The sequence below is a fragment of the Sphingobacterium sp. 40-24 genome, assembly GCF_001899705.1.
GTDB lineage: Bacteria > Bacteroidota > Bacteroidia > Sphingobacteriales > Sphingobacteriaceae > Sphingobacterium > Sphingobacterium multivorum.
On the sequence record NZ_MKWH01000035.1, the window covers coordinates 1 to 115,343 of the forward strand.

Annotated in this window: 116 protein-coding genes, 1 pseudogene and 1 riboswitch (1 of these 118 running past the window's edge); of the genes and pseudogenes, 49 read left to right on the forward strand and 68 right to left on the reverse strand. The window is 38.5% G+C overall.

Translation table 11 applies throughout. The features are described 5' to 3' along the window. Nucleotides 1–542: 542 nt before the first annotated feature. Together BGP15_RS13570 and BGP15_RS13575 are read right to left on the reverse strand one after the other, a co-directional pair. Nucleotides 543–1,376 carry an Rpn family recombination-promoting nuclease/putative transposase gene (locus tag BGP15_RS13570; RefSeq protein ID WP_286769823.1) on the reverse strand — a complete coding sequence of 278 codons (834 nt, stop codon included), beginning with the start codon at nucleotides 1,374–1,376 and terminating at the stop codon, nucleotides 543–545. A 672-nt stretch (nucleotides 1,377–2,048) separates the two neighbouring features. Beyond that, on the reverse strand, nucleotides 2,049–2,369 hold the full coding sequence (locus BGP15_RS13575) for a tetratricopeptide repeat protein (RefSeq protein ID WP_286769824.1): 321 nt from the start codon (nucleotides 2,367–2,369) through the stop codon (nucleotides 2,049–2,051). Between the two features lie 71 nt (nucleotides 2,370–2,440). Here BGP15_RS13575 and BGP15_RS13580 point away from each other — a divergent pair, with 71 nt between their 5' ends. Further along, a complete protein-coding gene (locus tag BGP15_RS13580) occupies nucleotides 2,441–2,602 on the forward strand; it encodes a winged helix-turn-helix transcriptional regulator (protein WP_286769895.1) in 162 nt (53 codons plus the stop codon). Here the strand turns inward: BGP15_RS13580 and BGP15_RS13585 are convergent. Then, nucleotides 2,534–2,887 (reverse strand): winged helix-turn-helix transcriptional regulator, encoded by a 354-nt coding sequence (locus BGP15_RS13585; protein ID WP_153848085.1) that lies wholly within the window; start codon nucleotides 2,885–2,887, stop codon nucleotides 2,534–2,536. The genes BGP15_RS13580 and BGP15_RS13585 overlap by 69 nt on opposite strands. A 167-nt stretch (nucleotides 2,888–3,054) precedes the next feature. On the opposite strand from BGP15_RS13585, the gene BGP15_RS13590 reads away from it, so the two are divergent. Beyond that, on the forward strand, nucleotides 3,055–3,789 hold the full coding sequence (locus BGP15_RS13590; protein ID WP_286769825.1) for an SDR family NAD(P)-dependent oxidoreductase: 735 nt from the start codon (nucleotides 3,055–3,057) through the stop codon (nucleotides 3,787–3,789). A gap of 90 nt (nucleotides 3,790–3,879) precedes the next feature. Here the strand turns inward: BGP15_RS13590 and BGP15_RS13595 are convergent, their stop codons facing one another. Then, nucleotides 3,880–5,043, reverse strand: coding sequence for an FAD-dependent oxidoreductase (locus BGP15_RS13595; RefSeq protein ID WP_286769826.1), 1,164 nt, complete (start codon nucleotides 5,041–5,043; stop codon nucleotides 3,880–3,882). 75 nt (nucleotides 5,044–5,118) lie between these two features. Next, nucleotides 5,119–5,973, reverse strand: coding sequence for an AraC family transcriptional regulator (locus tag BGP15_RS13600; RefSeq protein ID WP_286769827.1), 855 nt, complete (start codon nucleotides 5,971–5,973; stop codon nucleotides 5,119–5,121). A 93-nt stretch (nucleotides 5,974–6,066) separates the two neighbouring features. On the opposite strand from BGP15_RS13600, the gene BGP15_RS13605 reads away from it, so the two are divergent. Continuing rightward, nucleotides 6,067–6,342: an ankyrin repeat domain-containing protein gene (locus BGP15_RS13605; protein ID WP_286769828.1), complete on the forward strand. Its 276-nt coding sequence runs from the start codon at nucleotides 6,067–6,069 to the stop codon at nucleotides 6,340–6,342. Nucleotides 6,343–6,516: 174 nt separating this feature from the next. On the opposite strand, the gene BGP15_RS13610 is transcribed toward BGP15_RS13605, so the two are convergent. The 11 genes and pseudogenes from BGP15_RS13610 to BGP15_RS13655 all read right to left on the reverse strand — a co-directional run bounded on the left by BGP15_RS13610 (nucleotide 6,517) and on the right by BGP15_RS13655 (nucleotide 15,850). Then, entirely contained in the window at nucleotides 6,517–7,287 is a 771-nt protein-coding gene (locus tag BGP15_RS13610) for a hypothetical protein (protein ID WP_286769829.1), read from the reverse strand. Then, nucleotides 7,271–8,191, reverse strand: a complete 921-nt coding sequence (locus tag BGP15_RS13615) for a tetratricopeptide repeat protein (RefSeq protein WP_286769830.1) — start codon at nucleotides 8,189–8,191, stop codon at nucleotides 7,271–7,273. The genes BGP15_RS13610 and BGP15_RS13615 overlap by 17 nt, the downstream gene beginning before the upstream one ends. Before the next feature lie 402 nt (nucleotides 8,192–8,593). Then, on the reverse strand, nucleotides 8,594–11,263 hold the full coding sequence (locus BGP15_RS13620) for a carboxypeptidase-like regulatory domain-containing protein (protein ID WP_286769831.1): 2,670 nt from the start codon (nucleotides 11,261–11,263) through the stop codon (nucleotides 8,594–8,596). A 6-nt stretch (nucleotides 11,264–11,269) separates the two neighbouring features. Next, on the reverse strand, nucleotides 11,270–12,025 hold the full coding sequence (locus BGP15_RS13625) for a GLPGLI family protein (protein WP_075993086.1): 756 nt from the start codon (nucleotides 12,023–12,025) through the stop codon (nucleotides 11,270–11,272). A 75-nt stretch (nucleotides 12,026–12,100) separates the two neighbouring features. Then, nucleotides 12,101–12,409 (reverse strand): hypothetical protein, encoded by a 309-nt coding sequence (locus tag BGP15_RS13630; protein ID WP_286769832.1) that lies wholly within the window; start codon nucleotides 12,407–12,409, stop codon nucleotides 12,101–12,103. Between the two features lie 391 nt (nucleotides 12,410–12,800). Then, a complete protein-coding gene (locus BGP15_RS13635; RefSeq protein ID WP_286769833.1) occupies nucleotides 12,801–12,932 on the reverse strand; it encodes a hypothetical protein in 132 nt (43 codons plus the stop codon). Between the two features lie 38 nt (nucleotides 12,933–12,970). Beyond that, a pseudogene (locus BGP15_RS26965) lies at nucleotides 12,971–13,144 on the reverse strand (hypothetical protein); the annotation flags it as partial. Nucleotides 13,145–13,289: 145 nt separating this feature from the next. Next, on the reverse strand, nucleotides 13,290–13,943 hold the full coding sequence (locus tag BGP15_RS13640; RefSeq protein ID WP_286769834.1) for a hypothetical protein: 654 nt from the start codon (nucleotides 13,941–13,943) through the stop codon (nucleotides 13,290–13,292). Between the two features lie 41 nt (nucleotides 13,944–13,984). Continuing rightward, a complete protein-coding gene (locus tag BGP15_RS13645) occupies nucleotides 13,985–14,311 on the reverse strand; it encodes a hypothetical protein (RefSeq protein ID WP_286769835.1) in 327 nt (108 codons plus the stop codon). Between the two features lie 396 nt (nucleotides 14,312–14,707). Next, a complete protein-coding gene (locus tag BGP15_RS13650) occupies nucleotides 14,708–15,055 on the reverse strand; it encodes a hypothetical protein (RefSeq protein WP_286769836.1) in 348 nt (115 codons plus the stop codon). Nucleotides 15,056–15,454: 399 nt separating this feature from the next. Then, the gene (locus BGP15_RS13655; RefSeq protein ID WP_286753992.1) at nucleotides 15,455–15,850 is read right to left on the reverse strand and encodes a DUF6896 domain-containing protein; all 396 of its coding nucleotides are present in this window, start codon (nucleotides 15,848–15,850) and stop codon (nucleotides 15,455–15,457) included. 93 nt (nucleotides 15,851–15,943) lie between these two features. Between BGP15_RS13655 and BGP15_RS13660 the strand changes: the two genes are divergently transcribed. The 5 genes from BGP15_RS13660 to BGP15_RS13680 all read left to right on the forward strand — a co-directional run bounded on the left by BGP15_RS13660 (nucleotide 15,944) and on the right by BGP15_RS13680 (nucleotide 18,745). Then, nucleotides 15,944–16,369 carry an energy transducer TonB gene (locus BGP15_RS13660; RefSeq protein WP_286769837.1) on the forward strand — a complete coding sequence of 142 codons (426 nt, stop codon included), beginning with the start codon at nucleotides 15,944–15,946 and terminating at the stop codon, nucleotides 16,367–16,369. After that, nucleotides 16,366–17,112, forward strand: coding sequence for a metallophosphoesterase (locus BGP15_RS13665; RefSeq protein ID WP_286769838.1), 747 nt, complete (start codon nucleotides 16,366–16,368; stop codon nucleotides 17,110–17,112). The genes BGP15_RS13660 and BGP15_RS13665 overlap by 4 nt, the downstream gene beginning before the upstream one ends. Before the next feature lie 237 nt (nucleotides 17,113–17,349). Then, the gene (locus BGP15_RS13670) at nucleotides 17,350–17,937 is read left to right on the forward strand and encodes a hypothetical protein (RefSeq protein WP_286769839.1); all 588 of its coding nucleotides are present in this window, start codon (nucleotides 17,350–17,352) and stop codon (nucleotides 17,935–17,937) included. Next, nucleotides 17,924–18,196 (forward strand): hypothetical protein, encoded by a 273-nt coding sequence (locus BGP15_RS13675; protein ID WP_286769840.1) that lies wholly within the window; start codon nucleotides 17,924–17,926, stop codon nucleotides 18,194–18,196. Before BGP15_RS13670 ends, BGP15_RS13675 begins: the two co-directional genes overlap by 14 nt. Nucleotides 18,197–18,214: 18 nt before the next feature. Beyond that, nucleotides 18,215–18,745, forward strand: coding sequence for a hypothetical protein (locus BGP15_RS13680; RefSeq protein WP_286769841.1), 531 nt, complete (start codon nucleotides 18,215–18,217; stop codon nucleotides 18,743–18,745). Nucleotides 18,746–18,998: 253 nt separating this feature from the next. Here BGP15_RS13680 and BGP15_RS13685 read toward each other — a convergent pair whose 3' ends face one another. From BGP15_RS13685 to BGP15_RS13715, 7 genes are all read right to left on the reverse strand, one after another. After that, on the reverse strand, nucleotides 18,999–19,229 hold the full coding sequence (locus BGP15_RS13685; RefSeq protein WP_286769842.1) for a hypothetical protein: 231 nt from the start codon (nucleotides 19,227–19,229) through the stop codon (nucleotides 18,999–19,001). Nucleotides 19,230–19,326: 97 nt separating this feature from the next. Then, the gene (locus BGP15_RS13690) at nucleotides 19,327–19,701 is read right to left on the reverse strand and encodes a VOC family protein (protein ID WP_286769843.1); all 375 of its coding nucleotides are present in this window, start codon (nucleotides 19,699–19,701) and stop codon (nucleotides 19,327–19,329) included. Nucleotides 19,702–19,727: 26 nt separating this feature from the next. Continuing rightward, a complete protein-coding gene (locus BGP15_RS13695; RefSeq protein ID WP_286753978.1) occupies nucleotides 19,728–20,492 on the reverse strand; it encodes a helix-turn-helix domain-containing protein in 765 nt (254 codons plus the stop codon). Between the two features lie 132 nt (nucleotides 20,493–20,624). Next, nucleotides 20,625–21,590, reverse strand: a complete 966-nt coding sequence (locus BGP15_RS13700; protein ID WP_286769844.1) for an alpha/beta hydrolase family protein — start codon at nucleotides 21,588–21,590, stop codon at nucleotides 20,625–20,627. Between the two features lie 1,009 nt (nucleotides 21,591–22,599). Continuing rightward, nucleotides 22,600–23,487, reverse strand: coding sequence for a class A beta-lactamase, subclass A2 (bla, locus tag BGP15_RS13705; protein WP_286769845.1), 888 nt, complete (start codon nucleotides 23,485–23,487; stop codon nucleotides 22,600–22,602). A gap of 8 nt (nucleotides 23,488–23,495) precedes the next feature. After that, a complete protein-coding gene (locus tag BGP15_RS13710; protein ID WP_286769846.1) occupies nucleotides 23,496–24,551 on the reverse strand; it encodes a serine hydrolase domain-containing protein in 1,056 nt (351 codons plus the stop codon). Between the two features lie 632 nt (nucleotides 24,552–25,183). Further along, complete coding sequence (locus tag BGP15_RS13715; protein WP_286753974.1) at nucleotides 25,184–25,531, reverse strand: hypothetical protein; 348 nt, start codon at nucleotides 25,529–25,531, stop codon at nucleotides 25,184–25,186. Between the two features lie 264 nt (nucleotides 25,532–25,795). Between BGP15_RS13715 and BGP15_RS13720 the strand changes: the two genes are divergently transcribed. Next, a complete protein-coding gene (locus BGP15_RS13720) occupies nucleotides 25,796–26,767 on the forward strand; it encodes an aldo/keto reductase (RefSeq protein ID WP_286753973.1) in 972 nt (323 codons plus the stop codon). Beyond that, entirely contained in the window at nucleotides 26,768–27,577 is an 810-nt protein-coding gene (locus tag BGP15_RS13725) for a helix-turn-helix domain-containing protein (RefSeq protein WP_286753972.1), read from the forward strand. A 158-nt stretch (nucleotides 27,578–27,735) separates the two neighbouring features. Here BGP15_RS13725 and BGP15_RS13730 read toward each other — a convergent pair whose 3' ends face one another. The 3 genes from BGP15_RS13730 to BGP15_RS13740 form a co-directional block, all read right to left on the reverse strand. Continuing rightward, nucleotides 27,736–28,875: a hypothetical protein gene (locus BGP15_RS13730; RefSeq protein ID WP_286769847.1), complete on the reverse strand. Its 1,140-nt coding sequence runs from the start codon at nucleotides 28,873–28,875 to the stop codon at nucleotides 27,736–27,738. Between the two features lie 32 nt (nucleotides 28,876–28,907). Next, entirely contained in the window at nucleotides 28,908–29,375 is a 468-nt protein-coding gene (locus BGP15_RS13735) for a toxin-antitoxin system YwqK family antitoxin (RefSeq protein WP_286769848.1), read from the reverse strand. 280 nt (nucleotides 29,376–29,655) lie between these two features. Next, a complete protein-coding gene (locus BGP15_RS13740) occupies nucleotides 29,656–30,336 on the reverse strand; it encodes a DUF421 domain-containing protein (RefSeq protein WP_286769849.1) in 681 nt (226 codons plus the stop codon). A gap of 267 nt (nucleotides 30,337–30,603) precedes the next feature. Here BGP15_RS13740 and BGP15_RS13745 point away from each other — a divergent pair, with 267 nt between their 5' ends. From BGP15_RS13745 to BGP15_RS13765, 6 genes are all read left to right on the forward strand, one after another. After that, on the forward strand, nucleotides 30,604–31,446 hold the full coding sequence (locus BGP15_RS13745) for a tetratricopeptide repeat protein (RefSeq protein WP_286769850.1): 843 nt from the start codon (nucleotides 30,604–30,606) through the stop codon (nucleotides 31,444–31,446). Between the two features lie 80 nt (nucleotides 31,447–31,526). Beyond that, nucleotides 31,527–32,318, forward strand: a complete 792-nt coding sequence (locus BGP15_RS13750) for a DUF2711 family protein (RefSeq protein ID WP_286769851.1) — start codon at nucleotides 31,527–31,529, stop codon at nucleotides 32,316–32,318. A gap of 53 nt (nucleotides 32,319–32,371) precedes the next feature. Further along, a complete protein-coding gene (locus BGP15_RS26970; RefSeq protein WP_353681986.1) occupies nucleotides 32,372–32,566 on the forward strand; it encodes a DUF4304 domain-containing protein in 195 nt (64 codons plus the stop codon). A 353-nt stretch (nucleotides 32,567–32,919) separates the two neighbouring features. Further along, complete coding sequence (locus BGP15_RS13755; protein WP_286769852.1) at nucleotides 32,920–33,534, forward strand: Crp/Fnr family transcriptional regulator; 615 nt, start codon at nucleotides 32,920–32,922, stop codon at nucleotides 33,532–33,534. A gap of 38 nt (nucleotides 33,535–33,572) precedes the next feature. Next, nucleotides 33,573–34,466, forward strand: coding sequence for a cyclase family protein (locus BGP15_RS13760; protein WP_286769853.1), 894 nt, complete (start codon nucleotides 33,573–33,575; stop codon nucleotides 34,464–34,466). A 44-nt stretch (nucleotides 34,467–34,510) separates the two neighbouring features. Continuing rightward, nucleotides 34,511–34,888 carry an SRPBCC domain-containing protein gene (locus BGP15_RS13765; RefSeq protein ID WP_286769854.1) on the forward strand — a complete coding sequence of 126 codons (378 nt, stop codon included), beginning with the start codon at nucleotides 34,511–34,513 and terminating at the stop codon, nucleotides 34,886–34,888. 296 nt (nucleotides 34,889–35,184) lie between these two features. Here the strand turns inward: BGP15_RS13765 and BGP15_RS13770 are convergent, their stop codons facing one another. From BGP15_RS13770 to BGP15_RS13785, 4 genes are all read right to left on the reverse strand, one after another. Next, nucleotides 35,185–35,826, reverse strand: coding sequence for a sigma-70 family RNA polymerase sigma factor (locus BGP15_RS13770; RefSeq protein WP_286769855.1), 642 nt, complete (start codon nucleotides 35,824–35,826; stop codon nucleotides 35,185–35,187). After that, the gene (locus tag BGP15_RS13775; protein WP_286769856.1) at nucleotides 35,827–36,216 is read right to left on the reverse strand and encodes a hypothetical protein; all 390 of its coding nucleotides are present in this window, start codon (nucleotides 36,214–36,216) and stop codon (nucleotides 35,827–35,829) included. It lies immediately after the preceding gene. A gap of 236 nt (nucleotides 36,217–36,452) precedes the next feature. Then, nucleotides 36,453–37,316, reverse strand: a complete 864-nt coding sequence (locus BGP15_RS13780) for an SDR family oxidoreductase (RefSeq protein WP_286769857.1) — start codon at nucleotides 37,314–37,316, stop codon at nucleotides 36,453–36,455. Nucleotides 37,317–37,680: 364 nt separating this feature from the next. Next, nucleotides 37,681–38,772: a hypothetical protein gene (locus BGP15_RS13785; RefSeq protein ID WP_286769858.1), complete on the reverse strand. Its 1,092-nt coding sequence runs from the start codon at nucleotides 38,770–38,772 to the stop codon at nucleotides 37,681–37,683. Nucleotides 38,773–39,151: 379 nt separating this feature from the next. Between BGP15_RS13785 and BGP15_RS13790 the strand changes: the two genes are divergently transcribed. The 5 genes from BGP15_RS13790 to BGP15_RS13800 all read left to right on the forward strand — a co-directional run bounded on the left by BGP15_RS13790 (nucleotide 39,152) and on the right by BGP15_RS13800 (nucleotide 41,664). After that, nucleotides 39,152–39,703 carry a hypothetical protein gene (locus BGP15_RS13790; RefSeq protein WP_286769859.1) on the forward strand — a complete coding sequence of 184 codons (552 nt, stop codon included), beginning with the start codon at nucleotides 39,152–39,154 and terminating at the stop codon, nucleotides 39,701–39,703. A 197-nt stretch (nucleotides 39,704–39,900) separates the two neighbouring features. Next, nucleotides 39,901–40,278, forward strand: a complete 378-nt coding sequence (locus tag BGP15_RS27075; RefSeq protein ID WP_502688439.1) for a DUF3885 domain-containing protein — start codon at nucleotides 39,901–39,903, stop codon at nucleotides 40,276–40,278. Next, nucleotides 40,275–40,562 (forward strand): DUF3885 domain-containing protein, encoded by a 288-nt coding sequence (locus BGP15_RS27080; RefSeq protein ID WP_446677145.1) that lies wholly within the window; start codon nucleotides 40,275–40,277, stop codon nucleotides 40,560–40,562. Before BGP15_RS27075 ends, BGP15_RS27080 begins: the two co-directional genes overlap by 4 nt. A 252-nt stretch (nucleotides 40,563–40,814) precedes the next feature. Then, nucleotides 40,815–41,054: a hypothetical protein gene (locus BGP15_RS13795; RefSeq protein WP_286769860.1), complete on the forward strand. Its 240-nt coding sequence runs from the start codon at nucleotides 40,815–40,817 to the stop codon at nucleotides 41,052–41,054. Nucleotides 41,055–41,112: 58 nt separating this feature from the next. Further along, entirely contained in the window at nucleotides 41,113–41,664 is a 552-nt protein-coding gene (locus tag BGP15_RS13800) for a putative antibiotic biosynthesis monooxygenase (protein ID WP_286769861.1), read from the forward strand. Nucleotides 41,665–41,790: 126 nt separating this feature from the next. On the opposite strand, the gene BGP15_RS13805 is transcribed toward BGP15_RS13800, so the two are convergent. Together BGP15_RS13805 and BGP15_RS13810 are read right to left on the reverse strand one after the other, a co-directional pair. Then, nucleotides 41,791–42,594, reverse strand: a complete 804-nt coding sequence (locus BGP15_RS13805) for a hypothetical protein (protein WP_286753954.1) — start codon at nucleotides 42,592–42,594, stop codon at nucleotides 41,791–41,793. Between the two features lie 623 nt (nucleotides 42,595–43,217). Continuing rightward, complete coding sequence (locus BGP15_RS13810) at nucleotides 43,218–44,027, reverse strand: aminoglycoside phosphotransferase family protein (protein WP_286769862.1); 810 nt, start codon at nucleotides 44,025–44,027, stop codon at nucleotides 43,218–43,220. A gap of 339 nt (nucleotides 44,028–44,366) precedes the next feature. Between BGP15_RS13810 and BGP15_RS13815 the strand changes: the two genes are divergently transcribed. From BGP15_RS13815 to BGP15_RS13825, 3 genes are all read left to right on the forward strand, one after another. Next, nucleotides 44,367–44,675 (forward strand): HAD family hydrolase, encoded by a 309-nt coding sequence (locus BGP15_RS13815; protein WP_353681988.1) that lies wholly within the window; start codon nucleotides 44,367–44,369, stop codon nucleotides 44,673–44,675. Between the two features lie 95 nt (nucleotides 44,676–44,770). Further along, on the forward strand, nucleotides 44,771–45,226 hold the full coding sequence (locus BGP15_RS13820; RefSeq protein WP_286753951.1) for a GNAT family N-acetyltransferase: 456 nt from the start codon (nucleotides 44,771–44,773) through the stop codon (nucleotides 45,224–45,226). A 263-nt stretch (nucleotides 45,227–45,489) separates the two neighbouring features. Continuing rightward, a complete protein-coding gene (locus tag BGP15_RS13825; RefSeq protein WP_286769863.1) occupies nucleotides 45,490–46,071 on the forward strand; it encodes a Crp/Fnr family transcriptional regulator in 582 nt (193 codons plus the stop codon). On the opposite strand, the gene BGP15_RS13830 is transcribed toward BGP15_RS13825, so the two are convergent. The 3 genes from BGP15_RS13830 to BGP15_RS13840 all read right to left on the reverse strand — a co-directional run bounded on the left by BGP15_RS13830 (nucleotide 46,072) and on the right by BGP15_RS13840 (nucleotide 48,922). Further along, the gene (locus BGP15_RS13830) at nucleotides 46,072–47,100 is read right to left on the reverse strand and encodes an LLM class flavin-dependent oxidoreductase (RefSeq protein WP_286769864.1); all 1,029 of its coding nucleotides are present in this window, start codon (nucleotides 47,098–47,100) and stop codon (nucleotides 46,072–46,074) included. It abuts the gene before it with no gap. Between the two features lie 174 nt (nucleotides 47,101–47,274). Then, nucleotides 47,275–47,718 (reverse strand): hypothetical protein, encoded by a 444-nt coding sequence (locus BGP15_RS13835; protein ID WP_286753948.1) that lies wholly within the window; start codon nucleotides 47,716–47,718, stop codon nucleotides 47,275–47,277. A gap of 235 nt (nucleotides 47,719–47,953) precedes the next feature. Next, the gene (locus BGP15_RS13840) at nucleotides 47,954–48,922 is read right to left on the reverse strand and encodes an alpha/beta hydrolase (RefSeq protein WP_286769865.1); all 969 of its coding nucleotides are present in this window, start codon (nucleotides 48,920–48,922) and stop codon (nucleotides 47,954–47,956) included. A 1,234-nt stretch (nucleotides 48,923–50,156) separates the two neighbouring features. Between BGP15_RS13840 and BGP15_RS13845 the strand changes: the two genes are divergently transcribed. From BGP15_RS13845 to BGP15_RS13855, 3 genes are all read left to right on the forward strand, one after another. Continuing rightward, entirely contained in the window at nucleotides 50,157–51,686 is a 1,530-nt protein-coding gene (locus BGP15_RS13845) for a PAS domain-containing sensor histidine kinase (protein ID WP_286769866.1), read from the forward strand. After that, complete coding sequence (locus BGP15_RS13850) at nucleotides 51,676–52,041, forward strand: response regulator (protein ID WP_286769867.1); 366 nt, start codon at nucleotides 51,676–51,678, stop codon at nucleotides 52,039–52,041. Before BGP15_RS13845 ends, BGP15_RS13850 begins: the two co-directional genes overlap by 11 nt. 192 nt (nucleotides 52,042–52,233) lie before the next feature. After that, on the forward strand, nucleotides 52,234–52,623 hold the full coding sequence (locus BGP15_RS13855; RefSeq protein WP_046672983.1) for a DUF5856 family protein: 390 nt from the start codon (nucleotides 52,234–52,236) through the stop codon (nucleotides 52,621–52,623). Between the two features lie 245 nt (nucleotides 52,624–52,868). Here BGP15_RS13855 and BGP15_RS13860 read toward each other — a convergent pair whose 3' ends face one another. After that, complete coding sequence (locus BGP15_RS13860; RefSeq protein ID WP_286753944.1) at nucleotides 52,869–53,228, reverse strand: winged helix-turn-helix transcriptional regulator; 360 nt, start codon at nucleotides 53,226–53,228, stop codon at nucleotides 52,869–52,871. Between the two features lie 129 nt (nucleotides 53,229–53,357). Between BGP15_RS13860 and BGP15_RS13865 the strand changes: the two genes are divergently transcribed. From BGP15_RS13865 to BGP15_RS13875, 3 genes are all read left to right on the forward strand, one after another. Beyond that, complete coding sequence (locus BGP15_RS13865; protein ID WP_286769868.1) at nucleotides 53,358–54,149, forward strand: SDR family oxidoreductase; 792 nt, start codon at nucleotides 53,358–53,360, stop codon at nucleotides 54,147–54,149. A 283-nt stretch (nucleotides 54,150–54,432) separates the two neighbouring features. Continuing rightward, entirely contained in the window at nucleotides 54,433–57,396 is a 2,964-nt protein-coding gene (locus BGP15_RS13870; protein ID WP_286769869.1) for a response regulator, read from the forward strand. A gap of 110 nt (nucleotides 57,397–57,506) precedes the next feature. Next, complete coding sequence (locus tag BGP15_RS13875) at nucleotides 57,507–57,797, forward strand: hypothetical protein (protein WP_286769870.1); 291 nt, start codon at nucleotides 57,507–57,509, stop codon at nucleotides 57,795–57,797. Between the two features lies 1 nt (nucleotide 57,798). Here the strand turns inward: BGP15_RS13875 and BGP15_RS13880 are convergent, their stop codons facing one another. Continuing rightward, entirely contained in the window at nucleotides 57,799–58,752 is a 954-nt protein-coding gene (locus BGP15_RS13880) for a SphA family protein (RefSeq protein ID WP_286769871.1), read from the reverse strand. 336 nt (nucleotides 58,753–59,088) lie between these two features. Between BGP15_RS13880 and BGP15_RS13885 the strand changes: the two genes are divergently transcribed. Next, complete coding sequence (locus BGP15_RS13885) at nucleotides 59,089–60,303, forward strand: transglutaminase-like domain-containing protein (RefSeq protein WP_286769872.1); 1,215 nt, start codon at nucleotides 59,089–59,091, stop codon at nucleotides 60,301–60,303. Between the two features lie 473 nt (nucleotides 60,304–60,776). Here BGP15_RS13885 and BGP15_RS13890 read toward each other — a convergent pair whose 3' ends face one another. The 5 genes from BGP15_RS13890 to BGP15_RS13910 all read right to left on the reverse strand — a co-directional run bounded on the left by BGP15_RS13890 (nucleotide 60,777) and on the right by BGP15_RS13910 (nucleotide 64,522). Further along, complete coding sequence (locus BGP15_RS13890; RefSeq protein ID WP_112376251.1) at nucleotides 60,777–61,616, reverse strand: AraC family transcriptional regulator; 840 nt, start codon at nucleotides 61,614–61,616, stop codon at nucleotides 60,777–60,779. 79 nt (nucleotides 61,617–61,695) lie between these two features. After that, complete coding sequence (locus tag BGP15_RS13895; RefSeq protein WP_112376250.1) at nucleotides 61,696–62,397, reverse strand: peroxiredoxin-like family protein; 702 nt, start codon at nucleotides 62,395–62,397, stop codon at nucleotides 61,696–61,698. Nucleotides 62,398–62,558: 161 nt separating this feature from the next. After that, nucleotides 62,559–63,674, reverse strand: coding sequence for a spondin domain-containing protein (locus tag BGP15_RS13900; RefSeq protein ID WP_286769873.1), 1,116 nt, complete (start codon nucleotides 63,672–63,674; stop codon nucleotides 62,559–62,561). Nucleotides 63,675–63,676: 2 nt separating this feature from the next. Continuing rightward, complete coding sequence (locus BGP15_RS13905) at nucleotides 63,677–63,856, reverse strand: hypothetical protein (RefSeq protein ID WP_286769874.1); 180 nt, start codon at nucleotides 63,854–63,856, stop codon at nucleotides 63,677–63,679. Between the two features lie 102 nt (nucleotides 63,857–63,958). Then, a complete protein-coding gene (locus BGP15_RS13910) occupies nucleotides 63,959–64,522 on the reverse strand; it encodes a dihydrofolate reductase family protein (protein WP_070570559.1) in 564 nt (187 codons plus the stop codon). 290 nt (nucleotides 64,523–64,812) lie between these two features. Between BGP15_RS13910 and BGP15_RS13915 the strand changes: the two genes are divergently transcribed. Next, the gene (locus BGP15_RS13915) at nucleotides 64,813–65,922 is read left to right on the forward strand and encodes a serine hydrolase domain-containing protein (RefSeq protein WP_070570557.1); all 1,110 of its coding nucleotides are present in this window, start codon (nucleotides 64,813–64,815) and stop codon (nucleotides 65,920–65,922) included. Between the two features lie 77 nt (nucleotides 65,923–65,999). On the opposite strand, the gene BGP15_RS13920 is transcribed toward BGP15_RS13915, so the two are convergent. The 7 genes from BGP15_RS13920 to BGP15_RS13950 all read right to left on the reverse strand — a co-directional run bounded on the left by BGP15_RS13920 (nucleotide 66,000) and on the right by BGP15_RS13950 (nucleotide 71,393). Continuing rightward, nucleotides 66,000–66,770, reverse strand: a complete 771-nt coding sequence (locus BGP15_RS13920; protein ID WP_112376248.1) for a TspO-related membrane protein — start codon at nucleotides 66,768–66,770, stop codon at nucleotides 66,000–66,002. A 53-nt stretch (nucleotides 66,771–66,823) separates the two neighbouring features. Beyond that, nucleotides 66,824–67,291: an SRPBCC family protein gene (locus tag BGP15_RS13925; protein ID WP_070570553.1), complete on the reverse strand. Its 468-nt coding sequence runs from the start codon at nucleotides 67,289–67,291 to the stop codon at nucleotides 66,824–66,826. A 174-nt stretch (nucleotides 67,292–67,465) separates the two neighbouring features. Further along, nucleotides 67,466–68,104, reverse strand: coding sequence for a hypothetical protein (locus BGP15_RS13930; protein ID WP_070570550.1), 639 nt, complete (start codon nucleotides 68,102–68,104; stop codon nucleotides 67,466–67,468). A gap of 202 nt (nucleotides 68,105–68,306) precedes the next feature. Further along, a complete protein-coding gene (locus BGP15_RS13935; RefSeq protein ID WP_286769875.1) occupies nucleotides 68,307–69,161 on the reverse strand; it encodes a GNAT family N-acetyltransferase in 855 nt (284 codons plus the stop codon). Nucleotides 69,162–69,237: 76 nt separating this feature from the next. Further along, nucleotides 69,238–69,666 (reverse strand): DinB family protein, encoded by a 429-nt coding sequence (locus BGP15_RS13940; protein WP_046672965.1) that lies wholly within the window; start codon nucleotides 69,664–69,666, stop codon nucleotides 69,238–69,240. 39 nt (nucleotides 69,667–69,705) lie between these two features. After that, complete coding sequence (locus BGP15_RS13945) at nucleotides 69,706–70,362, reverse strand: GrpB family protein (RefSeq protein WP_159333034.1); 657 nt, start codon at nucleotides 70,360–70,362, stop codon at nucleotides 69,706–69,708. A 140-nt stretch (nucleotides 70,363–70,502) separates the two neighbouring features. After that, nucleotides 70,503–71,393 carry a DMT family transporter gene (locus tag BGP15_RS13950; protein WP_286726792.1) on the reverse strand — a complete coding sequence of 297 codons (891 nt, stop codon included), beginning with the start codon at nucleotides 71,391–71,393 and terminating at the stop codon, nucleotides 70,503–70,505. A 111-nt stretch (nucleotides 71,394–71,504) separates the two neighbouring features. Here BGP15_RS13950 and BGP15_RS13955 point away from each other — a divergent pair, with 111 nt between their 5' ends. Then, the gene (locus tag BGP15_RS13955; protein ID WP_286769876.1) at nucleotides 71,505–72,917 is read left to right on the forward strand and encodes an aminotransferase-like domain-containing protein; all 1,413 of its coding nucleotides are present in this window, start codon (nucleotides 71,505–71,507) and stop codon (nucleotides 72,915–72,917) included. Between the two features lie 66 nt (nucleotides 72,918–72,983). Here BGP15_RS13955 and BGP15_RS13960 read toward each other — a convergent pair whose 3' ends face one another. Beyond that, nucleotides 72,984–75,626, reverse strand: a complete 2,643-nt coding sequence (locus tag BGP15_RS13960) for an alpha-L-rhamnosidase (protein ID WP_286769877.1) — start codon at nucleotides 75,624–75,626, stop codon at nucleotides 72,984–72,986. Nucleotides 75,627–75,785: 159 nt separating this feature from the next. Next, nucleotides 75,786–75,881, forward strand: a riboswitch (TPP riboswitch). 60 nt (nucleotides 75,882–75,941) lie between these two features. On the opposite strand from BGP15_RS13960, the gene thiS reads away from it, so the two are divergent. From thiS to BGP15_RS14000, 8 genes are all read left to right on the forward strand, one after another. Next, nucleotides 75,942–76,148, forward strand: coding sequence for a sulfur carrier protein ThiS (gene thiS, locus BGP15_RS13965; protein ID WP_286769878.1), 207 nt, complete (start codon nucleotides 75,942–75,944; stop codon nucleotides 76,146–76,148). A gap of 46 nt (nucleotides 76,149–76,194) precedes the next feature. Then, nucleotides 76,195–78,009, forward strand: coding sequence for a phosphomethylpyrimidine synthase ThiC (gene thiC / locus BGP15_RS13970; protein WP_286769879.1), 1,815 nt, complete (start codon nucleotides 76,195–76,197; stop codon nucleotides 78,007–78,009). Continuing rightward, complete coding sequence (locus BGP15_RS13975) at nucleotides 78,006–78,623, forward strand: thiamine phosphate synthase (RefSeq protein ID WP_112376242.1); 618 nt, start codon at nucleotides 78,006–78,008, stop codon at nucleotides 78,621–78,623. Before thiC ends, BGP15_RS13975 begins: the two co-directional genes overlap by 4 nt. Then, complete coding sequence (gene thiE, locus BGP15_RS13980; protein WP_286769880.1) at nucleotides 78,569–79,201, forward strand: thiamine phosphate synthase; 633 nt, start codon at nucleotides 78,569–78,571, stop codon at nucleotides 79,199–79,201. The genes BGP15_RS13975 and thiE overlap by 55 nt, the downstream gene beginning before the upstream one ends. Then, nucleotides 79,198–79,968, forward strand: coding sequence for a thiazole synthase (locus BGP15_RS13985; RefSeq protein WP_286766878.1), 771 nt, complete (start codon nucleotides 79,198–79,200; stop codon nucleotides 79,966–79,968). The genes thiE and BGP15_RS13985 overlap by 4 nt, the downstream gene beginning before the upstream one ends. A 9-nt stretch (nucleotides 79,969–79,977) precedes the next feature. Beyond that, the gene (gene thiH, locus BGP15_RS13990; RefSeq protein ID WP_286769881.1) at nucleotides 79,978–81,102 is read left to right on the forward strand and encodes a 2-iminoacetate synthase ThiH; all 1,125 of its coding nucleotides are present in this window, start codon (nucleotides 79,978–79,980) and stop codon (nucleotides 81,100–81,102) included. Between the two features lie 4 nt (nucleotides 81,103–81,106). Further along, entirely contained in the window at nucleotides 81,107–81,814 is a 708-nt protein-coding gene (locus BGP15_RS13995) for a HesA/MoeB/ThiF family protein (RefSeq protein ID WP_286767069.1), read from the forward strand. A 146-nt stretch (nucleotides 81,815–81,960) separates the two neighbouring features. Further along, on the forward strand, nucleotides 81,961–83,202 hold the full coding sequence (locus BGP15_RS14000; RefSeq protein WP_286767070.1) for a YaiO family outer membrane beta-barrel protein: 1,242 nt from the start codon (nucleotides 81,961–81,963) through the stop codon (nucleotides 83,200–83,202). On the opposite strand, the gene BGP15_RS14005 is transcribed toward BGP15_RS14000, so the two are convergent. From BGP15_RS14005 to BGP15_RS14055, 10 genes are all read right to left on the reverse strand, one after another. Beyond that, a complete protein-coding gene (locus BGP15_RS14005) occupies nucleotides 83,199–86,621 on the reverse strand; it encodes a sulfatase-like hydrolase/transferase (RefSeq protein ID WP_286769882.1) in 3,423 nt (1,140 codons plus the stop codon). The two genes, BGP15_RS14000 and BGP15_RS14005, sit on opposite strands and share 4 nt — an antisense overlap. Continuing rightward, nucleotides 86,615–87,682, reverse strand: a complete 1,068-nt coding sequence (locus tag BGP15_RS14010) for a hypothetical protein (protein ID WP_286769883.1) — start codon at nucleotides 87,680–87,682, stop codon at nucleotides 86,615–86,617. The genes BGP15_RS14005 and BGP15_RS14010 overlap by 7 nt, the downstream gene beginning before the upstream one ends. A gap of 4 nt (nucleotides 87,683–87,686) precedes the next feature. Further along, complete coding sequence (locus BGP15_RS14015; protein ID WP_070570518.1) at nucleotides 87,687–88,043, reverse strand: response regulator transcription factor; 357 nt, start codon at nucleotides 88,041–88,043, stop codon at nucleotides 87,687–87,689. Between the two features lie 4 nt (nucleotides 88,044–88,047). Beyond that, the gene (locus BGP15_RS14020; protein WP_502688440.1) at nucleotides 88,048–90,630 is read right to left on the reverse strand and encodes a response regulator; all 2,583 of its coding nucleotides are present in this window, start codon (nucleotides 90,628–90,630) and stop codon (nucleotides 88,048–88,050) included. A 57-nt stretch (nucleotides 90,631–90,687) separates the two neighbouring features. Next, nucleotides 90,688–91,968, reverse strand: a complete 1,281-nt coding sequence (locus tag BGP15_RS14030; protein ID WP_286769884.1) for a GAF and PAS domain-containing protein — start codon at nucleotides 91,966–91,968, stop codon at nucleotides 90,688–90,690. 325 nt (nucleotides 91,969–92,293) lie between these two features. Continuing rightward, nucleotides 92,294–93,448: a TIGR03364 family FAD-dependent oxidoreductase gene (locus BGP15_RS14035; RefSeq protein WP_286769885.1), complete on the reverse strand. Its 1,155-nt coding sequence runs from the start codon at nucleotides 93,446–93,448 to the stop codon at nucleotides 92,294–92,296. Between the two features lie 32 nt (nucleotides 93,449–93,480). Continuing rightward, the gene (locus tag BGP15_RS14040; RefSeq protein ID WP_286753917.1) at nucleotides 93,481–94,821 is read right to left on the reverse strand and encodes a DUF5690 family protein; all 1,341 of its coding nucleotides are present in this window, start codon (nucleotides 94,819–94,821) and stop codon (nucleotides 93,481–93,483) included. Between the two features lie 184 nt (nucleotides 94,822–95,005). Continuing rightward, on the reverse strand, nucleotides 95,006–95,584 hold the full coding sequence (locus BGP15_RS14045) for a helix-turn-helix domain-containing protein (RefSeq protein WP_070565659.1): 579 nt from the start codon (nucleotides 95,582–95,584) through the stop codon (nucleotides 95,006–95,008). Nucleotides 95,585–95,749: 165 nt separating this feature from the next. After that, nucleotides 95,750–96,574 carry a glycoside hydrolase family 16 protein gene (locus tag BGP15_RS14050; protein WP_070565327.1) on the reverse strand — a complete coding sequence of 275 codons (825 nt, stop codon included), beginning with the start codon at nucleotides 96,572–96,574 and terminating at the stop codon, nucleotides 95,750–95,752. Nucleotides 96,575–96,704: 130 nt separating this feature from the next. Next, nucleotides 96,705–97,190 (reverse strand): nuclear transport factor 2 family protein, encoded by a 486-nt coding sequence (locus BGP15_RS14055; RefSeq protein WP_070565661.1) that lies wholly within the window; start codon nucleotides 97,188–97,190, stop codon nucleotides 96,705–96,707. A 363-nt stretch (nucleotides 97,191–97,553) separates the two neighbouring features. Between BGP15_RS14055 and BGP15_RS14060 the strand changes: the two genes are divergently transcribed. From BGP15_RS14060 to BGP15_RS14070, 3 genes are read left to right on the forward strand one after another with little or no spacing between them, the layout of a single operon-like run. Continuing rightward, nucleotides 97,554–98,480, forward strand: coding sequence for a ring-cleaving dioxygenase (locus BGP15_RS14060; protein WP_286769886.1), 927 nt, complete (start codon nucleotides 97,554–97,556; stop codon nucleotides 98,478–98,480). Between the two features lie 38 nt (nucleotides 98,481–98,518). After that, on the forward strand, nucleotides 98,519–98,818 hold the full coding sequence (locus BGP15_RS14065; RefSeq protein WP_046672947.1) for a GNAT family N-acetyltransferase: 300 nt from the start codon (nucleotides 98,519–98,521) through the stop codon (nucleotides 98,816–98,818). Between the two features lie 24 nt (nucleotides 98,819–98,842). Then, on the forward strand, nucleotides 98,843–99,460 hold the full coding sequence (locus BGP15_RS14070; protein ID WP_070565331.1) for an alpha/beta hydrolase: 618 nt from the start codon (nucleotides 98,843–98,845) through the stop codon (nucleotides 99,458–99,460). An 85-nt stretch (nucleotides 99,461–99,545) separates the two neighbouring features. Here the strand turns inward: BGP15_RS14070 and BGP15_RS14075 are convergent, their stop codons facing one another. Then, nucleotides 99,546–100,829, reverse strand: a complete 1,284-nt coding sequence (locus BGP15_RS14075) for a Gfo/Idh/MocA family protein (protein WP_286769887.1) — start codon at nucleotides 100,827–100,829, stop codon at nucleotides 99,546–99,548. 575 nt (nucleotides 100,830–101,404) lie between these two features. Here BGP15_RS14075 and BGP15_RS14080 point away from each other — a divergent pair. Further along, nucleotides 101,405–101,596: a cold-shock protein gene (locus BGP15_RS14080; RefSeq protein ID WP_046672944.1), complete on the forward strand. Its 192-nt coding sequence runs from the start codon at nucleotides 101,405–101,407 to the stop codon at nucleotides 101,594–101,596. 186 nt (nucleotides 101,597–101,782) lie between these two features. Further along, entirely contained in the window at nucleotides 101,783–102,907 is a 1,125-nt protein-coding gene (locus BGP15_RS14085) for a DEAD/DEAH box helicase (RefSeq protein ID WP_070565335.1), read from the forward strand. A 63-nt stretch (nucleotides 102,908–102,970) separates the two neighbouring features. Here BGP15_RS14085 and BGP15_RS14090 read toward each other — a convergent pair whose 3' ends face one another. From BGP15_RS14090 to BGP15_RS14100, 3 genes are all read right to left on the reverse strand, one after another. Further along, the gene (locus BGP15_RS14090; RefSeq protein WP_286769888.1) at nucleotides 102,971–105,238 is read right to left on the reverse strand and encodes a cation:proton antiporter; all 2,268 of its coding nucleotides are present in this window, start codon (nucleotides 105,236–105,238) and stop codon (nucleotides 102,971–102,973) included. A 177-nt stretch (nucleotides 105,239–105,415) separates the two neighbouring features. Then, nucleotides 105,416–106,138, reverse strand: coding sequence for a LytR/AlgR family response regulator transcription factor (locus BGP15_RS14095; protein WP_201303549.1), 723 nt, complete (start codon nucleotides 106,136–106,138; stop codon nucleotides 105,416–105,418). After that, nucleotides 106,128–106,868: a histidine kinase gene (locus BGP15_RS14100; RefSeq protein WP_083295901.1), complete on the reverse strand. Its 741-nt coding sequence runs from the start codon at nucleotides 106,866–106,868 to the stop codon at nucleotides 106,128–106,130. Before BGP15_RS14100 ends, BGP15_RS14095 begins: the two co-directional genes overlap by 11 nt. Before the next feature lie 294 nt (nucleotides 106,869–107,162). Between BGP15_RS14100 and BGP15_RS14105 the strand changes: the two genes are divergently transcribed. Next, the gene (locus BGP15_RS14105) at nucleotides 107,163–107,381 is read left to right on the forward strand and encodes a hypothetical protein (protein WP_046672939.1); all 219 of its coding nucleotides are present in this window, start codon (nucleotides 107,163–107,165) and stop codon (nucleotides 107,379–107,381) included. Between the two features lie 123 nt (nucleotides 107,382–107,504). Here BGP15_RS14105 and BGP15_RS14110 read toward each other — a convergent pair whose 3' ends face one another. Then, nucleotides 107,505–108,683 carry a thiolase family protein gene (locus BGP15_RS14110; RefSeq protein WP_286769889.1) on the reverse strand — a complete coding sequence of 393 codons (1,179 nt, stop codon included), beginning with the start codon at nucleotides 108,681–108,683 and terminating at the stop codon, nucleotides 107,505–107,507. 317 nt (nucleotides 108,684–109,000) lie between these two features. On the opposite strand from BGP15_RS14110, the gene BGP15_RS14115 reads away from it, so the two are divergent. Further along, complete coding sequence (locus tag BGP15_RS14115; protein ID WP_286769890.1) at nucleotides 109,001–110,176, forward strand: acyl-CoA dehydrogenase family protein; 1,176 nt, start codon at nucleotides 109,001–109,003, stop codon at nucleotides 110,174–110,176. A gap of 29 nt (nucleotides 110,177–110,205) precedes the next feature. Continuing rightward, nucleotides 110,206–112,317: a 3-hydroxyacyl-CoA dehydrogenase NAD-binding domain-containing protein gene (locus tag BGP15_RS14120; RefSeq protein ID WP_286769891.1), complete on the forward strand. Its 2,112-nt coding sequence runs from the start codon at nucleotides 110,206–110,208 to the stop codon at nucleotides 112,315–112,317. 191 nt (nucleotides 112,318–112,508) lie between these two features. Here BGP15_RS14120 and BGP15_RS14125 read toward each other — a convergent pair whose 3' ends face one another. From BGP15_RS14125 to prpB, 3 genes are all read right to left on the reverse strand, one after another. Further along, a complete protein-coding gene (locus tag BGP15_RS14125) occupies nucleotides 112,509–113,960 on the reverse strand; it encodes a bifunctional 2-methylcitrate dehydratase/aconitate hydratase (RefSeq protein ID WP_286769892.1) in 1,452 nt (483 codons plus the stop codon). A 121-nt stretch (nucleotides 113,961–114,081) separates the two neighbouring features. Beyond that, nucleotides 114,082–115,233, reverse strand: coding sequence for a bifunctional 2-methylcitrate synthase/citrate synthase (gene prpC / locus BGP15_RS14130; RefSeq protein ID WP_112376587.1), 1,152 nt, complete (start codon nucleotides 115,231–115,233; stop codon nucleotides 114,082–114,084). A 10-nt stretch (nucleotides 115,234–115,243) separates the two neighbouring features. Next, on the reverse strand, nucleotides 115,244–115,343 hold the 3' end of the coding sequence (prpB, locus tag BGP15_RS14135) for a methylisocitrate lyase (protein WP_070565348.1). The gene runs 776 nt beyond the window's last position; 100 of the gene's 876 nt are visible here — the last part of the coding sequence; its start codon lies off the right edge, out of view; it ends in the stop codon at nucleotides 115,244–115,246.

Below are 115,343 nucleotides of genomic sequence, written 5' to 3' on the forward strand. Positions count from 1 at the left end.
TAATCTATTTTACAGTTGTTAATTTATCGCAACTGTCAGATTAAGTCTTGACTACTTCACCTGATGCGGACCACTTATTGAAAAAATATAAAAAAGGGACTTTGGTCAATCATTTGTTCTGTTCTTCGCTGTTCCTTACCTGGTGGCGGTGCTGTAGGCGGTGCACCGAGAAGGTCCAGCTATTCTGGAAGAATGCCGAATGATGGTATCCAGATAAGGGGGCTGCAAAACGGATGAAGCTGTTATCATCGTTATGTATCGATAGTTTCTGCTGCACGGTTATACCTGCACGTTACTGCATAAGAAAGAAAAGGCCGCTTGGATACTGTCCGAGCGGCCTTGAAATCCTATATTTTAAATATACCTTATTTTTCTTTAACTATATCTGCCTCTATTCGCTTTACAAAATCAACAGTGACATTCGCCAGTTCTGCAATATCCGAAATCGAAAACTTATTCAAAGACAAGAGGTTTTTTATTACTTCCGTTTTACCCTTAGCTTCTCCCTCGACCATCCCTTGAGCCGCTCCTTCTACTTTTCCTTATGCTCTTCCTTTAGCTTCTCCCTCCGCTCTTCCTTTAGCTTCTCCCTCCGCTCTTCCTTCGGCAATTGCTTTTTCGCGCGCTCGTTTCAATTGTTCTTCCTGGCTACTTCGGATGCTCTCGGCATCCCATTTATTCCTTAAACTTGCGTTGTACATCTCTCGTTCCTCCGGTTTTAGTTTGCTATACTCTGCTAACTGAAATAACTTTTCAAATATCGGCTTCCGCAGATATCTTGAAAGTCCCTTTAGCGAGGACATGTTTTTGAGTATAAAAAGCCAACGATCCAAATCATTATCTAACTCTGCCTCAGCTTTAACAAAGTTAACCAATTCTACATATATAAAACCCAGATCTTCGTAAAATATTTTACTGTGATCCCGATAACATAGACAAATATCGTGTAAAAAATACTTCTCCTCACCCGCATCAGGCATCGTAAATCCATCCATCAATACAATGATATAGACTTCACTAATTGCATAATTCCAAGCCCTTCGGTTGCCTTTAGGTGCCTGATCCGCTATCAATTTACTGCTGTAGTAAAGCATGCGCTTTTTCAAATTATCCTGCGCCGTGCGCTGCACTTCAATAATAAAACGTTCGCCGTTGTCTGCCGTACAGGTCAGATCAAAAATAACCGTACCGATATCCTCTGTATCTCCAACATGCTCATTTTTGTTATAATATAAATCAGCAATGATCTTGCGCCCTCTAAAGAGTTCGTTTAAGAAAGCGATCAGTAGATCTTTATTGGTATCTGATCCAAAAACTTTTTTAAAGCCATAATCTGTCGTGATATCGATATATTTAGACTGCTTCAATTCACTCATAATATATTGTTTTTAAATTGGTTAACAATACAACTATAAGCAAATTAAAACATTAAAACTAATATTTTTAGTAAAAATATTAGTTTTAAGAATTCGTCTTTAATCTGGTATATCTCCCATATTACACCACGCTATCGGATTGGTAAAAAAACTGTTAGGCTGAGATATTGGTTTGAAAGAATGATTGGTTAGGGTAACCGTAAGAAGTCTTTAAAGGCAATTCGTAGATCCCGAATGTTTTGTTTCCGAACTGATCCAGACAATTTTGAAATTATTGGCACTTTAAATATTATTGACTACCTCGGCAAAAACGGGAATGGTAGTATGAATATAAGTGGCTGGGAATTAATTAAGGACTTTTTCGCAAATAGAATTAATTCCGTTATGCTGGAGAGAAGACAGAAAACCTTTAAGATCGGTGCAATTATTAAAGATTGAGGGAGGACAGCTGGTAGAGCTACCGCCAAAGAAATCTACATAGCTCACCCCTATATCGCTAAAGCAGTGCTACCGATAATAACATTGGCAGCTATTGGAAGCTTGGAATTGATCGTGGTTGCTATCACGGCCTGCGACTTTTCAATTGGGCATGATTAATACCCAAGTCCAATATACATCAATTTGCGAGTGAAGAGGTATAAAATGCTGGTTTCGCGTGCCGATGTCTAGCATTTAGTTTCTCTGTCTTATTTTACTATTTAATTCTTCTAGTTTCATTTTTGCAGTATTATTAGTTGGAGAAAGTGTCAAGATTTTTTCATAACACTTTTTTGCTTTATCCATATAACCCCTGACTGTGTAGGCCTCAGCTAAGCTATCCCATACATTGATTGATTGCGGATAATTTTTCGTATTCAGCTCAAAAATAGAAATTGCTATATCAGGTAGCTCTCTATCATAAAGGGCAACATATCCAATAGTATTTACAAAACTTTGGTCCGGTTTAGTATCAAAGAAAAGTTCCTTTTTTATTTTTGCACTGTAATTTACCAATATATCGGGGTCTTTTGTTACTTCATTTATATCAATTTCATATGGCTCGAAGAGATATCGAAGGCCATAATATGTGGCCTAAAGTGGAATACAGTCTTACAGAATTTGGGAAGACTTTAATCCCTGTAATTTCTGCTCTAGGAAATTGGAGTGATGAGCATCAATTACTTCCCAACAATCACTTTTCGATGTTCAGTTCCCCATTCGGCCAGGGTATTGATTATTTTTTTTAGCGTCAAACCGTACTCTGTTAGCTGATATTGAACCGTTACGGGTTGCGTGTCGAGAACTATCCGTTTAATGAGTTGATTCATTTCCAATTCCTTTAGCTCTTTACTGAGCATTTTATTGGAGATTCCTTTCACATCGTTTAAAATATCAGAAAAACGCCGTTTGTTGTAGTAGCAAACTGACGATATTATTGAAATTTTCCATTTGCCATTCAACACATCCATGGCATCGTGAACAGCCATAATCTGTTTTCTGTTTGTGTCGTTATTCGAGCATTCTATTTCCATAATAAGTTACCTTGTTACGCAAAAGTTACTGTTACTTTTGGTTACAAAGTTACCAAAATAAATTTAATCAATTTAGATTTGCATAGTTAAAGAAATCGATTTCAAAAACAAACAGTTTAAAAAGTCTTGACTAGAATAGAATTTTCGATCATTAAAAATTTAAAAAGATGAATTTCTCAGATAAAAATGTAGTAATTACCGGCGGAAGTGCAGGAATTGGATTAGCTACCGCTAAAACATTTATTGAAAAAGGAGCAAATGTATTGATAACAGGCCGAAATACCGATACCCTGCAAGCAGCATCAGGAAGTATTAATAGCCCAAAACTGAAGACCTTGTCTTCAGATACGTCCAAACTGGCAGATATTACACTATTGGCAGAAACAGTTGCAGCTAGCGGAAACAAAGTGGATGTGCTTGTACTGAATGCGGGAATAGCAAAGCAATATTCAATTGAAGATACAACCGAAGAGGTTTTTGACGACCTTTACAACATCAATGTCAAAGGACTATTCTTTACTTTGCAAAAACTAATCCCTCATTTATCAGAAGGAGCTTCCATTGTTCTTATCTCATCTGGAGTCTCTGTGAGCGGGTATGCACAAATGGGTGCTTATGCAGCTACAAAAAGTGCAGTCGATGCGATTGCACGTACCGCAGCTACTGAATTGGCAGACAGAAAAATTAGAGTAAATGTGGTTGCTCCCGGATTGACCGATACACCTATGAATCAGCAAACGCCTGCAGATATAAAAAATGCCATAGCAGCAGCAGTGCCATTGAAACGAATCGGACAAGCTGAAGAAATTGCTAACGCAATTGTTTTCTTGTCTTCAAACGAAGCCTCTTATATTTCAGGTTCATATCTGGCGGTAGATGGCGGTGTTACCATTCGCAGATAAATATGCATAGTTTTTGATATACTTAGTGTTAGCCACTAAGTATATCATATCTAATCTTGGAATTAGAATTTAAAACGCCATCCGCTGGAGCTATGATTTAGTATTACTTAGCAATCTAACAAATTCCTTTACAGATTCGTTGGTTGGTGCTGCAAAATCTTTTATTCCGTCAATTGTTTCCATGCAAAGAGGCGCAGCCCTTTCAAACATGATATCTTCATAAGCTGAAATTGCCTCTTTAAGGTTGGCTTTCCTTCCACTGGTTAGGCATTCACACAGATCCAAAGCGTCTAGCATGGCCAGATTTACGCCTTCACCATTCGGAGGCATTAAATGCGCGGCATCCCCAATGAGGGTAAGATTATTTTTAGAAGCCCACCTTATCGATAAAGGAAAATAGTTAAGTGGGCGCCACGTAAAATGTTCACTGGCTTCAAAAAGCATGAAGAAGACAGGATTCCAATTTACAAAATGTTTTTTTAAATACCCGCTAACTTCTATAGGATTACCAAAATCTATACCACTGGATATACCCCAGTTTTCCGGATACATTGAGGCTGCATAAAAAGTGAATCCGCCATCGCCTCTAGGCTGGACAACCAGGGTGGACCCATCTCCCATAGCCATCAGATTCCCTTGATTAACGAGTTCGTACATTGCCGGGCATCCAATCTCGGGATGATCTATTTCGCCCTGGATAATTGCTGCTCCAGAATAAAGAGCTTTCAAATCTGTCAGATAGGGACGAACCTTGGAGCGGTAACCGTCCGATCCGATGACCAGATCAGCAACCGCGGTCATTCCGTTCTCAAATTTTAATTCCCATTTATCTTCAATTTCCCGCAAACCTATAAGCTGGCTATCCCAAACTACGGTACCAGGAAGCAGTCCGTCGATTAGGAGATCTCTCAGCGCTCCCCTATCGATTTCTGGTCGGAAATGTTCATCTCCGAATACGGGTTCTACGTCTCGCTGACTCTCATCCATCAGCATATTTCCCTGCGGATCAAGCAGACGATATTTGTCGGCCCCCTTCATGTAGTTTGCTTTAAAAGCCTCCATAAGTCCGGTCGCCTCCATCGCTTTAAGACCTGAATCAAAGTGCAGATCTACAATAGCTCCCTGTACGCGTGCGGCTTGACTAAAATCTCTTTCATACACTTTAACCTGTGCACCTTTCATTTGTAGCAGTCTGGCCAATGTCAGACCACCTGGACCTCCTCCAACGATGGCTATATTTTTTTCGCTCAACATTTCTATCATTTTTAATGATACAAAGGAACGGCAGAAAGAAAGACGATACAATAACGAGATGCTGTAACTTTAGGACTATTCGCGGTTTTTAACGATAAAGGCAGTCGGTGACATTCCTACCGCTTTGCTGAACAGCCGTGTGAAGTAGGAAAAGTCATCGTAGCCTAGTTCATCCGCAATCTCTTTCACTGACTTCCCGGAATGATAAAGCAGCCGTTTGGCCTCAAGTATAATCCGCTGCTGAATATGGATAGAAACGGGTTTACCAGTCGTCACCTTGACACATTCGTTGAGGTAAGAAGTCGATAGGTTTAAAAGTCCGGCGTAATCCCTTGGATTTTTAACCTTCTTATAGTTCTTTTCCAATGTTGTTTTAAACGCTCTTGTAATATCCTCAAATCGGGTATGATATACTGTCGGTTTTTCCAGAGCTAAATATTGTGAAATAATCAGCGCAATCAAGGTATTACAGCTTTCTTTTAAAATGGAATGATACAAAATCTCCGTTTTATTTCCAGACAATTTCATACATAAGGCAACGGCGTCTGACAGGATATCAAGGGTCTCAGGCTTTACAGACAATATGTCTGCCGGTGTAAAATCTTGCAACAAGCTCAGGTATGCTGCGCGGATGTTTTCTTCGGTAACGATCCAGGTACTGAGCATTGCTCTGTCGAATGAGATCACGCGATGCACCTGATGGGGATTGATGTAGACAATGGCCGGGGCTTTAATGCAATAGGTTTGAAAATCAATTTCAATAGTTGTATTTCCTTTTTCCTGAATGATAAACGTATAGCCTCCATCGCGATGGGCTCGTTCAACTTCGGAATCTGGTGATCCATGAAATGATTCACGCATCATCATAATACCCTTCGAAGTTCCTTCAGGCAATGTGTTAACTGGAATATTTTTGTCTTTTTTTCTCATTATAGAACAGGCTTAATGATAACAATCTCTTAAAAAGAGAATACCTAAACAAGGCGGTGAACTTGCAGCTCTGCACGTAGCTGTTTCTAAAAAATGAACTATCGAATTGTAAGCCATTTAATCGATTGCGGTGCAGAAATTGATATCCGTGAAATAAATGGGAATACCCCTTTATGGATAGCTGTTATGAATTACCGCGGTCAGGAGAATACGATCAAAATAATAAATCTTCTTGTGTCAAAAGGTGCTTCGCTGGATGTAATCAATTATCATGACCGTTCAGTTAGGGATATTATAAATATTATTGGTGGAGGAATTGATGCCGGGCATAACAAAAAGGAATGGGATCTCAGACGCCTGTTAAAATAAGCACACACGGTATTTCAACGATTCCACTTAGTCACCTAGAAGCACACTTTCAATAATACGCGATATTTCCGTGGCAGAGTGGAGATTTCGGACATCGGGCCATGCGATTCCGACGCAAATTGACCACACACTCCCGTCGTACACCATTTTGACAAACCGATATTTTATGCAGTATTACTTTGATGCTTTGACTTCTTTAAATATTCCTCTATCAGAGAAATCACTACTTTCTATTGTACTTTCTGGACTAAGAAAATAGGTAACTTTTTGAATAATCTCATTATTTATAGGGTTTAAAGTTGTTTGGTTTATTACAATTCTAGTTATTTTTCCAGCTTCACTTTCACTTAAATAAACTTCTCCCTTTTTTAATTTCAATTCATCTAAATGCGTCTTATAGACGGTTTCGACATCATTAAGATTGAAGAAGTAAATACTATCTTTTGTTTCAATAAACTTTTCGAAAACAAAATCGCCTCTTAATCCTCTATCTCTTTCGCTTAAACCACGATATTGAAATACAATATTTTCAATAGCTATTCCTTCAGATTTTAATTTATCTATTCTAAGTGGTAAATAATTTGGTTTTGTTTTATAATACTCGTCACCACAATCATTTTTACATTCGTGTATTATACCAGAGATTTTATTTTTGCTTGGAATTTCTGAAAGATTATACATAGGAAGAGTGTTATCTAAATCAATTTTAAAAGATTGTGTGGAATCGATAATTACAAAACCAGATACATGAGAATCTCTTCCCCCCCAAGCATCATATTTATAAAGTAATTTAGACGACCCCTCTATTTTTTGTACATATAATTCAGCAATATCCCATTCACTAGACATGTCAAAACCACAGCTATTTAAGACGATTGTAAGTATAGATAAAAATAAAAACTTAAATTTCATTTTGTGAGCGGTTTTTCTATTTGCAGTATTCATTAATTCGTTCTTTCGCATATTCTGCTCCGTTGTACAATGCTTTATTCCAATTTTCGCAAGCTCTCTCTTTGTCTTTTATATTGAAATAAGTGTTGCCTAAATTAAAATATGCCTGTTGTTTTGCTTCCTGCTCCAGTTTGTCAAGTTGCAAAACTGTTTCATAGTCAGCGATTGCACCTTTATAATCTCCATTTTCGTCTTTAAGTCCACCACGATTTATTAAAGCACTCGCAAATTTTGGTGCAATTTCTAGTGCTTTGTCGTAGTCTTTAAGTGCCAATTTCCAAGTGTATAGCTCGTTTTTTACGATGGCTCTTGAATAGTAAGCATTTGGGTCTTTGGGGTCAATTTGGATTGTTAAGCTCCAATTAAATATTGCTCCGCTTAAATCTCCATTGTTATAACATGCTAAACCTTTGTCAAAATAATAGTCCGCCTTTGTTGAGTCAATTACTGGAAATTTCTGTTCCTTTGGATCAAAAGGTCCACCGTAAGCATCAAGTTTCGCGTCAAATTCAAAACCTCTTTTATACATATCCAAACCCCAAAAAAGTAAGTTGTCGGCTGTCATTGGAAATTCATTTGTCTCTCCGTTTAGTTCCCACAATTTTCCGTATTTCTTAACTTCTTGAACAGTGTATGGATAGTGTACCTTGATAAATTCTCCAAGCTTTTGTAAGTTCTCACTTTTATCTGAGATAAAAGTAAAGTCCATTTTTGTTAAGCAGTTGTCTTTAAGACCACTCTTTACCATACTATTAAAAACGTCTTCGACAGAAATCATTTCTTTGGAAAATCCGCCAACAAAATTGTCCCAGGTGAAGAATGTCTGTTCCATTTTCTTTTGTCCGTAGGATATTAAGGTTGTTAATAAAAGTAATAGTGTCAATATCTTATTTCTCATTCGTGGTGTCAGTTTTTAAATCGACTAATAAAGCTGTTCGCTTAGCAATCTGATATGTCCTTCAATTTTTTTGATTGATATAGTGATCATCTTTATAACTATTAAAATCAACATAAATGCTACTGTTATTAGTTACTATTATGGCATTATACTTTTCAATCGGGCAAGGTTAATACCCGAGCCTAATATACATTATTTATGCTGAATTAATAGGTCTACAGCTATTAACTTTCAAGGTTAATACAAACTGTAATGCGAAGGTATTGGTTTGAAAGTAAGATTGGTTACAGGAATCCTTAGGCTCTAGGCATTCAACCCTTATTTAGTATGCAATGTTGTGGCGATATTGGACCAAATAATCTATGATGTGCATAGAATGGAAGGAGCAAATAGTATGAAATATCATAGACTATACGATAAACCCAATAGAAAAATACGGGGCATCGTATAGATGATTTTTTCGGAACTAATGTACTCTGTCAGTACCGCAGTTCGGTAGCTTGTATTTTTTAACACGTTTAGCCCTTGAATATAAAAACTGAATGGAGATTTTACTTTCTGGTAACGCACTTCAAAATTTCCATTTATAGTAGTTGGATCAGCACTGCTATCACCCAGCCCTGTCTTCAAGAGACTCCAGTCTGTTTTAAATACAATACTCTTCAGCTGATATTTCCCGGTAATGCTCCATTTATTGAGCGCGACCTTTTGATTATCTGCCAAACTCTTTTGCCAGCTATCTGTTCTTGTCCAGGCTAATTTTACATCAGCAAGCTTTGGTATAAACCATCTTAAGGAAAGGTCTGTCGAAACCGTATTCTGCCGTAGATAAATCTCGCTGTTATCGATCCCTTGTGCTAACCTCATATGTATATAGGATAGATATACTCCCGGTTCAAACCTACCATATCGTATGCTATAGCCCCCGATATTGGTGAAATTGAGATCAGGTCGATCAAACAACTGCACTGTCTTCAACTGCTCGTAGGAAGAAGTCAAAAGGCTGTTCCCTTTGATCTTATCTTTCAAAGTCAATGCACTGTTAAAATGGATTACCCGAAAGTCTGTAAGTCTAAAATTGTTATAGGTAAAAGTAAGTTTATGGAATGTCTGTCCCTCCAGCAGGATATTTCCGCGGGACAAACTATTGTAACCTGTGATCCAATAAGACGGATTAAGGTCCATTGCTGTCGCAAAAGTATAACCTCTTCGGTAATTAAGGCGAAATCCATCCAATGCACTTTTCCCATATTTTAGATCCACCTCCGGTTGTAGAAACCATTGCCCATGACGATTATAGTTTGTTGAAATCTGGTTGATTAAATATAAGTAATACTGCTTTAAAGAAAATAATATTTTTAACTTATCAAAGTCCAACCGATAGCTCCCACCCAAATAATTGCTGCTGTTTCGATAATATTGTCCGTGATCAAATAACTGTGCCCCGGTTGTATCCTGGGCTCCAACTGACTGCCCATTCTGCCGTAATAATTCATTTTGGGAGTTGACTTCCAGGTGAAGTTGCTGGTTTTGATTGATGACCCAATAGTATTTATAAGACCCATTGAAAAGATGCTTCTTCCGCTCCACAGGTCTCACTATACTATAGTTCGCCATAGAATCAAAACGTATAAAACCACGCAGGAAAAGGCTGTCCGAAGAAAGGGAAAAATTGTCTCTCTCTGAGGTATACTGATGCTGGAAAGCAAATGAGCTGTAACTTCGCAAAGAATGCTTCCAGCTACCTTCCAGGTATTGTTTTAAAACAACAGAATGTCCATCCTGGATTTGTATACTATTGTTGTCTACTCCAAATCTGTCAATGACATTGTTTGTATGTACCTGCTGCTTGGGCATTGTCCAGAATGTACCCAGGTTATAATCCAAGCTAAAATATGGACTTGGCTTAAAATTGCTCGAAATATTGAAAGACGCCTGCCTATTAACCTGCGAAGAACGCATATTGGTTTGTTCTGTATACCGAAGGTCGGGAAAAGAATAATGATTAGTGCCTTCTAACATGTTGCCCAGTCTGTTTTCGGAATATACGCCATAGAGATTTACGCTCAACTTCTTTTTTAGGATCTTTTGAAAACCGTTGAATGCGGCGAATTTATTGATATTCTTTATCACATTTCTATTGTCGCGATCATATCCAGCCAGTGTATTCTTATTAATTGAATTAGAAAAATATTGTAGCTCGGCACCCTGAACCCGGTCAATATCTTCCTTGGATACCGGTGAAGTACCGATATTATTGATATCCCCAATAAAAGACATGGTTTTTGCCGGTGAGTAATAAAATAGGGCGGCGTGTTCCTTGTAAGATTTTTCGCTTCCCAATGAAGATTCAAGATCTCCAAAGATGAAATTCTTCTTATTCTCTTTCAGTTTGACGTTCATGGCAAGCTGATCATTTACCTGCACGTTTTTCAGCAGGTCGTTTTGGGAAAATCTACTGATCATCTCAACCTTGTCTACTGCATTAGCGGGAATATTCTCGATAGCGAGCTTACTGCCGCCACCAAAAAAGCGTTCATTTTCCACTAAGGTTACATTGACCTGCTTCCCCTGAAAACGCACTTTTCCATCTTCGATGGAAAAGCCTGGCATCTTTTCTATTAGATCCTGTAATTTCCGGTCGGTACTGTCCCTGAAATAATCGGCAGAAAAACGGATGGTATCTTTGGCAATTTCCACCGCGCGGTATCGGTAGTCAATCTTTACTTCATCAAGTTTCTGGACAGATTTTAATAATTTGTATTTGATTTTCCGTTCTGCTGACTGATTATCTAAGGTATCAACAACTTTCTGATAACCTAACCTGGAGATTGTGAGCTCAATTTTTCCTACGTTCGAAAATTCAAGCTGAAAATGTCCCTGCTGATCAGTTCTCTGAAATACGGGAGCACTTCCGGAAGAAGGAATACGCTTGATCACGATACTTGCGTTCTCCAACGGTTTGTCACTCTCGTCAACAACAAGACCTTTAACTAGCAAGCTTTGTTGCGCCGGTAAACTAGGGGGAAGAACAAATAAGAGAATAAATAATAGTATAAATCTAAACTTCACGCGCTATTAGTAGGGAATATTCAAATCTTTGGCTTTTTCATATAATCTAGTACGCCACTCTTCTTTAGTAATAATTTCTTTATTCGGTAATGGTGCAATCTCAGGTTTACTTGCAAAATTCAATTCCTTCAATCCATAAAGAGTTCCACCTTCTTGAAATTCAAAGATCAGTCCTGGAAGATTCCGTGTGTATATAGGACCAAAGGATACCGGAATATCAGGGCAAAACCAAGCTATAACGAGCCTTTTCTTTATCTTAGTAACTCCTTCCTCGATATAGCTTGTTTCCCTATTTCCCGTTGCTTTATAACAGATGAATTCACCTATCTGCTTAGTTTCAGCGCTAATTTTCCAATCAAAATTATTATTTGTTTTTAGCATTAAACCCTTTTTATCAAGCGGGTTTTTCATATCCCGATCAAAATTATAGCAATACGCTGTATCCTGCCATGTAGAATCCCTATATCCTATTAAAGTCTCAGTACTCCTTACATCTGCCTTGGCCAACTTGTCAATTTCTTTACTTTTGACTCTGGTAAATAAGGACCTGCTTGCTGTAAATTCAAGTTTAAAAGTCATCATGGAAGCGATTTTCGGGACAAAAGAATGGGCGCTCAATATCCAAAGCTCCTCTGGCGTGTTAAGTGAACTATCGGCGCTTTTTATTACTGAATAATATGCATAGCCGGAAGTTCCCTGACCTTGGCTTTTTAAAATAAAAAATAATAAAAAAAAAGGAAGTAGAGTTCTGTGTAATCTCATTCTTAAAATTATTAAAATGGCTGGATAAATCCAGCCATATTTATGAAATATAAATTTACCAAATTAATAATGACATTATGTCTGCGGCAATGAAGAGTGTGTACCATCTGCACACTTTTCCATTTCAATCTGCAAAATGTCATCCAATACATCTTGTGGATATGCCCCAACCATCTGACTCCCTCGAATTAGTACTTGTATAACGCAAATTACCCTCGGATCTTGAGCTTCAACCATCGCATTTTCTTGTTTGGTGGAGGTTTCTTCAACCAATACATTTTCATGTTTGATAGGAGCTTCTTCAGCGATGGTTGATGCTTGAGCATGATTAAACCCAAAGATTACGCCACCTAGTAGCATCATCTTTAAAATACTTTTTTTCATAATTTATATTTAATATAATATCGAATATATTTATAAAAATCACATCTATAATATGGTTTTTTGAAATTTACACAAATGTGTAGTAAATAAAAGATTGTCTGAATTAATTAATGTCACCTGAATACTATTATTTACATACAAATAATATATCACTTTATAAATCACCGAATTACTCCAATAAAAAAAAGATAATCAACATGAAACGACATAAATTTTACCCTAAAAAAAGGTGTACCCAACAATATATTTGAAGCTATTTTCTTTTACACCATTACCTCTGTTTCCGTAAAAGGAAGTTAATTGATTGATGTAAAACGGAAAAATCTCCTCCATTGGTTTCATTCATAGCATAATCAGTGGGTAAAGAAATAGAATACTTGCTTTCCCCTAATTACCTTTCTTCCAATGATTTTACAAAAGTGGTATCCACCGAATGCTCCACAGATTTATGATCATTATTTTGTCCGAAGCCGGTCAATATTAATGTTGTCAGCAAGACAATCATTGTCAATTGTATCTTCATAACTTGGTTGTCTTTGTAAGGATTGGTTATTCTAAATTTTATACTTCATGACCTAGCATATAACTCACTTTTTCTGAAAATTCGCCAATATCTTCATTTAACCCAATAATAGCATCAGCACTAATTGCATGTAAATGCTGCTTGAGCGTTTCTGTAACATGTTTATACATTTCCCGTACCTCCTTTTCATTGCTGGTCGAGCGACCTCCAAGGAAATCTACATAGCTCGCTCCTTACTCGTATTGGTTATCACGACTTTCCCTACTCCGCCGGATTCTGTGGAAGCTGCAAACTGCCTTTCTCAAAGAACTATACCCAACCAAAGGTAAAAATTCACATGGAGGAAGAATTGCTTTATTATAAAATTTTAATTTTCCACATTTCCATATTTTGTCTCGATTTATTACGAATGGTGATATAATTATTGTCATCCCATTTATAGTCTAAATAATAAACTATTTCACCACCGCTAGGCTCGTCTTCTGTTATCAAGTCTCGATTGATTTCACGACTAGCCTTGTCAAATAAAACCCAAAATAACCTAAAACAGTTAATCTCCCATTCGCACCAAAGTCCTAATTTCCATTGACGATTTGGTGAGATTTTGTATTTACTATTTATAAAGAATTTATAATTCAAATCGTTGTCAAGACAATATTTATATGCTTTCAATATTGGTTCAGTATCCCACTTTTCCAATTCAGCAATATTGGTCATTCCGGAATGAATCAAATCAAGCTGTAAAAACTTCTTTTCACATGCACTCATTTCAAAATACTGGTCAAAATTTATTTGCTTATAAACTTCGCGGAAGCCCTGATATGATGTTATTTTATCCACTTCTGAAGGATCATCTCCAACCGAAATCACACATTTCCTGACACCATCAGTATTATATTCACGAAGAAATGACCAATACATTTCCGCAATGCTCCAACATTCTTCATTAAATTCTTTAAAATTTTCACCTTGTACAAATTTCGCTCTCAGACTAATTTCACTTAAATTCATTAGATCTACTATTTACTTAAAAGTGAGAGATAGTTATTTCCCTATGCATCATGAATCGCATAATTATAGAGTAATTCTGCCAGTTCTTCATTAGAAAGTGATCTGTTTTGACCATTATTTGCCTCTTCAATGGCGTCTAAGAAATAATAAAAATCAAATAAATTATGGTAATTTATTCCATTATCTGAATATTCTATACTACCTCCAGTTTTCTCGATTTCAAAATATCGCAATTCATTATGAATATCCAATGGGATCTCCATAAAAACCTCAATCAATTCGGATTGCTCATGCAATGACTGCAGATGGCAGAATTCTTTGAACGAACCACCATCCCTAAAAAAATCAATTAATTCTAAAAGCTTCATCTAACGCTGCTATTTTATGTTAAATTTAAACAATCTTAAAACACCTGGCAAAGAATTGAAGATAACAAAAACAACTGCAGATTAAATAATGAGCATACTGTAGATTTCGGACATCAGGGCCATGCAATTCCGACGCAAATTGACCACTATAAATAGGAACCATAAAATAAGCAAAAATGGATTTTAAACTTCTCAGCATAATATTTTAATGGTCAAAATTTTCCGAATTGAATGGTCATGAATTTTCGAATTCGGATGGTCAGCAGTATCGAAATCTCCACGTTATCGTACATATAATATCTATTTGGGCCTTTTATCTCGAAAGACTTAAACAACAAAAGCCCAATCTCATAAACCTGGATTGGGCCACTTTTATTTTTCCACAAGCTACCTTTACTATTTCAATTCTGATAAAAATACTTTAACAACAAAATTTCTTATTTCATACCAATTATTATCTGTTAGAAAGTCCTCAACATTCCATCTAAACTGATCCAAATCCTCAATAGCAGACCGTATCTTCATTAATAAAACAACACCATTGCTGGAAATAACATTAGACTGGTGTAATTCTTTAATAAAAGTTTGATTTAAAAATGAATGATAGTCTCCTTCAAGCTCTTCTAAGCTTCTTCGAACTTTTTCTTCATATAAAACACCTGGTTCTTTGAGTGGAACAAGTATCATGTTTAATGTAGATACCAGTAACTCGTATTTTTCAATTATATTTAGACTATTTTCCATAAATTATCCGAGATTTATCATCTTTAGCAGGCCTATATCCCTCTCCTACAACTTTAGTTTTTCCTGAGGAACCACTATTTATTTTATAATATCTTTACCCATTCCCTATAAATTCTCACCTCCATTTGTGACTTTGCCCATTATAATTCAAATAATCAAAGAAGCTTTAGACAAAGGAGGTTACGCGGTCTGTTATGACCTGGCCTCCAAGATATGTCGCAAATTTGTTCATGAATAAATATGTTGAACAATATGAGAAAAAACTATCTTCCCCATTTCAACGATTTACTTATATTCTGTTACTTTCTCAACAAACACCTGTTAATTTAAAAAAATAAAAAGATCAATTTCTAATGGCTCATGTCGATCTTCAAATACGAGGAAAAATAAGAATTTGCATCAGACCTGATATACTTCCCAAACCACGCCGCCCAATACCAATTTGACAAGAGTGCCATCTTCAACCAGTGTATGTAGCATCTCATGTAATTCAGACTCCTCCAATTTAACTATTCCATATGCTTTATTGGTCAAAATAAATTCACGCATTTTCCATAGGCTGAACTTTATGGAATATGCATTGATAGGCATAAAATCAAATTCACATACTACACCATCTTTCTCTAAACGGCAGCCCGCACCATGAAACTGGTAATTGAATCCACCAATTTGTCCAGAGCGATTTCGACTGCTTTTTTGTTCAAATTCATCAATATTTGGAGAGAACTGATATTTGAAGTCGTTAATGAAAGCAACATAGTCATTCAAAACCTTCCGTATAATTAGATTATTCATGTTGTATTAAGATACAAAATAGATACGTAAATTAGTCGCTTAGTTATATATATTAATACGATGAGAATTTCTTGGATTCGTAAGTTATCATTTATGTTTATTGTATCAATAAGCATCTTATCGCAGTCTGTCGGTCAGTCCCTTGTTTTGGATGACTCAATCGCGGATATTCCTCCTCACATGATTGAAATATTTCCTGAGCCACCTTATGGTACAAACGGATTTAAAAATTGGATTGTTAAAAATTATAAGATACCAACTGCAGCCAAGAAAGCCAAAGTAAACGGCAAACTGATGATCAATTTTACGATTGAGAAAGATGGACGGCTCAGTAATTTTCAGATAACCAAAGATATCGGTTATCAAACAGCTGAAACACTAATTGAATTGATCAAAAAATCCAGTCCTTGGAAACCGGGATACCAAAATGGACGTGCTGTAAAATCCGGCTATACATACCCCCTATCATTCAGTGAAGGTGATTTAAAATTAAAATCTGAGGCAAAAAGACAAAGATGAAAATCCACATCGTTAGCGACCTGCATAGAGAATTTGGATACAATGATTTCGATCTGAATTTAGCAGATGTACTTATATTGGCTGGAGATACGGATCTAGGAGTAAAAGGGATCAGCTGGCTCAAATCACTTTCATTGGATATACCGATCATTTATGTGCTGGGTAATCATGAGTATTACAAAGGAGCCTATCCGAAAACACTATATAAAATCAAGGACGCTGCAAGCAATTCAAATATCCATGTGCTGGAAAATGAATCTTTGGAGATCGACCACGTTTGTTTCCATGGCTGCACACTCTGGACCGATTTTTCCTTAAAGGGCAATCCTGCCGCATATGGATCGTTATGCCAAAGCCGTATGAATGATTATAAGAAGATCAGATTAGGTGACAATTATGCCAAATTAAGAAGTATCGATACGTTTAGAATCCACCAAACTTCCAGACAATGGCTGACGGAAAGTCTTAGTGTCAGCGAAGCGAAACACAACATCGTAGTGACGCATCATGCTCCGAGCATTCGATCCTTGCCCATGAAGTATTTAGACGATCCGATCAGCGCCGCCTATGTTTCAGATATGGAAGACTTGATAATAAAGCATCAGCCCTCCTACTGGATCCATGGCCATATACATACTCCTGTAAACTATAAAATCGGTAACACCGAAATTATATGCAATCCACACGGCTATATCAATGAACTGTATAATGGGTTTAATAATAACATTGTCATAGAGATATGAACAAAAAACAAACAATGAGAATGGAACAAAATCGAAGTCCTATGGCAGGGAAAAGCTATTCAATTTCCATATCGGATATATACATCCATAACAAAAAACGACGTTGAAACGATGAAGGATTTTTTACATGACACCGTGGCGCTTCCACTCCACCGGTTTGCGATTTAAAAATAAAAAACACTAGCCATAGACGGATAGTCCAGCCTAATTTTGTAAATTCAACGTATAAGCCATAGTATGAAACAGTTCATAAAACTATTCCACATTTCTGCTCTTATTATCCTAGTTACTGGTTGCAAGGATCCATCTCGCACAAAGACAATGGATTTTGGTCTATTTACGCTTGAAGTTCCCTATAAATGGCAGCAGGTCAAAAAAAACGGAATTGACAGTTATGTCGGAGCAATTGCTGTAGACAACAACGATACGCTTTACTTCGATCTAGGTATGTATTCCAATAGTTTGACAGAGCATAATATAGAAGTCATTACCAGACAGATGATGGAGGAAAGTGCAACGGACTCTTCGGACTATATTATTGTAAAAGATATGCCGATATTGGATCTGGATCTCGATGCCGATTTGTACAGAAAACAAAATGTGTCCTGGGATACTATCGATAATAGAAGAGCGAAAATCGTATTTCCGAGAATATCAGGAAAAGGAACCACTGGAGTGTATATCGGCAACCTATGGGGAGACTCTTCAAAAGTCCGATTTAACCTTCATGGTTCAAACCTGAAAGCGCAAACAGAACAGGATCTTCTTAAATCGATAAAGACATTGAGATTCCACAAACTTAATATAGATAATGAAGAGAATTAACGCTACACTATTTGTACATCTCAGTTTTATGGCTTTGACATTTTATGTTGTATTAACAGACAGAGATTGGCTGAGGTATTTTACGGGGAGTTTAAATTTTAACCTGATTATCTTTGGATTTCAAGTTGCAGCACTTATTTATGCAGGATACCTACAGGCGCAGAGAAATAGAAAGATATTCTCCATATTCTGGCCAGCATTGATTGGACTACCAATGTTAATATTGACTAATTTATTTAAATTAGAGCTAAATATTTAGAAATCTCTATTATGCAAAATGAAATCAACGGAAGTATATCGAATAATCAATAAAATTATCTTTCCCGAATTAAAAGGTGCAGGGTTTAAAAAGACTAAAAGTGGCATGCTGGGATTTTACAAACAATTAAAAGATCACTATTTAGTTATTTGGTTCCAATGTGCCCAAGGTGGTTTTGATGCTTATGCTGGTTCTAAATTTGTCGTTGAAGTACAGATTAGCAAGAACAATGACATCGGTTCTCCTTCTATTTTCAGGGAAAGAATCCCATTTTTTTTAACAGTGGACGATCTAGCCAGAGTAACCGAGCTCGAAAATAAAGTTAAAGACAGACTGCGTTTGCCACCTAGTAACCATTATATTTTTGGCATGGATGAAAATATACAGCTTTGGTACAAGAAAAAATTTGAGAAAGTTGATAACATCTACAAAAATTCTAGTGATATCTGGTTTGTATATTTTGACGAAACAGATATCAACAATTGGATTGAATTCTTACAACCTGTCATAAGAAAGGTCATATTTGATTTTGAAAAATCAGATTACTAAAGTTTTTAATATCCTATCTAAAAGAATAGTTTTCCAACATGTTTAATGCTAACAGTTCATTTCAGCAGAAAGAAGCCATCTATATTAATGGAAGGGGCAAGACCAGCGATATCCAGTCCCATTCTTTTGTGGGCGAGAAATGTATTGTGGCATTTAAATAATCGAATAGAAAGGATTACCTATCAGAGAGAAACACAAAGGCCGGACTTGCTTCCCCGACTTTTGACACAGTTTACTTTACACTTCCCGAAACTTAGAGATTTTCGACCTCTTCGACTGAAAGTCCTGTGCCTTTAGCAATATCAGCTATAGGTAATCCCATTTCCTTAAATGCTTTGGCAGTCTCAAGAGCTTTTTTGCGTCCCCCTTCTGCCAGACCTTCTGCTAGGCCTTTAGCGTTACCTAAAGCTTCTCCTGATTTCTTGGCCGAATTAAATACGCTCTCCGCATCACGCTTATGTTTTAAACTTGCTTCGTATGACATGAGTTCCTCCTCCGTTAATTTACCTATCTCTCCTATCTCAAAGATAAGACCAAATTGATAGCAAATCTAACCTCTCTATATAATCTCAACTTTAATCTCATTTAAAAGGAGTTACACTGATTTCAATCATCAGATTTTCAAAATAAAAATAGAATCCAAATGAATCCCTTATTTTCTTTGGTGCGCTTTGAAATTTCAAATCGCTGTCGTTTATTAATTTCTGATATACCTCGTGAACAGCTTTCTCATCTTTTTGATAAAATCCAATATGGAAATTCGCTGGATACTTAGGTCTACTTTCTTCGTTGTTCAATTGCTGCCCCCAAAGGACCAAAGCAAAATTATTGCTACTTCCAAGCACGGCCATTTTGCCGTTTCTGTTTATTATTAAATTAAAACCCAAATTTTGGGTAAATAAGTCTACGGCTTTATCTAACTCTTTTACGACTAGATTAATGTGATTTAGATGCATTTTATTTTCTGTTATTTAATACAAAATTATGCATCAGGAATCAGGTTCAATTGGATAAATCGGTCATTTTCATTTTTGTTTAAAATAGTTGGCGTTACTCCGGCGTATTTTTTTACTTCACGGATAAAGTGAGATTGGTCGCCATAGTTCAGTTCTGGATAGAAGTTCCCTTCTTTCAGCTGTTTCAATGAATTTGAAAAACGTACAATGTTAACATATGATTTTAGTGTAAGCCCAAACCAATGCTGGAAATAACGGTTAATCTGCCTGCTACTCCAAAATATTTTACCTGCCAGTTCATTTACCGTAATTTCTCCTCTAGATTTACTGATAAACTCAAACAACTTCTGTTTCATTCCATCCATTTGTTTTTTATATTTAGAAGAAATAGTATAACAGGCCTTTTGATAAAAACACTCGAAGTCAATGAGGTCATCTTTTGAAAATCCCCAATAATCATCTGGCAACGTTTTTTTCGTATTTTTTAAATCCGAAAAAGAGTGATTAAAAATATATTCCGCAGCAATTGGATAAAAGCTAATGGCGAACATCCGAGATTTCGGAAATGGTGGCTTTATAACAGCTTCTGTACAGACTCCACAAATAAAAATCTCAAAGGCTCCTTTTTCATCTGTCAGAAGAAATAAGTCTATTTTGCCGTCTGGAACGATAATTCCTTCTTTATTCTCATCAGAATGATTTATTACCATCCAGATACTCTCTACGATGTGTTCAAGTGGTTGCCACGGCTTAAGTGAAATATATTCTAATTGATTATTTTGAAGATTCATCGTTAAGCAGCTCTAAAATTGATATTTACAAATGTATCATTTTAAATAATTCTCTGTTCACTCTTCTTAACATAATCTCATCGCAAAAAGCAGTGGATTGGCCGTCGGCGGTTTGCATCTGCGTAGCTATCTTCACTTGTATTTTAAATGCTCCGACAGAAAAGCCAGTATTTCCGTTACCAATTTTTGATGTATTGATTTTCTGTCCATGGCATTATGGTCTCGATAATAAACAGGTTCTTCATTAATCAATTTAAGCTTCCCTTCATTCAAGAAAATGTAATGCCCCACTTTACCTTGAAGTACGCTGTATTTTGAATTTTCGATTACTTCATGGTATCGTATTGCGTTAGTTTTAAGAGGAGCAATCGAATCGTCAACCGCGCCAATGATCAAAACTGGAGATGTATTGGTTTGCTTCACTTTGGGAAGGCCGAGCCCAAGGGCTGGAGACAAGGCTACACTGGCTTTAACGCGACTATCTCTTAAATTTAGCGGCACCTGTTCGCAAGATATTTTTTGCATTAATTCCTGGAGGTCACCTAATTCAGGAACAACAAATTGTTTTCGATTTTCGGCTAACGATGCGTTTTTCTTGAGCGTATCGCAATCTAATTTGACCCCGGCAAGCGCCAAAGTAGTATATCCCCCCAATGAAAATCCTATACCGGCAATCCTACTGCTGTCTATGTAGCTATTAAACCGTGTGTCGTCAAGTAATGATGAAATCAGGAAATGAATATCTAGCGGTCTATCCCAATAACGTACAAAGTTTTCAGGGATTTTATTATCCAGCGTGTTGCCCCAATGATCTGGAGCAACAACAAAATATCCATTTTTCGCCAATTCAATCGCCAGCCAGGATAAGCTAAATCTGTTGCCTCCAGTGCCATGAGACAACACGATCAATGGATGTTTATTTTGTATAAATTCCGCATTTTTTGCTGTAGGTGGTAAAACAAATGGCCGTTCTGTATCCTTAACATTGCTGTCCTCGGTCGGATACCAGAGCTGCGCACTTAAAGGACGCCCTCGTATATAATCAGAATAGGCAATTTTCTGTTCGCCAACGTTGTTGACCGGTGTATAATAAATCATTAAAAACAGACTTAACAAAATAAGACTAAATGGGATATTCATATTTGATACCAATAAACTTAGGTTATTATCAATGAGAATAGAGACCAAGCCTCCTATCAACAGACAAATTTACGATCAGTACCGTTATTAGATCAATGGTTATCTTTAACCATAAAATCAGTTTTCTCTGCATTATCCTATTTTAGATAGCAGCTCAGACATAGACTAAGCTGCTAGTTGATACTGGCTAAAAAATTGATCCAACCCTTCTTGAGTAAGCTTCAAATCAAAGCGCCTAAGATTAACAGAAAAAATGTTTTTTTTAAAAGCATGGAAGAGTCACATTGATTTTCTGATCACGAAAAGTACTCGCATACATTTCGTGATAACCTAAATTAATTATCCTTAATATTTTTCATTTCAAAAATTTGATATTGATCATTTTACATTCTTCTCCTTCTTGGTGATTTGTCATCCGATTGATCAGAAAAATGATTTTCTTTCTCCTTTGGGGCACGTAATCCGCCAAACTGCCAGCTGACCGTCAACGTAGCGGCCCTATTATAAAATCTGTTGATCACTACTTATAGCGGCTATTAGGTAAAAAAGCTTTATCTAACATAATTTTACCTATTAAAATTGATAATATTTATTATATTTATTATATTTATTTAATAGACCATTAAATTTTTGATGACCAATTTATCCTTAATTCCTGCAATGACGTATTGTCAAAACACTATTCTCTTTTATTGCTCTATGTTGTGATATTGAACAGTATTTCCTATCCTTAATGAAAGAACCACTATAATGGCAGATTATGAAATGGGATATAAAGGAAAGAAATGTACGCAGCCAATTCAATCATAATAGTAGAATACTTGCACTATTTATAAAGAAAAATATTTCAACTATGAAAAAATCAGTAATAATTGCTTTAATGCCAATATTGTTTCACGGTATCATTTACAGCCAAGAGACAAATAATCAATCCGTAGGTTTAGTTAACAGGGGCGACCTATAGTTTCTATTTTTCCGTGTAGTAATTCCAGATAGCTTTTGTTATGTCGGCAATAATTTTTTCAGTGACCTCTCGTTCTTCGGTGATATCTTTTAAGTAAACAGAAAGAACGACGTGATTTCCATTGGGAAGTTTAAAAATGCCTACATCGTTCATCGCTGCTCTTAAACCATGCTCATTTCTATCTGAAATTCCAGTTCTGTGTGCTAATTCTGTTCCTTTGGGAAGCCCTGCTTTCATCCAGGTAAGGCCTCTCGAGCATTCAACCATGAGTTGATAGAGGTATTTTGTGGTGTTCTTTTTAAGAACCTGCCCTGCATAAAATTTCTCCAATAATTCGGTGGACGCTAATGGTGTTGTTGTGTTAACATAAAGATTCTCCCAAGTTCGCATTTCTTGTTCATTGACTTTTATGGTAAAATCCTTTATTCCTTGTTTATGGATAAACTTTTGGACGGTCTCTGGACCTCCAATCAGGTCTAGAAGAATATCACAGCCATTGTTATCGCTGTGCGAAACAGTATATTGTAATAGTTGGTCCAAAGTTAAATCCATATTTCCGTTCGGAAATTCTTCCCGAATTGGGCTCCAGGTATCTGCATGCAGATCTTCTTTTTTAATGAAAAATTTCTGTGATAAAGAAAGTTTACCCTGATCAACCAAGTTCAAGGTCGCCAAAGCAATATGAAATTTAAACACGCTCATTAATGGTGCATTTAAATGTCCATTAATGCTTAATGTGTCTTTGGTTCCAATTCCCTTCATTGAAATACAGACTGTTGCATTCTTTGTTGCAATGATTTGATGAAGTTCTTTGCGGAGGCTATTACTTTGCTGTGCAAAAGACTGAATTGAAAACAAGAAAATACAGAAAAATAATGAAAGTTTTTTCATGAAGAAATTTAGTTTAAAAGGTTACTTTCTTTCACAATCTTTCTCACTTCCTGCACAAAATAGTAAGCGATATCAAAGTTTTCATTGCCTGTATTTTCCATTACAACTACGCTGGTTTTAGTTTTCGGATAATATAAATTAACGGCCGTAAAACCTTCACTCGGATGGAAACCTGTATGCCCAATTTCGTAAATATCCGCTTTATCATTTATGCGCAAGCCATAACCATATCCAATTGGCTTTTCGCTAAAAACCTGATGTTGGTTGGTAATTACATAATGGGTCATCATGTTATAAGTCGCAGGTTTTAGCACTTTTCCGCTATGTAGACATTCGTTCCATTTTGCCAGATCGGGTGCAGTAACTATCAGATGACTTCCGAAATAATTTGTACTATCGAAATCTGACTTTACATTTAATCGAAAAGTTCCGTCTTTTTTTATGGTGTGTCCTTTTACCAAAAGCTGGCTATTTTTTTTATTGGGATAATAACTATTAGCCATTTTACATTTTTTGAATAAGGCTGTAATTAAAGTTTCAAAACTTTTACCACTTTGTTTTTCCAAAACCAATCCTGCAACATAATACCCAACGTTTGAATAGCTAAAAGCCGTGCCTGGCTTAAATTTCAAGGGTTTGTCCATGCTTTCGCTGTACAACCCCGATGTATTGTTCAGCAAGTGATGAACCGTAACGGTATCTGCCCAGGAATATTTAAAATCAGGCAAATACTTTCGGATTGGGGCTTGCAAATCAATTGTTCCTTTTTCGACTTCCTGTAAAATCAGGGCAGCTGTAAATTGTTTGGCTATGGACATTGTCGAAAATTTATCATCGATTTTCAACGGCGTCTGTTTGTTAAAGTCAGCAAATCCATGCGCTTTTGCATATTTCGTTTTTCCGTTTTGTTGAATGTGAACAACACCATTAAATGCTCTCGGATCTGTAGCGTTTAGTAAACTATCTATCCTTGTCGGGTAATCATCTTTTTGCTGTGCCGAAGAAGTACAACTTGTCAAAAGAAATCCCAACGCAAGAAATGTTAATTTGAAAATTTGTGTCATTGTATTGATGTTCTGAACTAGTCCTCTTAATTTTTACGGTTATTGGGCTTAGGAATTTAGGTTTGATGCAGATTTTGTATCCGTAAAACCAACTCAAGCGCTACCACCAAATAAAGAAACAAATAAAAAATGGAATACCTGAGCAAAATTAAATTAACATAAAACTTAATGTCAATTTCTTATCTTTTGGAAATACTCCGACGGGGACACTCCTTTTACAACTCGCGCTCTACGTATTCAATCTGGTAACCGATGCGTGCATGTTGCAGGTAGTGGTAAAATCCGTACCAGTATACTTTTTCAGTATATAGGACATGTAGCGTTCATTGGTGCCGATCAGTGCTGCCAGGTCGGATAGGTTGTGCCCTTTCTTCGACTAAGCACTTCTGTTATTAGATTTATCCATTGCATAATAAAAGGAAAAAACAACAGTAGTCGCTGTAATTAATCCTATTGTGATATATCTCGCAATTCCAGGATTTGGATCTAAGAAATAAAGTACGAATTATCAAACCATTCCGCCGTCAATAAAGCGCGCTCACCCTTTCATGAAGCTATGCACAATAAACAGCAAAAAAACCAATCTCACAAACCCGATTGGGCCACTTTGATTTTCCCACAATCTACCTCGACTATTTCAATTCCGATAAAAATACATTAACAACAAAATTTCTTATTTCATGCCAATTATTATCAGTTAGAAAGTCCTCAACATTCCATTTAAAATGATCCAAATGCTCAATTGCGGACCGTATATTCATCAATAAAACAACACCATCTTTGGAAACAACATTAGACTGGTGTAAATCTTCAATAAAAGTTTGATTCAAAAATGAATAATAGTCTCCTTCAAGCTCTTCTAAATTTTTTCGAACTTTTTCTTCATATAAAACACCCGGTTCTTTGAGTGGAACAAGTATCATGTTTAATGTAGAAACCAGTAACTCGTATTTTTCAATTATACTTAGACTATTTTCCATAAGTTATTCCAGATTTATCATCTTTAGCAGGACTATATCCCTTTCCTACAGCTGTAATTTTTCCTGAAGAACCACTAAGATACCAACGGCAGCCAAGAAAGCAAAACTAAACGGCAAACATTTATGCGACCAGCCGTTTGAAACTTACCAATGACCATTTAATTCCCGAATAGATGAACCGTAAAGACAAGTAAATTGAACCGTAGAAGAAAGCAAAATGGTAATTAAATCAAGACCTTTGTATAATAAAATTAAATTCGTCAAATGTCAGAAATCACCAAAATTCAATTGGGTCAAAACGGCCCCACTGTTTCAAAGCTTGGTCTGGGATGTATGCGGATGTCATCAATATGGGGTGGCCCAACTCCCGACGAAACCGAATGTATTGCAACAATCCATCAAGCTTTGGACAGCGGGATAAACTTCCTGAATACGGGAGATTTTTATGGTGCAGGCCACAACGAAATGCTTATTGGCAAAGCAATTAAGGGTAGACGGGATGATGCCTTCATCAGTGTCAAATTCGGTGCTATTTTTCACAACGGCCAATGGATTGGCTTGGATCTCCGTCCTGTAGCGATCAAGAATTTTATCAACTATTCGTTGACCCGTCTGGGCATTGAAACTATCGACTTATATCAACCCTGTAGAATGGATAGCAGTGTGCCAATAGAAGACATCATTGGAACGATTGCAGACCTCGTAGCTGAAGGAAAAGTACACCATATAGGCGTATCGGAAATAACCGCCCATCAGCTCCGTAAAGCCAATAGCGTTTATCCCATCAGTGCACTGGAAATCGGTTATTCTTTGGCTGACCGTCAGATCGAAAATGAGCTGTTGCCTGCAGCTAAAGAATTAGGGATTGGTGTCGTGGCATTTGCCAATACGGCCGAAGGACTCTTAACAGGTGACCTGCAACCTCCAATTCCTGCGGATGACCATCGAAATCACTTTTCCCGTTTTCAGGGTAATAACTTAATCCATAATCTTGAAAAAGTAGAAGTATTAAAAGAAATTGCTTTACGTAAGAATGTCAGCCCTACACAACTTGCGATTGCGTGGGTAAAAGAACAAGGCGACAATATCATGCCATTGGTGAGTATGAGCCGCAGATCAAGACTACCCGAAAATATCACTGCGATGGAAATTGTATTTACGCCAGAGGAGATGAATATTTTAAACACTACATTTGCAATAGGTGCTATCAAAGGCGGTACTTACTTACAAAGATAAATGGAAAGTCCAGCAGAAATACTTCCCGGCGTGATATTCTATTCTTACCTTTCTTCTCTAAAGAAAGAGAAAGCATGCGTCTGGAACCATCATACCCTGGTATTACAGGTTTCGGGCCAAATGGTTCTCGAAACCGCTGAGCAGCATGTAAATATATCTGCCGGGGAAGTATTGCTAATTCACAAGAATCAGCTTGGAACCTTGACTAAAACTCCCGGGCCAAATGGCCACTATGAAACTATCGTAATATCACTGCAAGAAGATCTGATGCGCCAGATAGCACTAGAGGAAAAGATGGAAGCTCAGGGTAAATACACCGGACTTCCGAATATATGCCTTCCCAATAATGCGTTTATCAAAGGTTATTTCCAGTCGGTCATTCCCTACGCGCGAAGCGCTGGTCATGAAATGACTGACGAGATGGGCCTTTTAAAGGTGAAAGAGGGAATCAAGTTAATACTAATAGCTATCCCGGCACTGCGTAACTTTTTGTTTGACTTCTCAGCATCTTATAAGATGGATCTAGAAAAATTTATGCTGAGCAATTTTCATTTCAATGTCCCTATTGAAAAGTTTGCACAACTCACAGGGAGGAGCCTTTCAGGATATAAAAGAGATTTTCAGAAAACCTTCGGTATGCCGCCACGTAAGTGGTTACAGGATAAAAGGCTGAATGAAGCATGGCATTTAATTAAAAGAAAAAACAAAAAACCATCAGCTATCTATCTCGATCTTGGTTTCGAGAACCTGTCCCATTTTTCTTCCGCCTTTAAGAAGAAATTTGGCGAAGCGCCGACTTTAGGTGAATAGGATTCCCACCCTTTTAATTGAATTTTTAACTCTTAAAAACCTACCACCTATTGCCCATATTTTGTCATCTATTCCATTGATCGACCAATTAAGAAAGTATCAGCTTGGAAAGGTTACTTTTAAGCTCTTAGATGGTTTGAACTACCTTATATCAGAAGCTATTTAACAAACATTCCGGAAAGCAACATATGCTCGTTAAAATTCAGCGTTACTGTATAAGGTACTGTTTTGATTTCGATATAATTAGCAAAATCCACCGGATGATAAGTTATTTTGAGCTTATCTAACAGCTTTAGCACTTCTTTAAATTGTAAGCCTGGTTTTAAGTTATTTTCAAATGAGATGTTAACCTTTCCAAAGTCGTTGATGGCGTAACCATTGATCGTGTTTTCCTTTTGGTTCTCCGGATCATTTTTGCTGACAGCAAAATAAAGGTTGAAATCATGATAGGTATCCTGATAATAGATCTCATTGGTTTTTCCGGTAGCGCCATCAAACTCTGTTATCCGTTCAAAACGATTATTTATAGGAGATTTCGTAAAATCCTCTTCAGTTGTTTTGCCAACAATGAAATTGTTTATATTCCAGTTATTATCAATTTTCAGCGTGGGTTTGTCTTTAACATCTTCTGGTCTGGTCGCATTTTTTAGCAGGTCCGCCATATATTCTTCATTGTTGCATCCGCCAAAATCAATTAAACCATTCATGATATCCCAATAACACGTTTTAGACAGGTTTGTATTGTTCAGCATGATTAACCTATTATAGTCTGGCGCGTATAAAATAAACTTGTTTTGGGGCTTTAAATTCCAGTATAAACCATGGTCGGTATTTGGATTTTTTGTTCCTTTACCATATTTTGCCTCTAGTTTCTTTAAGATACTCGCCTTTAACTCTTGCCTCTTGAGCTCAATTCTTACGCCATATATTTTACCATCAGCATCGTATCTTTTTAAAGTTTCGTCTAACTCAATGGCGGTTTTGGCTTGTTTGAGATCAATGTGTCCACCGCCAAGACGTGTAATACTATCTGTTTTTAATGCTTCAGAGTTGATTTGAAATATAATCCGCTGCCCTGCTAAATCAATTCCATCGAAACGATACCTTTGTGATTTTTCAACCTCGAGCAACAGACTGAAGGGATACTCGATAGTCTCAACGCCAACCAATAATCGATCCTCAAATTTACTGATGTGTTCAATCGGCTCATTTAAGTTCAAGTTTGCTAAATCTATTTTTTCCTGACTTCTGCAACACATAACAAGGGGTAAAACAGCTAGTAATGATAATTTCTTCATGATTCTTATTCTTTTTTATAACAGGCAAAACGCTACTTTTCACTGGATCTTTCCCACCTTAATCTCCGATCACCAAAAGGTTCTGTTTTCCCTTTTTTATAAATAACCCGTTTACGAATTGTTCCATCTTCTTTATAGTAAATCCATTCACCTTCCTTAAGGTTGTTTAGATATGTGCCCCTCTCTGCCAGCTTCTTATTTCTGTAAACGCTGGCCTCTCCATTTTTAAAACCATCTGTAAATGGCTCGAAATTGGTTTGAAACCCATTAAATTTTATCGCATAATTCCCGTTTAAAGGTTCTCCCGTTTCCTTTAAACAAGTTTTATCAGTAGCATCATCGTACTCGGTTTCCTCAAGTTCAATCTTGATCCATGTTTGTGCAAAACCATTACTCATTGGAATTAAAAGAAAAAATAAAAAAGTGATGCCGCCAAGCATCTTCCTTAAAGCAGTTAGCTGTAAAATTAAAATCGATGGAATTAATATTACTTTATTCATTTATCAGGATGCTAAAATGTTGACATTATTGTTTAAGATTTCAGCTTCATTTACCCAACAAATTTAGCTGTAAATTTTAGCGCTAAATGAACCGATTACGATTCGCTTGGTATAAATAACGATTCGTGGCCATTTGCTTTTTTTCCTTCTTCGATGGGACCTTTAATTCATTATGCTGCTGCCAGATCTGACGACTTTGTATTCAAACAATGGCTTCGAACAAAAACGGTCGGATTGTATTACCTTATAATTTGTTTAAATAATACATGGTATTCTTCTTCTATACTCTTCTTGAATTCAAGGCTTTGCTCCATTGTGTTTTATTGCATCTTGGACATGCCTTGGAATCGTTCTCAAAACTAAATACGACATGGCCGCAATACATGCATGCGAATGGCCCTTCAGCACTGAATACATCAACCTTTTTGAAAGAAGACGGGAATAATGGTAGCCCATACCTCACGTCACTATCAGCATAAAATAAAACGCTTAATGTTCCATCGACTTCTAGAATCCCTTCCTTAACCTGTCCCAAATGTTCAACATTTAAATTTCTCAGTTCAGAAAAAAATTCCATACGTGAAAAGGTATTATCATTTTCATGTTTTATATCAAATACGCCATCCTTTACTACAGGTAAAATTTTACCTTCCAATAAATGGGCTATATTCTCTGATCGGGAGGCAATCCAGGTTACCAACTTATAAACAAAGATTACACATATAAAGACAACAATCGCATGGAAGATGGGTATTTCTTCTTGAAACATGGGATCTCCCGCAGCTGAGCCCAAACTGATTATAATCGCAACCTCAAAAAGAGTTAACTGCCGAACTCCCCTTCTACCCGAGAGCCTTAGAATGATCAATATTAGAAGAAACATTATAATTGTTCTCGCGCCTATTTCAATAAGAAAGGAGCTTTCCACCCCCTCTGCAAATATTTTTTGTATATCAATCATAACCTTTTAAAATCCAAAAATCTTAATGTGGCCGCCGCCATTCAATCCTAAAACATTCCTCCGGTCGCAATAGTTCATCACTTAGCAAAAACAACAAACATACGGTATCAATCTTCAATGATGGCAAAGTAATAGTCACGGTAAAGAATCTATTGACTAATACATAGATGTCAAGGTCGATATTTCTGAAGGAAACAAAGTTTTTATTGGAGTTTTTGTATATTGGCTCCACAAACCCATATTATCTAGCTTTATATATTCCCAAAAATGAAAAAAATATTATCGCTCATTGTCATAATTTTGTTCTGTCAAAGTCTAAGCGCCCAGACCATAGAAGAATTAAATGCGCAAGGTATAAAATATGCTAAAAAAGAAAAATTTGACGAGGCTTTTTCAGCTTTCGATAAAGCAATAAATCTGTATCCCAATTCACCTGGTACCTACGTAAATAGAGGCAACATTCACAGGTTTCGAGGAAATTACGACCTTGCAATAGCTGATTATTCAAAATTTCTGGATTTTTCTCCCAAGAATATCGATGTGCTCTATGCCAGAGCGGGTGTTTATAAAGAAGTTGCTGCATTTGACAAAGCAATTTCTGACTATTCGAGGGTAATTGAAATAAATCCATCCTATACAGACATATATTTTGACAGAGCATATTCTTATATCAGATTGAAAGATTATGAGAATGCAAAAAATGATCTAATAGCACAATTAAAAATATCGCCGAAAGATTTTAAGTCGCTTGCAAATCTGATAAACGTTAAAAAGGAATTAAAACTATTTGACGAAGCGCTTGTGGACTATGATAAATTACTAAATGAATTTTCTAATCAGCCAGACCTTCATATACTTTATAACAATCGAGCGAATCTCTATAGAGAAACTAATAGACCTCAAGAGGCACTAGTGGAAATAGAGAAAGCTTTAAAAGCAAATAAGAACTATGCTATAGGTTACTTTAATCGGGCAAGCATCTATCTGGATCTTGGCGATGAAAACAATGCTTGCAAAGATTTTAAAAAAGCATTGTCTCTAAATCTTCAGGAAGATCCCCATTTTGAAATAGATGAAGATTTTGAAAAGCTGAAATCACTTTGTAAATAAATGATTTGCTGAACTCATTTAATGCAAAATTGCATATATTGGATTTGAAATAAAGGCTATTCATATTAAATCAATATTTTATGGGCAATATATTTGACGAGCAAAAGTTATACCCTTATGATGGGACAATCAAAGGCCATTTCAAAGATCATTATGACAGCGTTTTCATTGCTCTCCTCCCCTTCTTTCAACTTGACAGAGAGGAAACTGATAAAAGTAATCTAAAAAAAGCTAAGTTACTATCGCACGAAGAAGCGCTGAAGGAAGTTGATTTTTTAAAAAGACTTCCCGAAGCGAATAGGGAAATCTATAGCTACGACAATGACCGATACCCTGCCGATGAAGAAATTTTTAGGAAGGGTAAATCAATATCTTGGGACAATATCGCGAAAGGGTCTTGTCTTGCAGGCTATGCGGAAGTTAATACGGCCCTAAGGACTTCTATAGGTGGGCTAAACCAGAATTTTACGAGACCGGACCTCATGGAAAAGCTTAACAATTTTACAGACCACGAAAGTATCTACCACCCGACTGAAGGCGCGCTTGGTATACTTTCAAAGATGGCTATCCGTAAAGCTTTCAAACTCTTGGGAAAAAACCAGATCCTGATAACAGACGAATTTTATGAAAACACCACAACTATAGATCTTGATCGATTAACGGAATATGAATTCTGTGATGAGATCGGCGGTAAAGATTATTATCTATACTCGGCTGATAAAGAAATTCTATTTACCATTGAATGGGATAGCTTCTTCTTTCTCATAGCAACAGATCATAAAAAAATGGATAAGCTTATCGCCAGCCATTTGTTTGAGGGTTTTCTTTGTAATGACAAGGCAGAACATTATTGGGAATACACCTTTGAATAAATAACAATTATAGTCTAAAAAAGGCTCAGTATAACATAGTTGCACAGTCATTTATGAAGCCAGAAACTCAAGAAAAATTTGACAGAATCATAAAAGAAAGCTTTATTGAAATCTTAAAACCGCTCGGTTTCAAAAAGAAGGCCAACAACTTTTATCTGCAGCTTGAGAAAATCGGTCACATCATAAATATTCAAAAAAGTTGTTATAGCACCAGAGATTCTAGTTCCACCCGAAGCAATGTTTTTTAAATAGAAAAGCGCAGATCGATGATTTTAATGGACATATGTATTCGATAGCATATTGAACCATTCCCAAAATCTCACCTTACCAAATCGTCATTAGACTACTAAATTCGGGAAACTGTTCAAGTATTTCCCTCTTTGAATAGGGAGTTTGCCACAATACTTAATCGATGATAATGTCTGTTTCATTTTTCTAGCCAAAGAACTCACACTATTCAATATGGTAATGAGTTAATTCTTAAAATATCTGGGTAACGAAAATGGAATCCAATTGAAGAATCTTTACTATTTTCATTAATAAGATTTTATCTATATTCATAAGAATTTGCATTAATTATGGAATTTTTAAAATATAAGGCTTGGAACATATTCAATTAAATCATTTAATTAAAATTATCAAGCAGTTGTTTCCTTTGAATGATAAGGAGATTTCACTCTTGAATGATGGTATCAGTTTTTTTTCTGCAGAAAAGGAAAAGAATCTGATCAAACCGTTGCATGTTGCCGATCGGCTTTTTTTTCTAGAAAAGGGAACTGTTAGAAGTTTCTATCAGAAAGATTATAAAGACATCAATACTGAATTCTTTTTTGAAAATAATTTTTTTACCGCGTTTACAAGTTTTCTGACCCAGGAGAAAACGAACTTACATTTTCAATGCATTGAACAATGTGATTTAATAAGTATACCAAGGGAGCTCTTGGATAAATTGCTCCGGGAGGATACCAAATGGAATATTTTATTGAATAATATTTTAGCCAAAGAATATATCAAAAAATGCCGAAGGGAAAGTTCCTTTCTACTTTTGGATGCCAATGAACGATATCACTATTTTCTAAAACAGTTCCCGGATGCAGATAATCGGATACCGCTTTTCCATATTGCTTCATACCTTGGGATGAGTCCTGAAACACTCAGTAGGATCAGAAGTAAAAAAATCAATCAAATTGATCTAAGTCAAGTAAACAATATTTAGATTTCCACACTTTTGTCATAGTAAAATTGAAACATTCTATGGAAAAAAGAGTAAAATTTGATTTCGAGATATTCTTTACGAATGGCGGTAGTATCAAAGGGGAAGATTTCAGATTAGATATATCCGGAGACGATATCAGCGAGAGTGCCCTGGCCGACTACATCGTTGAAGATATGCAGTTGCTAATGGTAGGAAAAGTTAATATCCTTAACAAAGAAATCCTGATTGAATCCCATAAACGTAAGCCAATTGATGAAAGTGTGGTAGAAGACTCCTTAATTGATTTGAGTCATACAATCGAAGATGGACTGATAACTTACAAGGGGCTACCAGCACCTCATATTTGCGATTATCTTTCTAGGGAACAGTCAAAAAATAACTATGACGGCGATACATCTTTTCAAATTGGAAAAATCGAGATGGTCACTAACACCGGAACTTATATTGATTGCCCGTTTCATCGATTTGCGGATGGCAACGACACAGCCCAAACGGCATTAAAGAGTTTTGCGGAGCTTGACGCGGTAATGATTCATATACCATTTACAGAAACCCTGAAAATTACGGAAGATCATCTTAAGAATAGAGAAATCAGAAATCGAGCGGTGTTAATACAGACTGGTTGGGATAAACATTGGAATACCGAGCTATATTATCAGGACCATCCTTATCTTACCGAGCAGGCGGCAATGTATCTTCGGGACTGTAACGTCAAACTTGTAGGTATTGATTCCCATAATATAGACGACACGGCCGGGAGAACAAGACCTGTTCATACCTTGCTATTGAGTGCCGGGATTTTAATCGTTGAGCATCTCTGCAATTTAAATAAATTGCCAGATCATAACTTTAAGTTCACCGCTGTCCCACCAAAATTCAAAGGTGTGGGGACTTTTCCGGTGAGAGCATTTGCTTCCATTGAAAAAAAATAATTATATTCAAATACGAAATCACTTTCAGCAAAAAACACAATTACATGGAAAATAACATCGGATTGACAAAAGGTGCAGGCTGGCAGTTCGGAATCAGAAAAACTATGCCAGCGAACCTGGAAACACTATGGAATATCTTTTTTTCAGACCGAGGATTAAGCTATTGGTCTGAAGGCGTAGACCAGGATTTTTCAACTTTTAATAAATATTCACATATCCGGACAAAGTGGAGGCACAAAGATTTCACAGAAGCCGCCAATTTACAGATCAGGTTTATTCCTTCGAAAAATAAAGATAAAACGACAATTTCATTTCATGTTGATAAATTAAAAAATGAAGGCCAGCGTGAAGTGACCAGAGAATATTGGTCAAAAGTGATTGAAGATTTAAAACTGTTGCTGGAATCTCAGAGCCAGAGTTAAGCCTAAGAATCGACTACCTCATTTGACTTATTGTCAAATCGAACGATAAAGTTCCAATTTCCCTGATTTTTATTGAATAGGAATAACTGGACATAATGATAACGATGATATTCAATTCCGTTGAACACATAAAGGTCAACTACTAATATTGACTACCTAACGCTGGACAAAACTCTAAATGGTCACCAGTATCAAAATATCAATATTACCACAAGGGCGAGCTATAAAATCCTACTCGCCCTTTTTCTTGTTTTAACTCTATTGCATAGCCTAATTATTACTGTTGTAATATCAAATTATATATCCTTTATTTTATTCATCACCCGTGATACCATTGCATCACAGTAAATCAAATTAAACCCAAAAATTTCTTCCTTTACATAATATTTCTCTATTTCCCTCCGTAAGTAAGTTTTAGCTCTGCTTACACGGACTTTTACATTACTTTCCCCAATTTCCAAAATCTCTGCAGTTTCCTGAACACTTAGTCCATTGATTTCCCTTAATGTAAAGGCTGTCCTATATTCTTCAGGAATTTTCAGCAGGCTTTTTTCAATGATTGAATTTAGTTCTCTGTTCATCACAATGCTTGAAGTTTCGGTATTATGAAGGTTTTCAATAGCCTGACTGTTGCTTTCAAGAGATTCCATATTCTTTGAATACCATTTCTGTGTTTCGTGATAGCATTTATGAATCATTATTCTGGAAATCCAGGCACGAAAGGAAGAACGACCTTCAAATTGGTGGAGATGAATATATACTTCGATATAGGTTTCCTGCATCAAATCCTGTGTGTCTTCATGATTGAAATGGTACATTCTTCCTATTCTGTATAAATACGGGTTATTTCTTCGAATAATTAATTCAAAAATAGCGGTTTCTTTATTTAGAACCTTCTCAATTAACTCTTTGTCAGTATAGGTTTCTTCTGTTTTCATTTATTTATTATCAGAAATTAGAGCTAATCTTGTCATGCAAAAAGCTGAAATAGCCATTACTAAATCTCTTACTGCAATATCCGCAAATTTCCAGCCAGCCAATAATGTCAAAGCAATTAGAGCCAGCCAAAAAGAAACGATTAACCCACCGACTTTGGGTTGTACAAATACTATAATTCCCGCAATAATTTCAATAACTCCTACAATCATCATAAATGTCGCACCCGAAAAAGGTAGCGTGCCGAGGATTGAAGGATTGATATACTGTGTCCAGTCACAAAGAATGTTTGTGAATTTATCCAATCCTGCTACCAAAGGAACTATGGTAAAAGTAAATTTTAAAATACTAAATACGGGTTGGACATTTTGTTTTAGTTGTGTAGTTTCCATTTGTCTCATTTTAAAGATTAAACTTATGCTTCTAAAACAATGGAGTATGGCTAAAGCAAAAAGGTTACAATTTAAATTGATCACCCCTTACTTTTCATATTGTCTAATATTTGAAGCTCAGATGGCACTTTATGCTCAGACTATAAAATAGTAGAAGTATCAATGACATATTGATGACGCTCTTCTTTATTGACAACCTTTTCCCAAGCCTCATTTATTTGTTCAGCTTTCATTGGCTAACCATTGACGATTTCACCACCATTGGGATGTAAAACTTGACCGCTCATAAAATGTGAATCTTCGCTAGCTAGGAATAGAAAGCTTGGTGCAATTTCATTTGGCATTCCTGCCCTTCGCATTGGGGAGTCGCTTCCAAATTCGGAGTTCTTTTTAGGATCAAATGAAGATGCTATCAATGGAGTCCATACCGGCCCCGGCGCAACAGCATTGACCCTAATACCTTTAGCGATAAGATTTGCTGACAAGCTTCTTGTAAAAGAAATTATTGCACCTTTTGTTGCAGAATAATCGATCAACTTTGGACTGCCTCGATATGCGGTCACCGAGGATGTATTAATGATACTTGCTCCCTTCTTAAGATAAGGCATGGCATACTTCGTAATCCAGAAATAGGAATAGAAATTATTCTGAAAAGTCTTGTGTAACTGTTCAGTGGTAATTTTTTCAATTGATTCTGTTTCCCAATGCAGCCCCGCGTTATTAACGATAATATCAACTTTCTTATGCGTTTTTATCGTAAATTCAATTACTTTTTTACAGTGATTTTCTTTTCCCAAATCACCTTTAATCAGCGTACATTTTCTAGAGAAGGATTCAACCTCTTTCTGGGTTTGTTTTGCATCTTTTGTTTCACTAAGATAGGCAATAACAATATCAGCTCCCTCCTTCGCAAATAACAAAGCTACAGCTTTCCCGATGCCGCTATCTCCTCCCGTAATTAATGCTACCTTATTTTTCAATTTTCCTTCTGCAGGATACTTTAACGGCGAAGTGTCAGGAACTGGTGTCATATTTATTTCTAATCCGGGTCGCTTTTGCTTTTGCAACGGTCGAATCTTTTTACTTGCTGCTTTTTTCATACCATTTTTTAGAATAATGACAGATAATAGCTGATTTCCAAAATGTGTAAGGGTCAGTGCAAATGGCAAAGTCCTAAAGTCTCGGTAATCTTTTATAACCTTTATTGATAAATGGAGGTAATCGGCATTTTGCGAAAAAGTTTAACCGATTCATCCATAAAGTGAACAAAGCCAAAGTCTGAAAGGTTTGGCAGCTATTTACATTTGCGCTTTCGCTTTTGCCTTATCTTCAATTAAAGCCTTCTTATACTTAAATACGAACCCAGTGGTCAATAATCCCTCGGCACCTTTAAGTCGTTTTTGATTTGTGTAGCATAATTAGATTTCTACCGCGCCTACTAGACAAGAGTCTTCGCGGATTCTCCTAATATCCAGAGCCGAAGAATTCCTTCCACCACGTCCGTCTCGCTTTGGGCAGGCTGTTGTTAGGTGCAGCAATTTTTCCCTCTTTCATTATTTCTGTCACGTCCATAATTAAACCTTCCACCATTGGAGAAAAGTTTCTATACTTTTTATGCTGAACTTTTATAATATGATATGAGTTCTTAGATGTCTCGTCTGAGGAGTTATTTGTTCTAATAATTATTCTGCAAAGTTGTTCAATACAATTTCGTACAATATTGCTGTTATCTGTTCCTTTTACTATTCTCTCAAGGATTTCAAGAGCTTTGGTATTTTCACCGGTCTCAACATATAACGCTGCCAATTCTTGATTGTAGACTTCGGTTAGAAAATCTTTATCATTTTTTTTGAGTGTCAATTTAAACGCTTCAATTTCTAAAGCCTTGTCGTTTGCATATTTCGCGTATGTCCTATATAAACTTAGTTCTTCATAAGTCCACGCTCTTTCTTGATTGATCCATTCGGGTAGTTTCTTCAAAAATAGTTCCCGTTCATTTGTCGAATAGAGAAAATACAGCTCGTCTTGAATTGGTAATTTGTAACTTCTGAAATAGGACTTTTTGTATTCTTTCCAATCGTCAATGTCTATTTGCGAATAAATACAACTTTCTTCAGCTTCTCCAATATACTTTAACAGTTCAGTTTTCTTTGGGTTGTCCGCTGTTTTTAAATATCGGTAAGTTTCTTTAATTCCTGCCGAAACCAAATATTCGCTATCAAATCCGATTCCGCTGTCAAAATCAATATTTTTAGCTTCAAAGAACAACCAAACAATTTCAGGTGAATTGAAAAGTGTCAGTATGAAGGCGCAGAAATATAAATTATCAACTTCGCCGCCCTTTCCATATTTTCGCCATTCCTTCTCTTCTGCAAAAAGAAATTTTACGATTTCATAGTCTGTCTGTTTAAGGTCATTGTAAATCGCAATATTGAGTCTTAATCGGTCAAAGTGTTTTGAATCTATAGCGTCTTTGTCAAAGCGATAATTGTCCAAGAGTTTTGGGTTCTGTCGGACTAATTCGAGTTCAGCTTTATAATTTTCTACTACTGTCACGGTGTCTTGGTGTTATTATACATAGCTCTCAAATATACGCAATTCAACAGATTAGAAAATGGATGCTTTGTGGAGATTTCGGGCATTGAGACCTCTCGCTTTTTTAGCTCGGTCAGAATTGCCCGAATTGAATGATCATCAGTTTTCGAAACAGATAATCAACGGTATCAAAATCTCCAATTAAGGGAAGATCATTACCCTTCGAGTGGCAGATATGACACATACTTTGTACTATAGGTTCGGGTGGCTTTCTCAAATTTTCAGCTCTTCATAAAATTACATATATTGGATTTTAAAATAAAGGCTATTCATAGTATAGTTGAATGGCAAAAGAAATTAAACTATGACCTGACGGTTGTAAGACCCATATTTAGTCAACATGGAAAAAGATAACAATGAAGGAATAAGCATTATTAAGGGAAGTGGTATGCTTCATGTCAATTGGGGTGATGAAAAAAATGGATCAGTACTATTTTTTCAAGGAGAAACGATCTTATTAGGAATGTATAATGTCCCCTTTGCCTTATATACCACGGCTAAATTTGACAAAAATACCTTGCCAAATGAACATGTAAAAAACCTTGACCTGCTTGAAAGACTATTTTTAACAGGTGATTACAGTAGTAGAAGGGTAAAAGAAAATAGTCCTTATGAGATCCCGTTGTGGATAAATGATCTTGAAAATCTAAGTTTGTTGTATTTGGATCATTTTGATTTAATTGGTTTGACCAACCTAAGAATACAAAACCTAAAGACACTGGTTCTTAAAAATGCTCATGTTATTGATATTCCCAATCTTCTAATTGAACTATTAACTTTTAAAAACTTATCACATATCGCATACGATGAGTCATGTATTCCATTAATCCACCAATTCAGAAAGCATCATATCGGAGTGATTACTTTTGAGCTCTTAGATAATTCGCGCTAAATTTATTAATCAATCCAAAAACTCTTTCTAATATTAGATGCAAAGTGATAAAACTGACTGCAAATGACCGACAAGATCTAACAATTTTTAATATTTGACCATAGATGTATTTTTGAAGTCATTGCTGACTTTTATGCTATCGCCCCAGACGGAACTGCATCAATCATCTTTAGTATTTATTTACCTAAATTTCCATTGTGCAAACAACTAAACAAGAATATAGACAGTTTTTACAAAATCACTTCAAGAAGCTAAATCTTAGAGTTCCTTTATTTTATAAGTGTGATTTTGGGCTTCGATTTGATTTACAAGTTGGTGAAACCAATACGGAAAAATACTTTGAGAACGTAATCAGGCGTGCGACGACAATTTTTCAAAATGCTTTTGACGATTCAGACAAAGTTTTTCTAGTTTTAATGGACTACAAATACAAACGCAGGAAAATTCGATTTTCGAACTTTATTTTTAAACAAATTCAGAATCTCCATGCAGATGAAATAATTTTTCTGAAAGGAATAGGGCTTTACGATCCTGGAGATAAATCTGATATCCAAATATCGGTATTATTAAACTGACTTCAGACAGAATAAATCATAAGGCCGTATTATTGGCAATTGCAAATCAGGACTTTCCTTCAAGATTCCCGAGGTTAGAGGATAATCACATAATTTCGAACAAAGAGATTTACTTTATAACTATCAATAAAAAACTTATTTTAAATATGTACGACGACAGAGGTCTTGATGTTGTCGCTACTGATATTGAAGCACTGCGGCCAATTTACGAAAAACATAGAGACTGGATCCTTGACTGTGACAGGGAGCAAATAGAAAAGCTCTTCAGTACTATCTCCCAATGATACGAAGATAGATGGAACGCTAGACAAGCCATCAATGCTGGAATAAAGTTGAAGAAGTATTTCATCTATAAAGCCAGCTTTGGAAACGTTCTGTGAAGTTTTCCTCCTCCCACACGTCATAGACTTATAACCAACGACTTGGCAAAACAGATCCACTTTCGTATCTTCGATACGGCTACGATACTTCGCTAAGTCGCCACACCAGTTACCTGAAAACATACCACGACTCATCAAGACAACAAAATTGAATTTATGATACCGACGGAAAAACTAACATCCATTTTGACCGAACAATATATCTCAGAAAATTTTGTAATTGCAGACTTGATAGACGAACAAATTCAAAGCGGATTTGCGTGGGGCAAATTCGGACCGAACATTGACAAAGCAAAACGACACCAAACGGAATTAATTTGGGGAATTGAGAAGTCAAAGGACTTTTATCAAAGCTATTTGGACGATAATGATAATAGGCAATCTGACAATGTTTAGGGAGTACAAATAAACCGTAGCATGAAATTTTTAAATCATTCATTTTAACCCTAGCTTTATGGAAACTAATGGAGCAACAGTAGTAATTTCTCACCATATCAGAGAAGGACGGGATCATGATTATGAGCGATGGCTGAATGAGATAGGACCGCTTTGTAGAAATGCAAGAGGACTTATCGACTGGCAGATCATTCGTCCGATTCAGGGGCTAACTTACCTGTATACAGTCATCATTCGGTTTGATACGATAAGTAATTTGAAACACTGGATGCAATCCGACGATAGAAAACAATTGATTGAAAAAATCCTTCCCCTTTTGGCGAAAGATGATAATTATTACATTAAAACGGGGCTTGATTTTTTATTTACTTCAGAAAATGGCACGATGAAGCCTCCGGTGCGCTGGAAGCAATTTTTGGTAACATGGTCGGCTATTTATCCTTTATCAATAGTAATTCCGATAATTTTACTTCCTATATTAAAAAGGCTGGGATTCCCTTCCATCCGGTTGGTTGATTCACTGTTTATATCTTGCGCTGTCGTTGCATTAATGGTCTATGTCATTATGCCTAACTATACGAAATGGATAAAAAAATGGCTTTATCAGTAAATTAAAATGATAGAAAATTTGTTATAGGAAACGACACCCAGCTTTACAAATTCTGCACTCATAAAACAATTACTTTGTGGTATTAAATATTGTGAGAAAATTCAGGGTTTATGAAATCAAAAAACCTTATCTGTTTTCATAATAATCTGTACGACGGTAATAATGTATGGTCGAATTAGATTTTTTCATCCTATTATTATAGTCTTTTTTAAACAGAAACGCTATAATCACAATAAATACGAACAATGATAAATAGACAAATAATATATCGCATAGCCAAGATCCTTGCAGATAAAAAGAATCGTCTGCAAGAAAAAACTTTTGCTGTTCAATATTTTGTGGATTGTAAAACAATATGTATTCCTTATCGGATATTTTTCTCTTTGCTCTGTCAAACAGTTCAGTCCGCATCTCTTCAAAACGTCGCTGGCCCATAACAGGTAAAAATGCATAGCGCTTTTCCGCCTTATCTAATTTCCGCAAATACAGCTGTCCGTTCGCAGTATACCGGTATTCGATACTTAAATACGCATATTTTGTCTTTCCTCTTTGTATTTTAGACTCGAAGTTTATGATAGCGGGTGCTGTAGCAGCCCAGCTCGGATGCGTCAGCGCAAACTCTTTACGTTCCAAAGATGGACTTACAGAAAAAAGGGAAATTATTAAAATATAAACTGCTACCAATAGGATCCCAAACGCCACGCGCTTGCCACCTTGCATCGTTATGCGTCTTCCATTCACATCATAGTGGGCTTCCCGGCCATCGCTATTACCTAATTTGCTAAGGACTATTTTTTGTAAAAGGAAATAAAGCAAAGAAGAGCATACCAGCGCATAAATAAAATAACGGTAGCTATTACCCCAAAAAACGATGACAACGATGAAGGCAGCAGCCACCAACCATTGCAGAAATTTCCCAATTGATTTCATAAGACTTTGTTCAGATTTAAGCACCAAGCATAGTAATAACTTTTATAGTTTATTCCGTTACAGTTCCCAATTATTCAAGAATAAAAATAAGGTATTCGACAATATCCATAGCCCCCTATTTAAAATCCGTGAGCAGAAAATTATGATTCGCTGTACAGTTGTAAATTTTTGTAACCTGGATCAAGAAGCGGAAGTACCACTTCCTTTTTATCATCCTGAAAATTACAGCAAAAGCTTATCGAATGAAAGTACCTTGTCCATTCAAACTTTAGCGCGAGACAATCTTTTTTCGTTCATAAATATTCAGAAAGACTTTAACGGTTATGTTTTTATTCAGGAAAGTGTCTTTCAATCAATTTTAAACCAATCCCAATTGGAGAGCAAATTAAAAGAATCCGGTAGTGAATTACTAATTTTCAAAAGAAGGAACCGCATTTCAGATAATCGGATTTCATTGCATAGATCATGCGAGGCATCTCTGCTGGGTTCCAGAGTGTGTTATGATAAACTTTGAAGACGCAATGAGGGTCATCCAAATATTGAGTCAGTCAATAGAAATTTTAGCGATGAGTCCCAGAAAAATACATTGTTTTCTATCTTTATAAGACGCCAATAATCATAATCTATTTTTTCACTGACAACGCAATTTTGGCTAGTTGTATCGGTAAACTGGCGTCCAGATGATCTTCCTCCATCCAGATTGCTGATAAGCCTACCCATGCGATTACCCAGTCTAGCATTCTATGGAAATCAATATTGGTCTCTTGGCCAATTACCTCAATTTGTCTAACGAGTCGACCTTTATCTAAAGCGACTTCTTTATAAGGGTTACACAATATGTTTGCAAAGTCGAAGGCTCTATCGCCACATAATGCTTTTGGATCTATTGCTAACCAACCGTTAACATCCGAATAAAGGATGTTTTCATGGTGAAGATCTCCGTGAAGCACACAGAGTTCAGTTTGGTTAGAAAGTAATCTACTTGCTACTAAAGCAGACTCTTTTAAAATTTCATCGGAGAAATTTACTTCGTTTAAAAGTGGGGCAAACCAATCCATTAGAGAAATTAAAGGGGGTAATTCTTTTCCTTGAGAACTATGGAGCTTATTAGCGGTCTGGCAAATGATACGAGTTGCTTCGTTGTCTTGACCCTGCTTTACTAAATTTATCAATGATACATTATTTTCATTTTCTATTCTCTCGAGTAGAATGGCTTTAGAATCTACTTTTAAAACTTTGGCTGCGGCTTTACCATCCCACCACTGCAAAAGTTTTGACGCACGAAGTTCTTCTTCTATAAATGGAATTTTGAGCATTGCTTTTAATCCGTCATAAACACAGGGTTGTAATAAGCTTGAATTTGTTCTAAAACTTGCTCCTTCCCGTGAAAGATTCCATTTTTTGATATATAACGCTAGTATTGGTTCAGTCATTTAATGGTTTTATAAAATTTACATCCTTGACTTTAATTGCCTTAAGATATTAGCAAAGAAGTAAATTACACAAAACCATTCGAATCATAAGCGCCCAGTGTAAGAAATTGTAAGTACAAATAAATGTAACATGGTTTTTTGTGCATTCTTTTTTCATATATTTAGTTGATATTCTCATAGAAATAAACGAAAGTAAGCGATATGGATACAGGATAATGTAGATATCCCCTATCAATTAGAAAAGTCCAACTATAGCTTTAGGAAAAATAGTCTATTGGCCAGACATATTGGGAAAGCTAGATAACAAAAATAAAACCAGCCGCTGTCAATTTTGAGTTTATCTGGGGACGATCGCGCACGACAAAAAAAAGAATGAGTGTGACTGATGAATACTATTACGTAAAAAGGTTATCCAAAGTAAAACGCAAAGGCTTCTTATTGGAAAAAACGCTTATTATTGATGATACGGCTGAAAAATCAATGTTGAACTATAGCAATGCAATCCAAATAGTTGAATTTGTAGGAAATACTAACGATGGCGAGCTACTCCTACTGGCTTCCTATTTAAAGAAATTTAAAAATGTCGAAAATGTCAGGAGAATCGAGAAAAGATATTGGAAGAGTGAAGTTTTTGCAGATTACGTGTAGGATTCAGCTATAAAATTAATCGAAATAGCGAATATATTTTTTGCTGTCCCCTTACCGAGATAATTTCCGACTTGTATATTTATATTTACGAACGAATGATATTAGAGATCAAATTCAGACGCGCATTAAAAACTGACCTCAAGTTTCTGCTGGACCTCAGAAAACAGACCATGACTCCGCATTTAATTGCCAGTTCATTACCCATCTCAGAAAAAGCGCATTTACAAAGGATTGATTATAAATTTGAACATGCCTTAATAATTGAAATGGAAGACATTCCTATTGGGCTTTTAAAAGTGGATAGACAACACGATAATATTGATCTGATACAAATTCAGATCACACCCAACTACCAAGGTAAAGGGGTCGGTAGGAAAATATTGAATGATTTGATAAAGGAAGCTATTGAAACAGAGAAATCGATCACATTAAGTGTCTTAAAAACCAATCAGGCTAAAAAACTATACTTAAACGTTGGTTTCAAAATTGTTGGTGAGACGGATAATTCCTATCTTATGCTATCTGATGCCCACAAGAAAAGGTCTGTTTAACAGGCCTGCTATCGTATGCTTTTGGTCAATCCATTATTTGGGGCGACTCAATAAGGAATATCCCTTCTCACATGCATGAAGTATTTTCGGAGCCACCTTACGATACAAACGGATTTAAAATTTAGGATACCATCGGCTGCTAAGATTAAGGAATGTAAAACAATTTTAGAAAAGTCGATCAACAGCCGAAGCATCCAAACTAAAAATTACATAAAAAATAAAAGTAGGTATATTTACTTTTGTATCAGGTAAAACAACGACTAATGTACGATACTTTAATCAACTATATCAATTCGCGGGTCTCCAGACCCCTAACCTTAGATGAAATCGGGATCCTAAAAAATAATTTTGTGCACCGTAAAATCAAAAAACGTCAAACATTTTTGCAGGAAGGTTACATAAGTAATAACATGGGATTCCTTGTCAAAGGTGCTATGAAAAAATACAGTATAGACGCTAAAGGTACCGAGCACATCATGAGTCTTTATATTGAAGGCTGGTGGGTCGGTGACCGTGAAAGTTTTGCAAAAATCACACCCTCCGCCTTCAATATTGAAGCTTGTATAGATACTGATTTGCTTGTATTGACAAAAAATGCCGCAGAAAATGTATTTTCTCTTCCAATCATGAATGAACTTACACGCCTATTGGATGAAAATTATTCTTATGCAAGCCAAAAAAGAATAAATGCTGCCCTAAGTATGACTGCTGAAGAACGTTATAATATGCTCATTGATAGCTATCCTGAATTTACACAGCGATTTCCACAGCAGCTGATTACATCTTATCTAGGTATTACCAAAGAAACGCTGAGCAGAATCAGGTCCCGGGCAGTCAAAAAATAATCAGGATTGATTTACCATGGGAATTACTTTTGTTCCGATTAATTCAATAGCTCTGAATGTATCTTCCTTGCTCAGTCCTGGGTTATCCATCTGAAATGTAAATCTTGAGATACCACCCAATGCCTCACTATGTCGCAATATCTTTTCTGCAACTTCTTCGGGACTGCCAATAACATAGGCGCCAGTCGGCTCAGCTTGGGCCTCAAACATTTCCCGCGTGGGCGTCGACCAGCCTCTCTCCTTTCCAATTTTGCCCATCATTTCCTGATACCCCGGAAAATAAAGATTTTTAGCCTTTGATGTTGTATCCGCGACAAAACCGAGTGAATGTAATCCTACTTTAAGCTTCTCCCGAGGATGTCCGGCTTTTTGTCCGGCCTCATAATATAAATCTATCAAAGGCCGAAACCGATGGGTTTCACCGCCGATGACGGCTACCATTAATGGGAGCCCCAGTATTCCGGCTCGAATAAATGATTGTGGCGTGCCTCCCACTCCTATCCAAACAGGGAGTTGCTCCTGCACCGGCCTCGGATATACTGCCTGTTGTTTCAGCTCTGCCCGGAATTTTCCCTTCCAGGTTACTGTTTCATGATCACGTAATTCTAGAAGCAATTTGACTTTCTCCTCGAATAGTGCATCATAGTCTTGCGTGTTGAACCCAAATAACGGAAAAGCATCAATAAATGATCCTCTTCCGGCTACAATCTCAGCCCGCCCTTTAGAAATAATATCCAATGTTGCATATTCCTGGAATACCCTTACCGGATCCGCCGCACTCAGTACAGTAACCGCACTCGTTAGATGGATATGCTGAGTTCTAGCGGCCGCTGCAGCCAGTATAACTGCTGGTGATTCATCTAAAAATTCTTTTCTATGATGTTCCCCGAGCCCGAAGACATGCAATCCTGCCTGATCTGCAAACGCTATCTTTGACAATAGGGCTTCCATTGCTGTTATATTTTCCGCTGAACTCAACCCACCATCATATGCTCCGGTAGCGATAAAACTATCTATTCCTATTTCCATAATTACTTTTAATCTGATAGACTTCCCTTATTGAAAGCTATTCAAATTTCTATTTTTCCGACGGCTTAAAACGATGATCTAGATCAAAAAAGATGTTTTTTCATTTTAGATTGGCACTTAAAGGAGCATGCATTGAACAATGCAATCTGATAAGTCTATCAACTCGAATCTTTCTTAATTCTTGCTCATCGCTTTCATGGCTAGACCAGCGGCCACTCCTCCGATCACATACCAGGCCACGGTCATTAACTTGGTACGATCAGTCTTTTTTATTGGCTTGGCATCCAGTCCGGCCTGTTCAGGAATAGTCAGTGTTGCCAGACCAACTACTGTTCCGAGCAGCGCTCCTTTGAGCAGCATATTTTTCTGACCTCCATATCCGATGAGGGTATATAACATGGCATTGGAAGCTACATCTGCCCCAAAAGTTGCCGCCACCAGTGCATTACCCTTTGGCGGTTTAAATCCAGCAAAACGCACTGTTTTCTGCATCGCTTCTTCGCCTACTTTATCCACTTCTGGTGCTTTGGGATCGAATCTCTTGGCAGCACTATGGACCACATTGAGTACGAGCGCACCGATCAATCCGCCCAACATATTTTTATTAAATCCATTCATATTTTGCTTTTTACGTTTTCAACCTTTTTTGTACTGTTTTTGTGCAGTTATTCTGAGAACAATGGACAACCTAAAATCGTTTAATCAAATCCACAGACGAAATTTTTGCTACAATGTATTAAGCTTTCAGGACAGTCCAGAGAAGTTTGTTCAGAACTGGCAAATCGATCGTTTGCTCTTGCGGAGGATGGTTGCAGAAATACCTCACCCTATATTGAAGTAACTTTTCGGAAGATTATTTTAAGTTTTCTTTTGTGAATGCTGCGATGTCCCGAAAAGCTTCTCTGGTTTCTATTAAAACAGCTCCCATATGCAAAAAACCATGGACCATCTCTTTGTAATGAGTAATTTTGACTGGTATTTCGGAGGTTTTCATATTCGCTGCCAATTGTTTTCCTTCATCCCGCAAAGGATCGTGTTCAGCCAATAAAATCAACGTTGGAGGCGTATTTTTAAAATCTTTAATCAAAAGAGGAATTGCCATGGGGTTCTGTTGATCCATTGGGTCGGTTAGATACCAATTCCAGGCTTTTATTCCTTCCTCTTTATTAATAATCGGACCATTTTCATAGTCTTTCCATGACTGTGTATTTAATTGATTATCAGCTACCGGATAAATCAACACCTGAAACCTCAAATGCTCACCAAGCCGTGTCGAAACTCCTACGGCTAAAGCTGCCCCCGCACTGTCGCCAATAATTCCGATCATATTTTTATCGATGTTTAAAGAGTCCGAATTATTAACGATCCACTCAGTCGCTGATTGAGCATCATCGAAACCAGCCGGAAAAGGATACTCTGGCGCCAGTCGATAGTCGACAAAAACAATGGCAGAACCCGTAGCGTTGGCCAATTGACGGACAATAGCATCGTGCGTCTCAAAACTTCCCGAAATAAACCAACCGCCATGAAGATAAATGATAGCCGGTGATTTTTCATTTATAATTTCATTGGGTCGGTATATTCTCACAGGAATTTCGTGATTATTGCTACGAATATTAAATTCTTCTATCATTTTCACAGCTTCTTTTTTGCCGCTGAGCTGAATGGCCATTGTCTCATATCCTTTGCGGCTTATATCTAATGTATTTATGCCGTCAAACACATGAAGCTTGTTCAGGTTTTCAATTATTTTAGTTATTTCAGGAGTCAATTTAGTTGTATTCATTTCTTTACTATGATTTATGTTTTTATAGAAAATCATTCCCGGTATCACGCGTATTCCGAGATTTTTTTTGATAGGCTATCAAAATTTCAAGTAAAATTAAATAGAAGTCATACATTTACTATAATACACCGCTGAATGTATGTTACTAACAAATTTGTAAGTAATATTTTAGGCAATATAAGGATATGTTACCAGAAGACTAAATAAGAGCTATTATGTTTCCCATAGATCATGAATTTACAATGGTATATACATTATATATACTTCTATTTTCCTATATTATCTATCGAATTTTAGCAGCTGGCAACGGAGAAAAAGTTCGACTGATATTTATTGTGTGTATTAGCCTTATAGCTAATGTTTTTCTTTATATAGATCCTGCTGATTTTCAAGGTGGAGCATCATTAGTGGTACTATTTTACTCATTAATTATTTGGGTGTTAACCTTCCTAGCAACAGCTGTCAATTACATTTTTTCAAGTTGGAAAAAGAAAAATTAGCTATCGTAGTTAGGAAAAAGAAAGAAGTCAAAAAACTATACGGACTCAAAGAATCATCCATATATGCCGAATGCTATGTTGCCAACCTGTTTATGTTTTTTTTATTTTGGAAGATTGAAATCCACTTAAAATAATTGACACTAATACAAGTAAAATTCCAACTATTAAAAATGGAATCCAAGATATGAAGCAAAATTCTGATAATTCTATTGTGAATGAGCTATAATCACCTCTCGAAGCAAACATTCCAACGCCAAATAATAACATTAGAATTGACGAAAGACATAATGTTATTCCAATGAAGAATAATTTTCTACGATGTGACATTCTATTCGGTGTTTTCAGGTTCATAGCTTCTCCAAGCCGATCTTAGGATAATTATATCCTCAAATTTCCTCCCCCTCGACGTAATTGGAAGTGGGTACTATCATAGAATTCTACTTTTCAACTGTGAAATTAATATGAACATCTACAATTTACTCAAGCCAGTATCACTACGATTATTGACTAATTTTAATACAAAGATAGTAATTGTCTTTAGTTCTTTTGGCTGTTTATTAAATAATGGAAGCGAAATCATTTTACATCTCAATTTATCCACTGAGCGTGTTTCAAATACGCTCAGTTTATGTTGTTTGGTGTACAATACCACATGCTAGCTAAACTCCTAACGCGGATTTATACGTGTTTTTCAAAAAAAACAGGCTGTTTTTCATTGGTTTTAGTTTTATAGATTAAATTGGACAACGATATTTGGAATACAACACTATATGGGAAAACGTGCGTCAGGCATTAATGAATTAAATATATATCTTAAGGCTTTAAATTCTGCTTATTCAGGCATTATTATCACCGATAATTTGCAGCATGATAATCCGATTATCTATTGCAATAAGGCCTTTGAAAACATCAGTGGTTATTCACACGATGAAATTATCGGTCACAATTGTCGCTTTTTGCAAGCGCAGGATCGTTCTCAACCTGAACGCTACATCCTCAAAGATTGTATCAAAAATGGTGAAGAATGTAAGATCGAAATTCGCAATTATCGCAAAGACGGAACACTTTTTTGGAATGAGCTTTTCATTTCACCTGTGAAGAATGAGGCCGGCCAGGTGACGCACTTTATTGGTGTTCAAAATGATATTACCTCGCGTAAAAAGGCCGAACACGAACTCCGGGAGGAAAAAAACAATGTTGAGATCAAAATACAGCAACGGACCAAAGAATTGCAGGAGAAGGAAAGCTTCCTCTCGAGCATGATTGAAACGGTTCGCGAAAGTCTTCTAGTACTCGATGGCAATTATATTGTGCTGAGTGCAAATAAACATTTTTTAACATCATTTCACGTCTCCTCAGAAGAGACTGTAGGAAAATTATTGTTTGATCTGGGCAATAAGCAATGGGATATCCCCTCCTTGAAGGAACTTCTTACGCATATTTTACCAACCAGCAATCCCGTAATTGATTACGAAGTAGAACATGTATTTCCGCATATCGGCCGCAAAGTGATGCTATTAAATGCCTATCGCATAGAGTTTGAAGGGCAATATAAAGACCGTATCCTGATCGCCCTTGAAGACATCACCGAGAAAAAAGAACAGGATCTACGTAAAGACGATTTTTTGTCCGTCGCTAGTCATGAACTAAAGACGCCCCTAACGACCATTAAGGGGCTTGTACAGATTCTGCAACGACTTAGTATAGACCATTCCGACAATAAATTTGTCAGTACACTGGATAAAATTTCGGCCTATATAGATCGACTGAATATATTGATTACTAAATTACTAGACACCTCAAAAATACAGTCTGGCCATATTGAGCTTCACATGGAGCCATTTGCCATAGATCATACAATTCGGGAAGCCATTGACAATATAATGGTAGGTGTACCTGGTTACAAAATAAACCTATTTGGCTCCACAGATGCTACAGTTAGCGGCGATGAATTACAAATTATTCAGGTAATCAATAATCTGTTGTCCAATGCGATCAAATATTCACCGGGTTCAAATAGAATCGACGTTGCCATTCACAGGGTTGCCAATTTTGTCAAGATCTCTGTACGAGACTATGGCATGGGAATAGCAAATGTCGACAAGCAAAAAATATTTGAGCGCTTCTTTCGCGCCGGCCATACCCAAAAGAAATTTCCGGGATTAGGTATTGGACTGTATGTATCGCACGAGATCATAACGCATCACAACGGAACCCTTTGGGTAGAAAGCGAACCCGGAGAAGGTTCTACTTTTAATTTCACATTACCAATAATGAGGACAGAAAACGATGGAAAGTAAGAAAATAATGATCTGTGACGATGACCAAGGCATTGTTGAGATGCTGGAATTATTCTTGGATCTGGAGGGTTACCAGGTCTTAAGCGAAACAAACATTACAAATCTGACCAAACAGCTCATAGCATATCAGCCAGATCTTTTGTTATTGGATCTCTGGATGCCTGTGCTTTCGGGCGACCAGCTGATTAAAATCATACGCAATACACCCGAAATCAAAAATATACCTATCCTTGTTCTATCCGCCAGTGTAGATGGTCGCGATGTTGCCGAAGGACTTGGCGCAAACGGATTTATTGCGAAACCTTTTGATTTAAATGAAATTACATCCAGTATTCACGACGTATTGGCTAGTTAAAAGTATAGTACAATCTCCTAATTTCGTCCGACTTCGTTGGGTAGGCCCTGCTGGCACACAAAACTATACAGTCGAAAATCCGGATATCCTTGATTTCTTGATCACTAGCGGTTTTTCTAATAAATTAGAAACTTTGACCGCTAGGTTGTTGTTATAATAATCAAAAATGTGACTTAAATAAAGTAAAATATCATGGCAAAAAAACAACAGAACTCAAAACAGGAAATTGCGAACTTTTTAGGTGAAATGATTTCATTCAGGAACGCATTGAAGCTGACCCATTGGTCGATAACAGGAAAAGGGAGCTATGAAGCTCATATTTCTTTAGACCAAGCGATTGAGTCTCTTATTGATATTACAGACAGACTGGTGGAAACCACTTTTTCATTGGAAGGTACACTTGATATCGTGATTCCCCAAACGTCAAAACCGGCTAATTACATCAAATACATTGAGGATTTTTACAAGCAAGTTGAAAACAAACGAGAAGGACTTTTTAAGGAAAACTTCTCACAATCCATTATTGATGATGCGCAAGAAGCTGTCCAACAGTTATTGTTCAGATTAAAAAGATTGGAGTAATGCCCATGTTCGGGAGCTTTTCCTGAGTAACGGTCGAACCTATATTCGGCCGTTTTTTTATAGATTAAATTGAGTAACCAATTGCTCTCCCCTCCAGTAACAAAAATAATAGCACGCTATTTTTACTAGCCAACGTCTTGATTACTGCATTTTTTAATGATTTTATTTTCTTGCAAAGAGCAAGAAAATAAAAGAGAAATTTTGGATAAACTAAAATACTTTACCGACTAGAGCAATTAGGGGTATTATCCTAAAATTCTTTTTAAAATTATTGTCCGCAGTCTATCTTCGTTTTGATCACCCCAGTGTCCTAATGCGGAAATTATGGGTATTAAACTCATCCCTAAATCTGTAAGCGAATATTCAACTTTTGGAGGAACGACAGGATATATTTTCTTCATGACTAGCTCATGATCTTCCAGTTCTTTCAGCTGTATATTCAGCACCCGTCTGGAGGCGTCTGGTATCTTACGCTGCAATTCACTCGGTCTTTTATGTCCCTGGTCAATAAACCAGAGCAAGCGTATTTTCCATTTTCCGTAAAGCACTTCACCTATCAAGTCGAGACCGCAATTTAGGTTCGGAATTATTTTTCTCTCATACATATTTTCAAAATTAAAGGTATGTTCCGATTTGTACAATAGGGGAAAAATTTATCCCTATATGAATCGTAATTCCGTACTTGCACAGGCTGGTTTTATACCTCAATTTTGTCCTATAAACAATTTGTAAAAATGGAACAATTTAATTTCAACAACGAATTATCAGACAAGATTGCCTTGGTAACAGGGGGTACAAAAGGCACTGGAAGAGCAATCGCGGAAAGACTATTACAAGCTGGAGCAACAGTTGTGATTACCGCAAGAAACGTCTCCGACCTGGAAAACAGCAAGCTGCATTTCATTGCTTCCGATCTGAGTACAGCAGAAGGGGCTCAAAAAGTGGTGAGCGAAGTGCTTTCGAGCTATGGTAGACTAGACATCTTGGTAAACAACCTTGGCGGATCTTCTACCCCCGCAGGAGGATTTGCTGTGTTAAGTGATGAGGATTGGGAATCGACACTGCAAGCTAACCTTTTGGCTCCGATCCGTCTAGATAGGAGCTTTTTACCGCAGATGATAGAACGCCAAAACGGTGTGATCATCCACATTGCTTCTATTCAGGGCAAATTACCCTTATATGATTCAACATTACCTTACGCAGCGGCAAAGGCTGGATTGAGGAACTACAGCAAAAGCTTATCGAACGAGGTTACTCCTAAAGGTGTCCGTGTACTGACGGTTTCGCCTGGCTGGATCAATACCACCGCATCTGAAGCCTGGCTAGGCGAAATTGCAAGAAATTCGAACAGTACTATAGAAGAGGCGCAACAGGGCGTAATGGATGCACTGGGCGGGATCCCTTTCGGGAGACCTGCAGAGCCTGCAGAGGTAGCTGAACTTGTTGGCTTTCTAGTTTCACCAAGAGCCAGCTATCTAACGGGGACAGAATACGTAATTGACGGCGGAACATTACCAACCATTTAAAAATCTTCCTAAGATTTTTAAATATGAATTTACCAAACATTATCTCCGAACTCCTGAAAGCACAAAACAAATTTGACAGTGATGCTTATGCGAAGTTTTGAGATATCATTTCCAGTTGTTTAATGATCGAATTAAATATCTGAAAATAACAACTTAACAGTGCAATATATTATTGGCGCCGATAGTAGCATTGTCCACCTTTGGATTATTATTCAAAGTATTCAATAGGAAATCTGGGGTAATTATTTACTTTTTTAGTATCTTAACAGTAAACAACCATCCTATGCCAAAAAAAATTATTAGAAATCTTCAGATCGGTGTAATGCTCTCTTTAATACTGCTGATTACGGGTTCTATAGCCTCTTATATTAGCATACATAAGCAGATGGAAAGTAGGCAAAGCCTCTTAAAAACGAAGGAATCTATCAGTTTAATAAAGGATATTTTAAACACGCTGTTAAATGCTGAAACTGGCAATCGGGGTTACCAGCTTACCGGCAAGGAAGAATTTCTTGAACCGTTGGATAAAAGCGGGAAAGAATATCCCCTGCTTATTGCTGACAAAGAAAGGTTTAATCTTAAAGATAAACTCCAAATTAATATCTTTCATGAACTGCGGCACACCTCAGACCTGCTGATGAAAGAATATGCCTCGCTGATTAATAATCGTAAAAAGGGTATATTAATGACCCCAGAAAAGCTTGAACAAAACAAGCAGATTATGGATAAATGTCGAATGCTTGTTCAGGAATTTGTAAAACATGGAGAAAGTCAGCTTGCTATAAAAAATGAAGACCTGAATAACTCCACCAAACGGACCGTTTTGTTCATTATATTTTCTGCAGTTGCGGCAATCGGTGTCACCATTTTCGTCTATATTCAACTAAAATCTGACATAATGCGCCGGGACAGGTTGGAAAAAGATCTGTTTTATACGAAGGAAATGCTCGAGGAAACAAGTGCGGTTGCCCAAGTGGGAGGCTGGGAAGTCAATATGAAAAGCGGAAAACTCACTTGGTCTCAAAGTGTGCGAGAAATTCATAAAACTAACATTAATTTCCAACCAACTTTTGAAAATGCCCTTGGATTTTACGAAGGAAAAAATAGAGAGCGAATAGAATATCTATTTGACAGAGCAGTACAACAAGGAATTTCTTTTGATGAGGAGCTGCAACTCACGCGTAATGACGGCGTTACGATTTGGGTAAGGATAAAGGGTATTCCCGAATTTGAAAATGAAATATGCCACAGGGTTTTTGGAATTATTCAGGACATTGATGCCTTCAAAAAAATGTTTCTAGAGGTTGCCGAGAAGGAGGCTATGATGCAGTCTTTTGCCACCGATGTTCCTATTCCATTGGCAATGTTGGACAAAGCCCTTAACTACGTTGCTGTAAGTAGTAGATGGCGAGATGAATTTAATATGAATAATGTCGATCTTATCAGCAATAATCTATTTACAATATCGCCTAATATTCCAGAAGAAAGAAAAAAAATTTACAGGAATGCGCTTTTGGGAGAAACGTACATCGATGGGGATTTTGCGGTAAAGGTGGAAGGTAAAGAAGAAATTCAGCATTACGACCTTAAAGTCGGGCCATGGTATCTTACAAAAGATGAGGTTGGAGGTATAATTATTTCTATACAGAATATTACAAATTCCGTAAAAATAAACGAAGAACTAAAAAGCGCTAAGGAAACTGCGGATATAGCCAGCAGGGCAAAATCCGAATTTCTGGCCAATATGAGTCATGAGATCCGTACGCCTTTGAACGGAGTTATTGGATTTTCAGACCTCCTCCTCCGTACACCGCTGAATGAAACACAAACACAATATCTGAATTACATCAACGAATCAGGAGAAAACCTGCTCAGCATTATCAATGATATACTGGATTTTTCTAAAATAGAATCCGGAAAAATGGAACTTTTGATCGAAAAAAGTGACGTGTATGATATGTTAAGTCAAGTCATCAACGTGATTCTTTATCAATCCCAGAAAAAAAACATCGAACTTCTTCTCAACGTTGAGCCGGGCCTCCCGAAAACACTTTTTATTGATGAAGCCAGGTTAAAACAGATCTTGATCAATCTGCTAGGGAATGCTGTGAAATTCACAGAAAAGGGTGAGATCGAACTAAAAGTAGAGAAATTGCGCATGGATGATCATACGATTGCTTTGCGTTTCTCGGTAAGAGATACAGGAATCGGCATTCCTGTTGAGAAACAGAAATATATTTTTGATGCCTTTACCCAGGAAAACAGTTCAATCAGCAAGCGATTTGGCGGTACGGGACTAGGGCTAACGATCTCAAACAATATCTTGGGCTATATGGGAAGTCATTTATCTCTAAACAGCGAGATAGACAGCGGATCTGTATTTTTCTTCGATCTCACGGTTCCATACGAAAAGTCTGAATGGAAGGAAGAAGATGAAACGGCTATTAAAACGGCATTAGTGGTAGATGATAATGAAAGCAACAGGATTATCCTTGAACACATGCTTACCTATAAAAATATCAAATCCACATTGGCTTCTAACGGCATGGAAGCACTGGATATCATGTTGAAGGGTGAGCGGTTTGATGTGATTTTGATGGATTATCATATGCCTATCATGTCTGGATTGGAAACAATTGAGAAAATAAAAGGCTTGTTAGATCAGCGAAAGGAGATCGCTCCATTTATAGTACTTTCTTCTTCTTCAGAAGAACTGGATATACTTACTTCAGTTAGGAAAATAGAAAATACACATTTGCTGTTGAAGCCTATAAAATCACATGATCTATACAAAACCCTAAAAAAGGTAGACAGAAGTACTGTATTAGAAATTATTCAGGATCAGCCAGAAAAAGATTCGCATGCATTTGCACGGGAATTAGATGTGCTTTTGGTTGATGATAACCCAGTAAATATGGTCCTGAACAATAGGATAATGAAGTCTCTAGCTCCCAAAATACATTTAACGGAAGCTGCAAACGGTTTACAAGCTTTGGAAGAATGCAGGAAAAAGCAGTTTTCCCTTATTATTATGGATGTACAGATGCCGATAATGAGTGGTATTGAGGCAACACAACATATTAGAATGCTGTCAGGATATCAACACATCCCGATCATAGGTGTTACCGCCGGAAATGTGCTGGGAGAAAAAGAAAAATGTCTTGAATCCGGAATGAACGACTTTCTTCCCAAACCAATACGACGGGCAGACCTTCTCGAAGTACTCAAAAAATATATTAGTGTTTAATAGTTATAGAAAATGGGCGTGCTTAGCATATAAATGAGTTCATATTATCGCGTCATATATAATTTATCGTCCACCAAAATGCTTATAAGATAATTGTTAATACATGTGCTATGTCAAGCTTAGGCTGGATACTAACGCTTAATTTTGGTTATCACAACAAAAATTATGAAACCGTCAATTTGGAAAATTACAGTATTACAATACCGCTGCATTCACCTGCAGAAAAAGTATTCGGTACATCGATCAATGATATTCCACTATGGTGGACTGAAATTTTTGAAGGCATTTCAAATAAACAAGGGGAATCTTTTACGATTCTTTTGGGAGAACCCGTAGTTAATCAATTTCGCCTACAGGAGCTCGAAGCAAACACAAAAGCTGCGTTTTATAGCATCCTCTGAGTTATTTTGCCGGTATTAGGAAATTTACACCTGTTTGAAAAGCAATCCCACCAAATCTATTTTCGGTCGCAAAATTCTGCGTTACCCGGGCCATTATACCGATTTTATGAGGTACCACCCAATACGATCCGAATGCACCTATTCCCGCGTTCTGGTCAGAAAGAAAACTTCCCTCTGTTCCCTTGTCGTCGGATACTTGTTTGGAATAGTTGCCAAATAACCCCACTTCATCTCCCCGGGAATTCAATAGATACGAACCACCTAAATCAAACGTAAGATGACTCCCTTCTTTAAAGTCAGTGTTTTTTTGCCACTGATTGATTTCTAATGTAGGAGCAATACTTAAATTGATCTTGGAAGTTGGTTTATATTTAAGAGCACCACGTATATTATGTGACCAATATCCATGCCCCCCATTATCTAAACTACCATGCTCGTATTTCCCAGTCGGCGCCCATAGGCCATAATTTAATGCATATTGAAACTTTCCCTGCTTCCATGATAACCAGATTGGCTGTACATACATGTCGCCAAATCCTAAACTTTTATTGGTAAAAACATATCTTCCAGGACCTGTCTGCTGCGAATAGTAGTCCAACGCAATATTGGCGGTAGGACTGTTTACTGTCGGGATAACCATCAGTCCCCAATTGGCGCCCAAAATCTTTCCCTTTCCTCCGTAAATTGCCATCAGGATAAAAGAATGCGTGATCACCTTTTGTTCAATTTGTAAAGCAGTAGGATTTCCATGAACCGGATTAATCAATTGATCTGTCTTTTTACCCTGCCCATTGAAATAATTCATATTGGCATAACCATACCATACTGGTATAATCAACCCTTCATGCGGAGCAAAATAATCGTTGGGATTAAACGATGAACCGTTGTAATGCCCCTGACCATAAACTTTCATCATGGAAAGGATAAATAGAAACACATAAAATATCTTTTTCATATGACGAATCATTAATCCCTTATAATATCATTCAAAATGCAAACAACTCTACACGTGTTTTGTTGCATTTTCCAGATAATTTCCGCTTAATATTCATTCTCCTAATCGCGCAGCGCTTAAATGGATTAAAGACGATATTCGATCACAGCGAATTAAGCGATAATTATTTAAAAAGTATTTGGATAATATTATACGAGCCAGATGTAATAATTCACATGGTATAACTGTCTTAAAGCAAATCCTATTTTATAAAATCATAGGACAACGCTTTTCAAGCACAAAAATTACAGTTGACATTGATATAATAAAACTATTTACTTTAACTAAAAACCTCCAATGAAACTATTTAACCTTCTTCTTTTCATGCTATTGACCACCTGTGTATCCGCGCAGACAGCTTCTACGACATGGCATAAATTCCTCTCAGACTTTAAGAAGTTAGAACAGGAATATAATAATTATTACCCGGCAAAGGATTATCAAAAAGCAGCCACAGTATTAAATGCCATATCGGCCAAAATGGACAGGTTACAGCTATCTGAAAAAGAAAAGCAGGAATATCGAACTACGATAAGTGAAATCAATGCGAATATAAACTACAACCTTGCTTGTTTACAATCATTACTCAATCAAAAAAAACAAGCTGTTTCAAGTTTTGAAAAGGCAATTTTGTGGGGATATACCGACTATCGTAATGCTTTAAATGATCACGATCTAGATAATATTCGAAAGGAAAGCAAATTTGTAAAAGCATTGGTCCAACTGAAGCAATACGATAAATTAACCCTGTTGCAGCAATCAGGAGTATACGTTTCAGCAAATAGTGACTCTTTGCCGATATTTACCTACGAGGTAGCGAGCGATCGTAATTTATTAGCAGTAAAAAATTTTTTCAACCTGGACTCGATAGCTGGTAATGGCGACGAAATTTCCAAAATCCGTAATATCATGTTTTTCGTGGCAAATAGCATTAAATATGACGGCAGCAATTGGGCGCTATGTGAATTTGACGCAATTGATTTTTACAACTACCACAAGGCAACGGGAAAGGGTATCAACTGTCGGCACAAAGCGATGACGTTAAATGAAATGTACCTCGCTATGGGATTTAAGTCACGCTATGTTACATGCATGCCAAAAGACGACAAAGATACTGATTGCCATGTGATCAATAGCGTATATGCTGAAACTCTAAAAAAATGGCTGTGGATGGATCCTTCCCATGGTACATTTGTGATGGACGACAACAACAATTTACTGAGCATTGAAGAAGTTAGGGAGCATTTAAAAAATAATCAATCGCTCAAGCTAAACGCAGAGTCCAAAGTAAGCAAACTTTGGTATCTGGATTATTATATGGCAAAAAATTTATACTGGATTCAATGTACGAATAAAAGCCTGTTTAACACAGAAAGTAGATATAGGCCTGCCGACCCCAATCTGCAGTACATTTCTTTAGTTCCAAGCGGGTTTGACAAAAGCAATAACAAATATTTAAAAAACAACGTTATTACGTTTGATCCCGCCTACTTTTGGAGATCTCCGCAATAAATAACAACATACCCGTCTTTATTAACGATTTTTGCAAATTGTGCATTCGCTAATTGGCTTACTACAATGAAAATTAGTGCTAGGAGATTTTTGTGGTTCATTTTTTATCATATTATTGCTCATCATAATTTGGCAACGTTTCGAAATAGAATTTTAATTTCTCGATCAGACTCATTCTGGTACGTCCCACCCGGATAAACCGAAATTGCAATGTACATAAAAATCAATGCAATGATCATCCCTATCAACACAAAATATCGTTTTAATAACTTCATTTACAGACTATTAGTAATTTGTTATATTGGGCTTCAATTTTCTAGCGCCAGCTTACCAATGGCATACGTTTTATTTTAAGAGCAAATTCACTTATTTTTCATAAGGAAACCTTAATCGCATATTCATTGAAAGGTATAAATCAAATTCCCATACAATACAGTCTTTCTCTAAACGGCAACCCGCGCCTTGAATTATGATCAAAGGTTCTTAAAAGCTGAAACATTTGTTCCAGAATACTTTTTGAAAAACCGGCTAAAATGGGCAGGACTTTCAAAACCAAGTTCGTAGGCTATTTCCTTCGCTGACTTCTCGGTATAATGGAGGTACCTTTTAGCCTCAAGAATTATTCGGTTACGGATAAGAACAGATGGCGCTGACTGTTTCAACAGACCAAATACATTGCTCAGTGTTTTTGGTGATTTGTTGAGTGCAGCGGCATAGAACCTGACTTCATGTTCCTCTTTAAAGTTACATTCCAGTAGCAATGCAAACTTTCTCACAATATCCATTTTTTCGTCTGGAAATAGCTGATAGCTTTCACTTTGGAGCTTTGCAATTCTTGTGGTATTGATAATAACTCTCTTAAGAAGGGTGCGCAGCATTTCACCCTGAAAATTATCTTTTACCATCATCTCATTGGAAAACACATTCTCCAGATGAGACATTTCTTCGACAGCAGTATCATTTAATACAATGAACATTGGATGTCGAATACCATAGAACAGAAAACCAACACAACCGACCTCAGCATCGTGGTCAACGATACAATAGAACTCCCTATTAAACTGCCAGGCAGTCAGCGCATCGGGCTGCTCAAATACAAAATGCTGATTGGAAACCAAAGGAAGTATACACCTTGCTGGCATCGTATAGCTAATCTCATCGATCGTCACTTTCTGTTCGCCGCCCTTGTTGTAGATAAATGTGTTGATAGGCAGAGAACCCGCATTACGAAGTCCCCTACCTGAAAACTGGTTGTTGTCACTATGCATCACAAACCGTGCTGCGGTCACGTTATCATTATACTCCCTAATCATGTTGTCGTTTACTTACAGCATTTCAATTCGCTTAAATTTAATCATTTTCTTAAGAGTCTACGACCCAAAAACTAGAAATTTAAAGGTCTTCTTTAATGCTGCTTGCAGCTGCAAGCAGCAGATTGGAGGACAATCTCTGTTTGAAATCGGGATTGATAAATTCAAAGTGTATGGTTCCCGTTTGATCGACTATAAAAACTGATGGCACTGGGAGCAATAACTCGCTGTCCTTACCTCCAGTTGTTTTCGGAAGCATCTCCCAATAGTCTTTTGGAGCTTTATATGCAATCCCCATTTGTTTCGACAGCGCAAGATCTGAATCCGATAAAAGTGTATAGCTTAATTTTTCTTTTGCTGCAGCTTCCATTAGTCCTTCAGATTCGTCTGTGCTTATGGCAATCAACTGATACCCCATTTCTTCCAATCCTGAAAAGGCCTCTTGTAAGCCCGAAAGTTGTCTGATACAATAAGGACACCAGCCACCGCGGTAGAAAACCAAAATGGTCGGTTTTTGGGAAATCGCCCTATTGAGATCAAATCGTTTACCGGAAACGTCAAACAATACGGCCATCGGTATTTTTTCTCCACACAATAGCGGGCTGATGTCTTCCGGATTTTGCGGAATATGATAAGGGGATTGCTTCATTTCGATTTTATGTATCACGCCGTCAGCTTTACTCATGCGAGAAGGCTCTTGCGCATTGGCTATGCCTGCGATGCACGTCGTGAATAACAGCAACGCAATAAACGCAGCTAATTTTGTTTTTATATAATTTTTCATTTTACAACACATTTACTACTTATTAAACTGAATCTATACTTTTTCCCCATGGAAACTCAATCGATACTTTAGCCCCACATGTAATAGGTTGCTGATTGTCCTGTCTCCAGTAAGGACAATAATATCCATGAGATTTTCGTACGTATAACCGGACTCAAAAATTAGTTGATTGTTACTTTTATCATGCTGGAAATTGATGGCAGTGTGGTGAACCCATTTGGATTAGGCACTTCTATAACAGGTTTACGTTCTGTCGCAGGAGTGCCGCCTAATCCTGCTTGCTCATTGCCGGCTCCGGGAAACTGATTAATCGCTGTCCCATTGTCAAACAATCCGATTGAATAGGATACATCTCCTTTTACTGTTGCATCAATTCCATTATCTTTTGTGGCGAAGAACCAATCGTTGGAAAGCCCATACATGCTAGCAATGGCAATTCGGTCTCCACTTGCTACACTTAACTGCTGCGAAACGCTACTTCCCGCCTGCGCTCCGATTTTAGGAAGTAATACAGTTGAGCTAGCCGCCGGAAGGATATAAACAGCTTTTACACCTGCGAGTGTTTTAAGATAAGTCGCCAGGCCTGATGCATCACCTTTTTGCGCTAAATCTTTCAGTCCTTTTCCACGGTCATTTTCACCGGTTTTATATATCGGGTTTTCGATGCCTTTATACAACACTACCAAAACCGGAGATAATGGTGTAAAAATACCTGTTTGTGTATTGATATAATTTCCTAAAACGCTATTGTCTCCCATTTCCGCAATATTTGTCATGCCATTTGCACTTGGTTTTCCTGCCTCAAATAATGGATTAGAATTTATCAGCTTGCCTCCTGCGATATATGAAATCGCCCAAACTCCGGGACTGAAGGGAGTCGGATTGCTCGTATCGCCAGAGGTATTCGTGATTATAAGTGTAAAATTGGAATTCCCTTCATAATGAAGTGTTGCCTTCATTAAAGTAGAAGCTGCAGCATAAGTATTGCCCTGTGCATCGGTTCCATTTACTTCGCTAATAGCTTTTGGAGCAGTTTCTGTAGTTCCCGGGTGCATTACAGCTGCGCCTGGTTTCTGATTGATACGAGTACCATTATCCCATAATTTGATCTGTACCGAAACATCGCCCTCAACCGGAGTTCCATTGTCCTGATACAGCTTTATGCCAGGATTTTCTGGAGCAAAAAACAAATCATTCGACCAACCATACATCGTTGCAAAGCTAAGCGCTTGTCCCTCGGCTGCAGAAAACTTAATTGAAATTGCTTCACCAGGCATAATCACTGGCGAAGCACCATTGTTTTAAAACGACCAGACTCGACCAATGGTTTCGAATCCAATACATTTTCTATCGTGATGGTCGTCTCCGACATCGATGGCATAGCATCATTTCTTTTGCAAGCGGTAATTAGCGAGGGGAGTGCTGCTATAGCCCACAAAATTGAATGTTTATATTTCATAATGAATTCTTTTTAAATTACATTACAAATGTAAATTTCATCAGAGGAGCTGCAGGTATCTGGATTTCCCGCTGTGTTGCCGATATTTCCCGATGGAATAGTTTATAGGGAAGTAGGTGTTGGACTGTATTGATAGTACAAGAGGACTGATCCGCCAGAAAAAGGCTTTGTTTTTAATAATTTAAAAACTTTTCTATCGATTATATTTTCAAAAAGTGAAAGCCCCTGTCCTACAACAACAGGATAAATGCACAGTTGAAATTCGTCGATCAAATTGAGATTCAACAACTGTACAATTAAACTTCGACTCCCAACCAAAATATCCCTACCGGATTGCTGTTTCAATTTCAATAATTCATCTTTAAGTATACCATCGGCCAATTTTGCACTTGCCCAGTCTATATTTTTCAGGCTATTTGAAAAAACAACTTTTGGAATTTTATCGATAGCCAATGCAAAGTCATCCATTGATTTTTCACCTGAGGGACTTTTCACAAAAGGCCGCCAATATTCCATAAGCTGATAAGCAATCCTACCATACAAAATGACATCAGCGTTATTTAATAGATGCGTATAATGAAGATGTATTTCCTCATCGGGAATGCCTGCTGTATGATCACAAAACCCGTCAAGGGTCATATTGAATGCTGCAATTACTTTTCTCATATCCTTACGATAAGCTTCTTTTACACCATAAATCTAACATTTTATATATTGAAAAGACTTTGCATACGACAAGAAATAAAACTGATGTGCTATTTTACATTTTTCACCATCAAGATTATTATTTTAATTCTTATTTTCACAAGCGCAACAGGAAGCAAAATCCGTTACCCCTGCTGTAGGATCAATGCTTTTGCAGGTGCAGTGGCGTCTGTTAGTGAAGTAGTAAAGAAATATACTTAGCAATGCTCAGACAGTTTCTGGATCTGAGATACACGTTTAGAAAAGAATATATGAAAAAAATCGTGTTGTTAAATACCATGTTTATTCCATTAATCGGATGGGCTCAATTACAGCCAGTTTTTAAGCATAAAGTAGATTCTATTTATGATAAAAATAAAGATGCAATCGGGATTATTGTTCATGTAGAAGCGCCGAAATACAATATTTCCTGGAGTTATGCAAGAGGAGTAGCAGATACCAGCACGAACCAAGCGCTGGAAGACCAACAGCCTGTTTTGATTGCTAGCAACACAAAACCTTATGTTGCTGCAGCAATGCTAAGATTGGTAGAAAAAGGTGAATTTTCTATTGATCAACCGATTGCCAATTTATTATCAAAAAAAACACGTCACCTATTTGAAAGCGATGGCTATAATCTAGCGGGAATCACTATAAAGAACTTGCTGTCACATACTTCGGGAATTCAAGATTATGTAGATGAAGCTTATTTTGAATTCGTCAATCAGCATCCTAAATATAAATGGAAAAAAGACGAGCAGATCAGAAGATCCATCGATATCGGGAGCCCACAGCCTGTCGGGGAAAAGTTTAGTTACGCTGATATTAATTATTTGCTCCTCACCGAGATTATTGAGCAAAAAACGCATCTGCCATTTTATACAGCTATTCGAAATTTACTGAAATACAAAGAATTAAATCTTACAAAGACATGGTTTATAAACTTAGAGCATTATCCTGAAAGCACCTTGCCACTCGCCCATCAATACGCTAACAAATACAACTGGGACTCTTATGCTATTGATCCTTCCTGGGATCTGTACGGAGGCGGCGGAATCGCAGCAACAGCCAAAGAGACTTCCCTGTTTTTCCAATATCTATTTAACGGGAAAATCATTCAGGATAAAAAGCTTCTAGAAGCGATGCATACCTATGTTCTTTCGTCGGATAAATCTAAATATTGTTTGGGAATTTATCATTTTGACATGGGATTCAACGCCTACTATCATGGGGGTTGGTGGGGAACAGATGTGATCTATTCGCCGGAGTCTGATGCGACTATCACTGTCTTTACATTGCAAAAAGGATTTCAGCACGTCATCAATCCATTTATCGGAAAAGAATTTCAAAAGCTATTGATTGCAAAATCAGCAATAAAATAATAGTTGGTTTCGCTGCATTACTATGGAAAGCTTAAAATTCGATTGCCAACAGAATCATGCACTTTATTAGGCAAGGACTAGAAAGGCTGTCGCTTACGATATTGAATAAAGTACACAATTACATTTAGCAAAACAATAATGGCTGCCATTATAGCCGCTGCATATACAGTGCTATTAACTAATTTATTAGCAGCTGCAATGGCTATTAAAGCCCATACGGCGACAAGTCCAAATACCGGCAAATGACGTTGCCAGATCATCAATAAGTGAAGAATTAATGCAATTGAAAACATGATAATAGCCCACATGGTAGCTGATAATCCAAAACCTCCCCAGCCTATCTTCGTCAGATAGGCTGCAATATTGGCAATCAAAGCGACAGAAATCCACCCTGCATAAAGTTGAAAAGGGATCTTAAGAAATATACGCTTGCTGCGTGCAGCATGAAACGCAATAGTTTGTGTATAGTAAATTATCTTTAATAGCGACACAAAAAGTAAGACCATCAATAAAATAGTTAAAAAGGTATAGTCATACAACCAGGTAATGACCCATAAACTATTTGCTAGACAAGAAATCAAGAACCACCATCCGACTTTTAAAACTACTTTATCTTTTTCATTTGTCTGTCTGACAAAAGGACCAAAATAAATTACAAATCCAAACAACCCCAAATAAATGAGACCCCATATGGAAAAGGCATATCCCGCAGGTGTAAATAGATTTTGATATTTAGCAGAAATTGTTGCCATGGTCTCCCCATTAAAAATCCCCGTATTGGATAGGTAATTAATGATCACAGTGATGACCAAAGCAACTCCATTGCTTATTTGATAAAATTTCTTCATTGTAGACTACTTCTTTCTTTTCGGTCACGTGAACTGCAATAGATTCGTTACCACTAATTCTGAGTTTGATTAAATAATTTTTCTAAAACCTGATGACGGTAATCGAAGATTCGCTCCAACTTCCTTTTAACAAAAATTCCATGAGCAATTGTGCCTAGAATCCCCAAAGGCAATTCATAGTCAACCCTGTCTTTCATGAGTACCCCATTTTCGTTTGGAATAAATTCATGAAAATGATTCCAATAGGCATAAGGTCCCTTTAGTTGGAAATCAGTAAAACTTTTATTCTTTTCCACCTGCGTTATTTTGGTCTTCCACTTCAGCGGAAACCGAAGAATCGGAGATACCAAATAATCGATGATCATTCCTTCAAAAATTTCTTGTTGATCACAGTCTGAGGTGACTACAAAACCCATATCTTTTGGAGTAATTTCTGAAAGATTCATGGGTGACGAAAAAAATGCCCATGCGGTATCCATATCGCAGGTCAATTGCTGTTCTCTATATAATTTGTACCTCATCTGATTTGAGCTAACTTTATTGCTTGCCAATATAACAATATTAATGCAATTTAGTTTATTATTACACCATAAAACGCCTTTACGAGGTACTGAATCGGTGTTATAAAGAATATTTTTACACAAATACATTATTTAAATTGAAGCTAGCTTTTAAAGCATACTTTTTATCAATGGCTATTTAGCAGCAATATCCTTTTCCAATGCTTTTACGAGCGCCTTTGTATAACTTTTAGAAAAATCTGCTAAGCTGGAAGGGTTGATCGTTTCAGACTGTACACTCCAAAGCAGTTGTTCGGAGCTAACATCATATAGATTGCTTTCCAGATAGTACATTTTATCCGTCGTGTAATAACCAGGATCGTATGCAATTGGGTACCAATGGGAGTAATAGCTCCAAAAATTACCATACCAACCAAATCTCGGATAAGGCATATAAGGCCCATTTCCCGGTACATATCGGGTCTCGCTGGCTTTGTCGATCAGGGTAACAGTGAAAATGGCATCTGCATTCAAACTGTGTACTGCTTTCATCACTAAATCTTTGTTTTGACTTTCATCTTTGGTAAACGTCCGTTTAAAAACGTCGCTGCTTTTAATAGCCTTGTAGCCATGCATGGAAGCTGCTTCTGCCAAATTGGATTCAATGACCTCCTTTGCTTTAGCGTGGTTTGTCATTGCAATAATGAATATTGTTTGATATTGTTTGGGAGTAAGGTCTCTATTTTTATAGATATCTGTTATCCTTGTTGAAGTGCTACAAGCCAACAACAATAAGCTTGAGACAATTGCGATTAAAAATGACTTCGATTTCATATGTTTTAAAAATTAGTGTCGTTTAAATTGTTGAAGAGCGTCTTTTCCGAGGGATGGTAAAATTACACCAGTAAATAGAATTATAATGGACAGTTTAATAGCACATCCTATCTAACCTTTTGTTAAACAACACTTTTACAACAACATTTGTTTTCACAATTATTGATCGTAAATGAAATACTTTAATTTTTAATTGATATTATCAGAAAATCATCTTGACCATTTCAATCTGGTTGATTGTGTTGACCAGGCCTTGTCTTTTTAGAAATAGTTGCAAGTTTTTGGCTTTTTCATCAACGTTAGTAATTTGTACCTTTGCGCTGGACACAAACACTTTCAGCTCGGATAAAAGCTGTGTTGCAATACCTTTCCGCCTATGCTGCTGTGCTACCGCAATTTGGTAGATCCGTCTATTGGACGAATTGAACAAGATATATCCCACCAAATCGGAGCCAATAAATGCCCCCAACCCTTTAAGCTGAATTAATTCACTACGCTCACTTCTATTTTGCCAGCTGGGTTCAACATCCCAAAAAGACTGCAAAATATCCCAAGAAAAGTCATGGATAGACTGTATACGGATAGGCTGTGTTCTGCCAGATAAAGCACCCATCTTTACATGAAGTTCTCCTCCAAAGCACAGTAATCTACGGCCTTTAACAAAACCATTTTTTTCATATACCCGAATAGCACGTCGATTACTTTCTATCACTTCCAATAGTAATTTTTTCACGCGATACTCTCTGAAGGATGGCTGCATAAATCTGTACATTTCACCGACTAATCCGCTGTTCCGATAGGCGGGCAAAACACCTGTACCAGCATTGTAGATCACTTTACTACCCTCAATTTCTCGCATGCCATGCATAATAAAAGCTACCAGTTGTATTCCGTCAAAAACACCAACTGACAAGTCCATTAAAATATCCTCGCCTCTGATCTTCGACTCCAATTGCAATGCGTCTAACTGAAATGGTACAATATAGTCGGCAAAAGCTCCATTAATTGCCTTTAATAAGTCAGCACTATCTCCCGCTTTCAATTTCCGTATCTCCATCCCTTATTTTTTATGGACTATTAAATTTACTGATGCCTGAACAAAGAGCTCTCATGCTATCCTTTCCTAAATTTTTTCATTCGGACAAAATCTGATTTCTGTGATGCTTCAAATGCACCACATAGTCAAGCATTAAAAATTCGAGGCTATGGTCATTACAAGTCCTTTGAATCAATTTGTTCGCAATTACCTGCTTAAACAAAAACAACAATTGTTCGTTTACCGATCGCCATAGATTGCATAATTTCTCGGTCTCAGCATGTTGGTAACCTGCAGATGCACAATAGGCTACCTGATCATAGTATATTTTTGGATTTTCTTCAAATTGAGCTCTTATAAACCGTTGGTAATTAACAAAAGCGCTATCGACTAGATGACCCAGAATCTCTTTTTTGCTCCATTTATCTGGTTCTAATTTGCGATTAAAATCGTCATCATTTATTTCCAAAATTTGCGAAGAAAACTTCTGAATAATATGCTCAAATTCTTCCAATAATGTATTCATACCTAAATTTAGCTAGTATAACCTTAATTTCTTACCAATTTAATCCGATCCATCCACGCTGCTTTGTCCAAGGTTCTCATTGTAATACCATTCTATTGTTCCGCAACCTTTATTGTACCACTCCACAGCTTTTGCTTCATGCTCTTTCAAAAATTCATCTTTCGCATCATTATAATCGTTACCATCTTTCCATTGCTGCAGTACCAATTTTTCTTTGAGTGCCTGATAGCGATCTCTTACATTGTCGTGCGCACGCAGGTAATCGCGAAAGGCTATATGGCGCAACCAGTGTTTTGATTGCAAGGGTATGCTATGGATATGTGCTACTCGTAACGAATGGTCATGCAATCGTGCTGGAATTTCATCGCCAGGTGCGATTTGCTCTGGTAATCCTAATACTTCAGGACGATCAATCAGGGCGATAAAAAAACGTCTGTAAGGCATATCCTCATTGTATTTTTCATAATATACATAGCAATTGTCCCGCAACAGGAGCGGAATACGATCAAGATCGTTTTCTTCCTCTAAACCGATCAATATATCAATGATTGGTTTGGCAGACAATCCCTCAACGGCCGTACTGCCTATGTGATCAACCCTCGACCTTATTGGTTTCAACAACGTAAAAAGTTCATGTTGAATACTGTCAAAATTCGCTTTCCATATCGGATTATAAGGTTCAAACGGTAAAATCATACGCTGTTTTCTTTGCCAATACAAGATAAATACACATCATTCGATCAAATACGCCTCGAATGACACCCTAAAAGTTAAAGTTAATAAATTTATCGTTTTCCGAGAGAGCCTATAATCCAGTTCTCTTTTTTCTAATGCATTTATCGGGCAAATCTCTTCGTTCCAACGACACAAAGAATAACAGCAACTGTTACGGCCAGCATGCCAACACCGACTTGTTCATGAAGAAGCCCGGCGGCTAAAGCCAGACCGAAAAAAGGCTGGAGTAACTGTAATTGTCCGATGGTCGCCGTGCCACCTTGGGCGAGTCCTTTATACCAAAAAACAAAGCCAATAAACATACTGAACATCGACACATAGGCTAAACTGGCCCAGGCCCCGATAGGCACAGTGTCAAAAGACGATGGAAGGTAGACAAAGGTAAGTGGCAACATCAACGGCAGCGACAAAACCAAGGCCCAGGAAATGACCTGCCAGCCCCCTAGCGTCTTGGTCAATTTTGCACCTTCAGCATAGCCCAAACCACAGAGAATGACCGATAAAATCATTAAAACATCGCCTAAAGGTGAGGCTGTTAGTCCTTGTGCCAGCGCATAGCCGATCACCAGTAGACTCCCTAAAGCAGAGAACAGCCAAAAAATTGGCTTCGGACGCTCGCCACCGCGTATAATACCAAATACGGCTGTCGATACGGGCAAAATACCGATAAAAACGATGGAATGCGCGGACGTGATGTGCTGCAGAGCCAAAGCGCTCAGTAAGGGAAATCCAACGACACATCCTATTGCCACGATGCATAGCGACCCCAATTGCTTTCTTTCTGGACGTTTTTCCTTAAAAACCATCAATGTTATCAGTGCCAATATGCCTGCAATGGAAGCCCTTGCTAATGTAACAAATACAGGGTCAAAAGCTAAAACCGCCATGCGTGTTGCCGGCAACGAACCACTAAATAATACCACACCAATAAAACCATTTAACCAACCGCTCGTTGTATTTTCCTGTAATTTACTTATACTTAATTGCGCCATGTATCAATCTTTTACACAAAGTTCGTCCATTACAAGAATTAAGCACAGTCACAGTTTTTGATAATTCAATGGACACAGTTACCTTTAAAGACGAACACTAATCCTAATTTGATGAAAAAAGATTATTTGTATAATGAAATAGCAGACAATATTGCCAATAAGATTAAATCAGGCGTCTTAAAAGCTGGCGAAAAACTACCTTCGGTGAGGAACCTAAGCGCTGAACACGGTATCAGTATAAATACCGCAAAAAGGGCATTTCTAGCGTTGGAAGAACGTTCTCTTATACAGTCCAAGCCCCAATCCGGCTACTTCGTTAGTCCTCCAAACTATTTGCAACTTCCGTTGGCGGCAGCCAGTCAACCTATTCCAATCGCCAACAACAGAGAACCGGATCAATTGATGAATAAGGTGTATTCAACCATGGGACGTCGGGACTTAACCTTATTTTCAATCGGTGTTCCTTCCGGAAGTCTCCTACCTACCGCAAAATTAAAAAAAGAAATCGTCCTCGCTACACGGGAGCTCAGCGATGGTGGCACAGCATATGAACCCTTGCAAGGCAATATAAAATTACGTCGTATGGTGGCCGTACGTTCATTGGCCTGGGGTGGAAATCTAAATGAAGATGATGTCGTTACCACCAACGGCTGTATGAATGCTTTAGTTTTGTGTCTGATGGCCTTAACCAAACCTGGAGATACACTGGCTCTGGAAAGCCCCTGCTATCCGGGTATCCTCCAACTTGCCGTCAGTCTAGGGCTTAAGGTGCTGGAAATAGCTACGGACCCCATCATAGGAATAGACATTGAAGCCCTCAAAAATCTGTTGCCCCAAATTAAAGTCTGTTTACTGGTCCCCAATTTTAACACCCCTTTGGGTTATTGCATGCCTGATGAGCACAAGCGGGAAATTGTGGCATTGCTGTCAAAACACCAAATTCCGCTAATCGAAGATGACACCTACAGCGACCTCCATTTTGGCACCCAACGCCCCAAATGTTGCAAATCTTTTGACCGGGATGGCAATGTCCTCTGGTGTGGATCCGTTTCAAAGACGTTGGCTCCAGGCTTCCGTGTCGGATGGGTTGCTCCTGGAAAATACAAAGAACAGATTATCAAACTAAAACTGATCCATTCCCTGTCATCTACGGCGATCATCAATGAGGCGGTTGGAAATTTTCTATTAACCGGAAAGTATGAAAACCACCTGCGTAAACTTCGTAGATCATTAACGGAAAACTACCAGCGCTACGCTGCCATCATTTCGGACCATTTTCCGGAAGGCACTAAAATTAGCCGTCCACAGGGTGGACTTGCCCTATGGGTCGAGTTTCCAAAACACATCGATACAGGCAAGCTATATAACTATGCGCTTAAACTACAGATCAGCATTTCACCGGGGCGGATTTTCACCTTACAGGATCAATTTCACCATTGCATGCGTCTCTGTATTGGTTTACCCTGGAGCAATGAACTCGCTTTAAAATTAAAACAGCTCGGTAAACTTACAAAAGCACTCTAATACATAACATGATAAGAGCATAATACCAACGTTCGGGGCAATGAAACAACAGATCGGAGCCTATGATTACTTGAGTTCCAGCTCCAGCCTATGTTTACCAGCGTCCAATTGGACGACATCCCTACTGCTAATGCTAACATTATCCGGCGGATAAAATGTCGCCGTGGCATTTGCGGGTATTTGGATATCATAAACAATCTTTTTATCCTTTAACTTCCATTCGGAAACAATTTTACCGTAGGGTGAATCATAAGAAATAGAAGATTCTTTCAGTTCCTGGGGGAAGATGGGTTTTAAGAGCACATGTTTAAATCCAGGTTGTTTAGGATCTGGCAGAATCCCGCCGATAGATTTAAAAAACCAACCACCGATTTCGCCAAACATCATGTGGTTGTCTGAAATATCACGGGTTGCTTTTAAATCCCAGTTCTCCAACAATGTTGTTGCGCCATTTACAATCCACCATCCCCAAGACGGATAAGTATCTTGTACCGCAACCTTATAGGCTGTCGTTGCATAACCGTTATCTTTTAACGCATTCAATAATGCTTTTGCACCCAATACTCCTACATCTAAGTGAAAGTTGGTCTCTTCCACTTTCTTATTCAGGTTGGCTGCAACCCGGGCTTTCATTTCGTCAGGTACCACACCCCAATAGAGTGGAACACTCAGTTCAGTCTGTGTTCCATTGCTATAAATACCCTTGGAAGCATCTAAAAATTTAGCGTTGATGGCCGTCTTAATTTTTCTGCTCAGCAGTTCATATTTTTGTTGATCTGCTGTGTATCCAAACAATTTAGCCGTAGCAGCCAAGATGGTCGCATCCACATAAAAATAAACCGAGGAGGTCAACTCCAGATTCGACTGTGACTTCACTGGCACCCAGTCTCCACGCCCAAAAGTTGTCAACCCAGATGGGCTGATTCCGTCGACATAATCCACATAGCGTTTGATATTAAGATAGCATTCTTCTAATGCACGTGGGTCTCCATAAAACTGATAGATCTGCCAGGGAATGATGGCAATGGTACTTGTCCAATCCAAACCATTCGCTGTACCATAACCCCATCCCCCAGTTGGAATAATATCGGGTAAGACACCGTTCTCCTGTTGCTCATCACGATGATCCGCCATCCATTTTTCATAAACTGTTATCCCGTCAAAATTGTACAAAGCTGTTTCAATCGCAAGGTGCCCATCCCCTGTCCAACCGTTCTTTTCGCGCTGCGGACAGTCTGTCGGATAGCCCATCAAATTGGACAAGTAGGCATTGTTGGTCGCTTCCCATAGTTTGTTGACCAACGCTGATGACGTCTTGAGCTGTCCAATGGCGGGCACATCACTATGCATAAAATAAGCGGTCACAGCCGAACTATCCAATGCAATTGCCGCACTACTACTAATTTCGACGTAACGAAATCCTTTGTAACCGAACTTTGCCATAAACTCATCATTACGACCGCTTAAGGTAAGAATGTCCGTTTGAAAGGGCTCCTTTTCCTTATCGCCCCGATAATAAACATCAATATTGGACAGGTCAAGACGCCCATCTGCCGACAATCGTTCACCATGCTTGATACGTAGCATAGTCCCTGCAGCTCCGTTGACTTTAACTTTTGTAATCCCAGCCATATTTTGGCCTATATCGAAAACATAAGTACGTTGGTCTATCTTTGTCACTGATTTGGGCTTATAGGACTTCACGAGCCGAATCGGTACCATCTGTTGGGAAACGATATGTGCAGATGGCGCATTTCTATACTGAACAACCTGCCAAGTTGAATCATCATATTTAGGTTTGTCCCAGTTGGGTATTTCCAGTCTTGCATCATAATGCTCACCAGTGTAAATATTATTATAAGTAATTGGTCCCGAAGCTGTTTTCCACTGCTTATCTGAAACAATAGTTTCTACTGTACCATCTGTATAGACGATTTTCAGCTCTAAACAGAATGTTGGTCGGGCCCGCCACGGTGCTTTATCAAAGTTCCAAACCGCCAGTGGTTGGTGATTATACCAGCCATTCCCCAAAACAACGCCAATAGCGTTCTCTCCTTGTTGGAGCTGCTGGGTTACGTCCGTCACGACATATAATGTACGCCGGTCGAATCGAGTATACATTGGATCCAGGCGATGGTCTCCTACGCGTTGACCATTCATGGAAAGTTCATATAGCCCTGCTGTGGCAATATACGCGCGTGCAGACTTTATCGGCTTATTTATCTTAAATTCTGTTCTAAAATAAGGCGTTTCTCGCGCATGAATATCCTTATTGTCGCTAATCCATTTTCCCTTCCAAAGGTCCATTCCCATCATTCCAGTTTCGAACGATGCTATTTTAGAACTTGTTGATATACCATCCTTATCCCATACTTTAACCTTCCAGAAATACGTGGTCTTTGGCTTTAACTGTGCGCCGTTATAGGTCACTAACATGGACGAGCTGAGCTGTTTGCCACTATCCCAGCTATTTTTCGTCTCCTTCAGTAGTGCCAGCGAATCTTGCCCTAAAAGGATCTGATAAGCCTGTTGTACCGCACCACTACGTTGGTCCTCAAGTCGCCAGCTAAGTCTCGGCTGGGTTGCATCGATACCCAATGGATTGACCAGATGTTCGCATGTCAACTGTACCGCGATGCAGTTGCTTTTAGGTTGGGCATAAGTGCTGTTCGTTATACACAACAGTATTGTCAATAAAATCCTACGCATGAAAAGATACTATTCTTGGTGGTTGTTAAATTGTTTTAGCTGATTTAAAAATCTAATATATCAAATATTTTCCACATGGTGACCTGTACTTTCCTGCACGATATACCTCAGGCAGCAAAATAAATTCTTGCAACTTTCATAAAAATAACCTTATATTAGTCGCAACTTTAGGGGTGTCTGCTCATGCAGACTGAGATTTTACCCTTAGAACCTGATCCGGATCATACTGGCGTAGGGAAAAGTGAGCTGTCTACAAGGTGCATTGCTGCGCCTTTGTGTAGCCATTCCTAAAGTTTTACCAAAAAAAAATAAGGAATGGAACTTACAATAAACCATCAAATTCGATTTTTCGATCCCGCACTTACTTCACTAGAAGACTTGTTACTTTTGGAATTATCTGGCAAAACCCAGGGCGTGGCTGTAGCCATCAACAACCAAGTCATCCCCAAAAAGGACTGGGGTACGACAACACTTAAACCTTATGATCAGATTATCTTAATCACTGCATCTCAAGGCGGCTAGCCTTTCAAAAAAAATCAACCGAGTAATTCACCACAATACAGAAAAAATGACAGCTGAAACAATTACGCAATCCCCCTTTCCAAATGCAAAGAAAATTTTTGTAGCCGGAAAACTATTTCCTATTCAAGTCGCTATGCGTCAAATCTCCTTGAGCCCAACCAAATTAACGAATGGACAGATCGAAATTAATCCGCCGGTAACAATCTATGATACTTCTGGGCCTTATACAGATGACACCATCCATATCGATATCCGCAAAGGACTCCCTCGCCTTCGCGAGCAGTGGATCTTGGATCGTCAGGATGTCATACAGTTGGCTGGCATCAGCTCTGAATATGGACAAAAACGACTTTCTGATCCAACGTTGGACGAACTCCGATTTGCCTATAGCCACAAACCGAAAGTAGCCTCCGCCGGCAAGAATGTCACCCAATTACATTATGCAAAGCAAGGCATCATTACCCCGGAAATGGAGTATGTTGCTATCCGAGAAAACCAACGTATTGAGCAGTTGGAAGCTAGTACCCCTGGAATGGATCATCAGCATCGGGGGCAAAACTTTGGTGCGAGAACACATAATAAAGCTATTACACCAGAATTTGTCCGTGAAGAAATCGCCGCCGGAAGAGCGATCATACCCAATAATATTAATCACCCTGAAAGTGAACCCATGATTATCGGACGCAACTTTCTTGTTAAAATCAATGCCAATATTGGCAATAGTGCCGTAAGTTCAAGCATAGAGGAAGAAGTTGAGAAAGCGGTATGGGCCTGTCGTTGGGGGGCTGATACCATCATGGATCTATCCACTGGCAAAAATATTCACGAAACCCGCGAATGGATTATCCGTAACTCGCCAGTCCCAATCGGTACAGTACCGATCTATCAGGCGCTCGAAAAAGTAAAGGGGGTGGCCGAGGATCTTACCTGGGAAATATTCAAAGATACCTTGATTGAACAGGCCGAACAGGGTGTTTCGTACTTTACCATACACGCCGGCGTATTGCTTCGTTATATCCATCTCACGGCATCCCGAGTTACTGGAATTGTCTCCAGAGGCGGCTCTATCATGGCCAAATGGTGTCTTTTTCATCACAAAGAAAATTTTCTCTATACCCATTTTGAGGAAATATGCGAAATTATGAAACAATATGATGTGGCTTTTTCACTTGGCGACGGTCTTCGCCCCGGAGCTATTGCAGATGCAAACGATGCAGCTCAATTTGCGGAGCTCGAAACCCTGGGCGAACTCACCAAAATCGCCTGGAAACATGATGTTCAGGTGATGATCGAAGGGCCAGGACATGTTCCTATGCAATTGATCAAAGAGAATATGGACAAGCAATTGGCCTGTTGTGACGAAGCGCCATTTTATACCTTAGGTCCATTAACAACAGATATTGCTCCAGGCTATGACCATATCACATCCGCCATTGGAGCGGCTATGATCGGTTGGTATGGCTGTGCAATGCTTTGCTATGTTACCCCCAAAGAACACCTGGGTCTACCAAATAAAAAAGATGTCAAAGATGGTGTAATCACCTATAAACTAGCTGCCCATGCGGCCGATTTAGCCAAAGGACACCCTGGTGCACAATATCGTGATAACGCCTTGAGTAAAGCCAGATTCGAATTCAGATGGGAAGATCAATTCAACCTTTCCCTTGATCCAGATACCGCACGGGAATATCATGACGAAACATTGCCGGCAGATGCGGCTAAAGTTGCGCACTTCTGCTCCATGTGCGGTCCCAAATTTTGCTCGATGAAAATAACGCAGGAAATCAGGGATAGTGCCGCCCAGGGGATGCTGGAAAAATCACAGGAATTCATCGCACAAGGAAAAGAGATCTATTCATGATTATTGCATTGACAGCAGCAGAAACAATCCGTTCTGAACAGGCGATTATAGCAGCGTTGTTTAAAGAAGGTCTTGATATTCTGCATTTGCGTAAGTATCATTTTACAGACTTACAAATGTCGCGATATATAGAAACTATAGCTCCTATATACCGCGACAGATTGGTTCTACACTCACATGCGCATCTATCGGCTGAGCTTGGGATTGCACGAATCCACCTGAACGATAAAAGTAGACTGCATGAATCTGCAAATCAACTGGGGCCTACAACAATCTGTTCAACATCTGTGCATGATATTGATCAATTCAATAGCCTTGATGAACGTTGGGCCTATGCTTTTTTCAGTCCATTATTTCCGAGCATCTCAAAAGTGGGGTATGGAACGCATAATGCAAGACTAGGTCAACTCCCGTCACGCGCCAACTTTGCTGTTCGTCTCATCGGTCTTGGAGGGATAAACCAAGACAACTGTCTTATTCCGATGCAGCAAGGTGCAGATGGAATTGCCTTATATGGCACTTTATGGAAACATCGGGATCCTATTCAAAATTTTATTGCATGCAAACAAAAACTATGGAAAGACTCCAATATATCTCACAAGGTAAAACTATAAGGGAACAAAAAAACAACATGCTGAAAGCGCTGGATGCTGGGGCCAAATGGATACAGATCCGATGGAAGGAAGCCGAGGAAAAAGATCTTCATGCGCTCGCCGAAGAGATCAGGCAGGCTTGTTCCGAATTTGGTGCCAGCTGTATCATCAATGACCATCCTTCGCTTGCAGCGGCTGTAGACGCTGATGGGGTGCACTTGGGACTGGACGACTGCAGTGTAGCAGCTGCCCGGCACCTATTGGGTGCAGGAAAAATAATCGGCGGTACAGCCAATAGCTTTGCCAATGTAAAGCAAAGAATAAGTGAACATTGTGACTATATCGGGCTCGGGCCATTCAACTATACCACGACAAAACAAAAACTAAGTCCCCTACTGGGGATTGCAGGATATGAAAACATCATCCAACAAGTCCGCCGAGAAGGCCTAACCCCTATTCCAATATTCGCAATTGGCGGTATAAGCCAACTTGAAGATATCCAACATCTATTAGAAATTGGCGTCTACGGTGTAGCACTCTCGGGAATCGTAACCAAGACTCCAAACATTGTTTCATCCATCAATAAAATTTTACTATGAGCAACCTACATATAGCCGATCGCGTATTTGAATCCAGATTATTTCTCGGTACGGGCAAATTCGGTAATCTCACGGAAATGAGCGATGCCATTGTGGCTTCGGCTTCCCAATTGGTCACCGTCGCCCTCAAACGAATCGACCAGACCGGCTCAGACGACAGCCTCATCAGCGCGCTCGATCTGGCGGCAATCCATTTGCTTCCCAATACTTCGGGAGCACGAACAGCTGAAGAAGCAGTACTTGCGGCTCAACTTGCTCGCGAAGCACTGGAAACAAACTGGGTGAAATTGGAAATTCATCCCGACCCACGTTATCTGCTGCCCGATCCTATTGAAACCTTACGCGCAACCGAATCACTTGCTAAATTGGGTTTCGTCGTCATGCCCTATATTCACGCAGACCCGGTACTTTGTAAACGTTTAGAAAATGCAGGCACAGCTGTCGTTATGCCTTTAGGTGCCCCTATTGGAAGCAATAAAGGGCTGCGTACCTTGGACTTTCTCGAAATTATTATTGAGGAAAGTAATGTCCCAGTGGTCGTAGACGCTGGAATCGGAGCGCCTTCCGATGCCGCTAAAGCCATGGAAATCGGAGCTGATGCGGTGCTTGTCAATACGGCAATTGCAGTCTCTAATAATCCGATACGTATGGCCGAAGCTTTCAGAGAGGCCGTTATCGCTGGACGGAAAGCTTATGAGGCCGGATTGGGAAAGATAGGCTCCCACGCAATCGCTTCGAGCCCCCTAACTTCATTTTTATTTGACTGATAATTCACTATGACAGATTTCAAAATGATACGCGATGAATACTCCTGGGATGAGGTCCATGCACAGATTTATGACGCTACCGATCAGGATGTACAACATGCGTTAGAAAAAGACCATTTAACGCTCTCTGACTTTAGAGCGCTCATCTCACCGGCTGCAGCACCATATCTGGAGCAAATGGCACAAAAAACCCAACAAATCACGCAACGTCGTTTCGGTAAAACCATACAGCTCTATGCCCCGCTTTACCTGAGCAATGAGTGCCAAAACATCTGTACATATTGCGGTTTTAGCATGGACAATAAAATCAAACGCAAAACACTGAGCAACACCGAACTATTACTGGAAGCAATGGCGCTCAAAGCCATGGGAATCAATCATATCTTACTGGTCAGCGGAGAAGCCAACAAAACTGTCGAGATCACTTATTTCCTAAATGCTATTCGGCTTTTAAAACCTCATTTTTCACAGATATCCATTGAAGTACAGCCATTGGAAGAATCCGAGTACCGATTACTGCAGGCAGCCGGAGTCTATGCAATATTGGTCTATCAGGAAACCTACCATCGCGAAGTTTACAAACAATATCATCCGAAAGGAAAAAAGTCCAATTTTGATTATCGTTTGGATACGCCTGACCGTATAGGCCGGGCGGGAATCCATAAAATCGGACTGGGCGTATTACTTGGGCTGGAGGACTGGCGGGTGGACAGCTTTTTCACCGCGGCACACATCGCCTATTTACAAAAACGATATTGGCAAACACGCTATTCGATTTCCTTTCCACGCCTGCGACCAGCCGCAGGTTCTGTTAAGCCAAATTTTCATTTGGCAGACCGCGATCTACTGCAGTTGATCTGTGCATACCGCCTGTGGAATGAAAATTTAGAAATCTCCATTTCCACCCGAGAGAACGAAACCTTCAGGGATCATATCATACCTATTGGCGTAACGACCATGAGTGCCGCTTCAAAGACCAATCCGGGAGGCTATGTTGTTGATCCGCAAGCTTTGGAACAATTTGAAGTAAGTGATGAAAGAGATATGGAAACAATAAAAAATCAAATCCGAAAGATGGGCTATTCTCCAGTGATGAAAGACTGGGAGAGCAATTATGCCGGTATAGTACGTTAAATACATGAAAAATAACATTTTTGATCGCTATAGCAGACAGATTTTTATTGAAGAGATCGGCGTTGCCGGACAACGGAAGATTATGGATGCCAAGGTATTGGTCGTCGGTGCGGGCGGACTCGGGAGCCCTGTCGTTCAATATTTAGCCGCGGCCGGTATAGGGAAACTTGGCCTGGTTGATTTTGACAGGGTTGAAATCCACAATCTAAATAGACAGATCATTCATTCCGAAGATAATATACACCAGGCAAAAACAGAAAGTGCCACAGCCTATATACTGCAGCACAATAGCACAATTGATTTTGAGCCCTTTCAGGTAAAAATAGATGCAGACAACGCGCTAGCATTGCTCGCTCCCTATCATATCATTGTCGATTGCTGTGATAACTTTCCGACACGCTACCTGCTTAATCATACGTGCCTACAACTCGATAAACCTTTGGTGTACGGTAGCATCTATGGTTTTGAAGGACAGCTGGCTGTCTTTAACTATCAGGGTAGTAAAAACCTATTGGATATCTTTCCAACGCCCCCCGATCCGGAACAGGTTCCAAATTGCGATAAAAATGGGGTGCTGGGTCCTTTACCCGGTATTATCGGCAGTATGATGGCCATGCAGGTGCTTAAAATAGTAACCGGATTACCCGTAGACAGCAACCAGTTAACGGTTGTTGACACATTCCATTGGCGTTTTTCGAAACTCTCCTTCTAAGGATTATTTCGGAAGGCGTTCCGCAAAAAGAGATAGAACGCTTTAAAAGAGCTCAAAAATTTATTTTAAAACAAAAGCAGACAAACAAAATTTGCTAATTTTAGTTTATATATTAGCAAGCTTAAATGTCAACTTTACGATCTGGAATGAAAAAAGTAATTTATCCATTACTCTCCCTCTCTTTATTACCCTTATTTTCAATTGCGCAAGAGACGAAACTCACTGCTGACGATCTCTTTGTAAAAGCGCGAAAGGTAGCCTTTGATTCAAAAGATTATCCGCAAGCCATTCAATTATCCAAACAGGCGCTACTTCAAGCACCGGATTACACCGATATTAGCATCTTTCTCGGGCGGCTTTATACCTGGTCGGATAAAATTGATTCGGCAAGAACCATCTTCACAGAACTGGACAAAAAGAATACAAGTGATGAAGATTTCTTTTTAGCCTATGCCTCATTGGAATATTGGAATGATCAGACTGACAAAGCTATTGCAATTACAGACAAAGGGCTTAGCCTACATCCGCAGTCGCAGGATCTACTTCTGTTAAAAGGTAAAATTAGTTATGGCAACGATCATTATGAAGCTGCCGAAAAGGCAATTCATAGTTTATTGGCAATTAATCCTAAAAACACAGAAGCTCGAGCACTGGCAAAAAGTATTGAAGAATATACGGCTAAAAACGCAATCGGTCTGACCTACAACTTCGTCTATTTTGACAAACAGTTTGATCATAATTGGCACATTGTCGGCTTAAGTTATAAGCGGGCAACCCCCATAGGGTCAGTTATTTTCAGGACCAACTATGCAAATAAATTTGCAGAAAACGGCGTACAATTCGAGATGGAGGCTTATCCGCGTCTTTCAAAGATATTTTACCTCTACGTGGGTGCTGGATACTCCAATAATGTGGGGATTTTTGCGAAATATAGAACTGGCGTGTCTCTCTATGCCAATCTTCCGAACAGCTTTGAGGGAGAGATCGGATATCGTCAGCTTTATTTTAGTGACAACATCTGGATGTACACGGCTTCAGTAGGAAAATATTACCAAAACTTTTGGTTCAATCTGAGGACTTATCTTACACCGGGCGAAAAGAATATTTCCCAATCCTATACCGGAACAGTCCGCTATTATACAAAAGGAGCAAACGATTACTTCGGATTTAGTGCCGGAACGGGTCTGAGCCCCGAAGAAAACCGAAATAATCTATTGGACAACGCTTCCTATAAATTAAAGACATTCAAAGTAGGTGCCGAGTATAACTTCTCGGTGAAACAAAGTAACCTATTTTCAATTTCGGGCACCTATTATAACCAAGAATTCAGGCCAAAAGAGAAAGGAAATCAATTGGACATCATCCTTGGTTATATTCGAAAATTCTAGTTCTTCTTTGTTCTATTAAAGTAATTTGTATACACACTGTCTGGAAGAAGTCGCTTCTGGGTATAAAAGAGTTTGTTCTTGCGCTTAAATAGTTCAAAGCGCTTGGACAATTCTTCTTTCGCATTATCCGCGGTGGCATCTTCATTGAGTATTCCATCCAATTTATACAGTTGTCCATCGGAAAGATGGTAACTGCCCTTTACAAAATCTATCAATTGATTTTTACTCTGCATCATGGCAATGCCATCACCCTGAGCTGAAGTGCCCTTGTCAAGCCCCTGACCGATCCAGGTAACTTGTGTAGGAGTTTTCATCCCAAAATTCTCGCGATAGTAGGCCAATATGGAAGGGGCGACATCAAAATGGCTAACAAAATGATGAAAAGTCTTTGGCCCTTTCAAAAGTGGTGAATAAATCAACAGTGGAACATGATAACGATCGATTTTGCTTTGCAAGGGTATCTCAGGCATCGCGTGGTCCCCAGTTATGACAAAAATAGTATTTGCAAAATCTGGTCTCTTTTTATATTCATTAAAGAACTGCTCCATCGCATCATCCAGATTCAGCACCGAAACAAGCTGGGTACGGTTTTCCAAAGCCCACTTTTTTTGTTCGGGTGTAAGGTTCAATGTTGCGATACGTTGATCAAATAGTTGCTCATAATGAGCCGCATTATTAATCAAAAACGGATTATGGGTTGATAGTGTCAAAAGAACATGGAAATAAGGGTGTTCCTGTACCTTCTGTACTTCAAGAAGTTTGCTAAAGACAGCTTGATCTTCATATCCCCAGCTCTCCCCACCCTTTTCGGGCAATTTTTTATAAGGAGGTCCGAATGTGGCTTGGTCCATGAGCATATCTATTTTATTATAATCCATGAACTTTTTCATGAAATCAAAATTAGAATGACCGCCATAGAAAAACCCAGTATTGAATCCATTACTCTTCAAAATATTAAATAGATTAAAGTTGTCAGGCAAGGTGTCTTGTTCCAGGAATCCATGTGTTGCAAAAGGCAACGAACCTGTTATGGTCGGCAAAACGGAAAATGTCCGACCCGAGGAACTCATATTATTATCCCAATACAAAGACTGTTGCTTCAATGTACCTATAAAAGGTGTAAAGTTGCCAATATAGCCATTTTCAGCACTATAGGCATGTCCTAAACCCTCGATAACAAGAATGACCAAATTGGGTACTTTCGCCGTTTTCTGCATGTATGCCCCTAGGAAATCTTTAGTATCCTCTTTTTTCAAAAAGGGAAATTTAGTATCTACCACTTTTGCATCATCGTCGTCTTTATTGAACATAGCGAGCATCCCAGGGTGCTCATCCACGTAATTAGTGAAATTGGAATCGAAAAAATAACGCCACTTACTCCGGCTTGCATTGGCGACGAATTCATCTTTTTCGGAGCTCCCCCCCAAAAGCGAAGCCGAGGAGACAAAAAACGATATGATCCCCAAAGATAACAGTGCAATACTCGCATAAGCCTTTTTGAATGTCTGTTTATTGGCTACCCAAAGGGGAACCCAAGAAATTACGATCAATAATAAAAGTAAAGCAATATTGGTAAAACTCAACATACCACTGGCCTCCAAAATTTGCTTCATCTCTTCCGAACTATAATAGAACATATCAGCCCCAAGCAAATTTCTCGATTCGCCAAAATACAAAAACAAGATGAATTGCATAACGACAATAAACGAGAACGATATGACCATAAGAAGTCTTGCCCAAAAACTGCTGATGAACTGAAGCAATAAATAGCCGATTCCCAAACAGGCCAAGGATTGAAAGATAAACAAGATGTTATCCAAAAACAGGTATTTCCCGGCATGTGACTCCGAAAGCTGAGAAAATCGACGACCGTACCACCACCACTCGACACCAATAGATAACATATACAAGGCAAAGACAACCAACATAACAGGTCCTAAGCTCTGTAACGACAGAGTTAATCGCTGACCAAGGTATTTCCAAACCGACTCATTGGCATCTTTTTGTTGAAAGCCTTGCCGTGTCATTTCTCCCCAGCCATGCTGCTTACGAAAGTAATCAACAACCCCCTGTACCCCAGCTTTAACAACAATGGGATGAAAGTATAAAGGTTCTAGTATCGCGGTAGTTATCAGGGTGGAAAGATCTCGTTTCTTCGAATAGACCTGATGGCTAACAAGATCAACCAAGATGGCATAGATCGAATACAAAATTCCGGAAGCAATCACCAGTGCAAATAGTGCAACGAAAAATGGCCAATTGATTATTCCTAGAATAAAAAAGATTAAAAAAACAATATAGCCCGTAAATTCGACAATGGGTCCCAAGAATTCAAAGAAAAACCAATAAGGCATACTGAGCATACCAAAACGGCCATATTTGGGGTTGAACATAAGTTTTCGATGTTTCCATAAGGTTTCCATCGTGCCCCGCATCCAACGATTGCGCTGCTTACGCAATACTTCTTTTGACTCGGGTACTTCCGTCCAGCACAATGGATCAGGAATGTTGACCACCTCGTAGGCTTGCTTTTGCTCCTCCATATAGCGGCGCATACGAACAACGAGTTCCATGTCTTCTCCCACCGTATTTCGGTCATAGCCCCCGCACGCTAATACAATCTCCCGGTCAAAAGCGCCAAATGCCCCGGAAATAAGAATTAATCCCGAAGCCCTGGACCAAGCCATACGGCCTAAAATAAAAGCGCGGATATACTCCAAAGCCTGCGTACGTCCCAACCATGATTTTGGTAGATTAACGTCGACCACCGAACCGTTCACGACATTACAGTTATTAGCCAAACGTATAACGCCGCCACAGGCTATAACCCGTTTGTCGGTCTGCTCCAAAAATGGCTTTGCTAATTTTAGAATAGCATCCTGTTCCAAAATGCAGTCCACATCAATACAGACGATATAATCTCCCGAAGAAATATTAACGCCGACATTGAGCGCATCAGCCTTACCGCCGTTTTCCTTGTCAACAACAATCAGCTTCTTAAAAGCTGGATTTTTGCTCTTATAGATCCCCCTTATATCCTTGGTCTCAATAGTTCCCTGAACAAAAAAGGACGTTGGTTCAAGTTCATAAGAAGCTATCAATTTCAAAATTGAGTCGTCTTTACTACCATCATTAACGATAATAATTTCCAGATTATGATAATACAGCGACAATAATGAACGTACGTTTTCAACGATGGTCATCCCTTCGTTGTATGCTGGCGCAATCAGACTGAATGTTGGCGCGTTGGGGTTGGTGGCAATAATACTATAATCCGTAAATGTATTATTGTGTTTGTAACGAAACACCGCTCCATAAGCGTATAGCCCTATCCAAGTATAGATAATGAATACTGCTGCCGAATAAAGCAAAAATAACCAAACTATAATTTCGTATACGATATGGGAAAACTCTAACATTTTTTCTCTTGCAAAGCGTGTTTAATAATTTGTGTAAGTTCGTCGTATGTATCTTCACGTTGTGAAATCTCGCGCAAATACTGTTCTTCGCCCAGTACAACGAGTACTTCTGCTGCAGAAATTTTAATTGACACTTGGTTATGATTCCACAGTTGATCCTTTAGAAAATACTCACTTTCTCTACTTTTGGCAATCTTCATTGCTTTAAGGATTTCGATCTGAACTCCTATTGGTTGCAGATCAAAATTTTGCATAAATTGCTGAATTGTCCCACTGTTCTCAATAGCCTGCAACGTTCGTATGGCTTGTACACGAACCTTCGTAGATGGATGATCCAATAGGCTAAAAACTTCGGTATAAAAAGTCATCAATCTAAATTTTCGGATCAAACGCAATGTAAATACGACGACAGAATCATTTGAACTCTTAAGCCAGGTATCCACATGTAACTCCGAAAGCTCGGGTATTTCATGAATAGAAAACAATAAACGCAATTGTTGCCAGTCAGATAAGGGACGATCGAAATGGTCCAAAAAACCAAGTCCCTCATATCCCTTAAAACTTACGATCGCATATTGTGCTTCTTGATATACCGCAGTACGGGGATCATTAAGCTTGTCTGTTATCTCAGGGATTGCCGGTTCAACATTCATCGCGGCAAGCTCTTGAACCCCACCCGCAACCAGATAAGCTTTTCTATGCCGAAGCTTTCGCCAAGCCTCATCCTCCAATTTAAAATCATGAAACAACCTATTGATCGATTGTTTCGCTCCACCAGAAAATTTTCGATCCGAGTCGACTAATACATCCAAAAAAAGAGCCCGAAAAGAAGGTTCCTTCAGGTATTTCGCAAACTCCAGGTCTCGATCGCCATTCTCATCGCCACCTACTATAGTTTCCATAATTTTGTACTCGATGATCTGTCGCCAAGATTGCCTATTATGAAGGATTCTATAGCTATAAAAGCTGTATCCCAGCACTGTGATAATCAATAATAGTACTAAAATCAATACGATAACAATCGCCAGAATAAGCTCATGTAGCTCGATATGGTGGTGCATAATTTTATTTATTTATCAGGCGTTTTATCCTAAGAATCAGTTCGTTTGGACTAAATGGCTTAACCATAAAATCAGATGCGCCTAAATCAAATGCATCCACCACGACCTCCTCTTGGCCCATACTCGATAATACAATAACCGGGATTTTCTTTCCGATACTCTTTATTGCCGAAAGAATTTCAATACCAGAAGCAAAGGGCATCATAATATCCGTTACAACTAAATCCAAATTCAGTTCATTAATTTTCTCGATGGCTTCACGGCCATTTCTGGTCAGCACCACTTCGTGTCCTTCTTTCACTAATTTGTGTTCAACAGTACGTAGTATCAATTCGTCGTCTTCCGCTATTAAAATCAACATATCATTATTTATTTAAGATTTTTGCAATTAATTCCAATCCGATATCCATTTCTTGTTCGATGGCCACAAAAGCGATCGCAAGGTCTGTTTCAATCGTTGGGCTGATCTCCAGGTCCTTGGTCATTTGAGCCAATTTAATAAGTCCGGCTGTCGATGAAGTTCCCCGCAACTTATGAAGGAGTTCTTTGATGCGTACAATATCGTTTGTATCAATGGCCTCCTTTAACTGCTTTCTAGACCCCTTTATTTCCCGGACGACCAAATCCAGAAAAAAGGTTAAAAATGCGGGATCATCGCCAGCCTGTTCTTCCAGCCGTCGCATATCCAGATGCTCGTCCAAATCTTCCAGATCCGAGGCTTCGGCAGCACTGGGTTTAACCGATAACATGGCTTTTTCCAAGGCCTTGAATAAATCCTGTTGACGAATAGGTTTAGCTAGAAAGTCTGACATTCCCGCTTCCAGACAGCGTTCCTTTTCGCCTGAAATATTACCGGCAGTAACACCGATAATAGGTGTCTCAGCATAGGATGACATTTGCCGGATCTGTTTGGTTGCTTCAATACCATCGACCTCGGGCATCTGAACATCCATCAAAATAAAATCAAATTGTTTCTCTTTGCAAGCACGAATGGCTTGGGCTCCGTCAGAAACTTCGGTTAACTGGGCGCCAGGCATGATGCTAGCCATCATGCGTAAATTAAGCGCCATATTAACGGCATTGTCGTCTGCCAGGAGCACCTGAACGTCTTGACCGTACGAATCTGATGATAACGATAAGTTTGCATTCGCCTTTACTTGCACAGCATCTTCCCTATTTTGTTGTATCGCCCTTCTTAAAGTCGAATACAGTTCTTCAGATTTAATCGGCTTAAGTAGACAGAATGACCGCTCCTCCTGTCTAAATGCAGAAATCACCTCATGCTCTTCCGAGGAAGTATGTAATACAATCAATGGAATGCCTTCTTCTTGTTTTCTAAAGAGTTCCTTAATCTTTTCTATCGTTTCCAGACCCGATAAGATAGGCATATGATAGTCCATTAAAATCACATCGAATCGTTCACCTTTCATCAGCAACTGTAAGGCTTCCATACCGTTTTCTGCGAGGACAGACTCAACGTTTTTATAGGCCAACATATGTTGAAGGATAATCCGATTATTAGCATTGTCATCGACAACGAGGACACGATTTAACGGTAAGTCTGTATCTTCCTCCTCCATTTCTTCGCATCGGACCTCGATATCAAAATAGAACGTCGATCCGACGCCCAGTTCGCTTTCCAGATTCAATTTACTACCCATGTATTTCAGGAGGTTATTGGAGATTGTCAAGCCTAGTCCCGTGCCGCCGTATCGTTTACTGACGGAGCTATCTTCTTGTGTAAAGGCATCAAAGATGTGTTGTTGTTTCTCTGGTGGAATTCCTATCCCCGTATCTCTAACCGAAAAACGTAAGGTCAATTTATCCTCATCGTTGCGAAGTTTACTGATCTTAAATTCAATCTCACCTTTTTCCGTAAACTTAACGGCGTTACCTAATAGATTCACCAATACTTGCTTAATACGTGCCTCATCAATCCAAACAAAAGCCGGCAGCCCCTGTTCAATGTTCAAAAGCAGTTCGACTTCTTTGCGTTGTGCTTGATAGAGAACAACATTAATAACCTGATTCGCTACATCATATACATTATACTTATCGACAAATAATTCAAGCTTACCGGATTCGATTTTTGAAAAGTCTAAAATATCATTAATAATATTGAGTAAGCTATTTCCAGATTCATTGATATAGCCTAAGTATTGTAACTGTGTGTCATTTAATGGTGTTTTTAATAACAAATCGGAGAATCCAATCACACCGTTCAATGGCGTTCGAATTTCGTGACTCATATTGGCGAGGAATTCGGACTTTGCCTTACTCGCCAGATCGGCCAACTCTTTCGCTAATTTTAATTCATCATTTATTTTAACCGATTCAGTGATATTTTGTGTAAAAATAATGATCCCACCTATACTTCCATCAGCGAGATGCCACGGTCTTACTTCCCAATTGAAATGTTGTGCTTCGGCAAGTCCACCAGCCTGTATGACTTCATCCGTATTCTTATACGGTATTCCCTCCAGCGCATCAAGGTAGATTTTTTTTCTATTTTCCGGTATATTTGGAAACAATTGAAAAAAGTTACTATTTGGCGGCAAACTTACTCCTTCGTGAAAATCTTCCAACCATTGATTACTCACCGAAATATAGTTAAAGTCTCGGTCAAACATAGCAACCGAAGCAGGAACATAATCCACAAAAGCCCGTAACATAGATTCTTTGCGTTCCAGTTCCAAGAATAGCGATTTACTTTTATCAATATCCTGAATAATTCCAAAAACACGTTTACACACATCATTTTCAAATTCGGGAATACCTTTTACCCGCACCCAAATTGATTCACCATCTTGTTTTAATAGACGCAATTCGGTATCATAGGGTGTTCTTGTTTTAACGGCGTTTTCAAAAATTCCACGCAAAATAACCTGGCTTTCCGGCTCATAAAATCCGATTGCATGTTCAAAATCAGGTGTAAAATCAGGATCCACACCATGAATTAACTTCGTGGAGTCGGACCAATAGACCTTGTTTTCAGCTAAATTGACCTACCATCCGCCTACCTGAGCGACAGCATTGGTCTGCTCCAGGATTTGTTTGGTATGCAAAAGATCATTTTCAAGGCGCAGTCGATCCGTCATATTCAAGGCCGTACTGACAACATAAGATCGTCCATTTTCATCCGTTTCCAACATATTATGGTATAGCCAAGAAATGTCTTCACCATCTTTTGTTTGAAGAACCATCATTCCCGAGTCCTCTTTGTTGCTTGCAATACGTTTGAGATAGTCTTCAACAAGACCGACATGATGAGACGGCACCAATTTCTTGAGGTTAAGTCCTTTTACCTCTTCTTTGGCATACCGCAATATCTCCCTTCCTTTTTCATTAACGGATAGAATATTACCGTCCAAGTCATGCATGCTCATCAGACCGATCGCATTTTCAAAAAAGCTACGGAATCTACGTTCAGAATTCTCCAACTTGAGTTTTTCTTCGCGCTCTTTTGTTACGTTTCTGCCAAAAGCCAGAATATCATGATTTATTGGATCATATTTGAAATGCCATTCAATTTCAACAACTTGGCCATTCTCTATTTTAGTCCTACTCGTTGATTGAACGCCGTATTTGGTTTCCTCAACCCGACCTAAGTCCGACACTAATTCCCTTTCAGTATCTCCCAATAAGGTAAAAATAGATTTGCCTAAACTATTCGACCTGGACAATCCCAGGACTTTACTAAATGCGGGGTTAACTTCTTTTACCTTGCGCGCCTCATCCAATACACAAATAATATTGTTCGTCAAGTGAAAAATTTCGGAGAAATAACCAGCCTGAACTTTTCGTTTTTTTCCCAATAATATTTTGGTTACTGCCTTGCCCAGCTCCTCCAAAGAGTCTTTTTGTTTATCCGAAAGCGTTTTCGGATGGAAATCAATGACACAGATCGTTCCAAGCGCATCGCCATCATCATCCAGGAGCGGAACGCCGGCATAAAAACGGATATTTCCCTCGCGAATCAATGGATTGGAAGACGAGCGTGGGTCTTCAAAAGTATCTTCAATGACGAGGACCTCCTTACTCATTATGGTGTATTGACAGACTGTATTCTTCCTGTCAACGGTATCCAACTCCATACCAACGCAACTTTGAATACGTTGTGTGTCTTGCTCCATCATGGCAATTAACGCTGCGGGACAATCTGTAATCAGACAGGCCGCCTGCGCAAAAACATCCAGCTCAGGGTCTTTCCCGAGTCCCATTAACTCATAGGACTTTAATTTTTCTATCCTTCTTAACTCATTTTCAGGAAAAACATTATTTGCCATTCACTTCTACTATTTAGATCTGGTTTATTGTGACCGTGAAGTTAATAAAAACATTGTTTAACGCCTAAACAATAAGGAAATATTGCTCAGATAAATGTTTTATAAAGAACAATCAACTGCAAAAATAGTTGATGCTATAAAAAGATTATCCATACGCCTTCTTCATAATTTAGTTATTTACTAATTGAATTTTATATTGTTTTTACCTTATTAAGAAAGCGGGAACTTTAATTCTACAGTGCATTTGGATAAATTGATCCAGAAAATAGCTTAAAAACGAAAGAGCCCGCTAAATGTGATAGCGGGGCTCTGCGATAGGTATAAGTTAAAAAAGTTTTTCAATACTCTGTTCGGCATAGCCGGCACTTGCTGTCATTCCCTTCCCTCCGATACCGGTTCTAACATGTATCCTTGAGCTAGCGTCGATTTCAAGAATATGATCTTTGTGCTGCGAATAATAACCTGCCCAAGAGGATGAAATCGAGGCACGCTGCATCGGCATGATACGGTTGGCTTCTGTAATCATCAATTCATTGATATAGGAATTCACAGCGAAGCCCAATTCATCCAGTCTGTTGCCCGCTGCATATTCGTGCGAATCACCGATAATAATACTACCATCCGTGGCCTGTTTAAAAAGTATATGAATTCCATAATTGCGTAGCTCCTGATAGTGATCAGGCAATGGAATTGTTTGAAAAGATGGGCAGTATTCTTCAAAACTCTCGTATCGACGAATGGTCAGTCCTGTTAAAATATTCCCTGGCAAATGGATATGGGCCAAAGGTTTCGTTCGCATCATTTGCAACTTGCTAATTTCAAGTCCACTATTGTCAAATAAGGAACGATATAAAATTTTAAACTCGTATCCATTGCAAATAAGCAATTTCTTCCCTTCAAAGTTTTGCAACGTACTGCTTGTGACAACAACAGCATCATTTTTATCCTCGCAGGCCACAATTGTCGTATCGTATTTCAACGTATAGTCCACAAACTTATTTTGCATATAAATATGCAGCTGTCTAATCATTGACTCGGGTTCTACACTGAGTTCCTGCGGAAAAAAGATAGCCTCTTTAACATAACTAGCATTCATCACAGGATATTTCAATAAAACCTGTTCCTTCGACCAAAGTTCATGTTCATATCCTTTCGCTTGATAATGCTTAGATAACTCATGAAGTACCTGAACTTCATCATTATCTGAAGCAATATAGATACTACCATTTTTTCTAACGGATATATCCATCTCCCGCTGAATAGATTGATATATTTCAAGTCCACGTACACCATAATCAAACCATTCACCGGCCATTCCCGATGGCACTACTTGTCCAAAATTACGAACGGTAGATCCCACGGGAAAATTATCCTTTTCGAGTTGGAGCACACGTAACCCCTTTTGTAACGCATGATAGGCATGAAAGGTGCCTAAAATCCCGCCCCCAACAATAATTAAATCATATGTATTTGTTTTCATCTTTATAAATAGAATATCATAAAAAAGTATAGTTAACTAATTTGTACTTCTCCTTTTGTCGCATGCCAAGGAGCCAACAACTCATCGTCGCTTTCTTTCATCTGTTCTTTTTTTCGAATAAAATAAAGTAGGGAGAAGATGCCCAAAATCGCTCCAATAATAGACGCCGAAAAAACCAATTGAATAAAGTAATTTCCCCAAGTAACAGAATTTGGCATAAACTCTTTGTTCACCAATATCAGAAAACTACCCAAATAGCCGATTGAATCAGCCATATACATCACAAAACCAATATTACTTTTCATACGATATGTAGCGATCATTCTTTCAAAAAATATAGCGTTATAAGGAATGTATGCCATATATAACCCCAAACCAACGAGCAACATCCAACTTAAACCATCAATCCATTGCCTCGTAAACAAATAGGTAGAAATACCTGCAGTAAGGAAACCCATAATGATCATATAGTGAATCAACTTAAACGCTTTAAGATTGTTTTTAACCATGATAAGACAACTCACCAACAGCAATACAATTAAGGAAATAGTCCCATCAACTTTTGCAAAAATACCCGCTCCTTTTACATGTAACATCTGCCAGATTTCTACCTCAAAGTTATCCCGCACGTCACGTAAAATAGTAAGCATCGTGTACACGATAATAGTCAATACAATCCCGGGCATAAAGGTTTTAAAAAAGTGTTTTCGCATTTGACTGTCCATTGCAACGCGTTCTGTCCGTAGCTTCTTATCCTCCGTTGTAGGTTCTGGGGCATTTTCAAGTATCCATACGCACAAAATAAAGGGTAGAAAAAAAAGTAAACCCGTCAAAAATGGCATCCAAAATTCATTAATATGAAAAGAAGACATCAACCACCGTCCAACAGTTTTTATCAGTCCAGAAGCAAAAATCAGACTCACGGACATTACTGCCCCCATAATCTCTGTAAAACGCCTTCCTTCTAAATAACTAAATACCAATCCCCAAACCATTCCCAATGGAAAACCATTGATAAAAAGAAAGACAACATTCCAAGGCCTTGGACAAAGCGCAAATGCCAAAAGCCCTATCCATGAAATACAAATCAATGCGATTAAATACCGTCCTCTATTACGTTGTTTACTTTCAGAAATAAATTTAATGCCATAGAACTTTGACAACAAATAGCCCAGCATTTGAATGACCACCATACAGACTTTATAATCGACACCAAAAATAGTATCATTTGCAAAGGCAGATGCCGTAAATGACTTTCTAAATGAATACATACTCGTATAACATAAAAATGCTGTAACAGCCAGAACAATAGCCACAGATTTCTCATCCAGTCTATTTATGCGTCGTTTTATTCGTTGGTTTAACTCCATCATCTAAACTTGTTAACAGACCTCATCGTCCGCAATCAAAAGTAAATTTTGGAAATTAACACAAGACTAAACTTTTGTTAAGTATTTATAAACAAATATAATTATCCATTTGTAATACGAAAAGTATAAAATAAAAAAAGCATCATTGAGTGATTCAATGATGCTCTAATACTTAACGTGTTATTATCTATTTCTTATTTTCAAAAAAGTATACAATTAGCATGACGGCCTTTCCATTTCCAACATTGCGCGGTGTATGTGATAGTCGTCCATTAAAGAAAATCGAATCGCCCTCCGCTAAGCTAATTTTTTGATCATTGAAGATATACTCCACCTGTCCGCTAATGATATATTTATATTCATAGGCTTCGGTCTCCACCATGGGGCGTTCTGCATCTGGAAGCAACTCCAAAAGAACAATATCCATGGTCGAACTATCCATCGCAGTTGTAAAAATCCGTTTATAATGAAAACCTATCGCCGACTCTTTTTCAAACGGACTATACGTATCTTTTTTCCGAACGACCACAGGGCCTGAATCCAATTCAGAATTAAAATCTTTAAAAAACTCGTTAAGATCAATATTCAGTGCATTGATGATATTAATCAATACGAGTAAGGAGGGTATTGTTCTGTTATTTTCAATCTGCGAAATAAGCCCCTTGCTTACACCCGCTCTATCGGCAACTTCCTGTATGGTAATTCCTTTTTCTTTTCGAATTTCCTTAATTTTATTGCTAATCTTGAATATCGTATTATCTTCCATAACTTGGCCAAAAGTAAACATTTTTATGATGTCGTGTATATTAAGTTTTTATCACTTAATCATAGGTCACCTATAAAATTATGATATTTTACTGTTCTCAGAAAACTGAGGTTCAATAACAGTAGATTTTTTTTCATCATTCATTTTGCTCAGCATTGGTGAGTACTATTGGTAAACTTTAACCCAGTCAACACGCATCTCAACGGGTAGCTTGTCTTGATTCACTTCACCAACCCAGCTTCCGCCCAACTGTTGGTCAATCAAAAGATAAAAGGGTTGATCATAAGGCCACTGAGAGGGATCTACACCATCAACTCTTGGGTAAGTAAAGGTGTCAACACCATTTAACTGAAATACGATACGGTCGGGATACCAGCTTATACCATATATATTATACGCGTCAGTGTTGACCGAAGCCGTACCAAAATGTTTCGGATTCTCCTTTTGCCCCAGATCCAACGTATAATAGGAATGCGTGGTCTGGTATATGATATTGTCAAAATTAAGATGCTCCATAATATCGATTTCACCATTTCTAGGATATTTCCCATACTTGTCCAACTCCGCCAGCATCCACATGGCAGGCCATGCTCCTTTTGCACTTCCTAGCTTGGCTCTGATTTCTATGCGTCCGTACTGAAAAGCAAACTTCCCCTTGCTCCATATCCCGCCTGTCAAAAATGGTCTTGAATCGCTATTTTTGTCTGTATTTTTTATTCCTTTAAGAATTAACTCACCATTTTCCCATCCAAAACAGGCGTCATCCATGCTCATATGCCGATTCCAATCGGCTTCCCCTGCTGGAATCCGGGACCATTTACTACTATCTAGCTTTGGGGAATTGAAGTTTTCTTCCCATACCAGCTTCCATTCTTTAAGCTCACGATCCTTCTTTTGCATATACACATAAGGATATTCTTTTGGACTATAATGAACACTACATGCAGAAAATAGTAAGAAAAAACAACTTAGGCTTAGGACTCTCTTCATAATTAAAATAGTGGTTTCACAAAAAATGATTTAGGCCTAAATTTAGACATAAATTACCATAACCGACAACTCCGCTAAAAATTAATAGAAACAAAGATTCAAACGCAAAAAATGAGATTGCGCAAAGTCCTTAAAACATAGGGTGAGCATTTGCCGCGTTCTTAGGTACATCTTGCTGCGCGTCCCAATGCTCTACGATTTTACCTTCTTCCAATCTAAAGATATCGATTGTCGATTTAAGGCTACCATCTGGATTCTTATTTTTTAGGTGTATGAAGACCAAGTCGCCGTCCGAAGCAATATGCTGTACATCAATCTTTGTCTTAGGCTGCCCTTCAAACCACTTTGTCGCAGCGAGCTTAAACGCTGCTGCCCCATCCGCAACAGCGGGATTATGTTGGATATACTGAGGAGAAATGTACTTGTCAACTGCAGAAATATCCTTATCACCAAACATTTGCTGATAAAAATCTAAAACGATTCTTTTATTCTCTTTGTTTTCGTCAAGTTGTTTTTGCGCAGCTTCTTTGGATTCATCTGTCGAAGGTTGCTGACAACCCAGCGTTAGCAATAAAACAGAGAAAGTCATAACCTTAACCATTATTCTATTTTTCATCTTTAAATCCATTTTAATTGAAGTCATCGATTCACACCTCACCTTAGCACACTCCAATTTACCTAATTTATACAATATAAACAGCTTTTATCTGGGGTCTTTTACATTATAAATATTGGCATGATAATTGGATTTATTCCTATAGTATAATATTCAGAAATATACATTTCATAAATTTAGGTTAATAATTGGTTAGGTTAAACACCTGAAGTCCCCAACTTCAGGTGTTTTTTATATATTTTCGAAAATCAGTATTGCTATAAAAACAAAAATGACAATTATCGCTTTTATTAATCTAGTTCAATAAAATTCCTTATTGCGCGATGTAACTTTACGTCAGTTAAGAAAATAAAATTATCAGCTATGGAAAATAAAATATTAGGACTACATCACATTACGGCGATAGCAGACAATGCAAAGCGAAATCTCGATTTCTATACAAAAGTACTGGGCGTACGCCTTGTCAAAAAAACAGTTAATTTCGACGACCCAAGCACCTACCACTTCTATTTCGGTAATGAACAGGGCGAACCAGGAACGATTCTTACGTTTTTCCCTTGGGAAGGTATCGGAAAGGGTACTCCGGGAGCGGGAATGGCGACTCATATTGGCTATGCCGTACCTCAAGGGAGTTTGGATTTCTGGAAAAATCGCTTAGCGGAACATCAGATTAGTTTACAGGAAAATGAGATTTTTGGAGAGAAGCTGATTTCATTTAATGATCCCGATGGATTGCAACTTCAGTTTATTGAAACTAACGACCCTAGAAAGGTATGGACAACTACCGACGTCAATGCAGATCATGCGCTAAAAGGATTCCATAATGTCACGCTTTCATTAAAAGAAGCAGATCCAACTATACGCGTATTGACCGATATTTTAGGTTATTCGTTTCATCAGCAGGATGAGAACCGCTATAGATTAACAACTGACAGCATTGAAACAGCAAACATTGTCGACATAATAGCGGATAAAAATCTGCCCTATGGCAAAAATGCGGCCGGCACAAACCATCATATCGCATTCCGGGTAAAGGATGATAATGTATTGATGGAGTATCGCGAAAAGGTCCTTTCGGCAGGGCTGAATATCACAGAAAAAATAAATAGAGATTACTTTTTCTCACTCTATTTTCGTGAACCTGGCGGTGTCTTATTTGAAATCGCGACAGACAATCCCGGGTTTACAGTAGATGAACCCTTATCCACTTTAGGAGCGGCACTCAAATTGCCAAAACAATATGAAAGCTATCGTTCGCAGATTGAACAGACATTGCCAAAAATCGATTAATAAAAGTTTATAAAAATCATTTTACAAAAGAAAAAGTTATGGAAAGAACTGAAATTGTATTAGACAAAAATCAACGTGGGGAGCTCCAATTATTCTCCGACGATCACAAAGCAGGTTTAATGAGCATCGCTATCATTGACGGAAATTTAGTAGTTTACCATACAGAGGTAGACGAAGCTTATGAAGGCCGAGGATTTGCCAAAATACTTCTTGAGAAATTGGTATCTCATGCGCGTGAAAACAACATGAAAATTGTTCCTTTATGTCCTTATGTAAATGCACAGTTTCATCGTCATCCAGAGCTTTATCAGGATGTTTGGTTTAAAAAAACGGTATAAATTACCATAAAAAGAAGGGACAAAATGAGTCATTCAATCAATATTAAAACGGCTGGGCAAAGTTTGGAACAGGCAAAAAAAGCCATCGTCATGATCCATGGTCGTGGGGGAAGTGCAGAAGACATCCTTGGTATGTCATCCTATCTTCATGTCGATAATTTTGCCTTACTTGCACCACAGGCAGAAAATCACAGCTGGTACCCCTATTCTTTTATTGCTCCCGTACAAGAGAACGAACCCTGGTTGAGTTCTGCAATTGATCTGATCGATCATACGGTCAAACTAGCTTTAGCCAATGGAATCCTCACCGAAAACATCTATTTTTTTGGTTTTTCTCAGGGTGCCTGTTTAACACTAGAATACCTTACACGGCATGGGCAACGCTATGGTGGTGCTATAGCAATTATTGGCGGAGTAATCGGTGAAGAAATTAACAGGGATAATTACAAGGGTGACTTTGCTCAAACACCTATTTTTATAGGCACTAGCGATCCAGATTTCCATGTTCCTCTTGAACGGGTGGAAGCTACAGTAGCCATCTTAGAACAAATGAATGCCAATGTAAAGCTCATGGTATATCAAAACGCAGGCCACTCCATCAACCGCGAGGAGATCGATCTTGCAAACGAATTCGTTCTTTAAGAAAGACAGAAATGATCCATTGGTAAGAGTGATCCATTGGTTGTTGATTAACTATGATTAATCAACAACCAATTTTTTCGACACATTAGACTTTAGGGTATTTATAGCCATTATGATAAACTGATGCCAGGTACCTATTCGCTTTCTGATCAGTAAAATGCTGTTGTTCTTTATCCCAGTAGAGTTTTTGTCCTGTCCTAAATGCAATATTTCCCAATTGAGAAAAGATGGCAATATGGGCTCCTACTTCAATTGGTGCATGGAGTCTTTGTGGATTACGTTGGCGAATGGCAGCCACAAAATTTTCCATATGTTTATCCAAGCCATTATCTAAAGAAGGTTGGATAGAGACCGCTTCCATCCTTCCTTTTTCTGGAATGACCTCCCATCCCGATCTATTCAACACCAGCGTACCATTGTTACCAATAAATGCGACACCATGATTACGATTATAAGGTCCGAGATCAATACCCTTAGCATGCTCCCATTGGATGTTGAAGCCCTCAAACTCATATACGGCAGTCATGGTATCAGGCGTTTGGCCAGCATCGTCCGGGAATGCGAACTTACCTCCTGAGGCCATGATGGATTTTGGATCAGAAACTTTCATCCCCAGTAAAGCATAATCCAACATATGCACGCCCCAATCTGTCATCAAACCACCCGCATAGTCCCAAAACCAGCGGAAATTAAAATGGAATCGATTCGAATTAAATGGTCTTTTTTGTGCCGGGCCTAGCCATTCCGTATAATGCACACCTGCGGGAACCGGTTCATCGGGTACAATGGGAATAGCACTTTTCCACCCCTGATAAGACCAAGCTTTCACCAATCGTATTTTACCTAATTTACCCGAATGAACAAAATCAATGGCGTCCTGGAAATGTTGCTGGCTCCGTTGCCACTGTCCAACTTGCACAATAGCCTTATTCTTTTTTGCCGCCTGAACCATTAATTGACATTCAAGGATAGAGCTACCAATAGGCTTTTCGACATAGACGTGTTTCCCCGCATTTACGGCATCGATCATTTGCAGGCAATGCCAATGATCCGGAGTTGCAATAATGACCGCATCCACCATTGGGCTGTTGAGCATTTTTTTATAATCTACAAATGTTTCGACATGTATGTTTCTTTTTTGAAGTTCTTCCGCTCTCTTTTTAAGAATATTTTCATCCACATCGCAAAGAGCGGTACAAACCAAGCCATCATTCTTTAACAACGCATTCAAATCAGCCCAGCCCATACCATTTACACCAATTAATCCAACCCGGATGGATTGATCTAAAAAGGTTGAACCTTTCGCATTTAAAAAAAATGTTGAAGCAGCTAAAACAGTAGACGTTTTGATAAAATCTTTTCTATTCATTGGATATTGGTTTAAGTTTTGTTTTTAACGGATATCATCTAAATATCAAATACGAATAGACGACATATGCTTGGATGAATGCCATTTAACAAGAATTACGTTCTTTATTATTAAAAACAAATTGCTTCGATGAAAATACAAAAATGAATTTAGGTGCTCGCAAAAAGCATTGTAAAATATATATCGACAATTGTTGCGGAACCTTATGGACAAAACGAAAAAAATGGTCGAGTTAGAATCACTCGACCATACATCTACCTATGAAAAACATGCCCTTGGGAGGGGCGCATGAAGTTAATACTAATTTCACGAAGAACAAACATTTAAAAAAATATTTATCTAAATAATTAATAATACCATTAACAATGGAATTATTAATTGATCATGTTACATTGGTTGGAGGGATTGTGTTTTATTAGGCATTTATGTTCAATAATTTCCTTCCTCTAGCGCTGTTCCAATCAACATCTCCTTCAAAAAAAGCCTCAGTTACACAACACATTTTATAATTCATTTAAAAAAAATAAAAGATTAATCATTTATTATGCCTACCTTGCCGCACTTAATTAAAAATAATGAATACAGGTAAAATTAAATTTTTCAATGAAACTAAAGGTTTTGGTTTTATTACACCAGAGGATGGTAGTGCAGATGTTTTCGTACACGTTTCTGCGCTTAAAAACCAAGTATCTGAAGGCGACGTTGTAACTTATGATGTAGAAAGAACTCCAAAGGGGATCAGCGCTACAAATGTAAAATTGGCGTAATCCAAAAAATACACTTTCTTGTTAATGGGGTAATTCTTAATGACTTATCCCATTTCTTTTTCCTATTCTTCCTTTACAATTTTTCAGCAATCCTTTACTTTTCCGTTGAAGACTTTTAGTTTTCAAATAAAAGCATAAAAAGGATTCTCAAAGGTTTTATTTAAGACAAATTCGAACATACTATTTATGGAATTTAAACAACTCAGTTTAATCGCTCCGCTTTTAAAAGCAATAACAGAAACAGGCTACACACACCCCACTGCAATTCAACAGAAAGCCATTCCAGTTGTGTTGCAAGGCAACGATCTTATTGGTTGTGCACAAACGGGAACAGGCAAAACCGCCGCTTTTGCACTTCCGCTTTTACAACGTCTTGAAGAAACTAAGACTTCAGGTAAGCTCGTTCCGATTAGGGCTTTGATCCTTACGCCAACACGTGAACTAGCCATTCAAATTGGAGACAATATAAACTTATACCGGAAATATCTAAAACTAAACTACTGCACTATTTTCGGTGGTGTAAGCCAAGAAAAACAAGTTAAAGAAATTAAAAAGGGCGTCGATATTCTTGTAGCTACCCCAGGCCGCTTACTGGATTTAATGAATCAAAAAATAGTTTCTCTAGATAAAATCGAAATCTTAATATTGGACGAGGCGGACAATATGCTGGACATGGGCTTTATTCATGACATCAAAAAGATCCTGGCCAAAGTTCCGTCAAAACGACAAACATTATTCTTCTCGGCAACGATGCCACCCAATATCCGTAAATTTGCACATGGCATATTACATAAACCTATTGAAGTTGACGTCACCCCGGTAAGCTCAACGGCCGAGAAAGTCAATCAATCTGTATTTTTTGTTGAAAAGAAGGATAAGATCAAATTATTGACGAGCATATTAAAAAAGCTGAAGCATGAGCGTACCATTGTCTTCTCCCGAACAAAACACGGAGCGGATAAAATCGTTAAGTTACTCGCGAAAAATGGTTTGAGAGCAGCAGCCATTCACGGAAATAAATCTCAAAATGCGAGACAAAAAGCGCTAGGTGAATTTAAGGACAGTCATCTTAAAATATTAATCGCTACCGATATTGCTGCAAGAGGAATTGATATCGAACAACTCCCCCTTGTGATTAATTATGATCTCCCTAATGTACCGGAAACCTACGTTCATCGCATCGGAAGAACAGGAAGAGCCGGCCAGGAAGGAAAAGCCGTTTCTTTTTGCGATGTAGAAGAAAGACCATATTTAGCTGATATTGAAAAATTAATCGGACTAAAAATCAAAATAGAAAAGATCAATAAATAGATCTTTATAAAACCTCAAGTAAAAGCCCCTAAATTATTGGATTTAGGGGCTTTTATGTTTTATTTATGGTTTGCGATCTGCCATCAACAGTGTCGATGGCGTGAAAGGAAGCCAATGTACTTTTTTATTGACAATTTTGTTCCAGCTGGGCAGGCTGATCAACATTAAGTCTTGCTCCTGCCAGGTCTCACGGTTTAACTCTTTTTCAGTTATTGTAAGATGATTTGGTACAAGTTGTTCCAATTGCCTCAATTTCTCTTTAAAGCTCTCATTGGTTTTCAGCACTTGGTTGAGATCCCACACAATGACTTGAGCATCGGAATGCTGTATTAGACGCTGTATCATTTCACCAAGAAATTCATCGTTTTTTAAGACAACAGGAACAACCACACGCCTTGCCTTCAGAAAATTTTTATCGATTAAGATACCTACCTGTGCATTTACTTTAGCATTGATTTGCTGATTTCGATCGAAAGTCATGAAAGGAGACTCTGCATTTGTAACCGTATGGAATAACTTCTCGGGATTCACAATCCGGGTAGTAAAATCTAAAAAACGCCCCAGTAAGCTTCCCTCATAAATTGATTCACTGACACCCAACAATAATAAGTCCTGATTGCGCTCATTGGAAGTTTGAACAATCTCGCTGTCAATATCACTGGAGATTTTAAAAATTGTCTGGATCGGTTGCTCAAGCTGCATCGCCACCTGCTTAATTTCACGGAAACTATCCAGCTCCTGGATTTCCACTTCATAATGATGTAATTCGTTGGCAGGCTCAATATGTAACGCCGTAATTTCAGCGTTCTTTTTTGATTTCAACGTTAAAGCATCAGCCAGATATAATAGTGAAATCCCCGTGTTACTTTTCGCAAAAGACAGTAGAATCTTAAATTTTGATTTATCATAGAAATCTTCCTGTAGTGAATTTTTCTTAGGTCGATAGAGGAAATTGATTAAATCTAAGGATGGTCCCGTCATAAAAGTAGTGACCAACGCCATTACAACCATCATCGAAAATAATTCAGCACTTAAAACGCCAAGATCGTATCCAATATTGAGGACGATAAGTTCCATTAGCCCCCGCGTGTTCATTAAGGCACCAATACTCAAACTATCTTTCCAGCTTTGACCAACAAAGCGCGCTGCTAACGTACTACCTGCAAATTTACCAATAACCGCAACCAAAATAATCCCAATGGTAATCATCCATAACTGAGGGTCATTAAGCAGACCGATCTGCGTGCGGAGACCTGTAAAGACAAAGAATAAAGGTAATAGTAACAAGGTTGAAACATCTTCGATTTTTTCGATAAATGCTGTCCGGAATCGACTCCCTTCGGGCATAATAGCTCCGGCCATAAATGCTCCAAAAAGTGCATGGATTCCGATTACTTCGGTCGCATAAGCCGACAATAACAGCACAATAAAGAAAATAGCAACAACAGGCTTACTTAGTGCTTCTTTACTTCCTTTTACCTCTCCAACGCGCATCAAAAATGGACGAACGATCTTAATCATGATGAGCACATAGGCAACAGCCAGCCCGATGGTATATAATGCACTAGCAAAATCACCCGCTTTGACAATTGCTATCACGACAGCCAGAATACACCAAGCTGTAATATCGTCTGCAGCAGCGCAGGTAATCGCCATTGCACCTAACTTACTTTTTTGCAATCCCCTTTCTTGTATAATTCTAGCAAGAACAGGAAACGCTGTTATACTCATGGAAATACCAATAAACAAGCTATAGGATAGAAACTCTACATTTGTGGGTGGATGGAATAGGTATAAAAAGTAAGCCAGTGAAATTCCCAACGTAAATGGGATCACAATGCTTGCATGAGAAATGACAACAGCATCATGCGCTTTATTTCGCAGCACATTCAGGTCCAGCTCCATTCCAATGATAAACATAAATAAGATTAGCCCAATTTGGCTCAGAAACTGCAAGTTACTAAGCGATTCTACAGGAAAAAGTGTATGCGAAAATTCGGGAAAATGAAGTCCCAGCAACGATGGCCCCAATATGATACCGGCGAGCATCTCTCCTATGACGACAGGCTGCTTAATCTTTATGCAAATCCAGCCCATGATACGTGCAGCGATAATGATTGTCACGATTTGCGCCAGTAATATCGCTAGCGGATGCTGCAGACTATGGAATAAGGTTGATGTAAAATCGTTCCAGGCACCTTGACTTGTTTTCTGTCCACGCAGCAACTCTGGAGCCTCCAGCTGTGTCCCGAAATGAATCACCCAATACATCACACCGAGTAATGTACCCACTAACACTACGTAGAAAATTGTATTCCTATATCTCCTCATCTTCAATGGCAATTAAAATAAATATAATGACAATAGCATACTAAGTCCCAACCAATATTCTTTAAACAAAGGGGGGATAAAATACATTCTCAACAAAAATATAATTCTGTTGCAGTTTTAATGCCTTTCAGCAGGTAGGTCTAAGAAAATATGTAATGAACCAAAAGAATTTTGTAATCAACTGAATTTCTCGAAAAACATTTTCTTGTACGATTCGCCCAAATTAAAAACAAGGGGTAGATTTTGTTCGTCCAACAAAGTGCTTGTAATTTCATCAGCCGAGAAAAATTTGACGATCTTGGCTGCAATGATCTCTTTTTTATTGATACGGATAAAATCCTGTTCAGGCAAGATCTCCATCAGCTTATCAAAGCTTATATTTTTCAATAAAATAAATGAACCATCCGCCAAATAAACTGTTTTATCCCGGCTGTCTACTTCAGCTATTTGAACATAGTTAATCTGTTCGAAATACAATACTGTTTTTCCTTTATTCGTATTAAATTGCGCAAATGAGACAGTTTCGGATCGCTTGCTGATTAGCTGCTCAACCTTCATAATGGCTTGTTGAAGACGTTCCAAGGACAGTGGTTTACGCATATAATCTACTGCGTTGATGTCAAATGCCTCGCTCGCATATTGTTTATATGCGGTAGAAAACACAATTGGAAAGTCTTTTAGCTCTATGGCTAGATCAAATCCGTTAAATTCCGGCATTTCAATATCCAGAATACAAAAATCAAAACTCAACTTGCGGTATTCACTCAATAATACAGTTGGATCATTAAAAGTTTTCACCACCTCCAAGCCAGGAATCTGTTCACATAGCATTTTCAAAAATCTCAAGCTTGGTATTTCATCATCCAAAAGAATACATTTCAAATTTTTTTCAATCGGCATACAATCTAATTTGAAGGTGGGCAGTATAAACATCATTTTCGACAAATCTGCGCAGATGATGTCTACCTGGATAATACAACATGAGACGCTCTTCCAAGGTTTTGCTACCTATTCCACTTTTAGACTTTTGCAATGGTGAACGTTTTGATATTCGATTGTTTACAACTAATTCGAATAAACCGTTCTTAAAGGTCAACATGATTGCGATAAAAGAATCCGGACCGTGAAAGTCCGCATGCTTAAACGCATTTTCAATTAAATCAACCGACATCAGAGGAACAAAAGAAGGTGTGTTCAATATAGCGTCATTTAGTTCATCAATATCAAATTTTACGCGGATATCAAATAAAGGGCTTAATTTTACTTTATTAATCTCAATGAGATTGCGGGCAAATTCAATTTCGGCCTTTGGTGAAACAAGCTCATCTTCACTTTCATACAACACGTAATCCAATACCATGGCCAATTTGTCCATCGTATAATAGGTTTGATAAGCATGGGAAAGTATTCCGTTCAACGAATTTTTAAGCAAATGTGGATTTAATTGAGCCCGATGGAAATGTGCTATCTTTTGATTGTCCATACGATTAAAAAGATCTTTTTGTCGTCTATTTTCGACCTCCAGTTTCCGGTATTTTTGTCTTAACAATAGAAACAAAACCAATACTACAGCAACAATGGTCAGCAATAATAGAATGATTATATTCGAGATTTCAGTCGTCATGTTCATCCAAACTTAGTTAAAATTTCATTCTAAACGAAAAACCAGTTGCAGAAAACCTGGATAATCAAACTCGTTAACGATCAAATGAAATCTGAGCAATCTAAACAAAATACAGCACTGTAAAATTCTCATGTATTTATTACAAAAATTAACAGTTTCATTACAATTTAGTCACTTTGAAACATTAATTTCAGATTATTATCCTTATATTGAGACTATTGTAATTAGCCGATCAAATGATTGTCTACGCTATTTTGGTTAAACCCGCCTGATTTTTAATCAGGCCTAATATGAAACACTATGGAAAAGCTCATTTTCGAAACTAATGCACAACATCCCAGTCTTGTAGACAAAATTAAACAAGCTGTTGAAAAACTGAATGGCATCCACGAATGGAAAATCGACTTGGATTCTATTTACAATCTGTTAACCATAGAAGGCATTCGATTAAACCCGACGGAAATCGAATCGGAGCTTGCGCTCCATGGCGTCGAAGCAAGTCGTCTATATGAAGAGTAGACAAACGACTTGATAGCAAATAAAATAAGTTTCTTGGAAGCTAGATGGTTAATAACAACCGAATTCAATAAAACTGAACTTCTTCCAGCATAAGATTAATGCATTCTTATGCTGGAAGAAACATCAAATCTTTTTAATAACCATGGCAGAGGCACCGCCGCCACCATTACATATCGCAGCCAGTCCTAATGATCCCCCTTCCTGTCTTAAGATACTACTAAGTGTTACCACAATTCTAGCTCCCGAACATCCCAATGGATGCCCCAAAGATACCGCCCCCCCATAAACGTTTACTTTGTTCAAGGGTAAGCCTAAAATTTGTGCATTTGCCAAAGCGACAACAGAAAAGGCTTCATTAAATTCGAAATAATCAATATCATCAATGGTAAGGCCTGCTTTTTTTAATACTTTATTTGTGGCAATACTAGGCGTTGTAGTAAACCATTCTGGCTCTTGTTCAGCATCAGCATAAGCAATAATCTCGGCTAAGGGGACAAGTCCAAGTTCTTCCAATTTTTCACCAGACATGAGCAGTACCGCAGCAGCTCCATCACTTATCGTCGATGCGTTCGCTGCAGTTACAGTCCCCTCTTTTTTGAAAGCGGGTTTAAGCCCAGGTATCTTGTCAAAATTAACCTGAGAAAACTCTTCATCCCGCGAAACAAGCACCTCTCCTTTTCGACTCTGTACCGTTATAGGTTGGACTTCGCTCAAAAACTTATTTTTTTGCCAAGCATCGAGACTTCTTTTATAGGAACTTATTGCATAATTATCCTGTTCTTCACGACCAATATGATATTTTTCGGCGCATAGTTCCGCGAAGACTCCCATGGCATCATTTGAATAGGCATCACTCAAGCCATCGCGTTGCAAGCCATCACTCAGGCTTTGAGCACCAAACTTAGCACCCCAGCGCATAGCATCTGCATAGTAAGGTACCCTGCTCATGCTTTCCATCCCCCCTGCAATCACAACATCCGCATCTCCCAATAGAATACTCTGCGCAGCAACCGCTATGGCTTTCATGCCACTTGCACATACTTTATTGATGGTTGTTGCAGTTGTATGATCTGATAAACCGGCGAAACGAGCAACCTGTCGAGCCGGTGCTTGTCCTAAATCAGCTTGCAAAACAGCCCCCATAATAATCTCGTCGACTAAATCACTGGCAATTCCAGCTTCATCAACAACCGCTCGGACAACCCGGGCTGCGAGCTTCGTGGCTGAAATTGACGATAGCGCTCCACCAAAGCTTCCAATTGGTGTACGTTTCGCTGCAACGATAAATACGCTTTTTGACATGATATAAAAATTTATAATTGTTTTGCTAAAATTAGGAGGCCTATCCTAAGCGTATCCGCAACAGCCCTTCCTCATCTTAAAGATAAAAAATATAACAGATACCCCACAACAAGTCGGTTTTATTTTTTTTGTAAAAACAGAATAAATAGAAAAAAAACAACCCAAAAACTTCCCTACTTAAACTATTAAACGAAAAATAAAGAATAAAAATTTGTAAAAAGCCAAGCCTTTTCGTTAAATTCGTTTAGATAACATCCTAATGGACGGGCATTCAAAAGGCCCCTTACATAAGATAACCAGAAGCAAGATAAACGATTATGCAGACAATCCGGTTTACAGCTGAACATCAGATTTTTCGCGATACACTTCGCGCATTTATTCGAAAAGAGATTACACCTTACATCGATGATTGGGAAAAACAGGGGGAGATCGACCGGAAAGTGTGGAAGAAAATGGGTGATATGGGATTTATGGGTCTCAATTATCCAGAAGTGTATGGCGGACTAGAACTCGATTTTTATTATTCCTTGATACTCTGCGAAGAATTATCGTATTGTTTTTCTGGCGGATTTACCATTTCCGCGCTTGTCATTCAGTTTATGTCGGCTCCATACCTACTGAAATATGGATCAGAAGATCTGAAAGCACGCTATCTTAAACCGGTTATTGCTGGTGATATGATCAGCGCTGTTGCTATTACTGAACCCGGGGCTGGTTCTGACGTAAAGCAGATCAAAACAACAGCTGTCCGCGACGGAGATTTTTATATTGTCAACGGATCTAAAACATTTATTACCAACGGTTACTACGGTGATTTTTTCATTACAGCAGTCAAAACGGCTCCTGACCAAGGAACAAAAGGAATAAGCTTGTTAATTATTGACAGAAATGCAAGCGGAGTCTCTTCAAGCAAAATCAATAAATTAGGTTGGCACGCCTCAGACACTGCCGAACTAGGGTTTAATAATGTGCGAGTCCCTATTTCTCACCTTGTTGGCATTGCCGGAGAAGGATTTCGCTATTTAATGGATGGACTTCAGTTGGAAAGGCTTACCGCAGCTGTTCATAGTCTCGCTACCGCAGAATCCGCGTTTCAATACACGCTTGATTATATCGCACAACGCGAAGCCTTTGGAAAAAAGATCCAGGAATTTCAAACCATACGGCACCGGATCGCACAAATGGCAGCCAATATTGCTACCACGAAAGCCTTTGTCTACCATTGTTGTGATCTCCAAGACCAAAACGAATATGCAGTCCAAGAATGTTCCATAGCGAAGCTACAAGCAAGTGAGCTCGCCGTCAATGTCGTGAATCAATGTCTCCAATTATTTGGCGGTTATGGCTTTACAGAAGATTATAAAATCGCACGTTTATATCGCGATGTCCGTGTCGGCACCATTATCGGAGGAACCTCAGAAATTATGCTCGAAATTATCGCGAAAATGACAATAGATCATGTGACTTATCAATCCGGAAAGTCCAAACAATAGAAAGCTTTTAAAAATCAGGACCAAGTACAATGGATGAAAATAAATCTTATAGGACACACCCTCTCTTTCGTGTAGAACAGGATAATCATCATATCATTACAATCCAACCTCTATCGGCAGCAGCTCCAGAGCAGTTGGATATGATAGGCTATCTCACACAATTTGTCGATTTGGTTACGTTCATTCTCGAACGGGAAGATACGGTAGGCGTCGTATACACTTGCCCGATTCAAGACGAAAAAATTGAGTATGCGCAATTATTTAGGCAGTTCTCTTCGAGCCGCTCGAGCCCTTCGGACTTATTCGAGCTTACATCAAAAGTTTTGCGTTGGGAAACGTTTAAAAAGCCAATTGTCTCTCTTTTCACTAACAATTGTACTGCGATTGCCCTAGCGACTATGCTATGGTCTAATTATCGTATCGCCTCCGAAACACTTCAGTTTGGCTTTCCGGAAAGTAGGTATGGTTTGTTTACGGCTTTTGGTGCAACGATCTATTTGCCAGCATTGATAGGTACTGAAAATGCCCTAAGTCTGCTGACACAAAGCAAACTTGTGAGCAGTGAAGAAGCACATCAACTTGGGTTAATCAATGAATTGGCGCAGAAGCCGGACGATTGCCTACCTTTAGCAAAAAACTGGATTCTTCATCCTCCCAGCATTGATACCATCCAGCACACAAAACAAATGGACGAACTGGGGCCTGAAGCAATTCTCGCTATCCAAAAAAAAGCACGCGGCTTATACGCCGGCACAAATGCAGTTATTGAATTATTACAAAAAAAACAATTATCTACACCGTTTGAGGCCGCCGAGCAGGAAGCAAACTTGTACCTACGTGTATTAAGACGTCCCGAGCCACTCAGCATGGTCCGTACACTTCATTATGGTGTCCAATTGGCGAAATCACCCAAAAGTATAAACCATTTTGAGGATTATAGCCTAAAAAAAATAGGCATTCTGGGTGCTGGAATGATGGGTTCGGGGATCGCTTATGAGGCGGCCCGGGCAGGAATAGAAGTTGCTTTAAAAGACGTTACAATTTCCCAAGCCCAACGCGGCAAAGCTTATGCTAAGCAGGTTTGTGAAAAATCACTGGCTTTAGGGGCCATGACCGCATCCCAAGGGGAGCAATTGCTTGCACGCATAAAACCAACGGAACGAGTCGGTGATCTGAATGGATCTGACTGTATTATTGAAGCTGTATTTGAAGATTTCCACCTAAAAGCTAATGTCACACAAGAAAGCTTACCCTATTTAAGTGAAAATGGGTTCTTCGCGACAAATACGACATCATTGCCCATTACGGAGCTTGCGAAAGCAAGCACCGAACCTAAGAGTTTTATCGGCATGCATTTCTTTTCTCCTGTTGACCGCATGCCTCTTGTCGAAATCATCTGTGGTAAACAAACCGCGCAAAAAACGTTGGAGAAAGCACTCGCCACAGCTTTACGCCTCAATAAAATTCCGATAGTCGTACAAGACGGTCCAGGTTTTTTCACCTCGCGTATTTTCTTCAACTATTTACTGGAGGGTATTACAATGGTATTGGAAGGAATCTCTCCAACTCTTATTGAAGAGGAAGCGATAGCTGCAGGTTTTGCCGTAGGTCCCTTAGCGGTATTAGACGAAATCTCCTTGGAACTAATGCTCCATGTATATGATCAACTTCCACAACTACATGCCAGCCAAAAGCGCGCATACAATTACCTCAAAGGTATGGTGGATCAAGGAAGAAAAGGAAAAAAATCAGGCGCCGGATTCTACGATTATGACGCTGAAACCAAAAAGAAGAAAATTTGGAAAAATCCTATAATTGCATCTGTAAAGGAAAATATAACAGCTACAATTATCCGTAAGCGTTTATTGCATGTTATGGCATTGGATAGTTACCGATGCCTCGCAGAAGGTGTACTTCACCAACCCATCGATGGCGATATTGGTTCCATCTTAGGGGTTGGTTATGCAAGCCATACAGGGGGGGTATTCGGTCACATCGATCTCACAACACTTCCTCTATTCGTTTCGGAATGTCAACTATTTCAGCCCTACGGTGAACAATGGGATATTCCAGCATCTTTAAGAGAGCTGGCAGATAAAGATTTCAGATTTTATAATGGTTTCGACTCAAACTGGTCTTAAAACCGACCTGTGCTCAACTGAAGAAGTTGTCTAGCACCCATTAAATGCTACCCTAATAGATAACCAAAAAAACTACCAAACAAAGGATTACATCTTTAAAACTAAATATTCTATATAATTGCGTAATGATGTTATAAAGTACTAAACAAAAGCTAGGGCGACAAATAGGGTGAGTCGCCCTAGCTATATCATTAGCGCACAAACAAATCCATAAGACGCGAAACATCCTGTTCGAGGAAAGTATCGTAGTCCAAGGTAGCTGCAAGTATTTCCTTTTGCTGTTTTTCAGAAAATACCCGAGCAAGATTTGTTTTGTATTTTTCAATTAACTTAGGTATTCCTTCTGCCCTCCTTCTTGGATGACCTATTGGGTATTCGACAACTACCTCAGGCAATAAGGTCCCATCAGTCAATTCAATGGTCAAAGCATTTGATATCGCCCGCTTTTGTGGATCGTGATAATCAAGGGTGAATTGAGTATCTTCGATACAATAAATTTTATCGCGCAGTGCATCAATTCTTGGATCAGAAGCGATATGATTTTCATAATCTTCAGCTGTCAGACGTCCAAAGATCAGCGGCACAGCAACCATATACTGAATACAGTGATCACGGTCTGCAGGGTTGTGCAAAGGCCCCTTTTTATCGATAATCCGGATAGCCGCTTCATGTGTACGAATGGTAACACGGGCAATATCCGAAGTACTTTTTCCGAATTCCTTCAATTGCTGATGAAGTAACATTGCTGCTTCGGCTGCAGTCTGTGCATGGAACTCAGCGGGAAAAGAAATCTTAAAAAGAATATTCTCCATCACATATGATCCGTAAGCACGTTGAAATTTAAATGCACTTCCTTTAAAGGATACATCGTAGAATCCCCAGATTGGAGCTGTCAAAACAGATGGATAGCCCATTTCTCCTGTTTTTGCGATCATGGCCAGTCGAACAGCACGTGAAGTTGCATCTCCGGCTGCCCATGATTTTCGGCTACCTGTATTTGGTGCATGCCGATAAGTGCGTAAAGCTTGTCCATCGACAAAAGCCAAAGAAACCGCGTTGAGCAATTCCTCTCTTGTGAGACCAAGGAGCCTACCTACCACCGCTGTTGAAGCTACCTTAACCAAAATAACATGGTCCAAACCCACTTTATTAAACGAGTTTTCAAGCGCCAAAACACCTTGTATCTCATGAGCCATAATCATTGCCTCGAGCACCACTTTAGTTTTCAATGGTTTTTGACCATGCGTAATATTGGTTCGGCTCAACCAATCTGCGACAGCTAAAATTCCCCCTAAATTATCGGATGGATGGCCCCATTCTGCAGCTAGCCAGGTATCATTAAAATCCAGCCATCGAATAATCGTGCCGATATTGAAGGCAGCCTGAATGGGATCCAATTGAAAATTTGTACCCGGCACCCTTGCACCATTCGGTACAATGGTCCCTGCCACAACTGGCCCCAACAATTTAGTACAGGCAGGATAAGTCAATGCTTCCAAGCCGCAGCCGATGGTATCGAGAAAACAGTAAAATGCTGTATTCCAAGCAACTTTTTCCTCAATTTTATAATTTAGGACATAATCCACAATGTCCACTAAAACCTGATCCGGTTGTGGTCTTTCATTTGATATTGCTGAACTCATTCGTGTATTTCGTATAAGACTATCGTTCTATTTATTAATATAATTCGTTTTTTTTATGCGCTAAATTCTTCCTCTCCCCCCTGTTCAAAAAGCACTTTAAACACCTTTCATTAATCCAAATTTACCGTTCGGAAAGAGGTACAAAAGGTCTATCATCGGGACCAATGTAGTTTGCACTCGGCCGGATAATTTTTCCATCCTGACGTTGCTCAAAAACATGCGCTGACCAGCCTGTTATACGTGAGAGAACAAATAAGGGCGTAAACATCTCCGTTGGAATCCCCATAATATGATAGGACACGGCGGAGTACCAATCCAGGTTCGGAAACATTTTCTTTTCTTCCCACATAACTTTTTCCAACCGCTCCGCGATCAGGTAGAGTGTCATGTCTCCTGCTTCTTCCGACAGCTCTCTCGCAACTTGTTTTATCACTTGATTTCTTGGATCCGAGATCGTATACACCGGATGGCCAAATCCAATAATGACTTCTTTATTTGCCAATCGTCTTCGGATATCCTCTTCCGCCTCATCAGCATTTGCATAACGACTCTGAATTTCGAAAGCGACCTCATTGGCTCCGCCATGCTTAGGTCCACGTAGCGCACCTATTGCCCCTGCTATACAGGAATACATATCTGATCCTGTTCCTGCAATTACCCGAGCGGTGAATGTGGATGCGTTGAATTCATGCTCCGCATATAAATTAAGTGAAATTTGCATCGCTCTCACCCAAGACGGCGATGGGACCTTTCCGTGCAGGAGATGTAGAAAATGTCCGCCTAAAGTGGAGTCCGAAGTCTCAACCTGCACCTCACGTCCATGCTGACTAAAGTGATACCAGTACAACAGTGCTGAAGCCATCGATGCCATCAGACGAGTTGCAATATCCCGTGCACCAGCAATGGGATGACTATCCTTTTCTGGCGATACACTACCGAAAAACGAAACATAAGTCCGTAAAACATCCATGGCATGGGCTGTAGATGGCAACTGCTTAAGGACTTGTTGAACAGTAATAGGTAGGCCACGTTGACTGATCAACTGACTTTGATACGTGACGAGTTGTGCCTGTGTTGGTAGACTTCCATAAATAAGTAAGTAAGCAACCTCTTCAAAACTTGCCTGATGCGCCAGATCTAAAATATCATAACCCCTATAATGCAGATCATTACCACTTTTTCCGACAGTACTCAAAGCCGTATTACCAGCTGTTACACCAGAGAGTGCTACACTTTTTTTAGGCTTAAAACCTGCGCCGTTTGTCTCTTCCATCTGAATATAATTATTTGTTAAACAATTGATCCAATCGATTTTCATAAGCATAATAATCGATACTTCTATATAACTCCTCTCTCGTCTGCATATCGTCGATCACATTCAGC

Excerpts from the sequence above, each read along its gene's own strand:
- BGP15_RS13570 (WP_286769823.1), bottom strand. The coding sequence starts at position 1,376 with ATGAGTGAATTGAAGCAGTCTAAATATATCGATATCACGACAGATTAT.
- BGP15_RS13580 (WP_286769895.1), top strand. The coding sequence starts at position 2,441 with ATGTGGCCTAAAGTGGAATACAGTCTTACAGAATTTGGGAAGACTTTA.
- BGP15_RS13585 (WP_153848085.1), bottom strand. The coding sequence starts at position 2,887 with ATGGAAATAGAATGCTCGAATAACGACACAAACAGAAAACAGATTATG.
- BGP15_RS13590 (WP_286769825.1), top strand. The coding sequence starts at position 3,055 with ATGAATTTCTCAGATAAAAATGTAGTAATTACCGGCGGAAGTGCAGGA.
- BGP15_RS13595 (WP_286769826.1), bottom strand. The coding sequence starts at position 5,043 with ATGTTGAGCGAAAAAAATATAGCCATCGTTGGAGGAGGTCCAGGTGGT.
- BGP15_RS13600 (WP_286769827.1), bottom strand. The coding sequence starts at position 5,973 with ATGAGAAAAAAAGACAAAAATATTCCAGTTAACACATTGCCTGAAGGA.
- BGP15_RS13605 (WP_286769828.1), top strand. The coding sequence starts at position 6,067 with ATGAACTATCGAATTGTAAGCCATTTAATCGATTGCGGTGCAGAAATT.
- BGP15_RS13610 (WP_286769829.1), bottom strand. The coding sequence starts at position 7,287 with ATGAATACTGCAAATAGAAAAACCGCTCACAAAATGAAATTTAAGTTT.
- BGP15_RS13615 (WP_286769830.1), bottom strand. The coding sequence starts at position 8,191 with ATGAGAAATAAGATATTGACACTATTACTTTTATTAACAACCTTAATA.
- BGP15_RS13625 (WP_075993086.1), bottom strand. The coding sequence starts at position 12,025 with ATGAGATTACACAGAACTCTACTTCCTTTTTTTTTATTATTTTTTATT.
- BGP15_RS13630 (WP_286769832.1), bottom strand. The coding sequence starts at position 12,409 with ATGAAAAAAAGTATTTTAAAGATGATGCTACTAGGTGGCGTAATCTTT.
- BGP15_RS13635 (WP_286769833.1), bottom strand. The coding sequence starts at position 12,932 with ATGAAGATACAATTGACAATGATTGTCTTGCTGACAACATTAATATTG.
- BGP15_RS13640 (WP_286769834.1), bottom strand. The coding sequence starts at position 13,943 with ATGAATTTAAGTGAAATTAGTCTGAGAGCGAAATTTGTACAAGGTGAA.
- BGP15_RS13645 (WP_286769835.1), bottom strand. The coding sequence starts at position 14,311 with ATGAAGCTTTTAGAATTAATTGATTTTTTTAGGGATGGTGGTTCGTTC.
- BGP15_RS13650 (WP_286769836.1), bottom strand. The coding sequence starts at position 15,055 with ATGGAAAATAGTCTAAATATAATTGAAAAATACGAGTTACTGGTATCT.
- BGP15_RS13655 (WP_286753992.1), bottom strand. The coding sequence starts at position 15,850 with ATGAATAATCTAATTATACGGAAGGTTTTGAATGACTATGTTGCTTTC.
- BGP15_RS13660 (WP_286769837.1), top strand. The coding sequence starts at position 15,944 with ATGTTTATTGTATCAATAAGCATCTTATCGCAGTCTGTCGGTCAGTCC.
- BGP15_RS13665 (WP_286769838.1), top strand. The coding sequence starts at position 16,366 with ATGAAAATCCACATCGTTAGCGACCTGCATAGAGAATTTGGATACAAT.
- BGP15_RS13670 (WP_286769839.1), top strand. The coding sequence starts at position 17,350 with ATGAAACAGTTCATAAAACTATTCCACATTTCTGCTCTTATTATCCTA.
- BGP15_RS13675 (WP_286769840.1), top strand. The coding sequence starts at position 17,924 with ATGAAGAGAATTAACGCTACACTATTTGTACATCTCAGTTTTATGGCT.
- BGP15_RS13680 (WP_286769841.1), top strand. The coding sequence starts at position 18,215 with ATGAAATCAACGGAAGTATATCGAATAATCAATAAAATTATCTTTCCC.
- BGP15_RS13685 (WP_286769842.1), bottom strand. The coding sequence starts at position 19,229 with ATGTCATACGAAGCAAGTTTAAAACATAAGCGTGATGCGGAGAGCGTA.
- BGP15_RS13690 (WP_286769843.1), bottom strand. The coding sequence starts at position 19,701 with ATGCATCTAAATCACATTAATCTAGTCGTAAAAGAGTTAGATAAAGCC.
- BGP15_RS13695 (WP_286753978.1), bottom strand. The coding sequence starts at position 20,492 with ATGAATCTTCAAAATAATCAATTAGAATATATTTCACTTAAGCCGTGG.
- BGP15_RS13700 (WP_286769844.1), bottom strand. The coding sequence starts at position 21,590 with ATGATTTATTATACACCGGTCAACAACGTTGGCGAACAGAAAATTGCC.
- bla (WP_286769845.1), bottom strand. The coding sequence starts at position 23,487 with ATGAAAAAACTTTCATTATTTTTCTGTATTTTCTTGTTTTCAATTCAG.
- BGP15_RS13710 (WP_286769846.1), bottom strand. The coding sequence starts at position 24,551 with ATGACACAAATTTTCAAATTAACATTTCTTGCGTTGGGATTTCTTTTG.
- BGP15_RS13715 (WP_286753974.1), bottom strand. The coding sequence starts at position 25,531 with ATGGAAAATAGTCTAAGTATAATTGAAAAATACGAGTTACTGGTTTCT.
- BGP15_RS13720 (WP_286753973.1), top strand. The coding sequence starts at position 25,796 with ATGTCAGAAATCACCAAAATTCAATTGGGTCAAAACGGCCCCACTGTT.
- BGP15_RS13725 (WP_286753972.1), top strand. The coding sequence starts at position 26,768 with ATGGAAAGTCCAGCAGAAATACTTCCCGGCGTGATATTCTATTCTTAC.
- BGP15_RS13730 (WP_286769847.1), bottom strand. The coding sequence starts at position 28,875 with ATGAAGAAATTATCATTACTAGCTGTTTTACCCCTTGTTATGTGTTGC.
- BGP15_RS13735 (WP_286769848.1), bottom strand. The coding sequence starts at position 29,375 with ATGAATAAAGTAATATTAATTCCATCGATTTTAATTTTACAGCTAACT.
- BGP15_RS13740 (WP_286769849.1), bottom strand. The coding sequence starts at position 30,336 with ATGATTGATATACAAAAAATATTTGCAGAGGGGGTGGAAAGCTCCTTT.
- BGP15_RS13745 (WP_286769850.1), top strand. The coding sequence starts at position 30,604 with ATGAAAAAAATATTATCGCTCATTGTCATAATTTTGTTCTGTCAAAGT.
- BGP15_RS13750 (WP_286769851.1), top strand. The coding sequence starts at position 31,527 with ATGGGCAATATATTTGACGAGCAAAAGTTATACCCTTATGATGGGACA.
- BGP15_RS26970 (WP_353681986.1), top strand. The coding sequence starts at position 32,372 with ATGAAGCCAGAAACTCAAGAAAAATTTGACAGAATCATAAAAGAAAGC.
- BGP15_RS13760 (WP_286769853.1), top strand. The coding sequence starts at position 33,573 with ATGGAAAAAAGAGTAAAATTTGATTTCGAGATATTCTTTACGAATGGC.
- BGP15_RS13765 (WP_286769854.1), top strand. The coding sequence starts at position 34,511 with ATGGAAAATAACATCGGATTGACAAAAGGTGCAGGCTGGCAGTTCGGA.
- BGP15_RS13770 (WP_286769855.1), bottom strand. The coding sequence starts at position 35,826 with ATGAAAACAGAAGAAACCTATACTGACAAAGAGTTAATTGAGAAGGTT.
- BGP15_RS13775 (WP_286769856.1), bottom strand. The coding sequence starts at position 36,216 with ATGGAAACTACACAACTAAAACAAAATGTCCAACCCGTATTTAGTATT.
- BGP15_RS13780 (WP_286769857.1), bottom strand. The coding sequence starts at position 37,316 with ATGAAAAAAGCAGCAAGTAAAAAGATTCGACCGTTGCAAAAGCAAAAG.
- BGP15_RS13790 (WP_286769859.1), top strand. The coding sequence starts at position 39,152 with ATGGAAAAAGATAACAATGAAGGAATAAGCATTATTAAGGGAAGTGGT.
- BGP15_RS13795 (WP_286769860.1), top strand. The coding sequence starts at position 40,815 with ATGATACCGACGGAAAAACTAACATCCATTTTGACCGAACAATATATC.
- BGP15_RS13800 (WP_286769861.1), top strand. The coding sequence starts at position 41,113 with ATGGAAACTAATGGAGCAACAGTAGTAATTTCTCACCATATCAGAGAA.
- BGP15_RS13805 (WP_286753954.1), bottom strand. The coding sequence starts at position 42,594 with ATGAAATCAATTGGGAAATTTCTGCAATGGTTGGTGGCTGCTGCCTTC.
- BGP15_RS13810 (WP_286769862.1), bottom strand. The coding sequence starts at position 44,027 with ATGACTGAACCAATACTAGCGTTATATATCAAAAAATGGAATCTTTCA.
- BGP15_RS13820 (WP_286753951.1), top strand. The coding sequence starts at position 44,771 with ATGATATTAGAGATCAAATTCAGACGCGCATTAAAAACTGACCTCAAG.
- BGP15_RS13825 (WP_286769863.1), top strand. The coding sequence starts at position 45,490 with ATGTACGATACTTTAATCAACTATATCAATTCGCGGGTCTCCAGACCC.
- BGP15_RS13830 (WP_286769864.1), bottom strand. The coding sequence starts at position 47,100 with ATGGAAATAGGAATAGATAGTTTTATCGCTACCGGAGCATATGATGGT.
- BGP15_RS13835 (WP_286753948.1), bottom strand. The coding sequence starts at position 47,718 with ATGAATGGATTTAATAAAAATATGTTGGGCGGATTGATCGGTGCGCTC.
- BGP15_RS13840 (WP_286769865.1), bottom strand. The coding sequence starts at position 48,922 with ATGATTTTCTATAAAAACATAAATCATAGTAAAGAAATGAATACAACT.
- BGP15_RS13845 (WP_286769866.1), top strand. The coding sequence starts at position 50,157 with ATGGGAAAACGTGCGTCAGGCATTAATGAATTAAATATATATCTTAAG.
- BGP15_RS13850 (WP_286769867.1), top strand. The coding sequence starts at position 51,676 with ATGGAAAGTAAGAAAATAATGATCTGTGACGATGACCAAGGCATTGTT.
- BGP15_RS13855 (WP_046672983.1), top strand. The coding sequence starts at position 52,234 with ATGGCAAAAAAACAACAGAACTCAAAACAGGAAATTGCGAACTTTTTA.
- BGP15_RS13860 (WP_286753944.1), bottom strand. The coding sequence starts at position 53,228 with ATGTATGAGAGAAAAATAATTCCGAACCTAAATTGCGGTCTCGACTTG.
- BGP15_RS13865 (WP_286769868.1), top strand. The coding sequence starts at position 53,358 with ATGGAACAATTTAATTTCAACAACGAATTATCAGACAAGATTGCCTTG.
- BGP15_RS13870 (WP_286769869.1), top strand. The coding sequence starts at position 54,433 with ATGCCAAAAAAAATTATTAGAAATCTTCAGATCGGTGTAATGCTCTCT.
- BGP15_RS13875 (WP_286769870.1), top strand. The coding sequence starts at position 57,507 with ATGTCAAGCTTAGGCTGGATACTAACGCTTAATTTTGGTTATCACAAC.
- BGP15_RS13880 (WP_286769871.1), bottom strand. The coding sequence starts at position 58,752 with ATGAAAAAGATATTTTATGTGTTTCTATTTATCCTTTCCATGATGAAA.
- BGP15_RS13885 (WP_286769872.1), top strand. The coding sequence starts at position 59,089 with ATGAAACTATTTAACCTTCTTCTTTTCATGCTATTGACCACCTGTGTA.
- BGP15_RS13890 (WP_112376251.1), bottom strand. The coding sequence starts at position 61,616 with ATGATTAGGGAGTATAATGATAACGTGACCGCAGCACGGTTTGTGATG.
- BGP15_RS13895 (WP_112376250.1), bottom strand. The coding sequence starts at position 62,397 with ATGAAAAATTATATAAAAACAAAATTAGCTGCGTTTATTGCGTTGCTG.
- BGP15_RS13900 (WP_286769873.1), bottom strand. The coding sequence starts at position 63,674 with ATGCCTGGTGAAGCAATTTCAATTAAGTTTTCTGCAGCCGAGGGACAA.
- BGP15_RS13905 (WP_286769874.1), bottom strand. The coding sequence starts at position 63,856 with ATGAAATATAAACATTCAATTTTGTGGGCTATAGCAGCACTCCCCTCG.
- BGP15_RS13910 (WP_070570559.1), bottom strand. The coding sequence starts at position 64,522 with ATGAGAAAAGTAATTGCAGCATTCAATATGACCCTTGACGGGTTTTGT.
- BGP15_RS13915 (WP_070570557.1), top strand. The coding sequence starts at position 64,813 with ATGAAAAAAATCGTGTTGTTAAATACCATGTTTATTCCATTAATCGGA.
- BGP15_RS13920 (WP_112376248.1), bottom strand. The coding sequence starts at position 66,770 with ATGAAGAAATTTTATCAAATAAGCAATGGAGTTGCTTTGGTCATCACT.
- BGP15_RS13925 (WP_070570553.1), bottom strand. The coding sequence starts at position 67,291 with ATGAGGTACAAATTATATAGAGAACAGCAATTGACCTGCGATATGGAT.
- BGP15_RS13930 (WP_070570550.1), bottom strand. The coding sequence starts at position 68,104 with ATGAAATCGAAGTCATTTTTAATCGCAATTGTCTCAAGCTTATTGTTG.
- BGP15_RS13935 (WP_286769875.1), bottom strand. The coding sequence starts at position 69,161 with ATGGAGATACGGAAATTGAAAGCGGGAGATAGTGCTGACTTATTAAAG.
- BGP15_RS13940 (WP_046672965.1), bottom strand. The coding sequence starts at position 69,666 with ATGAATACATTATTGGAAGAATTTGAGCATATTATTCAGAAGTTTTCT.
- BGP15_RS13945 (WP_159333034.1), bottom strand. The coding sequence starts at position 70,362 with ATGATTTTACCGTTTGAACCTTATAATCCGATATGGAAAGCGAATTTT.
- BGP15_RS13950 (WP_286726792.1), bottom strand. The coding sequence starts at position 71,393 with ATGGCGCAATTAAGTATAAGTAAATTACAGGAAAATACAACGAGCGGT.
- BGP15_RS13955 (WP_286769876.1), top strand. The coding sequence starts at position 71,505 with ATGAAAAAAGATTATTTGTATAATGAAATAGCAGACAATATTGCCAAT.
- BGP15_RS13960 (WP_286769877.1), bottom strand. The coding sequence starts at position 75,626 with ATGCGTAGGATTTTATTGACAATACTGTTGTGTATAACGAACAGCACT.
- thiS (WP_286769878.1), top strand. The coding sequence starts at position 75,942 with ATGGAACTTACAATAAACCATCAAATTCGATTTTTCGATCCCGCACTT.
- thiC (WP_286769879.1), top strand. The coding sequence starts at position 76,195 with ATGACAGCTGAAACAATTACGCAATCCCCCTTTCCAAATGCAAAGAAA.
- BGP15_RS13975 (WP_112376242.1), top strand. The coding sequence starts at position 78,006 with ATGATTATTGCATTGACAGCAGCAGAAACAATCCGTTCTGAACAGGCG.
- thiE (WP_286769880.1), top strand. The coding sequence starts at position 78,569 with ATGCAAACAAAAACTATGGAAAGACTCCAATATATCTCACAAGGTAAA.
- BGP15_RS13985 (WP_286766878.1), top strand. The coding sequence starts at position 79,198 with ATGAGCAACCTACATATAGCCGATCGCGTATTTGAATCCAGATTATTT.
- thiH (WP_286769881.1), top strand. The coding sequence starts at position 79,978 with ATGACAGATTTCAAAATGATACGCGATGAATACTCCTGGGATGAGGTC.
- BGP15_RS13995 (WP_286767069.1), top strand. The coding sequence starts at position 81,107 with ATGAAAAATAACATTTTTGATCGCTATAGCAGACAGATTTTTATTGAA.
- BGP15_RS14000 (WP_286767070.1), top strand. The coding sequence starts at position 81,961 with ATGAAAAAAGTAATTTATCCATTACTCTCCCTCTCTTTATTACCCTTA.
- BGP15_RS14005 (WP_286769882.1), bottom strand. The coding sequence starts at position 86,621 with ATGTTAGAGTTTTCCCATATCGTATACGAAATTATAGTTTGGTTATTT.
- BGP15_RS14010 (WP_286769883.1), bottom strand. The coding sequence starts at position 87,682 with ATGCACCACCATATCGAGCTACATGAGCTTATTCTGGCGATTGTTATC.
- BGP15_RS14015 (WP_070570518.1), bottom strand. The coding sequence starts at position 88,043 with ATGTTGATTTTAATAGCGGAAGACGACGAATTGATACTACGTACTGTT.
- BGP15_RS14030 (WP_286769884.1), bottom strand. The coding sequence starts at position 91,968 with ATGGCAAATAATGTTTTTCCTGAAAATGAGTTAAGAAGGATAGAAAAA.
- BGP15_RS14035 (WP_286769885.1), bottom strand. The coding sequence starts at position 93,448 with ATGAAAACAAATACATATGATTTAATTATTGTTGGGGGCGGGATTTTA.
- BGP15_RS14040 (WP_286753917.1), bottom strand. The coding sequence starts at position 94,821 with ATGATGGAGTTAAACCAACGAATAAAACGACGCATAAATAGACTGGAT.
- BGP15_RS14045 (WP_070565659.1), bottom strand. The coding sequence starts at position 95,584 with ATGGAAGATAATACGATATTCAAGATTAGCAATAAAATTAAGGAAATT.
- BGP15_RS14050 (WP_070565327.1), bottom strand. The coding sequence starts at position 96,574 with ATGAAGAGAGTCCTAAGCCTAAGTTGTTTTTTCTTACTATTTTCTGCA.
- BGP15_RS14055 (WP_070565661.1), bottom strand. The coding sequence starts at position 97,190 with ATGAAAAATAGAATAATGGTTAAGGTTATGACTTTCTCTGTTTTATTG.
- BGP15_RS14060 (WP_286769886.1), top strand. The coding sequence starts at position 97,554 with ATGGAAAATAAAATATTAGGACTACATCACATTACGGCGATAGCAGAC.
- BGP15_RS14065 (WP_046672947.1), top strand. The coding sequence starts at position 98,519 with ATGGAAAGAACTGAAATTGTATTAGACAAAAATCAACGTGGGGAGCTC.
- BGP15_RS14070 (WP_070565331.1), top strand. The coding sequence starts at position 98,843 with ATGAGTCATTCAATCAATATTAAAACGGCTGGGCAAAGTTTGGAACAG.
- BGP15_RS14075 (WP_286769887.1), bottom strand. The coding sequence starts at position 100,829 with ATGAATAGAAAAGATTTTATCAAAACGTCTACTGTTTTAGCTGCTTCA.
- BGP15_RS14080 (WP_046672944.1), top strand. The coding sequence starts at position 101,405 with ATGAATACAGGTAAAATTAAATTTTTCAATGAAACTAAAGGTTTTGGT.
- BGP15_RS14085 (WP_070565335.1), top strand. The coding sequence starts at position 101,783 with ATGGAATTTAAACAACTCAGTTTAATCGCTCCGCTTTTAAAAGCAATA.
- BGP15_RS14090 (WP_286769888.1), bottom strand. The coding sequence starts at position 105,238 with ATGAGGAGATATAGGAATACAATTTTCTACGTAGTGTTAGTGGGTACA.
- BGP15_RS14095 (WP_201303549.1), bottom strand. The coding sequence starts at position 106,138 with ATGCCGATTGAAAAAAATTTGAAATGTATTCTTTTGGATGATGAAATA.
- BGP15_RS14100 (WP_083295901.1), bottom strand. The coding sequence starts at position 106,868 with ATGAACATGACGACTGAAATCTCGAATATAATCATTCTATTATTGCTG.
- BGP15_RS14105 (WP_046672939.1), top strand. The coding sequence starts at position 107,163 with ATGGAAAAGCTCATTTTCGAAACTAATGCACAACATCCCAGTCTTGTA.
- BGP15_RS14110 (WP_286769889.1), bottom strand. The coding sequence starts at position 108,683 with ATGTCAAAAAGCGTATTTATCGTTGCAGCGAAACGTACACCAATTGGA.
- BGP15_RS14115 (WP_286769890.1), top strand. The coding sequence starts at position 109,001 with ATGCAGACAATCCGGTTTACAGCTGAACATCAGATTTTTCGCGATACA.
- BGP15_RS14120 (WP_286769891.1), top strand. The coding sequence starts at position 110,206 with ATGGATGAAAATAAATCTTATAGGACACACCCTCTCTTTCGTGTAGAA.
- BGP15_RS14125 (WP_286769892.1), bottom strand. The coding sequence starts at position 113,960 with ATGAGTTCAGCAATATCAAATGAAAGACCACAACCGGATCAGGTTTTA.
- prpC (WP_112376587.1), bottom strand. The coding sequence starts at position 115,233 with ATGGAAGAGACAAACGGCGCAGGTTTTAAGCCTAAAAAAAGTGTAGCA.